This window comes from Maridesulfovibrio sp. (assembly GCF_963676065.1).
Classification (GTDB): Bacteria; Desulfobacterota; Desulfovibrionia; order Desulfovibrionales; family Desulfovibrionaceae; genus Maridesulfovibrio.
Window position 1 is genome coordinate 3,406,740 of sequence record NZ_OY780933.1, and the last position, 115,343, is coordinate 3,522,082.

Annotated in this window: 86 protein-coding genes, 1 tRNA gene and 1 pseudogene (2 of these 88 cut by a window edge); 47 read left to right on the plus strand and 41 right to left on the minus strand. The window is 42.9% G+C overall.

The genetic code is table 11. The annotated features are described in order from the left end of the window. The 4 genes from ACKU35_RS15290 to gltA all read left to right on the plus strand — a co-directional run. Nucleotides 1-1,823, plus strand: partial view of a sigma-54-dependent Fis family transcriptional regulator gene (locus ACKU35_RS15290; RefSeq protein WP_319760498.1) — the 3' portion only. 199 nt of this gene lie to the left of the window's left edge; only the last 1,823 of its 2,022 coding nucleotides appear in the window; the start codon falls outside the window, past its left edge; its stop codon occupies nt 1,821-1,823. 417 nt (nt 1,824-2,240) lie between these two features. Continuing rightward, entirely contained in the window at nt 2,241-3,716 is a 1,476-nt protein-coding gene (locus tag ACKU35_RS15295) for an aldehyde dehydrogenase family protein (protein WP_319760500.1), read from the plus strand. A 195-nt stretch (nt 3,717-3,911) separates the two neighbouring features. Continuing rightward, nucleotides 3,912-4,748: a sulfide/dihydroorotate dehydrogenase-like FAD/NAD-binding protein gene (locus tag ACKU35_RS15300; protein WP_319760502.1), complete on the plus strand. Its 837-nt coding sequence runs from the start codon at nt 3,912-3,914 to the stop codon at nt 4,746-4,748. After that, complete coding sequence (gltA, locus tag ACKU35_RS15305) at nt 4,741-6,153, plus strand: NADPH-dependent glutamate synthase (protein ID WP_319760504.1); 1,413 nt, start codon at nt 4,741-4,743, stop codon at nt 6,151-6,153. The genes ACKU35_RS15300 and gltA overlap by 8 nt, the downstream gene beginning before the upstream one ends. 150 nt (nt 6,154-6,303) lie before the next feature. Here gltA and ACKU35_RS15310 read toward each other — a convergent pair whose 3' ends face one another. The 4 genes and pseudogenes from ACKU35_RS15310 to ACKU35_RS15325 all read right to left on the minus strand — a co-directional run bounded on the left by ACKU35_RS15310 (nt 6,304) and on the right by ACKU35_RS15325 (nt 11,056). Next, entirely contained in the window at nt 6,304-7,140 is an 837-nt protein-coding gene (locus ACKU35_RS15310) for a cytidylate kinase-like family protein (protein ID WP_319760506.1), read from the minus strand. A 393-nt stretch (nt 7,141-7,533) separates the two neighbouring features. After that, complete coding sequence (locus tag ACKU35_RS15315; RefSeq protein ID WP_319760508.1) at nt 7,534-9,153, minus strand: NAD(P)/FAD-dependent oxidoreductase; 1,620 nt, start codon at nt 9,151-9,153, stop codon at nt 7,534-7,536. Between the two features lie 430 nt (nt 9,154-9,583). Then, nucleotides 9,584-9,763, minus strand: a pseudogene (locus ACKU35_RS15320) (DUF6573 family protein); the annotation flags it as partial. Between the two features lie 261 nt (nt 9,764-10,024). Continuing rightward, nucleotides 10,025-11,056 (minus strand): two-component system response regulator, encoded by a 1,032-nt coding sequence (locus ACKU35_RS15325; RefSeq protein ID WP_319760511.1) that lies wholly within the window; start codon nt 11,054-11,056, stop codon nt 10,025-10,027. A 164-nt stretch (nt 11,057-11,220) separates the two neighbouring features. On the opposite strand from ACKU35_RS15325, the gene ACKU35_RS15330 reads away from it, so the two are divergent. Then, nucleotides 11,221-14,529 carry a response regulator gene (locus ACKU35_RS15330; RefSeq protein WP_319760513.1) on the plus strand — a complete coding sequence of 1,103 codons (3,309 nt, stop codon included), beginning with the start codon at nt 11,221-11,223 and terminating at the stop codon, nt 14,527-14,529. A gap of 4 nt (nt 14,530-14,533) precedes the next feature. Beyond that, nucleotides 14,534-15,688: an ATP-binding protein gene (locus tag ACKU35_RS15335; protein WP_319760515.1), complete on the plus strand. Its 1,155-nt coding sequence runs from the start codon at nt 14,534-14,536 to the stop codon at nt 15,686-15,688. 255 nt (nt 15,689-15,943) lie between these two features. Here ACKU35_RS15335 and ACKU35_RS15340 read toward each other — a convergent pair whose 3' ends face one another. The 4 genes from ACKU35_RS15340 to ACKU35_RS15355 all read right to left on the minus strand — a co-directional run bounded on the left by ACKU35_RS15340 (nt 15,944) and on the right by ACKU35_RS15355 (nt 21,948). Further along, nucleotides 15,944-18,115: a malate synthase G gene (locus ACKU35_RS15340; RefSeq protein WP_319765416.1), complete on the minus strand. Its 2,172-nt coding sequence runs from the start codon at nt 18,113-18,115 to the stop codon at nt 15,944-15,946. Nucleotides 18,116-18,367: 252 nt separating this feature from the next. Then, nucleotides 18,368-19,417, minus strand: coding sequence for a hypothetical protein (locus tag ACKU35_RS15345; RefSeq protein ID WP_319760517.1), 1,050 nt, complete (start codon nt 19,415-19,417; stop codon nt 18,368-18,370). A gap of 130 nt (nt 19,418-19,547) precedes the next feature. After that, nucleotides 19,548-20,657, minus strand: a complete 1,110-nt coding sequence (locus ACKU35_RS15350) for an aminotransferase class I/II-fold pyridoxal phosphate-dependent enzyme (RefSeq protein ID WP_319760519.1) — start codon at nt 20,655-20,657, stop codon at nt 19,548-19,550. Beyond that, nucleotides 20,641-21,948, minus strand: a complete 1,308-nt coding sequence (locus ACKU35_RS15355; RefSeq protein WP_319760521.1) for a hypothetical protein — start codon at nt 21,946-21,948, stop codon at nt 20,641-20,643. Before ACKU35_RS15355 ends, ACKU35_RS15350 begins: the two co-directional genes overlap by 17 nt. Nucleotides 21,949-22,123: 175 nt before the next feature. Between ACKU35_RS15355 and ACKU35_RS15360 the strand changes: the two genes are divergently transcribed. Further along, nucleotides 22,124-23,305 (plus strand): MFS transporter, encoded by a 1,182-nt coding sequence (locus tag ACKU35_RS15360; protein ID WP_319760523.1) that lies wholly within the window; start codon nt 22,124-22,126, stop codon nt 23,303-23,305. 4 nt (nt 23,306-23,309) lie between these two features. On the opposite strand, the gene ACKU35_RS15365 is transcribed toward ACKU35_RS15360, so the two are convergent. From ACKU35_RS15365 to ACKU35_RS15375, 3 genes are read right to left on the minus strand one after another with little or no spacing between them, the layout of a single operon-like run. Next, entirely contained in the window at nt 23,310-24,149 is an 840-nt protein-coding gene (locus ACKU35_RS15365) for a xanthine dehydrogenase family protein subunit M (RefSeq protein WP_319760524.1), read from the minus strand. After that, a complete protein-coding gene (locus ACKU35_RS15370; protein ID WP_319760526.1) occupies nt 24,146-24,625 on the minus strand; it encodes a (2Fe-2S)-binding protein in 480 nt (159 codons plus the stop codon). The genes ACKU35_RS15365 and ACKU35_RS15370 overlap by 4 nt, the downstream gene beginning before the upstream one ends. Next, nucleotides 24,622-26,907, minus strand: coding sequence for a xanthine dehydrogenase family protein molybdopterin-binding subunit (locus ACKU35_RS15375; protein WP_319760528.1), 2,286 nt, complete (start codon nt 26,905-26,907; stop codon nt 24,622-24,624). Before ACKU35_RS15375 ends, ACKU35_RS15370 begins: the two co-directional genes overlap by 4 nt. Before the next feature lie 220 nt (nt 26,908-27,127). On the opposite strand from ACKU35_RS15375, the gene ACKU35_RS15380 reads away from it, so the two are divergent. Beyond that, nucleotides 27,128-27,718, plus strand: a complete 591-nt coding sequence (locus tag ACKU35_RS15380; RefSeq protein WP_319760531.1) for a hypothetical protein — start codon at nt 27,128-27,130, stop codon at nt 27,716-27,718. Between the two features lie 84 nt (nt 27,719-27,802). Here ACKU35_RS15380 and ACKU35_RS15385 read toward each other — a convergent pair whose 3' ends face one another. The 3 genes from ACKU35_RS15385 to ACKU35_RS15395 all read right to left on the minus strand — a co-directional run bounded on the left by ACKU35_RS15385 (nt 27,803) and on the right by ACKU35_RS15395 (nt 30,615). Beyond that, on the minus strand, nt 27,803-28,822 hold the full coding sequence (locus ACKU35_RS15385; protein ID WP_319760533.1) for a hypothetical protein: 1,020 nt from the start codon (nt 28,820-28,822) through the stop codon (nt 27,803-27,805). A gap of 1 nt (nt 28,823) precedes the next feature. After that, complete coding sequence (locus ACKU35_RS15390) at nt 28,824-29,060, minus strand: acyl carrier protein (RefSeq protein ID WP_319760535.1); 237 nt, start codon at nt 29,058-29,060, stop codon at nt 28,824-28,826. Between the two features lie 64 nt (nt 29,061-29,124). Continuing rightward, nucleotides 29,125-30,615: an AMP-binding protein gene (locus ACKU35_RS15395; protein ID WP_319760537.1), complete on the minus strand. Its 1,491-nt coding sequence runs from the start codon at nt 30,613-30,615 to the stop codon at nt 29,125-29,127. A 533-nt stretch (nt 30,616-31,148) separates the two neighbouring features. Here ACKU35_RS15395 and ACKU35_RS15400 point away from each other — a divergent pair. The 3 genes from ACKU35_RS15400 to ACKU35_RS15410 all read left to right on the plus strand — a co-directional run bounded on the left by ACKU35_RS15400 (nt 31,149) and on the right by ACKU35_RS15410 (nt 32,582). Continuing rightward, nucleotides 31,149-31,616: an RHS repeat-associated core domain-containing protein gene (locus tag ACKU35_RS15400; RefSeq protein WP_319760539.1), complete on the plus strand. Its 468-nt coding sequence runs from the start codon at nt 31,149-31,151 to the stop codon at nt 31,614-31,616. Between the two features lie 93 nt (nt 31,617-31,709). Continuing rightward, nucleotides 31,710-32,009, plus strand: a complete 300-nt coding sequence (locus ACKU35_RS15405; protein WP_319760541.1) for a hypothetical protein — start codon at nt 31,710-31,712, stop codon at nt 32,007-32,009. Nucleotides 32,010-32,057: 48 nt separating this feature from the next. Further along, the gene (locus ACKU35_RS15410; RefSeq protein ID WP_319760543.1) at nt 32,058-32,582 is read left to right on the plus strand and encodes a hypothetical protein; all 525 of its coding nucleotides are present in this window, start codon (nt 32,058-32,060) and stop codon (nt 32,580-32,582) included. Here ACKU35_RS15410 and ACKU35_RS15415 read toward each other — a convergent pair. Then, nucleotides 32,573-32,902 (minus strand): DUF6573 family protein, encoded by a 330-nt coding sequence (locus tag ACKU35_RS15415; protein ID WP_319760545.1) that lies wholly within the window; start codon nt 32,900-32,902, stop codon nt 32,573-32,575. The two genes, ACKU35_RS15410 and ACKU35_RS15415, sit on opposite strands and share 10 nt — an antisense overlap. 140 nt (nt 32,903-33,042) lie before the next feature. Here ACKU35_RS15415 and ACKU35_RS15420 point away from each other — a divergent pair, with 140 nt between their 5' ends. After that, entirely contained in the window at nt 33,043-33,975 is a 933-nt protein-coding gene (locus ACKU35_RS15420; RefSeq protein WP_319760547.1) for a hypothetical protein, read from the plus strand. On the opposite strand, the gene ACKU35_RS15425 is transcribed toward ACKU35_RS15420, so the two are convergent. The 5 genes from ACKU35_RS15425 to ACKU35_RS15445 all read right to left on the minus strand — a co-directional run bounded on the left by ACKU35_RS15425 (nt 33,943) and on the right by ACKU35_RS15445 (nt 40,703). Next, complete coding sequence (locus tag ACKU35_RS15425) at nt 33,943-34,095, minus strand: hypothetical protein (protein ID WP_319765442.1); 153 nt, start codon at nt 34,093-34,095, stop codon at nt 33,943-33,945. The two genes, ACKU35_RS15420 and ACKU35_RS15425, sit on opposite strands and share 33 nt — an antisense overlap. A gap of 195 nt (nt 34,096-34,290) precedes the next feature. Beyond that, nucleotides 34,291-36,741: a pentapeptide repeat-containing protein gene (locus tag ACKU35_RS15430; protein WP_319760549.1), complete on the minus strand. Its 2,451-nt coding sequence runs from the start codon at nt 36,739-36,741 to the stop codon at nt 34,291-34,293. Nucleotides 36,742-37,193: 452 nt separating this feature from the next. Then, nucleotides 37,194-39,350 carry a PhnD/SsuA/transferrin family substrate-binding protein gene (locus tag ACKU35_RS15435; RefSeq protein WP_319760551.1) on the minus strand — a complete coding sequence of 719 codons (2,157 nt, stop codon included), beginning with the start codon at nt 39,348-39,350 and terminating at the stop codon, nt 37,194-37,196. A gap of 118 nt (nt 39,351-39,468) precedes the next feature. After that, nucleotides 39,469-39,831: a response regulator gene (locus ACKU35_RS15440; protein WP_319760553.1), complete on the minus strand. Its 363-nt coding sequence runs from the start codon at nt 39,829-39,831 to the stop codon at nt 39,469-39,471. 110 nt (nt 39,832-39,941) lie between these two features. Then, complete coding sequence (locus ACKU35_RS15445; RefSeq protein ID WP_319760555.1) at nt 39,942-40,703, minus strand: transporter substrate-binding domain-containing protein; 762 nt, start codon at nt 40,701-40,703, stop codon at nt 39,942-39,944. A 181-nt stretch (nt 40,704-40,884) separates the two neighbouring features. On the opposite strand from ACKU35_RS15445, the gene ACKU35_RS15450 reads away from it, so the two are divergent. The 3 genes from ACKU35_RS15450 to ACKU35_RS15460 all read left to right on the plus strand — a co-directional run bounded on the left by ACKU35_RS15450 (nt 40,885) and on the right by ACKU35_RS15460 (nt 42,750). Continuing rightward, the gene (locus ACKU35_RS15450) at nt 40,885-41,433 is read left to right on the plus strand and encodes a hypothetical protein (protein WP_319760558.1); all 549 of its coding nucleotides are present in this window, start codon (nt 40,885-40,887) and stop codon (nt 41,431-41,433) included. Between the two features lie 101 nt (nt 41,434-41,534). Beyond that, nucleotides 41,535-41,927, plus strand: coding sequence for a hemerythrin family protein (locus ACKU35_RS15455; protein WP_319760560.1), 393 nt, complete (start codon nt 41,535-41,537; stop codon nt 41,925-41,927). Nucleotides 41,928-42,012: 85 nt separating this feature from the next. Then, nucleotides 42,013-42,750 (plus strand): transporter substrate-binding domain-containing protein, encoded by a 738-nt coding sequence (locus tag ACKU35_RS15460; RefSeq protein ID WP_319760562.1) that lies wholly within the window; start codon nt 42,013-42,015, stop codon nt 42,748-42,750. A 137-nt stretch (nt 42,751-42,887) separates the two neighbouring features. Here the strand turns inward: ACKU35_RS15460 and ACKU35_RS15465 are convergent, their stop codons facing one another. From ACKU35_RS15465 to ACKU35_RS15510, 10 genes are all read right to left on the minus strand, one after another. Next, the gene (locus ACKU35_RS15465; RefSeq protein ID WP_319760564.1) at nt 42,888-44,039 is read right to left on the minus strand and encodes a tyrosine-type recombinase/integrase; all 1,152 of its coding nucleotides are present in this window, start codon (nt 44,037-44,039) and stop codon (nt 42,888-42,890) included. Between the two features lie 84 nt (nt 44,040-44,123). Beyond that, entirely contained in the window at nt 44,124-44,687 is a 564-nt protein-coding gene (locus tag ACKU35_RS15470) for a tyrosine-type recombinase/integrase (RefSeq protein ID WP_319760566.1), read from the minus strand. A 1,006-nt stretch (nt 44,688-45,693) separates the two neighbouring features. After that, nucleotides 45,694-47,823 (minus strand): hypothetical protein, encoded by a 2,130-nt coding sequence (locus ACKU35_RS15475; protein WP_319760568.1) that lies wholly within the window; start codon nt 47,821-47,823, stop codon nt 45,694-45,696. Nucleotides 47,824-48,983: 1,160 nt separating this feature from the next. Beyond that, nucleotides 48,984-49,439 (minus strand): hypothetical protein, encoded by a 456-nt coding sequence (locus ACKU35_RS15480; protein WP_319760570.1) that lies wholly within the window; start codon nt 49,437-49,439, stop codon nt 48,984-48,986. Nucleotides 49,440-49,799: 360 nt separating this feature from the next. After that, nucleotides 49,800-50,708, minus strand: a complete 909-nt coding sequence (locus tag ACKU35_RS15485) for a hypothetical protein (RefSeq protein ID WP_319760572.1) — start codon at nt 50,706-50,708, stop codon at nt 49,800-49,802. Between the two features lie 67 nt (nt 50,709-50,775). Continuing rightward, entirely contained in the window at nt 50,776-52,110 is a 1,335-nt protein-coding gene (locus ACKU35_RS15490; RefSeq protein WP_319760574.1) for a hypothetical protein, read from the minus strand. A 178-nt stretch (nt 52,111-52,288) separates the two neighbouring features. Beyond that, on the minus strand, nt 52,289-53,998 hold the full coding sequence (locus tag ACKU35_RS15495; RefSeq protein WP_319760576.1) for a sigma 54-interacting transcriptional regulator: 1,710 nt from the start codon (nt 53,996-53,998) through the stop codon (nt 52,289-52,291). A gap of 586 nt (nt 53,999-54,584) precedes the next feature. Beyond that, entirely contained in the window at nt 54,585-54,758 is a 174-nt protein-coding gene (locus tag ACKU35_RS15500) for a hypothetical protein (RefSeq protein WP_319760578.1), read from the minus strand. Nucleotides 54,759-55,086: 328 nt separating this feature from the next. Then, nucleotides 55,087-55,374 (minus strand): flagellin, encoded by a 288-nt coding sequence (locus ACKU35_RS15505; protein ID WP_319765418.1) that lies wholly within the window; start codon nt 55,372-55,374, stop codon nt 55,087-55,089. A gap of 460 nt (nt 55,375-55,834) precedes the next feature. After that, nucleotides 55,835-56,548, minus strand: a complete 714-nt coding sequence (locus ACKU35_RS15510) for a hypothetical protein (RefSeq protein ID WP_319760580.1) — start codon at nt 56,546-56,548, stop codon at nt 55,835-55,837. A 218-nt stretch (nt 56,549-56,766) separates the two neighbouring features. On the opposite strand from ACKU35_RS15510, the gene ACKU35_RS15515 reads away from it, so the two are divergent. The 4 genes from ACKU35_RS15515 to ACKU35_RS15530 all read left to right on the plus strand — a co-directional run bounded on the left by ACKU35_RS15515 (nt 56,767) and on the right by ACKU35_RS15530 (nt 60,899). Next, on the plus strand, nt 56,767-57,522 hold the full coding sequence (locus tag ACKU35_RS15515) for an endonuclease (protein WP_319760582.1): 756 nt from the start codon (nt 56,767-56,769) through the stop codon (nt 57,520-57,522). Between the two features lie 133 nt (nt 57,523-57,655). Then, entirely contained in the window at nt 57,656-58,930 is a 1,275-nt protein-coding gene (locus ACKU35_RS15520; protein WP_319760584.1) for a diguanylate cyclase, read from the plus strand. A 392-nt stretch (nt 58,931-59,322) separates the two neighbouring features. Further along, nucleotides 59,323-59,673, plus strand: a complete 351-nt coding sequence (locus ACKU35_RS15525) for a DsrE family protein (protein WP_319760586.1) — start codon at nt 59,323-59,325, stop codon at nt 59,671-59,673. Between the two features lie 584 nt (nt 59,674-60,257). Beyond that, on the plus strand, nt 60,258-60,899 hold the full coding sequence (locus ACKU35_RS15530) for a peroxiredoxin (protein WP_319760587.1): 642 nt from the start codon (nt 60,258-60,260) through the stop codon (nt 60,897-60,899). A gap of 249 nt (nt 60,900-61,148) precedes the next feature. Here ACKU35_RS15530 and ACKU35_RS15535 read toward each other — a convergent pair whose 3' ends face one another. After that, the gene (locus ACKU35_RS15535; protein WP_319760589.1) at nt 61,149-61,547 is read right to left on the minus strand and encodes a DUF6573 family protein; all 399 of its coding nucleotides are present in this window, start codon (nt 61,545-61,547) and stop codon (nt 61,149-61,151) included. 277 nt (nt 61,548-61,824) lie between these two features. Here ACKU35_RS15535 and ACKU35_RS15540 point away from each other — a divergent pair, with 277 nt between their 5' ends. The 3 genes from ACKU35_RS15540 to ACKU35_RS15550 all read left to right on the plus strand — a co-directional run bounded on the left by ACKU35_RS15540 (nt 61,825) and on the right by ACKU35_RS15550 (nt 67,992). Beyond that, entirely contained in the window at nt 61,825-65,916 is a 4,092-nt protein-coding gene (locus ACKU35_RS15540; RefSeq protein ID WP_319760591.1) for an Eco57I restriction-modification methylase domain-containing protein, read from the plus strand. Between the two features lie 79 nt (nt 65,917-65,995). Beyond that, nucleotides 65,996-66,298 (plus strand): hypothetical protein, encoded by a 303-nt coding sequence (locus ACKU35_RS15545; protein WP_319760593.1) that lies wholly within the window; start codon nt 65,996-65,998, stop codon nt 66,296-66,298. Between the two features lie 428 nt (nt 66,299-66,726). Continuing rightward, nucleotides 66,727-67,992 carry a tyrosine-type recombinase/integrase gene (locus tag ACKU35_RS15550; RefSeq protein WP_319760595.1) on the plus strand — a complete coding sequence of 422 codons (1,266 nt, stop codon included), beginning with the start codon at nt 66,727-66,729 and terminating at the stop codon, nt 67,990-67,992. Between the two features lie 66 nt (nt 67,993-68,058). Here ACKU35_RS15550 and ACKU35_RS15555 read toward each other — a convergent pair whose 3' ends face one another. Together ACKU35_RS15555 and ACKU35_RS15560 are read right to left on the minus strand one after the other, a co-directional pair. Further along, entirely contained in the window at nt 68,059-68,814 is a 756-nt protein-coding gene (locus ACKU35_RS15555; protein WP_319760597.1) for a Fic family protein, read from the minus strand. A gap of 9 nt (nt 68,815-68,823) precedes the next feature. Next, entirely contained in the window at nt 68,824-71,436 is a 2,613-nt protein-coding gene (locus ACKU35_RS15560) for a DUF927 domain-containing protein (protein WP_319760599.1), read from the minus strand. A 455-nt stretch (nt 71,437-71,891) separates the two neighbouring features. On the opposite strand from ACKU35_RS15560, the gene ACKU35_RS15565 reads away from it, so the two are divergent. The 8 genes from ACKU35_RS15565 to ACKU35_RS15600 all read left to right on the plus strand — a co-directional run bounded on the left by ACKU35_RS15565 (nt 71,892) and on the right by ACKU35_RS15600 (nt 87,670). Further along, a complete protein-coding gene (locus tag ACKU35_RS15565; protein ID WP_319760601.1) occupies nt 71,892-72,176 on the plus strand; it encodes a hypothetical protein in 285 nt (94 codons plus the stop codon). Between the two features lie 96 nt (nt 72,177-72,272). Beyond that, the gene (locus tag ACKU35_RS15570) at nt 72,273-74,753 is read left to right on the plus strand and encodes a hypothetical protein (protein WP_319760603.1); all 2,481 of its coding nucleotides are present in this window, start codon (nt 72,273-72,275) and stop codon (nt 74,751-74,753) included. 733 nt (nt 74,754-75,486) lie between these two features. Further along, nucleotides 75,487-77,625, plus strand: a complete 2,139-nt coding sequence (locus ACKU35_RS15575) for an N-6 DNA methylase (RefSeq protein ID WP_319760605.1) — start codon at nt 75,487-75,489, stop codon at nt 77,623-77,625. Beyond that, nucleotides 77,622-78,836, plus strand: a complete 1,215-nt coding sequence (locus ACKU35_RS15580; protein ID WP_319760607.1) for a restriction endonuclease subunit S — start codon at nt 77,622-77,624, stop codon at nt 78,834-78,836. The genes ACKU35_RS15575 and ACKU35_RS15580 overlap by 4 nt, the downstream gene beginning before the upstream one ends. Further along, nucleotides 78,833-79,660, plus strand: coding sequence for a hypothetical protein (locus tag ACKU35_RS15585; RefSeq protein ID WP_319760609.1), 828 nt, complete (start codon nt 78,833-78,835; stop codon nt 79,658-79,660). Before ACKU35_RS15580 ends, ACKU35_RS15585 begins: the two co-directional genes overlap by 4 nt. A gap of 109 nt (nt 79,661-79,769) precedes the next feature. Next, the gene (locus tag ACKU35_RS15590; RefSeq protein ID WP_319760611.1) at nt 79,770-81,854 is read left to right on the plus strand and encodes a DUF262 domain-containing protein; all 2,085 of its coding nucleotides are present in this window, start codon (nt 79,770-79,772) and stop codon (nt 81,852-81,854) included. An 85-nt stretch (nt 81,855-81,939) separates the two neighbouring features. Further along, nucleotides 81,940-84,360, plus strand: a complete 2,421-nt coding sequence (locus tag ACKU35_RS15595) for an AAA family ATPase (RefSeq protein ID WP_319760613.1) — start codon at nt 81,940-81,942, stop codon at nt 84,358-84,360. A gap of 52 nt (nt 84,361-84,412) precedes the next feature. After that, on the plus strand, nt 84,413-87,670 hold the full coding sequence (locus ACKU35_RS15600) for a type I restriction endonuclease subunit R (protein ID WP_319760615.1): 3,258 nt from the start codon (nt 84,413-84,415) through the stop codon (nt 87,668-87,670). A gap of 126 nt (nt 87,671-87,796) precedes the next feature. Here ACKU35_RS15600 and ACKU35_RS15605 read toward each other — a convergent pair whose 3' ends face one another. Beyond that, nucleotides 87,797-88,801, minus strand: coding sequence for a hypothetical protein (locus tag ACKU35_RS15605; RefSeq protein ID WP_319760617.1), 1,005 nt, complete (start codon nt 88,799-88,801; stop codon nt 87,797-87,799). A gap of 174 nt (nt 88,802-88,975) precedes the next feature. Here ACKU35_RS15605 and ACKU35_RS15610 point away from each other — a divergent pair, with 174 nt between their 5' ends. The 10 genes from ACKU35_RS15610 (at nt 88,976) to ACKU35_RS15655 (ending at nt 96,969) form a co-directional block, all read left to right on the plus strand. Next, nucleotides 88,976-89,308 carry a helix-turn-helix transcriptional regulator gene (locus tag ACKU35_RS15610; RefSeq protein WP_319760619.1) on the plus strand — a complete coding sequence of 111 codons (333 nt, stop codon included), beginning with the start codon at nt 88,976-88,978 and terminating at the stop codon, nt 89,306-89,308. Between the two features lie 122 nt (nt 89,309-89,430). After that, nucleotides 89,431-90,111 (plus strand): ERF family protein, encoded by a 681-nt coding sequence (locus ACKU35_RS15615; RefSeq protein ID WP_319760621.1) that lies wholly within the window; start codon nt 89,431-89,433, stop codon nt 90,109-90,111. Nucleotides 90,112-90,188: 77 nt separating this feature from the next. Continuing rightward, entirely contained in the window at nt 90,189-90,575 is a 387-nt protein-coding gene (locus ACKU35_RS15620; protein ID WP_319760623.1) for a hypothetical protein, read from the plus strand. Between the two features lies 1 nt (nt 90,576). Then, complete coding sequence (locus ACKU35_RS15625; protein WP_319760625.1) at nt 90,577-91,572, plus strand: AAA family ATPase; 996 nt, start codon at nt 90,577-90,579, stop codon at nt 91,570-91,572. A gap of 77 nt (nt 91,573-91,649) precedes the next feature. Beyond that, a complete protein-coding gene (locus ACKU35_RS15630; RefSeq protein ID WP_319760626.1) occupies nt 91,650-92,621 on the plus strand; it encodes a DUF3150 domain-containing protein in 972 nt (323 codons plus the stop codon). An 11-nt stretch (nt 92,622-92,632) separates the two neighbouring features. Then, nucleotides 92,633-94,162 (plus strand): cobaltochelatase CobT-related protein, encoded by a 1,530-nt coding sequence (locus ACKU35_RS15635; RefSeq protein WP_319760627.1) that lies wholly within the window; start codon nt 92,633-92,635, stop codon nt 94,160-94,162. Between the two features lie 16 nt (nt 94,163-94,178). Further along, nucleotides 94,179-94,514 (plus strand): hypothetical protein, encoded by a 336-nt coding sequence (locus tag ACKU35_RS15640; RefSeq protein WP_319760630.1) that lies wholly within the window; start codon nt 94,179-94,181, stop codon nt 94,512-94,514. A 14-nt stretch (nt 94,515-94,528) separates the two neighbouring features. Beyond that, nucleotides 94,529-94,723 carry a hypothetical protein gene (locus ACKU35_RS15645; protein ID WP_319760632.1) on the plus strand — a complete coding sequence of 65 codons (195 nt, stop codon included), beginning with the start codon at nt 94,529-94,531 and terminating at the stop codon, nt 94,721-94,723. A 197-nt stretch (nt 94,724-94,920) separates the two neighbouring features. Beyond that, nucleotides 94,921-95,841 (plus strand): tyrosine-type recombinase/integrase, encoded by a 921-nt coding sequence (locus tag ACKU35_RS15650; RefSeq protein ID WP_319760634.1) that lies wholly within the window; start codon nt 94,921-94,923, stop codon nt 95,839-95,841. Between the two features lie 36 nt (nt 95,842-95,877). Next, nucleotides 95,878-96,969: a glycosyltransferase gene (locus ACKU35_RS15655; protein ID WP_319760636.1), complete on the plus strand. Its 1,092-nt coding sequence runs from the start codon at nt 95,878-95,880 to the stop codon at nt 96,967-96,969. Here the strand turns inward: ACKU35_RS15655 and ACKU35_RS15660 are convergent, their stop codons facing one another. Further along, entirely contained in the window at nt 96,970-100,308 is a 3,339-nt protein-coding gene (locus ACKU35_RS15660; protein ID WP_319760638.1) for a restriction endonuclease, read from the minus strand. Nucleotides 100,309-100,624: 316 nt separating this feature from the next. Here ACKU35_RS15660 and ACKU35_RS15665 point away from each other — a divergent pair, with 316 nt between their 5' ends. The 4 genes from ACKU35_RS15665 (at nt 100,625) to ACKU35_RS15680 (ending at nt 106,260) form a co-directional block, all read left to right on the plus strand. After that, a complete protein-coding gene (locus ACKU35_RS15665) occupies nt 100,625-101,215 on the plus strand; it encodes a hypothetical protein (protein ID WP_319760640.1) in 591 nt (196 codons plus the stop codon). Next, nucleotides 101,142-102,872 (plus strand): hypothetical protein, encoded by a 1,731-nt coding sequence (locus ACKU35_RS15670; RefSeq protein ID WP_319760642.1) that lies wholly within the window; start codon nt 101,142-101,144, stop codon nt 102,870-102,872. Before ACKU35_RS15665 ends, ACKU35_RS15670 begins: the two co-directional genes overlap by 74 nt. Nucleotides 102,873-102,970: 98 nt before the next feature. Continuing rightward, nucleotides 102,971-103,831, plus strand: coding sequence for a hypothetical protein (locus tag ACKU35_RS15675; RefSeq protein ID WP_319760644.1), 861 nt, complete (start codon nt 102,971-102,973; stop codon nt 103,829-103,831). Between the two features lie 20 nt (nt 103,832-103,851). Beyond that, entirely contained in the window at nt 103,852-106,260 is a 2,409-nt protein-coding gene (locus tag ACKU35_RS15680; protein ID WP_319760645.1) for a hypothetical protein, read from the plus strand. A gap of 47 nt (nt 106,261-106,307) precedes the next feature. On the opposite strand, the gene ACKU35_RS15685 is transcribed toward ACKU35_RS15680, so the two are convergent. Beyond that, entirely contained in the window at nt 106,308-106,559 is a 252-nt protein-coding gene (locus ACKU35_RS15685; protein WP_319760647.1) for a hypothetical protein, read from the minus strand. Between the two features lie 181 nt (nt 106,560-106,740). Here ACKU35_RS15685 and ACKU35_RS15690 point away from each other — a divergent pair, with 181 nt between their 5' ends. Further along, nucleotides 106,741-110,523, plus strand: a complete 3,783-nt coding sequence (locus ACKU35_RS15690; protein WP_319760648.1) for a hypothetical protein — start codon at nt 106,741-106,743, stop codon at nt 110,521-110,523. Between the two features lie 43 nt (nt 110,524-110,566). On the opposite strand, the gene ACKU35_RS15695 is transcribed toward ACKU35_RS15690, so the two are convergent. The 5 genes from ACKU35_RS15695 to ACKU35_RS15715 all read right to left on the minus strand — a co-directional run bounded on the left by ACKU35_RS15695 (nt 110,567) and on the right by ACKU35_RS15715 (nt 113,327). Next, nucleotides 110,567-110,845 (minus strand): hypothetical protein, encoded by a 279-nt coding sequence (locus ACKU35_RS15695; RefSeq protein ID WP_319760651.1) that lies wholly within the window; start codon nt 110,843-110,845, stop codon nt 110,567-110,569. Between the two features lie 88 nt (nt 110,846-110,933). Beyond that, nucleotides 110,934-111,419 carry a hypothetical protein gene (locus ACKU35_RS15700; protein ID WP_319760653.1) on the minus strand — a complete coding sequence of 162 codons (486 nt, stop codon included), beginning with the start codon at nt 111,417-111,419 and terminating at the stop codon, nt 110,934-110,936. A 37-nt stretch (nt 111,420-111,456) separates the two neighbouring features. Further along, a protein-coding gene (locus ACKU35_RS15705; RefSeq protein ID WP_319760655.1) for an IS3 family transposase occupies nt 111,457-112,568 on the minus strand; the annotation gives its coding sequence in 2 pieces (ribosomal slippage) (nt 111,457-112,316 and nt 112,316-112,568; 1,113 coding nt in all). A 71-nt stretch (nt 112,569-112,639) separates the two neighbouring features. Next, nucleotides 112,640-112,972 carry a hypothetical protein gene (locus ACKU35_RS15710; protein ID WP_319760657.1) on the minus strand — a complete coding sequence of 111 codons (333 nt, stop codon included), beginning with the start codon at nt 112,970-112,972 and terminating at the stop codon, nt 112,640-112,642. 278 nt (nt 112,973-113,250) lie between these two features. Then, nucleotides 113,251-113,327: transfer RNA gene (locus ACKU35_RS15715), tRNA-Arg, on the minus strand. A 266-nt stretch (nt 113,328-113,593) separates the two neighbouring features. Here ACKU35_RS15715 and ACKU35_RS15720 point away from each other — a divergent pair. Continuing rightward, entirely contained in the window at nt 113,594-114,202 is a 609-nt protein-coding gene (locus ACKU35_RS15720; RefSeq protein ID WP_319760659.1) for a TetR/AcrR family transcriptional regulator, read from the plus strand. A 69-nt stretch (nt 114,203-114,271) separates the two neighbouring features. Beyond that, nucleotides 114,272-115,343, plus strand: partial view of a squalene--hopene cyclase gene (gene shc, locus ACKU35_RS15725; protein WP_319760661.1) — the 5' portion only. 1,046 nt of this gene lie beyond the right edge of the window; only the first 1,072 of its 2,118 coding nucleotides appear in the window; the start codon lies at nt 114,272-114,274; its stop codon lies beyond the right edge, outside the window.

Sequence of the window (115,343 nt, forward strand, 5' to 3'; positions counted from 1 at the left end):
TAAAAAAGCGCCACTCCGAACTGCTCGATATAGCAAGACCTTTCATGGACAAGCTCTATGAATTCACCGCAGGATCAAGACTTATAGTTTTTTTATCAGATGAGACAGGTGTAATACTTGAGAACATAGGCGACTATGAAGTGAGAGACAGTGCATCGAAAGTCAATCTCGTAACAGGAACCAACTGGCAGGAAGAAGAAGTCGGTACAAACGGGATAGGCACTGCACTAAAATTGAAAGTTCCTATACAAATATCCGGCAAAGAGCATTATTGCGCCAACCTTCACCACTGGACATGTTCCGCAGCTCCCATAATTAGCGATGATGGCACAATCATTGGTGTGCTGCAGGTTTCCGGTCCCTCGGACGAAGTCCACCTGCACACCCTCGGTATGGTTGTTGCCGCAGTGGAAGCCATACGCGACCAAATCAGGATTAAACGAAAAAACAGAGAACTGAACAGGCTTAACCACAGCCTGAACAAAATTTTCCACACTATGTCGGACGGAGCGCTGATAACAAACAAGGAAGGAATAGTCTGCCAGATAAACAAAGCCGGTAAAAAAATTCTGGGTGATGACATAGAAGGTCTCTCAATTAAGAAAATATTAAACAGCAACCCCGGTATGTGGCAGGACCTGAACAGAGGAACGGGATATTCAGATGCTGAAGTCATGCTCGAGACCCAAAAAGGATTATTCCACTGTCTGGCAACAGGCACACCACTTAAAGATGAAACAGGCAAAACAGACGGCGCGGTTATATTTTTAAATCAGATAAACAATGTAAAAAAGCTTGTTAACCGTTTCACCGGCGCTCAGGCCTCCTTCAATTTTTCCGATATAATAGGATCAAGCCATGAGATGCAAAAAGCAATAAAAACGGCCAAGGGAGCTGCACCGAGTTCCAGCAACATATTGATTTCCGGAGAAAGCGGTACCGGGAAAGAGCTTTTCGCCCAATCCATCCATAACCACAGCCCTCGCCGCAATGGCCCTTTCATAGCAATGAACTGTGCGGCTTTTCCACGGGAACTGATAGCCAGCGAACTATTCGGCTACACGGACGGCGCTTTCACCGGGGCCAGAAAGGGAGGAAGGCCCGGAAAATTCGAAATGGCCGACGGCGGAACCCTGTTCCTTGATGAAATCGGCGACATGCCTCTGGACCAGCAGGCCATGCTCCTGCGTGTGCTTCAGGAGAAAAAAATCAACAGGATAGGCGGAGACCACGTTATTCCCGTTAGTGCCAGAATTGTCTGCGCCACGAACAGGAATCTTATGGAGGAGGTCCAGAATGGGAATTTCCGGGCGGACCTCTACTATAGACTGAATGTTATTCAGGTCCGTATTCCTCCCTTGCGGGACCGCAGCAACGACCTGCGGGAGCTTTTCAATCATCTATTGGACAAGATCTGCAAAAGGCAGGACCGTTGCATCGGATTTGTATCTGAAAAATTAATGCAGCATCTGCAACGGCATGACTGGCCCGGCAATGTCCGAGAGCTGGAAAATGTTGTTGAAAAAATGCTCAGCTCCGATCTGGAGGCAATAAATCTGGGTATAGAACACCTGCCCGAAAGAATTGCCGCTAAACAAAAAGGCCCTGCAGTCTGCTCCTCTCCATTTTACCCCAATCCCGACCGCGACAACAAAAAAAAGGAAATGTCGGACCTTATCATTGAAAAGGAACTGATCATCCTGCTTCTTACTACACACCGAGGCAATGTGAGCAAGGTTGCCAGAGAAATGAATCTTTCACGCAACACGGTATACCGTAAAATGAACTTCTATAACATAACTAAAGAACAGCTTTTCAGTTAAACCAGCTTCCGGCCTTTACATTGGCTGCCATTTTAAAGCCCCTAGCTGCCTAGAGCCCTCCTTAGCACACCTTCACGGTAAAGGTTAAGGACGGTTTTCTCCTGCCCGATAATCTACCGCACTTAAAAAACCTTAAGAATGACTATTCGAGTTCCCGCAAATTAATGCCGAACAACAGAAATGGGACACAACTGTCATGTGCGCCATAAAATGTAACACCTGTCATAAAGTGTAACTTTAAATTAAACACAATGGACAGGCACTAAAATCGGTACAATTGTTTTAATTAAGTGTTTAAGCCAAAATTTTCTATTTTAAACTTTGCGGCATCATTATTGCTGTCTCTTGTGACATAATTGAGCCGGCCGGTTCGACTGCAGTACCAATTAATTACTTAACCATTTCGGAGGAACGTTAATGCAGAAGCCAATTGATAAGAATTACAAACTGTATGTAGACGGCAAATGGGTGGATAGTAAGGACGGTAAAACATTCAAAGCGTATTGTCCTGCCAACGGGGAAGAGTTGGCAACATGCGCCAATGCAAGCAAAGAAGATGTCGATATGGCCGTGGCTGCTGCTCAGGAGGCTTTCAAAACATGGAAAGATGTCTCGCCACAGGACAGAGCCGCAGTTCTTCTCAAGATTGCCGATCTCATAGATGAAGAAACCGAAAAGCTGGCCATGGTGGAAACACTGGATAACGGCAAGCCCATCCGGGAAACAAGAAACATTGATGTTCCCCTTGCTGCAGATCATTTCAGATATTTCGCAAGCGCCATCCGGACCGAAGAAGGTTCTGCGGTAATGATCGACAAGGATACTATGAGCATTATCCTCAACGAACCTATCGGCGTTGTCGGACAGATCATCCCCTGGAACTTTCCCTTCCTCATGGCAGCATGGAAAATAGCCCCGGCTCTTGCCGCAGGAAATACCGTAGTAATCAAGCCCTCCTCTGAAACATCCCTTAGTATGCTTGAATTTGCGAAAATACTCGACAGAGTCCTGCCTCCGGGAGTCGTAAACGTAATCACCGGCGGAGGCTCCACCACCGGTAACTACATTCTGGAGCACGAAGGCTTCAGCAAACTTGCTTTCACAGGATCCACCGACATCGGCTACATGATCGCAGACGCAGCTGCAAAGAAGCTTATCCCGGCAACCCTTGAGCTTGGTGGTAAGTCGGCCAACATTTATTTCCCTGACTGCCCCTGGGAGAAGGCTGTGGAAGGAGCCTTGCTGGGCATTCTATTCAATCAGGGACAGGTCTGTTGCGCCGGGTCCAGAATCTTCGTGCATGAAGATATTTATGACCGCTTCCTATCAGCCATAACTGAAAAATTCGAAAACGTTAAAGTCGGTCTCCCCTGGGAAGAAGACACCATGATGGGCAGTATTATCAGTGAAAATCAGCTCAAACAGGTCATGGAATGTGTGGAAACAGGCAAAAAGGAAGGCGCCAAGCTGGTTACCGGCGGCACTAAAATCACTGATGGAGAACTGGGCAAAGGCAGCTTCCTGCGCCCGACAATTTTCGCCGATGTGAATAACTCCATGGAAATTGCCCAGCAGGAAATATTCGGCCCGGTTGTCTGCGTCATCAAATTCAAAGATGAAGACGAAGTAATTGCCATGGCCAACGACAGCGAATTCGGTCTCGGAGGGGCGGTCTGGAGCAAGGATATCAACTGCGCCATGAGGGTGGCACGCAATGTCGAAACCGGACGCATGTGGATTAACACCTATAACCAGCTTCCGGCACACAGCCCATTCGGTGGATACAAAAAATCCGGCATAGGCCGTGAAACTCATAAAATGATGCTGGCCCACTATAGCCAGACTAAAAACATATTCCTGAGCATGGATGAAGGAGCCTACGGCTTGTACTAACACTTCAGCATAACATGCTGAAAAAAAACTTAACTGCTGTTTTATTATGCTCGGAGTGAAAGTCCGCGGTGAAAACCTGAGTGCCAAGACCATCCCGCACAGGACGGTATACCGCGGGCCTTCACAAAACCCATCAGGCCTCCAGATGCGACTGGAGGCCTGTTCTTTGGACTCTCACCAATCAGGCGGTATATGATGAATAACACCATTATTAAAAAAAGAGCGCTGATTCCTGGGCAGACAAGTATGCTGATTATCGACGCTCCCCAGATAGCCCGAAAAGCCAAGCCGGGAAATTTCATAATTCTACGCGTATCCCAAAACGGGGAACGCATTCCCTTGACCATAGCGGATACGGATCCTCAGGCCGGAACCATAACCATCGTCTACCTTGTAGTCGGTAAAAGCTCGGCTCTGCTTGAAACCCTTAACGAAGGAGATTCGATCCTCGATCTTTGCGGACCACTTGGCAAAGCAACCCATATAGAAAAATGCGGTACCGTTGTCTGCGTAGGCGGAGGAACAGGAATTGCCGCAATGCATCACATTGCAAAAGGACACCACATGGCCGGCAACCATGTTGTCGCTATCGTGGGGGCAAGGAGCAAAGATATGCTTCTATTTTGCGATGAACTTAACGGTTTCTGCCCCGAATTGATCATCGCTACAGATGACGGAAGCAGCGGACGCAAGGGATTTGTCACGGATGTTCTGCGGGAACGTCTGGAAAAAGACCAAAACGTCGCTGAAGTCGTAGCCGTCGGACCTGTTCCCATGATGGAGGCTGTAGCAGGTGTAACAAAGCCATTCGGAGTTCGTACGGTTGTAAGCCTGAACTCAATTATGGTCGACGGAGTCGGTATGTGCGGCGCATGCCGTTGCAACATAGGAGGCGAAACCCGATTCGCCTGTGTGGATGGGCCGGAATTTGACGGGCACAAGGTGGATTTCAACGAACTGAGGATGCGCCTTACCCAGTACAAAAATCAGGAAAAGCAATCAATGGATTTGTTCAGGAGGGAACATGGCTAGAAAAAAATTCAACCCTATCCGCACTCCGATGTCCGAACAACCGGCAGATGTGCGTAAGAACAACTTCATGGAAGTAGCCTGCGGATACACTCGGGATCAGGCGATAATCGAAGCATCCCGATGCCTGCAATGCAAGGAACCTCCCTGCCGCAAAGGCTGTCCCGTTGAAATTGATATCAAAGGGTTTATCGGCCATCTTGCAGCCGGAGATGTTCCCTCGGCATATAAGGTAATCAAGCAGACCAACGCTCTTCCTGCTGTCTGTGGACGAGTCTGTCCGCAGGAAACCCAGTGTGAAGGTTCGTGCATACTGGGCAAAAAACATGACCCTGTAGCAATAGGTCGACTGGAAAGGTTCGTTGCCGATACTTTTGACAGTGACTCAGCATGTGAAATCATAACCGGAGACACTGCCTGCAGCATGCCCAACGAGCATCTCAAAGTTGCCTGCATCGGCTCTGGACCTTCCAGCCTTACGGTAGCCGGCTACATGGCTGCAAGAGGTGTCCCTGTCACCGTTTATGAAGCTCTTCATGAAGTAGGAGGCGTTCTTATCTACGGAATTCCGGAATTCAGACTGCCCAAGTCTATAGTGGCACGAGAAGTCGGAGCATTGTGGAGCAAGGGAGTCAAATTTCGTCCGAATTGGGTTGGCGGAAAAACAATCACCATTCAGGACCTCATGGAGGAAGGATTCAATGCGATATTTATAGGCGTAGGCGCAGGACTTCCTAAATTTCTCAATATTCCAGGAGAAAATCTTGTAGGGGTATATTCATCGAACGAATACCTCACTCGTGTCAATCTGGGCCGGGCATACAGTTTCCCGGACCACGACACACCCGCTCCCAGACCTCGCAATGTAGCTGTTGTCGGTGGCGGAAACGTCGCCATGGACGCAGCACGCACAGCCCTGAGGCTGGGGGCTGAAAACGTGTACATAACCTACCGCCGTACCAAGGGGGAAATGCCGGCACGTCAGGAAGAACTGCACCATGCAATTGAGGAAGGTGTTAAGCTGAACCTGCTGACCTCGCCTATCTCCATAAATGGAGATGAAAATTCGCAGGTGAAATCCATGACTCTGCAGGTGATGGAACTCGGTGAACCAGACGACTCCGGTAGGCGCAGGCCCGTACCGGCAAAAGGGATAACCAAGGAACTTGAGGTGGATATGGTTATCATGGCCGTTGGAACCGGAGCTAATCCGGTGCTGCTTGAAGCTACTCCCGGACTTGACTTGAACAAATGGGGCTATATTGAAGCTGATTCGGAAACCGGCGAGACATCTATTCCAAATGTTTTTGCTGGCGGCGACATTGTATCCGGTTCAGCGACAGTAATATCCGCCATGGGTGCAGGTCGCAGGGCAGCAAAAACAATTGCCGAACGTCTGGGAGTGTAAAACAGCCGCCACTGTAATCACTCCATATTAATATTCTTTATTCCAGCCAGACTCTTTGCAGTCTGGCTTTTTCATGACAGTACACACCCATTAATATCATTCACGCCTAGAAAAATCCCGTAAACATAATGTCCGATTCAAGAGAAGCGGTTAATTAATGTTATGGAACGGATTAACCATGTTGTGCTGCCTTGCATCGGCCCCGAGAAGAGTTACAGATTTCACCCCGTCAATTTTCATTGCGATGGCTTTGGTATTATCAAGTTGTTTATTGCTGAAAGTGCTTATCGGCTGTGGAAAATGTATAGTTACGTGACCGTCAACACATGACACCAAAGCATGAGAAGAAATTTGTATGATCCCAATCTGAACAGATGAAGCTATGGCTATGTTATCGATATTCTTTTTATCTTCAGCAGTAATTTTAAAAGCATCCTTTTGAGCTGTATTACAAATTATATTCACAGCATCATCAACCGACAGAGATCCGATATGGAGAACCATATCGTAAAGCCTGCTGTCCCATGTATCGATACCGTAAACCTGAAGCCCCCATCTTCTGCGCTCTTCATCATCTTTCTTTAATATATATCTGGCCTGATCTTTAGATATGTTTTCTCTCTGACTTTCTTCGCAGACTCTATCTTCCATATTCGCAGTAATCCTGACTTTAAAGATATGTGGAATATTGGATAAAAAGTATTGTCCCGCCAAGCCGTGGTAAACAAGATTATCCTTCTGGGCATGCTGCAGAAGAGAACTGCGAATATGTGCCAGATACTTTTCCTTTCCATGTGTAAACCGCTCAAGAATTGAAGGAGAATCATGAAGGGCCCTGACCAACTTTACTTCCGGTATGTCAAACTCCTTCGATGATTCCAAAAGAAGATCTCGTGAAACACATCTGTAGTGCATAATTTCAGCTACTTTTTCAGCTATCTCTTTTCCGCGGCTGTAAGATCCTCTTGAAATAGTAATTATGGACATAATATTCTCCTGAAGTTGATCCTCGAAATTAAATATGAATTTGCAACGACTGGTAACATCAAAAAGGAATAATTATTTTTACCACGATTATATCCTAACAGCCATATCTTGTTAAGAGATATGTTACTGATACAACCAACCCCTAATCCCAAAAACCCCACTGATTCACTACACGTCGATTAAATTTCCGTCTTCGATTGCCTGCTTACTGGTATATGAAAAGATTACGCCCCACAGTGAATCGTCAAGTCCGTGCATCAGCAAATCTCCTTCAATTTCATATTGTTAAATAATCATGAAAATTGAAGAAGATACTGATTGGTTTGATTTGGTTACTGGGGGCTGCACAAAAGATCGTTACAGACGAAATTGAGCAAATATTGGAGGCAACTACTAACTTAACTCCTCAACGACATTCTTAAAAGCCTGCTTACCGCCAACAAGAACACCGCCATAACCTCCACCTGGATTTCCCCAGGCACTTGCTAGAAACAAACCCGACACCGGGGTTTTATTGGATATACGGGTCATGAAGGAATTATTCAGGCTTTGATTAAAACCGTAGATTGATCCGGAAGCATTTAGCGTGTACCTACGATTAGTCAAGGGAGTAGCACTTTCCTGCATCACAATCATTTTGGATAAACCGGGAATGGCAAGTTCTTCAGCACGTGATATTAATTGTTCCGTAAGTTCATTTTTCAACTTGAGATAATTTGGACGGTTACTCTGTTCATATTCCTTCTCCCAAGGTTTCCATAGATCATACCCGCATAACTTTACAAGGCAGACACTTGAACACCCCTTTGGCGAAAATCCCGGAATAAGATTATCATAAGCCATTATAGAAAGGCCTTCATTTTCAAAATTACACCGCATTGATTCCCGGTAAGAGGCATCAAGATCATAGCTGCTGTAATATGAAGCTTCAGGTAATTTAAAATCTAAAGAAATATTTCGGTCAAGTCCAAGCCAGACGATAAAACTTGAGGGACTATCAGAATAAGTCTCGATCTTCTCACGTTCTTTTACGGGAAGAGTGCCTTTCGGTAAAAGATCATTATAAAGCTGAGGAACATTCGCATTACAAACAACAGTCCTTGATTTAAAAACACTGCCATCAGAAGTTTTTACGCCAACAGCTTTATTCTTTTCAATCAAAACTTCCTTAACACGTGAACCGTAAATGATCTCCCCGCCAGCATTAGTGATCGATTCAGCAAGAGCATCGGACAAAGCTTGAGAGGTTCCTTTTATATAACTCCCACCGTGCTCGAGATAATTCCCAGTAGGTAAAAGGTAGTAAAAAGCTGACAACCGGGACGGTGGAAGACCGTAATAGCCACAGCTCTGTGCCAGTACCGCCTTAAGTTTTTGGTTACTAATGCGTGCATCAATAATCTGGGCCACAGTTTTATCATGAATTTCCCATAAAAATGGAAACATTTCAGGAAATCTCTTTCTCTGTGAGCGAGACACACCGTGGTTCAACTGGTCACAATCAGCCATAACACCATTCCAAAGTTTGAAATACTCGGCTAGGCCTTTTGCTTCATCAGGAAACAGATTCAATAGTTGTTTATGAAAACCGTTTAATCCACATTTAGCAGGAACTTCCAATTTAAAATCTGAGAAATTCGAACACCAAGCATGTGGCTGATCCACAAATGTAAGCTTATTCCAGACGTCAAGATCTTTTAAAATCTTTTTGGTGGCCCCTGCCTTCAAAACAGAAGAATGAAGAGAGACTTCGCAGGTAAATTTACCACTGTCAGTATATCTGGAAAACGACGTCGCATATCCACCGGGAATATTATACTGCTCAAGCAACAATATTTTGAAACCGTGTCTCGCTAAATATGCAGCACAGGTAAGCCCGCCTAACCCGGCTCCAACTACCACAGCGTCATACATACCATCTCTGGTAACCTGAGCTGCTTTGGCAAAATTCCAACCGACAAGAGTATTCATAGCGGCCAGTGCTGAAATCTGTAAAAAAAACCTTCGATTCATCTGGTATTCCTGAATGTATTACAACAATTACAATGGCTAACTCAACGAAATGAATAAATAATTCTAAACAAGCAATATTAATTAATCAATCAAAATTGTTATAATTAGAAAAAGTAAAAAATTTAACATATTATAATAAGAAATAAACGAAAAACTGAACACATAGTCAATAGACCCGGTTGGCGCCAAAGGTTGGCAGCACACCAAAAAAAACCGCAAATAAACGCAAAAAAGGGAAACTGTATTAACAGCCTCCCTTTATAATAATCAATAACCCTTAGTACTACTTAGCAGCCTTAACCTCACACCGCTTGGCATGCAGAATAGGCTCGGTATATCCGCTAGGCTGTTTGCAGCCTTTAAAAATAAGGTCGCAAGCAGCTTGAAAAGCAATGCTCTGCCCTTCGCCTTCAAGCCCTTTCGGTGGTGTGATGTATCTTTCGTACAGATTCAGTGACACAGCTACTGGAACCTTGAATCCGTTCTGTTTCGCCTGTTCGGTCACATCGATTAAATTTCCGTCTTCGATTGCCTGCTTTCTGGTATATGAAAAGATTACGCCCCACAGTGACCGGGGTTGAAATTGTGGAGCTGGCGATGCCGTAGCCATAGAATACACCAGAGTGAAACAGACGCAGGGTTCTGCGCATAGAAAACGCTGACGTTCCAAAGAAAACCATCTCTGAACTTACTGGTAGCTGGTACTGAAAATCGGAAGGTTGGTATACCAACTTTCTGGAACATAGCAGATCAACTCGAAACTCTTACAATTTACTGTCAACAGTTAGGTGGTGCTTTTCTTGATTCTTTTGACAGTCGTTGAAGCCCGTTTGGCTTTAAGGATTTCTTTTGTGGCAGCTTCGTTCTGAACCTAGTCATCTTCAGAGTATTGCTCTTTGATTATAAGGATCGTATCTAAACTATCTTTGAAGGCATCCACCAGTCGTGGATCAAAATGACTCCCTCGTTCCTTCCAAATATAATCACAAGCTTCATCAACCGACCAGGCTTCTTTATACGTGCGTTTCGAAGTCAAGGCATCAAAAACATCTGCAACAGCCGAAATCCTTCCTTCTATCGGAATAGCCTCCCCCTGCAGTCCGGCAGGATAGCCAGAACCATCCCATTTTTCATGATGATTCAGAGCTACCCGTTTTGCTACATTCATCAAATCGTAATCGTGATCGCCGAGAATTGCTCCGCCGATTGTTGTATGAGTTTTCATAATCTCCCATTCTGCTTTATCAAGCTTGCCTGGCTTAGTAAGAATGGAATCGGGTATGCCGATCTTACCGATATCGTGCATGGGAGCGGCATTGAGCAAAATATTTCCTTCAGATTCCTTCATACCTATATTTTTAGCAATAATCTGGCAGAATATGCTCATACGCATAATATGCGATCCGGTTTCGTTATCCTTGTATTGTGCGGCAATACCGAGGCGGCGAACAATATCCTGACGCGTCGCATAAATTACTTTAGTTCGATCCTGAACCAGTTCTTCCAGGTGCTGGCTTTGATTATACAGCGCAAGCTGAGTCTTCACCCTTGCTAGAACTATAGCTGGATTAATCGGTTTTGTTATATAATCAACGGCACCAAGTTCAAATCCATATGTTTCATCCTGCTCTTCTCCCATAGCTGTTACAAAGATCACAGGAATTTTCACGCTGCGCAAATCCGCCTTTATTTTTTTACACACCTCATATCCGTCCATTTCGGGCATCATGACATCAAGCAACACAATATCCGGAGGTTCGCTGGAAAAGATGATGTCCAAGGCCTTAATTCCGTTTAGGGCTGCCTTCACTCTGTAGCGGTCTTTAAGCACTTCATACAGAAGATCCAGGTTTTGAGGAACGTCATCCACAATTAACACTGTTTGTTTTTCGTGAGAATTCATCTCGGTCTCCCTGCAGAAAGTCTTTGCGCTATGGCTGAGCATGCAAGCCTTAATATAGAGTATTGCTTATTGAAGTTCTCCATATCGTTTTTTTACACCAAATCATAGCCCTATATTAATTAGTTTGCTATACTTATATAAACTTTACTCTACACGAGAATTAAATGAAAAAGTCACATTCTGTCTTTCCGATTGATTTGCGCAGTTTCCTGACCGTTACTATCTTATTTACCAGCCTTTCTTTCTGGGCGATATTTTATTTGCATAGTCAGGAAGTAGCTTCCGTTGCACAAACCCGAAGCATCGAAGAAAGGATGCACAACGAAATAAGCTCAAAGACTGCTGGCTTTAACTTAAAAGATGTATTTATTGAACTCAGAATTTTTTCCAACCACTTTGAGGCCAAACAATTTTTGTTAAACAGAAACCAGAAAAACCGGCAACGGGTTGAAGTGGAAGCCCTCAACTTATGCAAAGCAAGTAAACACTTCGATCAGGCCAGATTGCTAAGTAATGATGGAATGGAGCTTGTCCGCGTCAATTACAATAACGGTAATCCCGTTATAGTTTCCCAGGATAAACTACAGGACAAAAGCAGCCGCTACTATTTCAAGGAATCGTTAAAATTATCCTCAGGAGAAATATATACATCACCTTTGGATCTTAATATTGAAAACGGCAAAATAGAACAACCTATAAAACCGATGATTCGTATCAGTACTCCAGTCTATAGCGATTCAGGAGAACGCATCGGCATTGCTATTTTGAATTATCTTGCCCAAAATTTACTGAATCAGATCAAACAGGCTAACCAGTGCTGTTCTAAGACGATACTGCTGAATAAAGAAGGATATTGGTTGATTTCTCCGGATAAAGAGCTGGAATGGACCTTCATGTATGATGATAAAAAATCTATTTCATTTGCTTCGAGGTATCCAGAAGCCTGGGCAAATATTTCTTCATCTCCACAAGGTCAGTTTTGCTCTCCGGAAGGGGCGTACACTTTCTCCACTGTACAGACTTCCAGTGATCCCTCTGAAGCTGCCGTTCTCGATGCTCTTTCATGGAAGCTTGTCCATCTCTACCCTACTTCCTTGATTGAAACGAAAAATTACTCAATTTTAGATAAATACGTTGTAATCTTTACAGTATTATTTTTAGTCATTCTTTTCGCAGCGATAACTCGCGCTCGCTTTGTCCGTAGCAGAGAGTTGGCACGCATAAGCTTAAAGCAGGCAAAACAGGAAGCGGAAGATGCCAATAGAGCCAAAAGCGATTTTCTTGCAAAAATGAGTCATGAGATACGGACTCCTATGAATGCCGTTATCGGCCTGACACATCTAGCTCTTAAGACGACTCTTTCCCCAAAGCAGAGCGACTACCTGACCAAAATATCAATGGCTGCGAACTCACTGCTGGGAATCATTAATGACATTCTTGATTTTTCCAAAATTGAAGCCAACCAGATGGAAGTAGACTCTATCGAATTCAATATTGATGACGTTCTGAATAATTTAACCAGCATGTTGAGCATAAAAGCAGAGGAAAAAGGGATCGAACTTCTGCTGCAGGTAATAAGCAACGTGCCCAGTCGACTTATTGGCGATCCATTACGTCTTGGGCAGGTCCTGCTTAATCTGATTGGAAATGCAATCAAATTTACGGAAAAAGGCGAAGTATTCGTTACCGTAGAGCTTGTTGAACAATCAAATGATAGAGCTGTAATCAGGTTTTCCATTGAGGATTCCGGTATAGGAATTTCGGAGGAACAGCTTGGCAGGCTATTTCAACCGTTCGGTCAGGCAGACGGCTCAATCACCCGTAAATTCGGAGGCTCCGGATTGGGGCTGGTCATAAGTAAAAAGATGATCGAATTGATGGGCGGGACCCTGCAATATGAAAGCGTTATCGATGAAGGAAGTACCTTCAGCTTTACAATTCCATTTGCGTTTCAGGCCGTTCATAAGGATAGTTTTTTCAATTATCCTAAAGACATTCGTGAAATGCGGGTGTTGATTGTAGATTCCAGCAAAGCATCGGGATGCGTAGTTGCAAAGGTCATGAAATCGTTTTCATTTGATGTAACCATTGCAGAAAGCGGAAAACAGGCACTGAAGCTGCTTCATGATAATGACACCAACTCTCCATTCCGGATGGTTATTACGGCCTGGAAGATACACGACATTAATGGAATTGAATTAACCCGCAGGATAAAAACAAGTAAGGATCTGCAAAATAAGCCAAAAGTAATAATGTTAACAGTTTATAGTTATGCAGATGTGCGTTTTCAAGCTGAACAAGCAGAATTAGATGGCTTTATGCTTAAACCCTTCAACCGTTCCATTCTTTTTGACACCATTATGGAAATTTTCAACGAAGATCGGCACACGGCCAAAATACAACATGAGTCTTCTACGTCTAATAATCTTCCCGAAAACATTATCGGAGCAAAAGTGCTTCTTGCAGAAGATAACCTCATCAACCAGCAAGTTGCGCAGGAAATATTGGAGGATGCCGGAATTGATGTCGATATCGTAAACAATGGGAAGGAAGCGATAGAAAATCTTGAGAACAACGTTTACGACGCAGTACTCATGGACATTCAAATGCCGGAGATGGACGGTTTTCAAGCAGTCAAGATAATTCGCAACAGACTAAAAATCAAAGATATTCCGATCATTGCTATGACCGCTCACGCATTAGTAGGGGACAAGGAAAAAAGTCTGCTTATGGGGATGGACGACCATATAACAAAACCTATTGATCCGGATTTTCTCATAGAAACACTCTCCAAATGGCTTCCGAACAAGACAAACCATTCAGGCAGGTTTTCCGAGAAGCCACAGTTGACTGATGTCCAGGCCACAGACATTCCAAGTCTTCCCGGAATCGATACTGAAAAAGGAGTGCGCAGAGTTAGGGGGAATACAAAATTATACTTAAAGCTACTTGGCGACTTTGCAAAAAACAGCTCAGACAAACAAACGGAGCTGTTGGAATCGATCAGAAACAAGACATACGTGGACACTCGCGCTATGGCTCATGGCATGAAAGGTGTGGCCGGTAACCTTGGAATCGATAATCTGCACGGAATCCTTCAGAAAATGGAAGCCTTATCTGAACAGGAAACGGACATTGAAGAACCGATCATCCAAAAATTTAAATACGAAATTCAGCGTGTCACAGAGGGGATACTGGAGTTTTTACCCCAACAGGATGAAGACACGACAATTGCTGTTTCGATCAATGTTAAAGCCATCGACAGCCTGCGTCTGGAATTGGAGCAGATTGCTGACCTCCTGGAGCAGCATGACGTAGAAGCCAAAGCTCTCTTCGCCACATTGAAGCCGTCTCTGGCAAAGGCTGCACCTGTCGAGACAGCCGAATTAGCCGGTCTTCTGGATAGGTTCGATTTCGCGAAAGCACATCAAAAAATCAAAGAACTTTTTCAGCAATGTCAAGGGAAGGAGTAGCGATATGGAAAAAGCGCGCGTGCTGATAGTTGATGATATGCCTGCAAATATTGAAATGCTAAGTGAACTGCTTTCCCACGAATACCGTGTAAGCGTTGCGTTAAATGGATTTGATGCTATTGAGCTGGCTAAATCCTCCCCCATGCCGGACCTCATCCTGCTGGACATAATGATGCCCGGTATTGATGGATATCAGGTATGTAAAATTCTGAAAGAGAATGAAGATTCACGCCATATTCCTGTTATTTTTGTGACTTCAAGAGCCGAAGTACAAAGTGAGGAAAAAGGATTTGAATTCGGAGCGGTCGATTACGTGGTTAAACCATTTAACCCGGCTGTTGTTCTCGCGAGGGTGAAGACACATATCGCATTATATAATCAGACAAGACTATTGCAGAATCTGATCAAAGAGCGGACAGCCGAACTTGAAAAAGCCAAAAATGAAGCTGTAATGGCAAACAAGGCAAAAAGTAATTTTCTGGCTAATATGAGCCATGAATTGCGTACCCCTCTGAACGGAATCATGGGAATGACACAGATCCTGACTAATTCCGACCTATCAAAAGAGAACAGAGAATTTCTTGAATATGCCCACCAATCGTCGACACATATGCTTGATATGGTAAATGACCTGCTCGAAATATCTAATGTAGAAGCCGGAAAAATTAAACTTTCTCCGCGTGATTTCAACGTGCGCAGCAGTCTTGAAGGCGTTGTTGCTCACTATAGCAAGCGGGCAACTGAGAAGGGCCTAAAGTTGACCTTCAATATAGAAGATGACTTTCCATTAAATCTCAATGCCGATATAACAAGAATTAGGCAGGTCCTGATAAACCTGCTGAATAATGCTATTCAGTTCACCGAACAAGGTTCCATTGAGATCTCGGTCTCGGCAGTCGCCGACAGGCATGATACAGTTAAAATGTATTTTACAATAGCAGATACAGGAATAGGCATTGCCGAAGATCAATATGAAAAGATTTTTGAACCTTTTACCATTGGCGAAGACTACATGACCAAAAAATATGGAGGAGCCGGTCTTGGACTCTCAATATCCAAACAGATCGTTACGCTCATGGAGGGTAATCTCTGGTTGGAATCAAGTGTCGGTAATAATACGGTCTTCAGTTTCTTTGTTCCATGCAGAAAAGCAAAATAGGCTGAATAATGCGATCTCACACTTAACTATAGCACAACCATGCTTTGATAATTTACGCTCTGAAATTGATCAAACTTCATCAAAATAAATTACGCATCAGTTCCAATATCTTCAACTATACAAACAATCACAATTTAACTCATTTACCCCGGTTGGCACCAAAGGTTGGCAGCACCCCAAAAAAACCGCAAATAAACGCAAAAAAGGGAAACTGTATTAACAGCCTCCCTTTATAATAATCAATAACCCTTAGTACTACTTAGCAACCTTAACCTCACACCGTTTAGCATGCAGAATAGGCTCGGTATATCCGCTAGGCTGTTTGCAGCCTTTAAAAATAAGGTCGCAGGCAGCTTGAAAAGCAATGCTCTTTTCATAGTCAGGAGCCATATTATGATAGTGCGGATCGCCATCATTCTGGCGGTCAACCACGGCAGCCATCTGCTGCAAAGCCTGCATGACCTGAGCTTCGGTACAGAGCCCATGATGCAGCCAGTTAGCCAGATACTGGCTGGAAATACGCAGTGTTGCCCTGTCTTCCATGAGTCCCACATCATTGATATCAGGAACCTTTGAGCAACCGATGCCCTGCTCTACCCAGCGGACCACATAGCCCAGAATGCCCTGACAATTGTTTTCTATCTCACGCTGAATGACTTCGGGAGTTAATGTTCCTTCCAAAAGAGGAATCGTCAGCAGATCGTCAAGAGTTGCTCTGGATGCCCCTGAAAGCTTGGCATGCTGCTTAAAAACATCCACGGTATGATAATGCATGGCATGCAACACCGCAGCAGTTGGCGATGGAACCCATGCGCAATTAGCTCCGGCAAGAGGATGGCCTTGCTTGGTTTCCACCATTTCACGCATGCGATCCGGCATAGCCCACATTCCTTTACCTATTTGCGCTTTACCGGAAAAACCGCAGGCAAGGCCCACATCAACGTTCCAGTCTTCATACTTGCTCATCCAGCGTGCATTTTTCATGTCCGCCTTACAAACCATGGGGCCGGCTTCCATACTGGTATGGATTTCATCCCCTGTGCGATCAAGGAATCCGGTATTGATAAAAATAATCCGATCTTTTGCCGCACGGATGCATTCTTTAAGGTTAACTGTAGTACGCCGCTCTTCATCCATAACCCCGATCTTCATCGTTCCGGCAGTCATGCCCAGAGCTTTTTCAACTCTCGCAAAAAGCTCGCAGGTAAAGGCAACTTCTTCCGGTCCGTGCTGCTTGGGCTTAACTATGTAAACACTTCCGGTTTTACTGTTTTGAAAGCGGCCCAGCTTTTTTATGTCGTGCAAAGCAATAAGCCCGGTCATCATCGCATCAAGTATGCCTTCAGGAATTTCTGTTCCATCGGCAAGCAGCACTGCATCGGTTGTCATGAGCAGTCCTACATTACGAATCAGCAGCATAGACCTACCGGACAATGAAAAAGTCGTACCGTCAGATCCGGTGTATTCACGGTCCGCAGCCATACGGCGCACAACCTCTTTACCGCCTTTCTTAAAAGTTGTTTCAAGATCACCGCGGATAAGTCCCAACCAGTTACTGTAGGCCAGAGCTTTATCTTCGCCATCTACAGCTGCAACGGAATCCTCGCAATCCTGAATAGTGGTGACTGCAGCTTCCATCACAACATCTTTTACTCCGGCAGGATGATCACGCCCGATAATATTTTCTGGATCAATATGGATTTCAATATGAAGACCATTGTTACGGAAAAGAAGTAAAGAGCCATTCTGCGCGTACCCTACAAACTGAGCAGAATCAGCAAGCAAGGATTCTGATCCATCTTTCAGCACCGCACTGAACTCAACATTTTCTTTCGACGAGATTTTGTATTCCACAACATCAGCATGCTTTCCAGCGGCAAGCGGGACTGCGCTATCCAAAAATCCAGAAGCGTATTCCATGACCTTACGGCCGCGAACGGAGTTGTAACTCTTACCCTTTTCTGCGCCGCCATCTTCAGGAATTACGTCTGTTCCATAAAGAGCATCATAAAGACTGCCCCAGCGGGAATTGACCGCATTCAGCGCGTAGCGGGCATTGGTAATAGGCACTACGAGCTGCGGTCCGGCGATGGTTGCCAGTTCAGGGTCCACCCCTTCTGTTTCAATGGCAAAAGGCTCACCTTCAGAAAGAATATATCCTATATCATAAAGAAATTTTTTATACTCGGCAGCATCGTGAGCTTGCCCCTTACGGGATAAATGCCACTTATCAATACGCGCCTGAAGCTCTTCACGCTTTTCGAGCAGTTCCCTGTTTCGAGGCATCAGATCAGTCAGAATAGATTGCAGCTCTTCCCAAAAAACAGTGCATGAAGAAATTCCTGTCCCCGGTATAATCTTATTTTCGACCAGCTCATACAAAGGTTTGGCAACCTTGAGTCCGCCAACTGTAATGTGTTCCACAATCCTTCCCTCACTGTTCTCTAATTATTCGCGCATCAAAACATTTTCCATTGGTCAGACCAATTAAACATCCGAGTATTTCTCTGTCAATGCGTATAGATAGAGACTGAATACAGTATATAAATTATCATGCTGGTTTAGAAAGTCAGGATAGCGGCTTAACCTTGTGTCCACAATCTTGTAGCAGGATCACTCAGATAATCCCCATACGGGCAGACTGGAACGGGCTGTTTCGCATATGTTTTAGCCACAGTCTCAGCCATGCAAATCATTCCAGTCGGCTTCAACCATGTTCAGCAACGCCTTGCTTTCCTTCACCAACAGGCTGGGCTTACTAAAATCCGGGGTTCCGGCCAGCTTTTGCAGCAACAAAGCGTCCCTTTCATACCACAAAGGCAGCAGGCCTCCGAAGAAAAAGCCCTCCGCACGAGCAGCTTCAACTGCTACAGAAATACTGTAACACCATAACGGCAGATAGATATGATACTTATGCATACCTTGATGTTCTCGAAGCACTCCTGCAAGACATTCTGCGAAATCGCTGCCGATGGATTCAACTTCAACCTTTACCAGCCCGGCTTCATCAAGAAGCTTTACTGACAGATTTGTTTCACCTGCGGAAGCAAGTTCCTCTGCTCCGAACGTGTCCGGAAGAAATGAACGGTTCAGCCCCATCCATTCATAAATATCACGCAGCTGTGAGTCATAGCGAAAAGGGAGAACAACTTCATCCGAGCTATTTCGCAGCACTATCATACCATCCAAAAGTGAAATATAGCCGTAGGATTCCTCCTCTCCCGATCTGGGCGGCATTGACTCGACTTCAAAGGCACACGGTAAGGCTTTAAACTTCTTGCAAAGTTTTTGCGAAGTTAAGTGATCGCACACACTCTGTCCGAAAAAACCGTCAAACTCCAAATCTTCTGGAGGACGATGATGAAATCTGCTCACCATCCGCAGACCGAGGGACGTACCTCTATAATCCGGATGAACAATCCATGACCCGCCTTCCATAATTTTAGGATTGGGGGCCGCTTGAAACAAAGCATACAGCCCCACCACGTCTCCCTTAGGAGTACGACCGACAATCTGAATCAAATCATCACCTTTGTTGATGCGGACCAGTTCATCAGGATCATAGACATGATCCACTGGAAAATTTTCACCATAAACAGCGTAATAGAGCCGCGCTATACCTACAGCATCCTCATGTTTGAAATAATCAACCTCAAACTTCTGATCAGGTTCTACTATGTATGAATCTTCCCTCAAACGGGCCAAATTCTGCTCTCTGCTATTATTCACCGTTATTCTCCATACGCACATCATCTTCAAAACTGCGGCAGTATATTCCCCAGAAAAGGACTCCAAACCGGGGCACAAAAAAACTGTGAAATAAATCGTTCTCATTTCACAGCCGGTTACATTTATAAAATTATCTGAACACACTTTTCAGGATAGAAATGAACTCCTCCAGCACCTGCACTTCTACCAGACTGACGCGAATCCAGTTCGGAAAACGGAACCCGGTCATGGTACGAACCAAAAATCCACGACGCAGAAGTTTACGTTGCAGCAGGGTATCGGAAATCGGCGTTTGAATCATGGTGTAGTTTCCTTCGCCGATAATATGATTAAAGCCTAATTCCGCACATGCCGCGCCGATGATTTCACGCCCCCGACGCACCATCTCCAGCGTCTGCCCGATGAATGGAGACTGATCCAGCAGTGCCGCTCGAGCGGCCACCTGGGCCGTAGTGTTGACGGAATAAGCTACATGAGCACGGCTTATTATGTCGGTGACTTCCTCGCCCGCACAAAGATAGCCCACGCGCAATGCGGCAAGAGCATACATCTTCGAAAAAGTTCGAAAAACCACAACATTGGGGTATTCATCCAGCAGCTTAATGCCGTCCGGGTAATCAGGACGTTCCACATATTCGAAATAAGCCTCGTCCACCACCACGATGCACCGCCCGTCCACCGCATCCAGAAAACGACACATGGTTGCCTCGTCCCAGTAGCTTCCCGTAGGATTATTAGGATTGCAGACAAAAACAATCTTGGTCCGGCCATCCATGGCGGCCAGCATGGCTTCAGGATCAAAGCGATAGTCACTATCCAACGGAACCAAACGCGCTTCAATACCGGAAAACTCGGCAACCCATTCATAGACCGCAAAAGTTTTATCCGCTGTGATTATATTGTCACCCGGCTCACAGAAAGCTTTAACCACGCTGGAAATCAATTCACAGGAACCGTTACCCACTAGAAACCGGGACGGGGCCGGACCAAGAACCTGAGAAAGAGTCTCCCGCAGAACCTTACTGTCACCGTGCGGATAAACGGGCATGAACCCGGTATCCATGCCGGACAAGAGTTCACGGACAGCGGGCGATGGGCCTAAAAAATTTTCATTGTTATTAAACCGGTGCAAATGGTCGAGGCCGAAAAGCTGCATCAGTTCAGCGTCCGGAGGACTCGGTCGGTACGGGTCGAAGAGTCGGATGTGAGCCGGGATGAGAAGATCAAGATTCAGCGGCATAACGAAAAATCAATGTATCTGACTGCCCTCCATGGGGCAGAAGAAGTTCGGGACGGAATCCGCTACGGAGCAGATATTCGCCCATGGCGGCGTGCCAGCCTTTGGCAAGGTCGATTTCAAAAAAAATGTTTCGGTATCCTGCGGATACAAGTGAAGCCACATGTTCGGATATATTTTCACCTATGTCCGCACCGTTCAGTTCCGGGTAAAGAAAGACTTCACTCAGCACAGGGGTAAAGCGCGCGCCTATAACAGAACTCGTATGAACGGTCTCACCAAGGTTGCTCACCGGACGCAGATCACGCAGCAATTCCAGCGACTCGTAACAACTGCGCAGAAAATCGGCAAATCCTTCATGAGTCCAAGCTGTTGCACCGTAATCCTCCTGAAGCATTCTACCCCAGACAGAATGTATAACCGGGGCAGTTTCTCCCTCAAGCATATACGGAAGTTCTGCCAGCAGCTCAAAACCATAGTCGGCCAGCGGTTGCGTCGCCAGACTGCTGAATATATTTTTAGTTTTGGTCCGTCCCACGGCCTGCAGCATGGAATTGATCAATCCCCCGGCAACAGAGCCGTCAAAGGAAAAATCGTAGGGGCCGAAAAAAGTGACGCTCTGCTCAGAGCGCTTCTGCCAGAAAATGATTCCGCACAGACGTCCTGTCTCGTCGCGGGCTTCCATGGCATTGAGTTCTCCGGCCCGGACGAGGTCCGCAGCTTTGCCCGGACAGGCACACCACACCGGCACCACGTGAGGAGAATGTAGTGCGGAGATGGAACTGCAGGCTTCAAGCAACGCCCCCGAATCTTCAGTCACGGAAAACGTTATCTGCCCCTGCACCAGGAAGCTTTCTACCGGGAACAGATCAGGCTCAGGATATGTCTTGTCCACCCGCAGGGCAATCTCCATGCGTCTGCCCTCCAGCCCGACACGAAAACCGTCCGACATACGCGCGGCCAGCAACAAAGGCAGAGAGGTCCAATCCCGGTCATCCCCACACGAATCCGGGGAGAAAGCCAGATTCATAGCCGAAAGGTCGACACCTTTCGAATCGAAAAAGACCCCGATCTCCACTCCGGTGCATATAGGCCTGAAGATTGCTTCTATTGCGTCAGTTTCAGCAGAGGCAAGATAGAGCAGCAGTTCTTCGGCACAGTGAACCAGACGCAAAGTTCTGGCGCTGTCCAGCCCGAAGACTCGGCCGCTATGCTCGGCAGCAGCCTGCATAAGTCCGGCCCAGGCTGCATCGGCAGGAAGATGAATACGAATGCACTGTGCGTCGGTGCTCACAAAAATCCTCGCTAATAAATTTGATTAAATGGCGCAGTCCTGTCAGAAAAACTTTACAAAAGGTCCATCAAAACGATAATCGCAAGCAAAGATAAGTACTCTTGCATCCGCGAAACATCTAATACTATTATTTAGATCTGCAACTATGCTTCTTTTTTCCCGAAATGACAATTCCTTGTTGACCCCTGAGTTCTGCCTGCTCATGACGGTTACATTTCTGGCCTTCTGTAACATTTCCCTGTTCTACGGGTTGAACGCATATCTTGAAACACAAGGTATTCCCTCATTCTGGCGTGGAGTTCTGCTGGGTCTGGAACCATTCACTGCCCTTGCAGTCAGACCGTTAATCAGTCCCTTTCTGACCGTACGCAACAGCATCTCCGTAGTCGCAGTCTCCCTGATAATCCTTATGGGCGCGTTGTGTTCCTATTCCGTAGCCGACACCATCTGGGCCTTGTCCTTGGTTCGGATCGCCCACGGATTGGGATTAGTACTGCTGATTTCGGCAATGGTAATACTGCTGGTGGCATCCATTCCCCCCGCGCGGGCAGGTCAGGCATTCGGCGTATTTGCCATAGCAGGACTGCTGCCTTACGCAGTACTGCCACCGCTGGTGGAAAAACTTCTGCCCCTGGCCGGCAGTGAACCGCATGTCTACGCACTGTTCTCTCCGGCACTGCTTATAGCCATGCCCGTGCTCCCTTACCTGCGTAAACGCATTCTCAGTTCGGAAAACAACAGAGGAACCTCACATAGCCGCCCTTCATTCTCCGAAATCAAAACGAATCTCCGCGCACCGGGAGTAGGACGCCTTCTGGCCGCCAATGGCCTGCTTTTCACCGCCACAACAGTAGTCTTCTTTTTCATGAAAGACCGGCTGACATTACTCGATACGCTTAATGCGGGACTTTTCTTCAGCGTTTCCACTGCCGCAACCATCGGAGTACGGGTATTCTGCGGTAAACTAATGGACGGTATGAACCGCTTCACCATGCTGTTTGCCGTTATGCTGGCACTGGCGACAGTCATCGCTCTTTTCAGTTTCGCAGGAGAGGCCTCAGCACTTCTGTCTCTGGCCGGGGCCTATGGAATTTGCATGGGATTCGCCATTCCGCAGTTGAACGCGGCCATGTTCGAAATCTCCCCGCCGCAATTACGGGGATTCAATACCAACATGATGTTATTCACCATGGATGCAGGGTATGTATTCGGACCGTTACTGGCCGGTGGGCTACTGGCAGCAGGAACATCAACGGCCCATCTGTTCGCATGGTTTGCGGTTTGCCCGCTGCTGGGAGGGATTCTGGCCGGCAGTATGCACCGCCGAAACTCACACAGATATAATCTCCCCGGATAAAAAACTAATCCGTCCCCTGCCCTGCCAACCTGAGCACCAGATTGGCAGCCACCTGCCGTCGATATTCTACGGAGGCGCGTATATCACTGATGGGCCGGACCGCATGCCTTACGCTTTCCCCTACTCTAATGAAAGTCTCCATGGTCGGCTCACGCCCCATGAGCAGGGCTTCGGCCTCGGGGCAACGGACGACTGTAGGTCCTACACTACCCCACGCCAAACGGGCCTCAGCGATGACTCCTTCCTCAATACGAAGCAGTGCAGCCAGACTGACAACAGAAATGGCCAGAGCCTTACGCCGACCTACCTTTTCGAAATGCTGAATACAATTTTTCAGGGGCACGGGCACAGTCACGGCACCAAGCAACTCTCCCGGAACAAGAGCCGTCCGACCGGGAGCGGTGATAAAATCGGCGATAGACATATGACGTTTTCCAGTAGAAGAATAAATCTCCACTTCCGCACCCAGCACATAGAGAGGCGGAAGGGAATCCGCTGCCGGAGACGCAGTACAGATGTTGCCGCCGAGTGTAGCCATGTTGCGCACAAGCGGGGATGCAAAAAACTTCAGAGCACTATGCAGCAGAGGCAGTTGTTCCCGGACGGCCTCGTTTTTCAATAAGGCTGTCATGGTCGTTGCAGCCCCGATACGGATTCGGTCTTCCAGAATCCCGACGCCCATAATGTCCGCAACCTTCTCCAGACAGACAATGCAGCCCGGAGCTGGTGAACCGGCGCGCCGCTTCACCAGCAGGTCTGTCCCCCCGGCCATGACCTTTGCATCCGGGTTGGCCTGTAAAGAGTCCAAAGCTTCCTCTACTGTGACCGGGAATAGAATATTCATCGCTGCACCTCACACTCTTTTTGCAGCCGTTTTGCAGCGTCTTCCACGGCGTCGATGATCTTATGATAGCCGGTACAGCGGCAGAGATTGCCGGAAAGGGCTTCGCGAATCTCCTCACGGCTGGGATCGGGATGACGCTCAAGAAATTCGGCGGAGGTAACAGCCATGCCCGGTGTACAATAACCGCACTGTACCCCGCCAAGCTCCACCAAAGATCTCTGGACCGGATGCACCCCGTCCTTATCCAATCCCTGCGCTGTGGTCACAGTGTGTCCTTCCAACTGGGCGGCCAGCATCAGGCAGGAAAGTCTGGTCACGCCATCGACCAGCACGGCACAGGCACCGCATTCCCCGGTACCGCAACCCTCCTTGGGGCCGGTCACTCCGCAGTGTTCCCGCAGGACATCCACAGCACGCAATCCGCCGTCCACTTCAAGGGTCCGGGATTCGCCGTCCAACACAAAAGATATGATCATAATTTTCCGCCTCCGAGCGCGGCCAGAATTCTTTCCGGAGTAAAAGAAGCTTCAGTCATGGGCATCCCCGAGTGCAGCAGCGCAGAGGCTACAGCCGGAAGAGGACCGTTCATGCCCACTTCGCCTATACCCTTCATGCCGAAAGGACCGGACTGCTCTTCCGTATTCACCGCATGGGACTCGATATCGGGAAGATCTCCGGCTCCGGGGATGACGTAGGTACTCAGGTCCGTGGTCAACAAGCGTCCTTCATCTGAGACACAATCCTCCCAGAGAGCGAAACCCAACCCTTGAGCTACCGCGCCCTGCACCTGCTGTTCAAAATTCTGCGGGTTAAGCACCTGTCCTCCATCGGTGAAGGCCACGTAGTCGGATACGGACACAAGACCGGTAAGTTCATCCACCTGAATACGCACCAGATGGGCTGCATAGGGAAAAATCAAATGGGGGAAGCCGAGCCTGAAATTTTCACCGCCCTCAGGCATATCCTGCGTTACGGGCATCATCGCCTCCCCGATACAGAACCTGTCCTCGCGGTGAAGCATACCTGCCAGCGCGACCAAGGGAAATTTCCGCCCGGAAGCTGCATGGAAAACCGCACCGGACACAAGCTCAAGGTCCGCGACGTCATCGACCATCATAACCATAGCCGCCCGATGCAGGAGTTTGTCCCGCATGGCTTTGCAAGCCTCGATCAATGCTTTGCCGTAGGTATATGTCGTTCGTCCGGCGGACGATGATCCTGAAGGATGGGTACGATCAGTATCGGGCTGAACCAACTCCATCAGGGACTCATCCTGATTCAAAATTTCACAGGCCATCTGCACAAAGGTAGGACTGTTGCCCTGACCCATATCGCTAACGCCGTTGTATACCCTGAAGCGTCCCTCTTCGGTCATCCGAATTTTTGCCACAGCCGCATCAGCAAGCCCCCGACCATAGCCCATTCCATTATATATCGCGGCAATGCCCACACCCCGCCGGGTAAAAGAAGGAGCATTACGCACCCATTCATTCCGCGACAGCCAAAGAGGATGGTTTTGCAGTCCGGCCAGACATTCCACCATGCAGGTGGAACGGGCCATAGTCACACCTACTCCATTTTTATCCCCCTGACGGATGGCATTTTTGAGCCGCAATTCCAAGGGGTCCATACCGAGCCTTACAGCCAGACGATCCATCATGCCCTCAAAGGCAAAACAGACCTGAGCCACTCCAAAACCGCGAAACGCTCCGGCTACAGGATTATTGGTGTAGATACATCGGCCGTTGGCCTCCAGATGCTCCACCCGATAAGGACCGCTGGCATGCTCCAGACCGAGAGCCATAATTTCCACCCCGAGGTGGGCATAGGCTCCAGTGTCGTAGTCCAGATCACAAATCAGGGCCCTCAGGGTTCCGTCCGCCCCGGCTCCGAGCCGGAAATGCATCCGTGCCGCATGCCGTTTGTATCCGGCAAGCATACTCTCCTCACGGCTCCACCACATTTTTACCGGACGTCCGCCAGCATGCATGGCGGCCAGAGCCAAAAGACATTGGACGGTGGCTCCGTCCTTACCCCCGAACCCTCCACCGAGAAACGGGGCGGTGATGTGCAACCTGTTCGGCGGCAGTCCCAAAGCCCGTCCTATCTCGAATCGGTCACGAAAGGGAGCCTGAGTGGAGACGGTCATATGCAGAATGCCGTCCTCATCCATACGCGCCGTGCCGTTTTCGGTTTCCAGAAAACAATGTGCCTGCTGGGGAGTAAAAAAAGTTTCTTCGATGACTACATCACACAGGCTCAGGGCAGCCTGAGCATCACCCTTGCGCAAGGTGGCCTGCTTAAGAACGTTGCCTGTTTCAAGGTCATGAATCTGGAGTGCATCAGGCGCCAGAGCCTTATCCAATGTGTCCACAACAGGAAGGGGTTCAATATCAAGAACGATGGCCCGCAGTGCCTCGGCCAGAATCTCCTTCGTCTCGGCTACCACCAGAGCCACGGCATCACCTGCGTGGCGCACCTTGTCCATGCATAACACAGGCATATCCCAATAGATGAAACCCTGCCGATTTTCACCGGGCACGTCCTCAGCGGTAAGAACCGCCACAACACCGGGTATCTTTCGGGCTGCCGAAGTATCCAAACTGCGAATTAGACCATGAGGTACTCCGGCACGCAATGCTCCTGCCCAAACCATATTTTCAGGGTATTCATCCGAAGCAAATATCTCCCTGCCGAGAGCCTTAGCGGGAGCATCAAAACGAGGTGAGCGAGAGCCCAATTTATGCGCTGAGGACATGAAACCTCCTAGTTAATTACCAGAAACGATGATATAGCCGTTAAGGTTTGTCAATTAAAGGAAAGCGAAGAAATCGACCATATCATAATAGAAACATTCACACGTATATGCTTGGACAAAAAGTACTTTTCCCAACAAATGAATCCCCTACGGGATCACCGTATTGTGAACTCTAAATCTTTCTATCTGTCTTCAGGACAGCATTAATAGGTATTTTTACATGACCAACAATATTATGGCGCTGGCTGAGAACAATCAACAGCGCGCCAAACGTGTTCTTGACGAAACGAAAATCTTGGAAATCTGGGCTGCTGCTGGGCTGCAAGCCGAATTGGTAGGCTCCGTACGTATGGGGCTTTTAATGCGCAATCCCGATATCGACATGCATGTATACTGCAATCCTTTCTCCCTTACTGCCGGATTTGAAGCGATCTCACGCCTGGCCCTTAATCCGCGTATTCGCCGCATTGAATATACCAATCTTTTGGACGCTGAAGACCAGTGCATTGAATGGCATGCATGGTACGAAAACCCTGACGGGGAAACATGGCAGATCGATATGATACAAATTCATATGGACTCTCCTTACGCCGGATACTTTGAGCGTGTTGCGGATGCCATCCGAGACAAACTGACCCCCGAAACCAAACAAATCATTCTGGAGATAAAATACGCTGTTCCCGACGGACAGAAAGTCATGGGGATCGAAATCTATCAGGCAGTACTCCGTGACGGAATCCGTAACTATGAGGAATTCATGGAGTGGAAAGAAAAAAATCCGCAACAGGAAATCATCACATGGATGCCATAATTACGCAGGATTAATTCCTTCAATCGGGGTCTTCAGCACTTCCCGGACTGTCCGGCATATAGAAGGCCCTGCTTATACTCATCCCTATTTCGGATAGAATCCGCGCAGACGGTTAAGGATTCCCTTGGCCCGATCCGAGTAAAGCTGCAACCGCTCCCACTCCGGTTCAACTGTCAACTTCTGGAGAAGCAGACCGTCATCATCAAACCAGCGGGGTATAAAGCCTACCGGGAAACAGCCGAGTCCAAGCAGGATTTCCGCAGCGGCCCCGCATTCCGGGACCCCCAAATTCAAAAACCACTGAATATTAACGCATCCCTTACGGCTACGGCTCGCGTCTTCTTCCATGGCCCGGACATAATCCATGAAATCCATACCGGGGCGTACAACACTAACCCGCAAAACCCCGGCAAACTCAAAATATTCCACAGTCGCATCCGTGGCAGGTGCCACCAGATCGGCATCGGCCGAAACCGTGACTCGTTTCGGTTCATACCCATCCATGAAGAAGGCTAAAGCATCCTCCAATCCTGCTGGCTCATGCACTATGCGCTGGACAGTTCCGCTTTCCCTGCTTTGATAGAGGCATGAAACACGGCCCTCGCCTTTGTCCGGCAGCAAATCCAGCTCAATGCCGGTCTCCATGAAACCATACAGAGAACTCAGATGCTGGGTGGCAATGGTATCACATACAGCTTCACCGTAGAGAGCAGGCACCTCTTTGGCCGGCCCCTCAATAAGTTCCTTGAACAGAAAAAAGAGCATAAAGGAACTGCGGTAATGAGGGTGGATCATGCCCATCCCGCACTCCAGTAATCCTTTGAACGGAGCTGAAGAATGATACAGGGCCATATGCCCTGCTATCGATCCATCTTCCAGAACGGCCACCATGGAACAGACATTGCCGCGCTCCTGCTCTGCACGGATGGCATCGGGAATGTAATAGGCATCAATGGGATAGGCATCACCGTAAATAGTCAGGAACAGTCGGGCCAAACCTTCTGCATGCTCCGGTCGAAAAGGCACAACCTCGAATGGCAAATCCGGCAGAACCGGGTCTGGGATTGCACGCAAGGTCTCGATAGCCTGATCTCTGCTGGACATGTCACTTCCCTTTCGCGTTGATGAAGTTCACAATGTCATTAACAGTCCGCAGGGCAATAGTATCGGCAATGGTCAGTTCTATGGAGAACTCCCGCTGCAGAGCCACGGCCAGAGTGGTCAGTGCAAGCGAATCCACACCCTGAGTCAGCAGAGGCTTATCAGGATCTATCTTGTTCAAGGTTTCAGGGGGAACGACGGAGGCAAACAATTCTATGACATTGGCGACAGTTACAGACATGAAAAACTCCCTTTATCTATTATGAATATACGAACTAAACCGGACGCGATATAAAATATCCAGCCTACCGCAAGACGAAACGCTGAATCTTTCCAAGCGGAGTCATGGGCATATCCTTACGAAATAGAATTTCATTGGGGACCATGAACTCTGGCAGATGTTCAGCAGCATATTGCCTCAGTTCATCCATCAAGCTCCGATCCGCTTCGGTATTAGGACTGGTCACCACATGAGCGCGCACCATGGTAAACGCTCCCGCAGATCCTCCGGTAACAGCACATTGAGCCACAGCAGGATGTCCAAGCAATACATTTTCCACCCTGATAGGCGAAACCCACTGGCCACCGGCTTTGAACATGTCATCCTTGCGGCCCAGCACGCTAACCACCCCATTTTCCATCCGGGCCAGATCGCCAGTAAGCATCCACCCGTCTGCAGAGAACAGGGCAGCAGTTTTACCCGGCATATTCAGGTAGCCTTTAGTCATGGTCGGTCCTTTCAGAGCCAGTTCACCTTCGATTCCGTCCTGGACGGGCATATGGCCGTCATCAAGGACCGCAACCTCAAACGGAGGAATAGGCCTCCCGATTGTGCCGGGGGTAAAATCAGGTGATTTGGTGCGAATATTTACGGTCATGGATTCGCTGGAGCCGTAGCCCTGCCGAATATCAATGCCCATCTGTTCCTTCCACGCGTTCTGAATAGCTTCCGGCAGTCCCTCCCCAGAAGACATGCACAGGCGGAGACCGGCAAAGAGCGTCGTGTCTGTAACGCTCATGAGCAGCATGGCGTAAAATGTAGGTGAGGAAGTGAAAACAGTAACCCCATGGTCTGCAAAGGCATTAAGGATGGACAACGTATCCGGTTTACCACCGAAAAGAACGGTTGCGCCGCCGCTCCAGAGCGGAACGCACAGAGAAGAATAAAGTCCGTATGCATGGAACAGCTTTGCTGTACTAAGGACGACGTTGCCTGATTCCAACTCAAGATCATCATAAGCGGATTCAGCAACAATACGAAAATCGGAATGGGTATGAGGGATACCCTTAGGGTGCCCTGTACTCCCCGAGGAATAGAGAATCACAGCCTCTCCCCCGCCGAAGGCAGGATGAGGTATGAAATCATCCGACTCATTTTCCAGAAATCGGGCAAGGCCGTCATCGTCCAACGCAATATTCCGACATTCGACGGAAGATGCCGCGTCCAGAGCGGGATGACCTTCGTTGGCAACTACCAGCTTCGCTCCACAATCTTCCAGAAAGGCCTCATAATCAGATAACATTACGCGATTATTAACAAATGATGCGCTCACTCCTGCCAAAAGTCCCCCGAGAAAAACTGTCATGGAGGTCATACTGTCCGGCATGGCAATAAGGATACGCTCCCCATGCAGGCCCCCCTGATTTCGTATCGCTGAAGCCATTCGCCTGACCATCGCACCCAGTTCGGCATATGTTGCTGTGCGCTCACCGCAGATCAGTGCAGTCCTATCCGCCCAACGAGTACCACGATGCAACAAATCCGCCGCAAAATTATATTCGGATTGTTTACTCATCGAATTATCCTCCATGTTGCTGATCATTCAGCAGGTCAACACCTGCAGCTGATACTCGGAACTGATCCGAATAACGTAGGAAGATATAAGCCTAAATGGACTAATCTCTCAACCTATAACTGATACACCGCCCCCCGCCGCCCACCATTTTCCGAGATGCACAGGGAAACGGATCTACATCCGGCCCCTTTTACATATCTCTGTTCTCGTCCATAATTTTCCTTTTACCTAACTTGAGCGATCCACCAGCCTAAATTGCATTATCTCTAGCGTATCAATCTGTTTTTGTTTATAATTTTATCCAGCAATTGACCAAAATAATTTCACCAATTTGGTGGAGGGCTACAAGACGGCTACCTTGCTGAAAAAACGATCCCAGCGGCACTACCCGCTATGCTTATCTGGAATCCGGTCAGCTTTGTGAAATACTGCTGCCCGATGGCAAAACCATTGAATACCGTTTCGATGAAGACGGTTTCCGCTCAGAGAAATATATCAACGGCAAGCTGGTCCAGCGTTATCATTGGAAAGATTTGGTTACCCTTTCAGCTATGGAAGACGGCAGCGGAACCACTGTGTCCAAGTACAACAAAGCAGGAAAAGCGGTCGGCATGATCCACCGTAAACAGACCTACCTGCTCGGCACCGATCAATTGGGTAGCGTCTTTGCAGTTGCGGATTTGTCGGGAAACAGCATACAGGAAGTCCTATACGATTCTTTCGGTAGAAAGATAATGAACAGCAACCCTGAATTCAACATCCCGCTTGGATTTGCTGGCGGTCTTTATGATGAAGATACAGGCTTGATCCATTTCGGCTTCAGGGAATACGATCCGGTCATTGGTCGTTTCATTTCACCTGATCCGCTGGGATATGCCGGTGGCGATGTGGATGTATATGCTTATTGTCAGGATGAACCGGTGAATGGAACTGATCCGCTGAGGTTGTTTCGATTCGGTAAGAGACGACTTGGAGCACTGAAATTTCTCGACACCAAATAAGCCCAAAAAGTCAAAGAAGTCATCCAAAAAACACCCCCTGGTAAACTGGGATCAGCTCTGGCCGAAGCAGTTGGTGATGATGTAGAAGAAGCCATGGATGAAGAGAATGTCGAACCTAAGCATGAGCATGGCTTCTATGAAGATGGCAGCGGTGACAACGTTGGATTCTTCAAAAAAGGCAAAAAGCGTAAAGAAAATAAAGATGAATACGAACTCGAAGAAAAACAATATGACGACAAACGCATGGATAGGGCTGAAAAAAGCGTAAAAGAGGGAGAATACTCACTTTTGGGCAATCCTATCACAGGGAAGAAAAAGAACAATTGTCAGGACTATGCAGACAAACTTCGCAAACGATATGAAGAATTGGAACGCGGAGATCGAATGAGATAAAATGAATGGTTCAGGAGGGGCATCGCCCCTCCGAATCCAGAGTTAATAATGAGAAAATTCATATTTCTAGGCATAATAATCTGCCTACTGGCAATCTACAATAGCAACATCTTTCAATCCTTTATTTTTCCAGAGAAATTCTATGCGCCCATCATCGAAAAAAAATTTGATGTGACCAAGAATGGGACTACAATTGTTCTTCCGGTGAAGCACAAGTACATTGAACCCCATTGTTTATATATATCTGTCCCAGATCCTGATGCTTTTACCCAATTAATAATTCGAAACAACACACTTGATTTCAATTTCAGTAAAGAAACAGGAACCTTAAAATACAAATTTATTTCTGATGGCGTTACTCTAGATGAAGGAATTACCATTCAGCCACAAAGAAAATATTTGCTAGAATCAACTACTAGCTCATCCATTTCTATTCTTCAATTTAACCTTCCATACAAAAACAGTAGTGACAACCTTGAACTACATCTTCAAGTAATAGAACCGATGACCTTTTTGTCTAAGTATTCTGGAGAAATAACATGCAATATTCGACCAGAAACCGACTACAAGTAAAAAACTATGCAAGACATCTTCGACATCACAGAAAAAGAAATCCAAGAATTATCCGACTCCGACCTTCGCACACTCATTGGCCTTCTGTGCGAGGCTGAGCTTGAGCGTAACGACCGACCAGTAACGCTCTGCCCTTCGCCTTCAAGTCCTTTCGGTGGAGTGATGTATCGTTCATACAGGTTTAAAGAAACAGCCACTGGAACCTTGAATCCGGTTTCTTTCGCCTGCCCGGTCACATCGATCAGGTTTCCGTCTTCGATTGCCTGCTTACGGGTATAGGAATAAATCATCCGAAACAGTGGATCGCAGTTAATTACCATCAAGAATCTCCTTCAATTTCATATTGTTAAATAATCATGAAAATTGAAGGTTATCCTGATTGGTTTGATTTGGTCACTGGGGTCTTGTGATTTTTTGGGGTGATTCTGTGGATCAGATGCGAAGATAATTTTATTTACTATTGGGTACAGAAATAGATTTACAAAAAAAACAACAATATGCTACGGAGAAGATAAGAAAAAAATTTAACTGGACGAATATCAACATGGTTAAAAAGATTATTTTAGCACTAATCACATGCATAGTTTTGCCGACTCATCTATATGCAGATGATGTTCTAAAATCCTTTATTCCTGAATCGCAATATGACCCAAGATCACTATATGACATTGAACTGTACTATAAAGTAATGGAAGCAACTAAAGACGAATTTGGACCATTTAAAATCGACCTCATTCAACGAGAAGCATCTCAGAACCGAGACTTACGTGAAGTAGCATCTGGTAAAGCGGTAAACGTTGACATTGTAGCTGCACGTACAGAATGGGAAAAAGAAACAATCCCTATAAGAATACCCATTTTAAAAGGACTGTTAGGAATCAGGCTATTTTTGATAAAACAAAACAAGCTGGACTTATTCTCTAATACCGACAGCCTAGCTGAGTTAAAAAAACTACGACTTGGTTCTGGAAAAACATGGAGTATTACCCAAGCACTGCAAAGACAGGGATTTAATATTGTATCTGGGAATAACTATGATGGATTATTCAAAATGCTGGTCATAAATCGATTCGATTACTTCCCAAGAGGACTTAATGAAATATATAAAGAGTTGGAATTAAGAAAAACTGAATATCCTGAGATAACGATTGAACCAACTATTGCGTTAAAAATTCCTTTACCTACATTCTTCTTTGTTTCACCCCAAAATCCACGTTTAGCAAAACGCATTGAATGTGGCTTAAAAAAAATCATGCAGAATGGTGTATTTGATGAACTATTCCAGAAACATTTTGGAAACCTGTACCAAAGAGCACAACTCAATAAGAGAAAAATTTTTATGCTGGATAACCCTTGCTTATCACAACAGACTCTTAAAGCTTTGAAACAATAACACCTTGAATCCGGTTTCCTGCGCCTGCCCGGTCACATCGATCAGGTTTCCGTCTTCGATTGCCTGCTTACGGGTATAGGAATAAATCATCCGAAACAGTGGATCGCAGTTAATTACCACCAAGAATCTCCTTCAATTTCATATTGTTAAATAATCATGAAAATTGAAGGTTATCCTGATTGGTTTGATATGGTCACTGGGGGGATTTGATTTTTTTGGTGATTCTGTGGATCAGTGTTGGGGTGTGGAGTTGTAGTGGATTCTTCGGTTGACCGAAGACGGTGACGTGTTCTAAAGGCTAATTCATATTTTAGATTACGGGATTACTTTTTCAACAAACCAGACGGGTTTATCAAAAAGCTGTGGATGAGTCTTTTTGATAACTTGTTCTAACTGTATTGGCAGAGTTGTCTGATATAGAGTTGCAGCACCGGTAAAATCAGTGTTTTTTATTATTGCATTACTAAAATCAGAACCAATTAATGTCGCATTAGTAAAATCTGAACTTATAATTTTTGAGTTATCGAATGAACAGTTACTCAAATGAGCATTACTAAAATTCACCTTATTTAGATATGCATTTTCAAAAACCGCATGTTCAAGATTAGAATTCATCATTTTTACAAAAACTAAACTTGCTCCACTAAGATCAATATCTTCTAAATTAGCTTCTGAAAATATAGCAAAATTTAAATTTTCATTTTTCAACACGGAATTCATTAAATTAGCTTTGCGAAAACATACACCGACTAAACTACTATTCTTAAACATACTTTTGTCCAAATTGGCATTCTCTAAATTAGCCCCTTGCATATTTGAGTTATAAATAGTCACGCCTTCTAAATTTGAATTAACAAAATATGACCTTAAATCAGTAGCATTAAATACCACTTCTCGAAAATCTGCGTCCTCAAAATTAACATTATAAAAACTGGAATTACAAAAACTTGAACCAGACAAACTTGAATTAGTAAAAGTAGAATTATTTGCGTTAACAAATAAAAATGTAGCAGCATTCATATCTGCGTAATCAAAATATGAGCTTCGGAGTGTAGCTTTTTTGAATTTTGATTTAGTACAATTAGATTTAAAGAAAATAGCATGATCTAAATTTACACTTTCAAAACAAGAGTTCGATATATCAGAGCTACTGAAGTTAGTATATTTAAACTCTCCACCGCTAATAAAATTGTCAGTAAAAACAGACGACCAGATATAACAATTACTAAAATTAGAATCAGCAACTCTACTCGCATCAAAAACTACATCGTAAAATAAATTTTCACCAAAAATAGCATCTTGAACCTTAATACCACTTAAATTAACTGAGTTATAATGAGATTTATAGACTTTTGTTCCATTAAATAATGATCCTTCAAGATTTGAATTAACAAAAGTAGAATTAAAAACCGATGTTTTTTTAAAACCAGCATTAGTCAAAGAACAGTTCTGTACTCCCACATTCAACCAATTCGCTCCACTTAAATTAACATTAGCAATATCAGAATCCTGAAAAACGAATCTATTTAACTGCTGACCATTAAACGAACAATCCGTAACACTAGAGCTATGAATTGTTGAATTAAAGAACCTACTGTAATCTAGGCTTACCCTATTCATATCACATCCATAAAAACTGGTGTTATTAGCAACTAATCTATTTAGAGAAGCACCATTTAAATCAGAGTTAAAAATAGCAGAAAAACCCCAAGTAGAATTACTTAGACTAGCATTATGAAATCGACACTGAAGAAGAAGGGTCTTGTTGAAATAAGATTCATCCATTTTAGCACAGTCGAACGTTGCATTAACAGCTTGAGAATTATTAAAATCAACTCCGACCATACTAGCGCCATCAAAAATTGTATTATGCAACGAAGCTCTTCTCAAGCTAGTTCTTTTTAAGGGCCTTAAATTGAAATTTGACGGGTCAAATTCAATGGCAACATTCCTTCTCCAATCTTGCGCAGCTTTGTGTATTTCTTCTATCTCTGAATATAAGTCATTTTTTGCCTTACACCACATAAGAGAAGCATTATTAAAAGTAGCCCCATTTAAATTTGCAGATGTCAAATCGGCACCATCAAGAGTAGATTTGTTAAAATTCGCTCCATTTAACTTAGCTTTTACTAAACTTGCTTCTCGTAAATTTGTTGAGTTTACACTTGCATCTGTAAGATTAGCTTCATTCAAATTAGATAATGATAAAACACTATTATTTAAATTGCTTTTAATAAGGCTAGTGCCATTCAAATTTGCGCCATATAAATTAAGACTGTGTAAATCTATTTGGCTTAACCGCGCATCATGTAATTCTTTTTTGTATGCTTCAATTGATTGCTTAACGACCTCACGAACAGCATCGGGCTCTTCATTCATGCTGAAAGAAGCAATTGTTTTCCAAAAAAAAAGCAAATCTGGCTGAAGAGGTACTCGCTTCTGTTGTAAATAAAAAATACCAGAACAAGCCTCGTTTTTATTATCTGTTGCCATCCTTGATTGAAATGCCAATAGCTGAGTCTCCAGAGAATCAATTGCTTGCCCATAACGAGTTGTCGCTATACCAAACAGCACAATGTAAATACTCACAAGCCATGGCATGAAACTACTTGGCTTGGTGTAGTTTATATCGTCCTCTTCTCCTTTAGTTCGTGGGAATAATTTTTCACAAACAAGACGAGCCCCAGAATAATTATAAAACTTGGGATATTTCCTACAAAGAAGAACAAAGAGGACAGTGTAAACAATGATAATCGCGACTTGCACTTAACTACCTCATCAGAAAAACAAAACACTCTGACTTACACAAACTTTATATTTAGCTCATAACGACACCATTAGCTACACTTACTATCTTTGGTCAATACACATGTTTGACAAAACACACAGTTAATTATAACAACAATCAAAACGCCACTCACCCAACCCCGGTTGGCACCACAGGTTGGCAGCACTCCAAAAAAACGCAAATAAACACAGAAAAGGGTTAACCCAAACAATGAGCTAACCATTTAATATTGTACTACTTTTGTACTAGATGGTGACCCCGGCAGGAATCGAACCTGCGGCACCAGGATTAGGAATCCTTTCTGTTGGTCGTAACTCACTGAATTAATTGAACTTATTTTTAATATAATTATAAGTAAGCACTCACATTTGTTGACACAGGTTGGCATATGGTTGACATGAATGTACTTTTTTGAATTATTAAATCATTGCTATTTAGCAATATTAATTAAAGCTGCTACAAGTTGCTCCTGCTCAAAAGGTTTAGTAAGGTATTCCGTTACACCTACATGTAAAGCTTTATCTCTAAATTTTAATGTTGCATGTGCGGAGAGTCCTATAATCGGAATTTTTGAAATTTTTGAAAATTCATGGGCTGTTCGTATTATACTGGTAGCTTCAAGCCCATCCATTATAGGCATTTGCATGTCCATTAAAATTAAATCAAAACTATCTTTCTGCAATATATTTAAACATTCTTTTCCATTGTTAGCACAAGTTACTGTATGCCCCATTTTCTCTAAAGTACGTTTTGCCATAATCTGATTAACTTTTTCATCTTCTACAAGTAAAATTTTTAACGAAGTTAAGCTGGCTGGGCTAATGGGATCTGATATATCCGTGTTTAATTTTGTGTCACACTCTTTCACTAAGACACTAAAATACAATGTCGTTCCTACGCCTTCCTGACTTTCAATGCGTATACTTCCACCCATCAGCTCAACTAAGTGCTTAACAATTGACAAGCCCAGTCCAGTTCCTTGGTGTTTTTTAGACAAAGAGTTGTCCGCTTGAGTAAAAGAATCAAACATTTGGTCAACCTTGTTTGTTGGAATACCGACTCCTGTATCTTTTACTTCGAAAAATAACATGATGTGACCTGTTTCATCGTAAGGTCTAGAGTGAACTTTAATATCGATAGTTCCTTTTTCTGTAAATTTAATAGCGTTACTGATCAAATTTACAAGAATTTGACTGATTCTCCCTCCATCGCCTAAATATGCTGCTATCATATTTTGGTCTAAAGAAACATTCAAAATAATTTGCTTTTCACTCAATTGCTTTTGAAAAATATTTACGCATTGGTCAATTGTTTCGGATACGTTAAATGGTGCAGCCTCTATATCAAGTTTTCCTGCTTCAATTTTAGAGAAATCTAAAATGTCATTAATTACTTGCAATAGATGTTTTGAAGAATGTAAAGCAGTCCTGACATAATTGGTTTGCTCTAGATTGAGTGACGTGTCGAGTAGAAGCTGTAGCATTCCCATAACCCCATGAAGTGGGTTTCTAACTTCATGACTCATATTTGCTAGAAACATACTTTTTGCTTCATTTGCTGACACAGCTTTTGCTTTCGCTATTTTTAGCAAACGCAATAAAATAATCATGGAGATGAAAAGAATACTTATTAAAGTAATTTCAATCCAATATTTTTTGATAACAGCAGATAATGAAATTTTCCCATAGTTCGTGTACGGACCATAGTTTAAATCTTTTAGACAGTTATGGACTGTTTGATAGTTTAGTGGAATTGTCCACCCAAAACATGATGCGGCTTTTGCTGCTACTGATTCTGGTGACATTTCAATTAGCTTTATAGCAACTTTCTCGGCTAATTCTTGTTTAGTTTTTTTAAGTTTGGCAATTGGCCATTCTGGGTAGCTAGGAGTAGATTGACGAAAAAATCTTCCTGATGTTCCTTGTATATTCTTATTAAGAATTGAAAAACTATTTATATTTATAATACCTTTTTTATCCATTTCTTCCAGTATTTCAGTTCTCACTGTGCCAGCATCAGCTTTTCCTTCGACTACAGCATGTACAACTTCATCATGTGTTCCCCCGAACTTGAGAGATGAAAAATGTTGGCTAGGATTTATTCCTGCAACCTTTAATTCACGCCATGCTGTTAGCCATCCGCCAAACGAATTTTCTTTTACAGCGATAAAGTGTTTTCCTTTAAGATCTTTAAACTGCTTAATGTTATTCTTCTTAAGAGAAAAAACAACTCCTCCGAATTCTGTGTGCGGCTTCCCTAGTCGATTACTTTTTAATGTTGCAATTCTGTTTACGCCAAAATTTATTTCTAAATCTACATAAATTGCTGGATTTACTAAAATAAAGTCAACCATATTATTAGCTACATATTTTTTTACCTGACCAAATTCAATTGGAACAATAGTAAATTTTATATGCGGTATGGAATCCGTTAAATATTTTGCAGTAGGTGACCAACGATCAACACATATATCTTTACCTCTATTAGCTAAAACACCAATTTTGACATCTGAATTGGCTGCTTCAGATATTTTCGAGAACCAAAGTAATGCAAAAAACGCAATGATTAGTATTGTAATTCTATACATAAATTATTTTTGCTTTTTTGAGAATTGCCAACATGATAGATTTTAATATCAAAGAGGGTGTTCTGTAAACTGCGAATCAAGAGGATTAGCTGACCAGTCCGGTTGACCAAAAACTTGCTCACCTGTAAGAGTTTAAGACTCTCTTTACATCTATTATTTCTATAGGTTTAATCATAATATCATTAAAACCAGAATCTATAATTCTTTTTTGCTCAGTTAGATCATGCGCTGTGCAAGCTATGATCGGTATTTGAATATTATCTACACCTGCCTCCCCACCACGAATACGTTTAGCAGCTTCTTTACCATTCATGATCGGCATATTTACATCCATGAAAACAAGATCGATTGCGTTTAAACTTAATATTTCAATTGCAAGATAACCATTGCCTGTAACAATGACTTCACATTCCATTTTTTCTAACAACATCTTGAGGAGCAATTGGCTTGTCGGATCATCTTCTACAACTAAAACTTTCATACTAATCCTTATAAATAAAACACTAGCTGACCAATCAAAACGACAAACACATGCTATTACTCATAAAATATGCTGCATTTGATTGCTATGTAAAAATATAAATCTCAATTTTAGTGGCACAGATCTACAATTGCCGAATTAACCCTATCGATAATTTCCTGCGACACCGACCTTGAATACATAATATACCGTTTGTTTCCACTCGGTATATCATTCATTGGCAGCAAGGAAAATGAATTCAAATTAACTTCTGCTTCTTTAGTGAGTTCGCCTACTTCTTCGGGGGGTAACAATATAAAATCGAAGCGCCCCGCCACCAACATCCGAATCAATTGAACTTGCTTTCCTGTAACAGAAACAACTTGATGTTGATATTTTTTAATCAGCCCATCAACAAAATCTCCTTCGGATTGTCCATCTATTACTCCTATCTTAAATTGCTTACTATCCATAATATCTTCGAGTGATGAAAAGATCATTATTTCATCTGCGACAGCATTTAATGCAAAAACTCCTACCGGCTTATTCGTATAAATGGGTAATGAGAATTTAGCATACTTCTCTCTTTCTTTCGTTTTAAACCAACCAATAGAAGCAACTTCTTTATTACTTTTTATAGCACGTAAAATGCGTTTAGCTGGAAAACAGGTATAATTAACAACGACACCTGCTTGTTTCATAATTTCATTAACACGACTCACTAACAAACCTGTAGCCTCTCCTCCTTCTTTCAAATAATACGGAGGATAATCTATATACCATATATTTAACCGTTCTCTCGCCCAAACACTAGGACTACCGAGAACAATTACAGCTAGCACAGTAAAAAAAGATATAGCTTGCTTGGTATTTAAATTAAACTTACTGTACACATTTTCTCCCATTCACATTAACGATCTATCACCCTAGTGAGTCAAAAAAACTTTCATCTTCTATATTCAACAAGTTCAATTCTTTTTCAAGTTTTTTCATTCATACAACCCATAATTACTTAAAATTTGTAACAATCGAAATCTTCGGTCAACCGAACTTCACCGTCACAGGAGAAATCAAATGAAAATCATAAAATCAATAATTCTAATAGCATTGATCTTGAGTTGCATCCTTCTGGCTAACACAGCAGGGGCAACAACCATCGATGAAGTAATATCTTTTACCACCAAAGAACAGTTTCTGGAGCTGACATTGACCACCGCAGCTGAATCTCAAACCATACCAGTAATTCTCAATGACAACGAAATCGAAGTCAGCACAGGAAAAGGATTCCAGCATATCACCTACTCCCCTGCATCAAGAACCATCTCAATTACCACTGACTGGCCTGATTCATCAGATTACGTGGAAACCTTTCTGGTGAAACTGAAGGACGGGCGCAGGCTGAAACTGTCCACTGTTTATGAATTCGAGGATAACCAAATCCTCAATATAGAAGTCGGTGCTACCAGTCGTAGAAACCGGATTCAGTCATACCTGATGGATCAAACTGCCGGATCGATAGACTCCGAAAATGGAAGGATGATGTTGAAATCCCATATACGCTGGATCGCCAATGAAGTAGCTTTCAGGAATCCAGTGACCGGGGTTGAAGTTGTGGTGCACTAGGCCATGACACACCAACAAATTAAAATACTTGAAACATAGAAAGATAAAATGGCATACTGAGCATGCGGATGTTTTGAATCACCTTGGCGAGGAGATCTAAAATGCCTTTTGCTGCATGGAAGAATAAATACAGTGTTGGAAACGAACGAATTGACACACAGCATAAATCTCTTTTCCAGACGATTAACGAACTGGCTGATGCTAGCTCTGAAAATAAAGAAAACGCATTATATAAGTGTCTTGGCAAAATGGAAAAATACGCTCAAGAACATTTCCGAGACGAAGAAGATTTCATGAAAGAAAATGGTTACCCTGACCTTGAAAAACATATTGATGAACATAAGCAGTTCGTCAACAAAGTTAAGGACTACCAAGAGGCTGTATTTAGTAACTATATTCCATTTCAGGATATGCTTGAATTTTTAAATAATTGGCTGGTCGAGCACATAATTACAAGTGACCAAAAAATAATGAAGTATATCAAAAGCAAATAATTTTTGAAAACCAGCCATCACAGTAAAAAATATAGTATACATTCTAAACTTGACAAACAGGCTAAATCAATCGATTTAAGGATTTATGAAATACTTTGCAGCTATAGTAATTTTTATGCTGTGCTTTGTCAGCAGTCATGTATGTGCAGGCGAAAAGATATACCGCATATCCACTTCATATAAAACACTCTTCTCTACTCCAGATCAAGCAGGTATGCTAGATCGTATTGTTAATGAAGCCTTTAGACGGATCGGGCTCAAATCCAAAGTTGTGTTTACTCCTAATGAACGCTCATTGATTTCAGTCAATGAAGGAATGTTTGATGCTGAAATAAATAGAGTAGCAGGTATGGAAAAGAAATTTCCTCATTTAATCCAAGTACCTGAACCTAATATGACGATGCATTTTGTAGCCTTTGCAACCAAAGACATACCAATAAGTGACTGGGAAAGCCTTCGTCCGTACAAAATAGGACTTGAAAAAGGTTGGAAAATATTAGAGCAAAATACCCATAATTTTCCTCATGTAAAACGGCTCATGAGTGCAAATCAGCTCTTTTTGATGCTTGATAAAGAACGGCTCGATGTTGCTCTTTTTTCCAAAATGCTTGGATATGAATGGATAAAAAAATTAGATTGTAATCGTATCAAGCACCTTGAACCACCTTTAGCAAGTAAAGATATGTTTCTTTATCTCCACAAAGACAATAAAGAATTGGCTAAACCTCTAGCAAAAGCTTTGCGCGAGATGAAACGCGACGGAACATATGATCGAATAGTACAAGAAACGACAGGCTTCTTACTTGATAAAAACCGAAAATAAAAAAAGGCTAAGAAAAAATTACAAAGAACTGAAGAAGAGAAGTCAGCTGTTAGCACACCTTTCTGAAATCTGTCAGATCAAGTCGGAACTCTTACACCTTATGGTCAACACAGCAGGAGCGTTCTGTAACAGTCACACTAATCCCCATCAAAGAATGCATACCCCTTCTTTGTAACTTTAGACCTTTTCTTCTTTTTCTTTTTAGGATTAGCAGCTTCTCTATCTCGCTTTTTCTTTTCAGCAAGCTTTCTTGACCGCTCTCGTGATCCATCAACATCAAGTTGCGGTAGCAAGTTTGCTGCCCTGGCCTTCTCTTTCTCCATCGGCTGATAGTAGGTGTTCGCTGTCAGGGAAATATCACTATGTCCAAGATTGGCACTGACAGCAGCAAGGTCACCTCCTTGGGTCATCATCAATGTGGCATACATGTGCCTGAGATCGTATAACCTGAACGACTTGGTGATCCCTGCTTTCTCCTTCGCAGTCTTAAGGGCAGTATCTACACGCAACACAGGTTTACCATTATATTCAATTACATACTCAGTCTTGGCTTTACGCTTTGCTTTCTTAAGTATGGGAATCAAGATGTCAGGTATCGGAACATATCTGTTCTGCTTAGTCTTAGTAGCGAAAACAAAAACTCTGCGGTTCTCAAAATCTACGTCATCCCACTTCAGCTTGAACAACTCAGATTTTCCGGGCCTGAGCCCCAGATAAAACGTCATCTCAATGATCAGCTGCAAATGCGGCGGACTGTGCCTGATTATCTGTGTAAGCTCCTCCAAGCTTATTTCGAATTGTCTGGGAGCTTCTTTACTCATCTTCCATTTCTGGAGCGGATTTACCGTGATATAGTCGTGGGCGATCCCCCAATTAAACACAGCGCGAAGATATGCGAAGTACCTGTTCTTGGTGCTTTGGTTAAGCTTTGGATAATGCTCCAACATATTCAGCAGGTCTGCATAAGTCAGCCTGTCAACTCGCTTGTTAGGCAACTTTGGAATAATCTTACTCTCCATAGTCCGCCTTATGTTGTAGGCTTGGGCAGCACTCTGACCCCTCAGGCCATAATCCTTCAGATAAAGATCGAGTAGTTCCTGTAACTTCACATCCGACTCCGACAGCATCACCACTTGCTGCTTCTTCTTTTTGGCAAGCTTGACCTGAAGATCAAATTCCTCAGCCTTCGACTTGCCAGCTTTACCGACACCGAAATGCTTATTCCGTTGTTTTCCAGATTGATCCCGGTATCGAACGAAATAACTGTTACCACGTTTGTGGACACTCATGTGTACTCCCCTTTTATATCAGCGAATTAAAAAAGAAAAGGAGTACCCGTATACCAAGTATACAGACACTCCATAGAAGCAGCATTAAATGTTATTGAGAAGGATGGATTCGACTTCCTCGTCCTGTACCCCGATATACCTTCGAGTTACGCTCGGACTGGAATGGTTAAGACGCTTGCTCAGCAATTCCCATGACACCCCGAAATGCACCCGTTGCTGGTAGCAGAACGTTTTTCTCAGGCTGTGAGCACCGTAGTTTCCCTTCAGGTTTATCGCACTGGTCCACTCCTTCAAAAGCCCTGTCACCCTGTAGGTTGTTATGGGATAGTTCTTGCCTTTACGACTCTGGAACAGGAACTGGCCTTCATCAGCTTCGCATTCGTAATACTCCAGATACTTCTGGAAGGTATCAGCGATTTCCTTATTGATGATCGCAACATTCTGTTTCCCGGTTTTCTTCTCTGTGACCACGATCCGGTCACCGACCCTCTTGTCCAGTAGGTCTACTACTCGCAGAGTCAGAATATCCTGCGCCCTCAGACCTGAGTTAATACCCATAATGAACAGCAACAGGTTTCTGGGATGATCCTGAAGCAGCCGCTTAATGTTTTTTACATCCTTCATCGAAGTAATAGGTTCAACTTTCATTTTTCCTCCTGAATGTACGAAATTATTGGTATTATGGTAAAACCAACCATTCAAAACGGCACGGCTGAAACTGAAATTTCAGATTCGCCTGTAACCCGTTCAAGTTCGTAGATTTTTTGGGATTGAACACTGGAATGTACGATTCTCCTAGAAAACGTACATTGGTTCGGTGGAGGAAAATATCTATATTGGTTCAGAGTAGATGTCGGGGGGTGTTGGCTGGCAATTCCGCCGTTCAAAAGAGCTATAAACGTAAAAAAGAAAAGACTACCCACGAAGAGCAGTCTTTTCCAGATAATGCCCAATTAAACTTTTCTTCGTATGAATACGATTAAAGCAGCTTTAAGCATTTCACGGGTCAATGGTGATCTAACTATCCGCAAAAGTATTTGAATGACTTTCACTTTTAGCATCTTCCATAGCACCTCCAATGTTAAAGATGTAGCTACACTGATTAACAGTGGTATTATATATCTTTATATCTTGAACAATATGAAAAAACTATAGTGTATTCATCTTATGATGACTAAACGCTACATATTGTGCATCTACTGAGAAAGATACAGTTCATAAGAATCAGATGGATTCATTCATGAGAAGATTTGAGAGATATTTAGAGATATTTTAGAGGTATTAAATAAGTATCTCTCAACGATAACTAATTAATTTTATTTGAAAAAGTAGCATTTTGAGAGATGTTGGAGATATTTTCAACAAATTTATAATATTATAATATTAATTTATATATTCTATTTTTTATCTTCTTCTTTCCTGCAACAGAAGAGAGAAGTAAAAGTATAAGTTAAAATAAATTATATTATTAAAACTGCCCCTAAAATATCGCTAATATCTCTCACGAAAGAATTTCTGCAATATTTTTAAACATTTACATTGAGAGGTATTTATAAAAACACCTCTCAAATATCTCTCAGTATCTCCAAGACCAATGAAGACACAGAGTAGCCATGTCACTGTATGCGGCTGTATTAGTTAATATTAAATGAGATCAATCCAATTTCTTGAATGTGATCTCCGTACGACCTTTTACATTTTGTTTGAACGTCACCCCCCAGCCGAGGTGATCAAGATCCACAATCTGCTTTCGGAGCTCTCTGGTAAACGTATTGGGTGCCTTGGGCAGTTCTTTTAGATCAATGTCAATTGACGGTGCGTGTTTGATGAGTCTTTCATACCAATCTTTCGCGAACCTGCCTTCTTCCACAATTCCATGTTCGAGGAAGTTCTTATCAAGAAGACTTGCGACAACAGTTGGCAGTGGTTCATATACAACTTCTGAAACATTAGCATTAGCTTTCGAACGTTTAACTGCTTTGGCGAAATTATCTGCTCCAAAGCCAGCAGCTTCCGCCACAAGATTGGCAGTGTCGTAAAAGTCCACCATGCGATTAACCTTTAAGATAGGATCTGAATAACCACCTTGTTCACGAAGCTTTAGTGCCTTCTGGATAATATCCAGACAAGCACCTAATGTTTCTGCTCTGATCTCTTCGAAGCCTTTCATTATGTCTTTTTTGGACCGACGTTCATTAGAGCTAAGGCGATTCAACTCAACATATAATGCCCTATCTCTTAAGTCAGGCTGCGAAAACGGTATATCAATACCTGTAACGATCATTCGACCTTTAAGATCTATGGCAAAACCTTCATCATCAGTATACAATTGCCGATTAAACTCTGACCCACCAGTGATTGCTCTGCAAAGAAGATTTGACTTAGTGTCTGAAATCCTAGTTTCGTTATCATAGACAGTAATATCACCTGCATTCAATTGAATAGCAATATTTCTTGCATCGCCTTTGACGGATAAAGGCTTAAGTTTACTTGGATCGAAAACGCGTTTAAATATTTCTGCATAAGTAGTCTTACCTGAACCAGCAGGACCATATATACACAAAATTGGATGTTCAGATGCAGTATCAAACTTAGATATTATCCAAGATATGCATATTATAGCACTATACGAATCTTTCAAGCCTAACAGCTTAATAAATGGGATGAGACTTCCATTCCTTTTTGGCCTTGGGAGTTCTTCCATATGTTTAGTTTGATGAAACTTTTCAGTACCTTTAAGACGAACATGCCATCCACTGCTATCCAGATAAACAATCTCACCTTTAGCATTACACAAGTCCAGAACAAGCCTTTTACCATTGAAATTCATTCTAGTATAAACTTCACATACTCTCTCATTTTCATAAGCAATTCCTTCTGCCATTGAAACAGCTGTTTCAATATCAAATTTACTTGGAAACATCTTATAGTTTGAAGCTCGATTAGCTTTTACTAGTATAATTTTTTTAAACTTTTTTGACCTAACAGGTAGATCTTTCTTTACACCTTTAACTTCAATAGTAGCAAATGTATTTTCATTTTTATCTAAAAACAATTCACAATCTTCAATAACATCATGCAGATAATCTATTGCACTTTTATATTCATTTGAAGATTTAGGCGACTGAGATTGCTGGGACTTCTTGCCGGATGACTTTGGAATGGGTTTAGGTTGTATAATCGGTGTTACCTGATCAGGTAACACCTGAAGTGTTTTACTTTGATTTACTGGATCAACCTTTTGCTCCGCTTCAGAATTAGCATCCTCCGGTTCAAAATTGAGAGCTTTCAGAATATTTAAATCTTTCGATCCAGATTGGACCTGTGGAGCTTCAGTTGAATTTGCCAAATCAACCTTTTGCACCGCTTCAGAATTAGTATCCTCCGGTTCAAAATTGAGAGCTTTCAGAATATTTAAATCTTTCGATCCAGATTGGAACTGCTGTGAAATCGGTAGGTCACTTATCTCAGCAGAAGCAGCAACTTCTTCTTTCTTCATAAGATTTAAATCATCGTTGCTGCTGAGTTGCACCTGTGGAGCTTCAATTGAATTTATCGGAGCAACCAGCGGTACAACTTTATTTGTTCGCTCTGCATTCTCATCGTTCGGAATTTCCAATGTATCCAAATCTTCCGGTTCAGAAAAAGATTCTGTGGATACAGGAGTTCCATCCATCACAGCAAACACCTCAGCCTCTTCTTGTTTTCCGAATTCAAGATCATCATCTTCTAAATCATAATCTTGATGTTCGAACTCTGGATTATGTCTGTAGTAATCAGCCATAAATCCTCCTTTGGTAGCCGCATACAGTGAATATTGGCTATACCCCTCTTATATCTTTATTTTTTTTACTCTTAGATCAGAGAACGATATAGAACGGTCATCAGGATGAGGCAGCACGGATCAGGATCGTCCAGAAGAATTTTCAGGATGAGGCAGCACGGGTCAGGATCGTCCAGCAGTGTTTTCAGGATGAGGCAGCACGGGTCAGAATCGTCCAGCAGTGCTTCAGAACGAGCTACTGCTGTGCAATTTTAAGATGTTACAAATTGTTAAAGATATAATTTATATTGTAGTAATCAGCAGGCTGTGGAAGGTAACGGCAAGACCGATGAATCACCTGTCGGTTCTGCCGTTACCAATTACTTCCTAAAATAACACAAGGGTGGCGAACATATATGCCGTTATTTCACTACTAAAATCTTTGGGAAAATAATCATCATCAAGAATGTCTCCCAATATATCAGTACGTTGCAACTAGTCTCTTCCAACTTGTTATAGAAAGACAAATTATCAGGGGAAGTAGATTTTTTTGTTATCTGCTAGATTGAATTGATAGCTTCGTTACCAATTGAGTTATTTATCTTAAATGATACTCAGACTATTTGAAACAGCTAAGCGCCTACTGATTTCTACTAGAATTTCAACAGCTTCATTTATTATTCACATTGGCATTGTATGTACTCTCTTCATAGAAGCAATTTTATGAAGACTGCGGAAAATATTTTGCTATGATTCATTCATACTCTTTATTATACATGCTGAAAACGTAACTGACTCAACCACATAAAATACAAGAAAAATTTAAACAGTGACAAATTTCATGTTAATAATCAGCACAATAAAAAATGCTATGAATTGTCACCGCTCCGGGTTGGTCATGGCTGAAAAAATATTGCGATAAGGATGAATTTGAGACGCATGGCGAACTACCCCATAGGGTTATTGCTCTGGAGGTTCATCAACGATATGCCAGCGTCCATCTTTGGCCCAGTCTGAATTGTTCATGCTGACAGTTTTGAAATAACCGTCATGCAATTTTTTTGATGGGGTCCATCAAATTTGGCTGGTAGACACTCTCGCACCCTAAGCTTCAGGGTACAATTTCTCATTGCAAAAAGAGAAGGAGTCGCAGCATGAACTTTCACTGCGACTCCAATTTTTTAAGCTTCACCAAATTCTTCAAATGCTTCGTTTTCATTTTCAGTACCCGGATCAGCTTCAACATCATCTGCCGGGACCTCGGCACCGTCACCGGAATCAGGGTCAGTTATAGCAGTCAAGATGATGCTGTCACCATCGGCTTCAACGGTAAATTCAGTTCCTACTGGGAAATCTCCAAGACTTTCAAGCTTCTTCAGACTGAGCTTCAGGCCATACTTGCCAGCCTTGAGGATATTGCTGGACCTTTCGTACAGTCCATCAACTTCGTAAAAAGTCCGATCTTCATTTATCAAACGCAATACGTGCTGCCGCAAAGACTGTTTGCTTACAATCCCGATCTCCTTCTGAATCTGTTCTGCTGTTTTACCAGCCTTGATCAGCTCACGAAGTTTTTTGGGATTATACTTGGATTCAAATACCTTCTTCGCCTTGGGTTCATTCTGCTTTTTAGCCATACTAAACTCCTTGTTTTTTAGGTAATATCTATACGATTCACCCCAAAGACACGGATTTTTTTGGCTTATTGTAGAACGGAAAAAGCATCAGTAACAGCAGCCAAAAGATAAACCATAAACGCAGGAGCCTGCGCTTTCAGTTTCAATTTCAGCCCAAAACTTCAAAAAAATAGACAGGCTAGTGCCTGCCCACAAAACTCTAAAGATTAGTTTCAAATATAAGAAACCAAAAGATAAACCATAAGCGCAGGTGCCTGCGCTTTCAGTTTCAATTTCAGCTCGATATTTCAAAAAAAAAGGGACAGACTAATGCCTATCCCTGAACATGTTTATCTATGCTATTTTTGAACACTTGAAGAACTATTCAAGCAGCCATCGCTTTTCACGATGAATCTCAGTAATACGTTCTTCTTGCTCATGAAAGTATAAAATATTGACGAGCTTACGATTCAGATCTTTATCCATTCCAAGCAGATCTTGATAAGTAAGACCAAGCTTTTCATAAATATAAGCTTCAAAATCATCCCTGTACTCATAATCAAAATACGGAATACCCTTTGATGAAGGATTCTTTCCCTGAAACTTCTGAAAGTACAAAGTGTCAGCTTTTCTAATCCCATTCTTCTTAGAATTCCAGAACATTACCTGACCACGAAAACTATAATCTGACCATGACACCGAGTCGCATGAAAACGCAGGAACGTGCTCGATAACATCAAGCTTTGTAACCCCAAGGATATGGACTTTCACGCCAGCAGCCCAGAGCTTATCAACAACAGGACCTATAACTTCAAGCTTATCCCGCTGCTGACCTTTACATTGACCAATAGCTACGATTTTGTACCCATGATCAATAAAATAGTCGATTTCACTACCCTTAAGATCGTGAATAACAGGCACAGCATTGATGCCTGCTGCCTTTAAATCAGCAAGACGTCCGAGGTTATGCTCAAACCCGGCAGGATCAAATCTATCATCCATATTGATGACAAAATCGTACTTGTCTTTGGCGACAGATAGATAGATTTTATATTTGCGGAAAAGTCTGTCACTCTCTTCTACAAAAGCATTTCCCTTAAACTTTGACTGAAGACTAAATGCCCCAGAGTCCAAAACCAGACTTTTAATTTTGCTGCGATGTTCGTCAGCAAATACAGTCGGGTTATCTAGATAAAAATAAGTCTGGAGCACATTCAACGTCGCATCCGGTATTCTTCTATGAAATGCCTGCAAAACATTTAACGGTAAAGAGGATAAATATATTATCATGATTATTTCCTTGTACAGACTCCCCCGGTCGCAACCGGAGGAGTCAATTCTTCTTTACTACGTAAACTTATGCTGCCGCAGTTTTGTTGGACTCAGCATCCTCTTCAGTAACAAAAATATCAGTAGATGCAGTATCCGTATCGGCCTTGGTATCGGCAGAGACATCAGAGTCAGCGGATTTCCCGGCAGAGACTCGATCTATTAGAGCATCAATATCGGACTTCAGCTGACCCAGATCGCCAACTTCGACTCCAACAAAACTAGCCTGTGAATCATCAAGAAGAGTCTTGATGGACTGACTCAGGTAAATTGTCAGTTCAGGAACACTTGCAACCATCACTGGTGCGCTCTTTTCACTCGGCTTGGCACCCTGCTTATCGTTCTGGACAGACTCAGGGTAGAAACGGTTTTCAGCTTTATCCCATTTACCATTTTCTTCTTTTACAAGCTGGATGAACTGCTTGAGACCATTCTCTCCTTGATCACCATAAACGGCGACAAGTAAAGAACGCTTGGCACCAGTGAATTTGCCACTTATATCCAGAAGATTTTCAATATCTTTGGCAGTGAGTTTTTCGAGAACGACCCCTCGCTTCTCAAGCTTCAGAACTTCAACAATTGCGTCCATGGCAAGTTTACGTTCTTCGTAGGACTCCTCGGCGAGGAACCCCATTCGCTGCATAAGAGTTGCAATTGGATTTGCTCCAAGCTCCTTAGCAGCGTCATCATCAAGGGAAAGATAGTATGAACCGATTTCCGCAAGACGTTCCGCGCCAAGAAAAAGAAACTTATCTGAACCGGGAAGAGCAGCAAGAGACATGTACTTTTCACGAGTACGTTTTTTCAGAAACGGAAGCTTCTTATCGGCCCAAACCATCCAGTCCCTTTTATTCATTCCATACCGGAGAGATTGAAGTCTCAGCAGAATAAAACCGATGAACATGGCTTGCATCGCGACTTGAGAATTGGCACTCTTTTCTATAGTGGCATAGACGCCAAGCTGACGTTCTGTCTCCTTGATAAGAAAATCTGTATCGTCCAAACTGCCAATCTTCTCAGTGAAGACTTTACGCATCGTATCAATATTAAGATGCATATTGCGTGCTTCTTCAACGGTGGTCGGAACAATAATTTCCTCACCGTCCTCACCCTTCATGCCCATGCCTCCACTGGCACCGACAAATCCAGCATAAGCAACTTCTTCACAATATTTCTTGAGATCGAAGTCCTCAGCATGAACATTCGCAGGAGGGGTAAGACCAGAGGCACTAGCACCCCCTACATGCTGCTGTCCAAAACCAGATTCAGAAGTTCCACCAGCTCCCCCGGTGCCGCCGGTGCCGGCAGTAGCACTAAAGTCATATGCATTTGATGAAGTGGTCGGTTCTTGTGTTTTTGTCATTTTTAACCTCCTAAAAGGTATGGTTCGTCCCGAAGGACAATTAAACTTCCGGCTCAAACAAGCGAATCCCGATGATCCGCTCGTCGCGCCGTTAGCCACCACACTTCACGAGGAGTGCCAAACTCAAAAACAAGCATTACACATTGAAATATAAAGATCTTTTATAAAAATAGAGCAGTCACGACTTAAGAACCGAAAGTCTTTTCATAGGATAAAAATTCGGATTATTAAATTCTTCGCTCAAACCAAGCTTTTTAAAATCTTCGGTAATGGTTGCCTGTGATTTGTTGGCTATTACAGAAAGCCTTTTTTTATAGCCATGAGTTGTTCCTATTTTATGGCAAACGGTCTCGTAGTACAGACGCTTAAGATCATCCAGCCGAACAGACTCAATGGCAATTTCCTCCGACACTGAATCCGGCTTACCACCAAAATAATCGGCAAGCTTCTTATTTGAAGGATTACGCTTGTATAAAACATTAAAACTTTCAACGTCATCGGATGTAATACCACTTATTCCAGTGTAATAACTTAACGATTCTTGAAATGCCTCTTGGAAGTATCGAGGCCATTCAGAAAATGAATCCATAGATGACTCGTGAACTCCAAAACAAATATATATATGCCTCGAGAGGTCCTGATCAAGTTTAGCAACACTCTTATGATACATCTTCTTTTTATAGGTAAATGGCTTATCTTCAAAACTAGGGAGTATCTTATCCTCCTCCCTCAAATCACGCCAATCTTTACTTGAAAGCGAAGGACTTCCAAGGTCGAGAATATCGGCATCTGCGTTAATATCCTGAAGAAACAACTTGCAAAAAAGACAAAGCCCTCCGAATGCCAATTGATATTGCGAATTTCCAACAATGGTAAAATATCCATCAAGCTCTTCTATCTCAATTGGGTATGAATGCTTGTTTCCAAGCCAACTTTTGAAAACATCATTCTTACAATCAAACCCAAGATCGCACGACTCTAACGCCCTTTCAATTTTTTCAACCTTAATACCTTGGTGCACCATTTTAGACCGCAAGAATTCTGGTTTATTGAATCTGTAATCACTGACATCATGTTGCTTAAAATCCAGAGGATGTAGAGTTAAAACAAATGTACTATCATCACCATCAACCTCATTAATTACATCTCTAAATGTCTTCATTTCTTCATAAAAAGCAATCTCTTCACGAATAGCACTACAAACTCTTTCTATTTCACGAACATTTCCGGGCCAATTATAACAAAGAGCCGCCAGAACACTCCCCTTAGGAAGCATCTCTAAAAGTTCAGGATCAAACAATTCCATATAATACAGAATATCCATCCTTCTCTCGTGAATAGGTGGTACGTAGAAAGATTCAAACCTAAACCAAAAGTCATCTCGAAATGACCCTCTATCGACATTCGTAGTTGCAACTATTTGCGCACGCAGTTCGCGTTCTTTTCTTTCGCCAACTCTTGAGAAACGCTTAAATTCAATCGCAGTCAGAAGCTTAGCCTGTAAATGTTTAGGAAGTTCGCCAAGTTCTTCGAGAACAATAATTCCATCAACAACCTCTTCAAACCAACCGTTCATATCAGCAGTGGCCCCAGTAAACGCTCCTTTCACATAACCGAACAGTTCAGACTCCAAAAGATCAGAAGGAAATGCAGCGCAATTAACAAAATGAACCTTACGATTAGGAAAAGATTTAAGGTACATATGTATAAAAGACTCTACAAACATACTTTTACCAGAGCCTGTTGGTGCCCTGATAAGCAAAGGTTTAGGGTCCACCTTTGCCTTCTCTATAAGGTTCCTGCATCGAATACCAAACCGTGAAGCTGTCTGATGCAATCCTGGGGGAAGTATCCACTTCCTAGGCTTCCAAGCAACTTTTTGTGCCATACTAAACTCACTTTTGTTTTTTAAATTTTATCCCACAGTAAAGAGAGATATTCAAGAACATTTCTTATCATAGAATATTCGCAGAATCCTGCGTTTTCGGATCATCAGCAGTTCATCTGGACCGCACTGGCATATCCCCCCTATCTCTGCGAGGGAACATCTCAACCAACAAACAGCGTGAGAGGACTTTAATTCTTCATGCAGAAATTGATACCACAAACGCAGACTCCTGCGCTTATGGTTTACATTTTGATCAGTAACGCAACAAAACGGATACTGTAGAGCACCAAACGAATACGTTCACGAAGCAGCTTCTAATACGATGAAATTTCATCAAAAATCGTACATTCAAATTCTCCAAGGTTTTGATTTCCATGGACAACCAAACCATCAGAAAAAATTTAAAATGCGCAGGAGGGGACCATTTTGTGCGAATAATTTTGATGGATGCTGGAGCCGGAGCTGGAGCCGGGGCTGGGGGAAGAAAAAAACAGGACAGTGACCCTGATTCAATGGAGCTGCCGTTATCAGAAATAAAAAAATGGATTCTCCCAAAACATCTAAGCTTCGGGAGAACACCATACCATTAGCTAAAGCCAAAGAATTTAGCCACTACATAACCGACCAGAATGATAGCACCAATTTTGAACAGATACAGAATATTGGAGCCAACCGAAAGCTTCTCTCCACAATTATAACAATTCTTCTGTTTCAACAGGTTTTCAGCACCACATTTGTGACATGTCTTGGTATCAGCCATAACTACCTCCTTTTATTTGATTATATATATCTATTATTTGGCATTCGAAAACGACACGCCTATAAGACAAACCATCTCCGAAAAAACAAACTAAAAGCGTTTTTCATGATCAAATACTAGGATATAGTTTACAACTGCCAACCTAGATATAGTCTATAAATTGTTTTTAAAGTCAATTACTCAACTATATTTTATACTAAAACCCAGTAAACAGCCGAGGTCCCGAACAGATCATGAAGATCAATCCAGACCATTTAGATTTTTACAAGTAAGGGAAAGGAAAAGGAAAAGAAAAAATCTACAAAGTGTTCTTTAAAATAGGTCTACTTTAGCCACCTATCAACTGCATAGCCATCTTCGGTAAACTATTGGCTTGGGCCAGCATAGCTGTTGCGGATTGAGTTAAAATTTGTCTTCTCACGAACTCAGTCATTTCAGTTGCTACATCAACATCAGATATTCTGGATTCGGATGCTTGAAGATTCTCTGCCTGAATGGATAGGTTCGTAATGGTGTTCTCCAGCCGATTCTGTGTAGCCCCCAGATTGCTTCTATCAGAAACAAGCTTGTACACCAAGGACCAGACTCTGTATCTACAAAATCTAAGAAAGCATATTTAATTGAGTGTGAAAAAGTTTTGAACAATTTAAAAGCTAACCTCAAAGATTTTATGCAATAGATGAAACACAGAACAGATTTACTGGAACTTTAACCTGTTTCGTTCCAGTTTCAGCTTCTATCACGGTGAAATTTACCCAAAAACGTACATTCCAAGTTTCCAGAGTTTTAATTTTCATGGAGAACCAAACCATCAGAAAAATTTTAAAATGCGCAGGAAGGGGCTGTTTTGTGCGAAGGATTTTGATGGATGCTGGAGGCGAAGCTGACGGTGGGGCCGGGCCGAGAATTTGGATTTCGTAAACTGGACAGTGACCCTGATTCATGGACGCTGCCGTTATCATGAATAATAAACAATCCAGAATAGGCACCATTTATTTAAACCAGTACACAGCCGAGGACCCAACCGAAATAAAAGATAGGGCAGGACAATCCCCCCTTATATAAGGAAAAACATTTCAACGGTTGTTCAAAATCCCAAGCTTTTTTCTTCGATTAGATACCGCTGAAGATGAACAGCCTATTCGTTTGGCAAGATCAGTGTCAGTTTCAACTCCAAGCAAATAGTCATATTTGTCCCATTCAATTCGTTTGTGTTTTTTATAGTATGGAGGGACATTCAGCTTACTTCTCCTCTTGGCTACAGTTGGAGCCTGACAACCTATTATTTTCGCTACTTCAAAATCGGTATCTGAACCAAGCAGGTGATCCCATTCGGACCAGTTTATCCTTCGGGGTTTGCCACCCAGCTTAATTCCTTCATCAGTCTTGATCCATGCAGGGATACCGAGTTTCTTTCTGCGTTTCTGTACAGCAGCTTCAAGGCAGCCAATCCGTGCTGCAAGTACACCATCTTTTTCTCTACCGAGTAAACTGTCCCATCGGTCCCAGTCGATGTAGTGGGAAGATTCAATACCCAGCTCTCGCCGTTTGACTCTAAGAGCAATCACAGAACAACCAATTTGATCAGCTAAATCTGGATCAGATATTTTACCCTTTAACGGAATCCATTTTTCCCAATCAATATTGAGCTTAGAGCCATAAGAAGGAATTACAAAGCCAACTCTCTTCCGGGCTACAGTTGCAGGAGAACTACCAATCTCTTCAGCAATATCCTTATCAGATTTGGTTCCCAGAAGATGTTTAACTTTATCCCAATCAATCTTTGTCATACGGTTTCTCATAATCTTTAAGCTGTAGAACTTCAACAAATGCCTTGAAATCCATTAAGTAATCAACTTATTGATCTAATGGTATTTATTACAAACGGAAAATCCCCAATGAACCAATTTTCATTAGGGATTCTCTGTGGAGAGTATGAAACGTTCTGTAAGGAATTATCTCCACGTTAATCTCAATTTCAGGTCCATTCAAGGACAAATCAAAATTTATGAATTTTATGAAGAAATTATCCATTATTCCGGTACTTCTGCTCCTGCTTCTGATCCCTTCTATTTGTATGGCAGGTTCCTCAAACACCCAGCGTGGCAATACTTCTAACGACTCTTTCAATAAAGCTAAGAGAACTCTTGAACGGCAAGTTTACTTTGACCACCGAGAAACCATTTACTGTGGTGCTGAATTCACAGCAGATAAACAGGTTATCCCGCCACAGGGTTTCAGTACATCCAAGTATTCTAAAAGAGCCAACAGGATCGAATGGGAACATGTGGTTCCAGCAGAGAACTTCGGGCGCACTTTTACTGAATGGCGTGACGGTGATTCCAGATGTGTTGATAAACGGGGTAAATCCTTCAAGGGTCGTAAATGTGCTGAGAAGGTCAACTCTGAATATCGGTACATGCAGAGTGACATGTACAACCTGTATCCCGCTATCGGTGCAGTCAATGCCATGAGGCAGAACTACAATTTCACCATGCTGCCGGATGCTGAATCTGATTTCGGTTCATGTTCGATGAAAATTGAAAACAGAAAAGCTGAACCGCCCGTTGAAGCCCGTGGTAGGATTGCTCGTACCTATAAATATATGGAGTGGGCCTACCCCAGATACAAAATGAGCAAGGCCCAGAGAAAATTGATGGACGCATGGGACAAGATGTACCCGACATCGCAGTGGGAGTGTGTTCGTGCTGAACGGATTGAGAAGATTCAGGGCAACAATAACCCGTTTGTGATGTGTCAGTAAGGTAGTATGGCTATGAAAACATACTCATCCCAGATTCTAGCCAACTATTTGAGCTGACAACAAAAAAAGAGATGAAGGCCAACACGATGTATGCTATATTGAACTAGTAAACATCCAACTACGCGAGAAGAGAATGGACCAACAACGGATTAAATCTACACTGGGCATAGATTCAACCAAGCGCTTTGTAAAAAAATATTTGGGATTCATAGCGTTATTGTTCAGTTTAATTATTACCACCATCTTTTACACGTTTAACTTGATGACAGTTGCTACAATTAAACAACAGTTGGAAGATGAAGGGCGTGCTTTTTTCACCGAGATAGTTAACACCCGACAATGGATTGCGAAGCACGGTGGCGTGTATGTCCCTTTGGAGTCGACAAAGGATGTCAATGAATATCTGAATAATATAGACGGCGTAGATGCTGTTATTGAATGCGGTGGACGTAAGTATACTTTAAAAAATCCCGCACTCGTCACTCGTGAATTGTCGCATACCAACTTGCACGGGGATCAACTTAAATACAAGATTACTAGCCTGAAATTAATGAATCCAAGCAACAAGCCTGATGACTTTGAAGTCGAGGCGTTAAACAAATTCCAGAAAGGGGTGACAAGCGTTTCTACAATCGCCGAAATGGATGGCAAAACTTACTATCGATACATGGCACCGTTAAAAACAGTCCGGGGCTGTTTAAAATGTCATGTCAAGCAAGGGTACAAGGTCGGCGATATTCGAGGAGGAATTGTCGTATCGATTCTTGCCGACAAGGTAGAAAAGAAAGTCTACCAAGCTCGTATTTTCATGATATTGGGGGGCATTGGAGTTGTTGCCCTAATGTTGCTCTCAATTCTCTATATCTCTCGTTGTTTCGTCAACGAACTATCAGTAGCTGAAAACAAGTTGGCAGAGATGGCCCTAACCGATGCCCTAACAGGACTTTACAATAGGCTAACTGCGATGCGTATGCTTAAAAAGGAAATATCGAGATCTCGGCGTGATGGAAGTGCCCTCAGTGTAGCGATTCTTGACATCGACTATTTCAAAAAAGTCAATGACACCTATGGCCATAGCGTAGGTGACGAAGTGTTAATTGCTTTAGCCCATACACTCCAAGAGCAAATACGGGAATATGACCTTGCGTGTCGTTATGGTGGAGAGGAATTTTTGCTCATCATGCCGGACACGACTGTTGACGACGCGATGACCGTGGTCTCAAGATTGCTTGCAAAAGTTCGTAGCATGCCTGTACGAACTAAAAAGGGTGATATAGCTTTTACCTTCAGTGCTGGGGTTGCGAATCTATGGGGCACAGAAGAAGTGGATAAATTCATTGATCGTGCAGATTCGTGTTTATATAAAGCCAAGGCTCAAGGACGAAATCAAGTTGTTGCAGCGAAATAGTAAAAATTGAGATTATTTGATAAAACATGGGTTTATGACACGATTAAAAAACAGACAAAACTCTTCAACAACTCTGCCGTTATCATGAACTCCACAGAATCCAGATAAGCCAACCATATTTTTTAAAACAGTTCACAGCCGAGGTCCCAGCCATAAAAGAAGACCAACCCAGACCATTTTTCATTTTCGACCCTATAGGAAATAAATGGGATTTACTTTTTATCGGTCTATTTGAATGGCAACTAAAATAAATTCATATTTATCTAGTCTTACGGTCAGATATTACTTCTTAACCGAACCTGTTCCTGTATGAAATATATTATGTTATGACCATGCTAACTGGTAATACTTTTTGCTGGTCAGAATAACCAATACATATCACAGGAGATATCATGGCTAATTTTCTATTTGTGCTGAGTAAAAATGACAATGAATCTGCAACCAGATGTTTTCAATTCGCTAAAATCGCTCATGGTAAAGGACATCATGTGGATATGTTCTTCATTGACGGTGGAGTGGAATGGGCAGTCACAGGCAGGGATTTAACCCAGAAAACAACTACTGGCGATTGTCCTCAAGATTATCTTCCATACCTGATAGAAAATGAAGTTAAGACGGGTATTTGTACTCCATGCGCTAACAACCGCAATTTAGATGAAGCAACCTTTCATTCCAATATGCAACTGGACGGAGGACCACACCTGATCGACATGGCAGCAGAAGCAAAAGTATTCAATTTTTAATTTCTGGAAGTACCCTTGGATTACGGTTCAAGGGTATTCCTATTCCGGAACTGGAATAAAACGAATAGAAGAACGACCAGTAAAATCCTACTACACATGAAGTAACTGTTTTTACTGAAATGTCTGGGCCCTCGGCATTTTACTTCTTATAAAGAAGGTCTGCTCCTGCGTCTGCCCAGTATGCTGGCCATCTTCTTTTGGTCTACTGGAAACATCACCAGTGTTTTTTATGCGCAGAACTCTGCGTATGTTTTTCACCAGTGACAAATCAGAAAAACACAACTGACAGAAGCGAAATCCAGAAAGTTGGTAGACCCACCTTTCAGTTTCAGGTGATGCCCCTGAAGAACTCAAAAACAATTTTGTATTCGTGCTGTCATATTTTAATCACAATCGATAACATTACCAGAGGCCCTAACCGGTCCTCACTTATAGCTATTTTCAGAACCTCAAACGTTAATATCATTAGTTAACACAAAATCCATATAATCGTTGACTCCATTCTTCAGATATTGATAAAAATTAGTAGTATTTTGATTTTTATAGAACGAACTTCAACTCATTTTAAACTGAAGGAGTCTATTATGGAATCAGGAATTCCCCTTTTAGGTGATAATTTTCCAGAAATGGAAGTCGTAACAACCCACGGAACGCTTAATTTACCTAGTGATATGACAGGAAAGTGGTTTGTGCTTTTTTCTCACCCTGCAGACTATACCCCGGTCTGCACTACTGAATTTGTAGCTTTTCAAAAACGCTATGCTGAATTCAAAGCTATGAATTGTGAATTAATTGGATTGTCAATTGATCAGGTATTCTCCCACATAAAATGGGCTGAATGGATTAAAGAGAACTTGGACGTAGAAATTGAATTCCCCATTATTGCTGATGATATGGGCAAGGTTGCCGCCAAACTTGGTATGGTCCATCCTGGAAAAGGAACTAATACTGTAAGAGCCGTTTTCATTGCCGATGATAAAGGTAAACTCAGGATTATGTTTTACTATCCACAAGAACTAGGTAGAAACATGGATGAGATTCTGAGAGCGGTTAAAGGAATGCAGACCTCTGATGCCAATGGAGTCGCAATTCCTGCAGGTTGGCCCAATAATGAACTTATAGGTGAGTCAGTTATTGTTCCACCTGCAAACAATGTAAAAACAGCCAAAGAACGCACTGGAGCAACTGATTGTTATGATTGGTGGTTCTGCCATAAGAAAATTTAAATATTTGAACTAACTCTTGTATGAAAAAAGGGTCGATTTATAGTAATCGACCCTTTGAATTTTTAGATGTAAAAATTAGCCCGAAATGATAACCCCATACCCATATTCACAGGCCCGGTATTGTCTGCATCAGCCTTCTATCCAGTAAATCTAATACTGCCACTGCTTCAATTCTCAGCCTGTATGATTTTGAATCCCCAAAATTCCACAGAATCCTAATATTTCTATTCCAGTCAAGTTTGGTTAATTCTAATCATCATCCGGCAGCATCAAGGTAATACAAGGTTTCATGTCATCATCTGGACCGCACTGGCAGATGACTTCTACTTCTTCAAGGGGCCTCGGCTGTGACTTGGTTAAAAACAACACCTGAAAGCTGATCCTGCTCTGGTCTAATTTATCCTGCATCGCCAACAAGCACATGGTGAATAGGTCATGCAGCCGTCCTTCTACGCTCTGCCCTTCGCCTTCAAGTCCGGTGGGTGGAGTGATGTATCGTTCATACAAGTTCAACGAAACAGCTACTGGAACCTTGAATCCGGTCTGCTTGGCCTGTTCGGTTACATCAATTAGATTTCCGTCTTCAATTGCCTGCTTTCTGGTATATGAAAAGATTACGTTGAACAGTGGATCGCAGTTAATTACCATCAGTAAATCTCCCTCAATTTCATATTGTTAAATAATCATGAAAATTGAAGGTTATCCTGGTTGGTTTGATTTGGTCACTGGGGGGATTTGATTATCTTTCGATTTTTTTGATGATTCTGGGGATCAGATGGTGATGCTGAGGATTGGTTTGATTTTTACTCCAGAAAAAAATGGTTAATTTGATTGAAAGGTTGAAAAATATATACATTAGCCGTATTTGTGATTGAGTTTCATGATTGTCTAATATTATTTTTATATTGAAATAAAGGAGTTAGTTTTGAGTCTAGAACTTTTTAGTCAAGGTGGTCTTTTTACTTCCGATTATTTGACCGACTCCATACAAAATGATTCTGAATGGAATAATTTGCCAGATTCAGAATTAGAAGAATTACGCACAAGAATTACTGCCCAATTTGATTCTTTCCATATAGAACAGGCTCGAAACGAAGCAGATACAGAAACTGAACTCATCTGGCCCATACTAGAAATTCTAGGCTGGACATCATATTTGACCCAACAAAACCTTTCAGTAAGAGGAAGACAAGATGTTCCAGACGTATTGTTATTTGAAAATGAAGAAAAAAAGGCTGAAGCGACAGCTCACAGTGAAGGCTGGAGAAGATTCGAGCTTGGAACTGTAGTTGTTGAATCAAAACGCTGGAAACGTCCTTTAGATCGAGGATCAAGTCGTGCCACCGAGCAAACCGCTCCTTCTACACAAATGCTTCGCTATTTGAGAAGAATTGATGATTTAACAAATGGAAGTCTTAGATGGGGATTCCTGACAAACGGAGCTAAATGGAGATTATATTTTTCTGGAGCTGCATCAGTTTCAGAACATTTTTTTGAGCTTGATTTAGCAACAATCCTTAACCTTTCTGGCTATAATGAAAATACAATCGAATTAGACGAAGAAAACAGAAAACACTGGTTCAAGGTTTTTGTTTTAATCTTCAGCAACAAAGCTTTTGTTGCTAGTGGGGCTGACCCAAGAACATATCATGAAAAAATTCTTGAAGAAGGTAAATTCTACGAAAAAAGAGTTGCAGAGAATTTATCGAACAAAGTTTTTGGAGAAGTCTTCCCAGACCTAGCAAAAGCTATTGCTCATGCATCTCCGGATGCTTCTTTGCAAGAAGTACGAAAAGGATCATTGATCTTACTGTATCGCCTTCTTTTCATTTTTTATGCAGAAGACCGGGACTTACTACCTGTTAAAGATCGTAGGTATGATGACTATGGATTACGTGAAAAAGTTCGTCTGGATATTGGAGCCAGAAAAGATGCGAACGACACCTTTTCAGATTCAGCAGCAAGATACTGGTCTGCGATAACCGATCTTTTCATCGCTATTGACCAAGGTGATGCTTCTATCGGATTGCCTCCTTATAACGGTGGTCTTTTCAATCAAGAAAAAACTCCAGTAGTTAATGGGATTCGAATTTCAGATGAAATTATGGCTCGTGTTATTGATGCATTATCATTCGAGCAGACCGATGAAGGTCGCAAATATATCAACTATCGAAATTTATCTGTTCAGCAATTAGGCTCGATATATGAACGTCTTTTAGAATTTGATCTTACTTATCAAGAGGGTGGAATTAACATCCAACCGAGTACATTCGCGAGAAAAGGATCAGGCAGTTATTATACTCCTGATGATTTGGTTCAACTCATTCTATCAGAAACATTGGAGCCGCTGGTTGAAAGAAGCAGAAAAGGTTTTACAGATAAAATAGTAGAGCTTGAAGACAAACCACTTTCGGAAGATCGAAAGATGATGCAGCTCAAAAACCAAGACCCTGCAACATCAATATTAAAACTGAAAATTTGTGACCCAGCAATGGGATCAGGTCATTTTCTGGTAAGCTTGGTAGATTATCTTGCTGATCAGGTAATTGAAGCAATGGCAGAGGCAGAACATACTGTTCCTATAGAATGGGGAGATTATATTTCTCCGCTGGTTGAAAGCATTGAATCCATTCGTAGAACGATTCTTGCCAATGCCGATGAACGAGGTTGGACGATTGACGATCAGCAGCTGGACGATAGGCATATTATACGTAGGATGATTCTGAAGCGTTGTATCTACGGTGTTGATAAAAACTCAATGGCGGTAGAACTTGCCAAAGTAGCCCTATGGTTGCACACATTCACAGTAGGTGCTCCTTTATCCTTTTTAGATCACCATTTAAGATGCGGAAACAGCCTCTTCGGTTCATGGGTTAAATCTGGAATCGAAAAAGCTATGGCGTACGAAAGCCCACTTCTACTTCAAGGGCCAATAGAAGAAGCTTTGGAAAGTGCTTCAAAAATGCAATTAATAGAAGGTTTGACGGATGTGGAAGTGGCAGAAGCCCATCGCTCCGCTGATATATTCAAACAGATTGAAAGAGAAACCGGTAAACTAAATGCGTTGTTATCCTTCATTCATGCACTTGAATGGCAAGATATTAAAAACAGAGATGACAAAGCAGCGGTGAAAGTATTCTTTAGTGACCAATTCGGTAACCCTTTGGCAATAGCAATGGGCAGCGAGAGCCCGAGAACACAAAGTGAAGCTGGAGAACGGTTTTCAGCAATACTGAAAAGCTGTAGAGAGTTGATAGACGAAGAAGATTTCTTTAACTGGCAAGTTGCTTTTCCGGGAGTATGGGAAAATTGGGAGTCAGATGAGCTTGAAGGTGGGTTTGATGCTATCATTGGAAACCCACCATGGGATAAAATGAAATTACAACAGGTAGAGTGGTTTGCGGATCGAAAACCTGAAATAGCAATGGTCCCTAAAGCAGCTGATCGCAAAAGACTGATAAAAGAACTCATAGACAACAATGACCCTCTAGCCACTGAATATATCAAGGCTTCAGAACATGCTTTAAGTGCTATCAAGATGGCTCGTAAATGTGGAGATTACCCTTTGCTCGCTAAAGGGGATATCAATTTATATTCGCTCTTTGTCGAACGAGCTATGGGCATAGTAAAGAAGGACGGTTTTATTGGGCTTCTTGTTCCTTCTGGACTTGCTTCAGATAAGACAGCATCAGATTTTTTTAAAGGTGTTGCAACCGAAGGACGGTTAAAGACACTATACGACTTCGAGAATCGTAGGACTAGGTATAATCTAAAACCTTTTTTTGAAGACGTTGATAGTAGATTTAAATTTTGTGCATTTGTAGCAAGTCCAGAAGAAACTCCTAATCCTGCGCGGTGTGCTTTCTTTCTTCAGGCTACCGAGGAGATAAACGACCCTGAAGTATGCTTTACCTTGAGCGCAGAAGACTTTGCACGAGTAAATCCAAACACAGGAACAGCACCTATTTTTCGATCAAGGCGTGACGCTGATCTGACAAAAAAAATATATGCAAATTCTCAAGTGCTAGTTGATCGTTCAGAAGGAACAGAGAAGAAAGCATGGCCTGTTAAGTATATGACGATGTTCCACATGACTAATGATTCCGGTCTATTTAGGACAATAGTAGAGCTTGAAGAAAAAGAAGGGGCTTACCCTCTGGGCGGAAATAGATTCGGTAGTGCAGAAGGAGATTGGGTTCCCCTATATGAAGGGAAAATGGTTCAAGCATATGACCACCGCGCTGCAAATATTGTAATTAACCCAGAGAACCAACATCGCCCAGCCCAACCAAACCCAGCTACAGATGAGCAACACTCTGATACTGGATGGTTGCCAGACCCGCAATATTGGGTTCAAGAAAATGAATGTGGATGGACAGAAAGCCAAGGATGGGTACTTGGATTTAAAGAGATAACAGCCTCAACGAATGTTCGAACAATGATTTCGGCCATTTTCCCTGAAGTTGGTTTTGGCAATAAAGTACCACTTCTTTGTACACTCCAAAAAGAGTGTGAGGAGTGGCTATTATGTGCAAATTTCAATTCAATTCCATTTGATTATGTAGCGAGACAAAAAGTACAAGGGCAAACTTTAAATTTGTTTATTGTTGAACAATTGCCAGTTATTAAACGATCTAAATACGCTAGTGTTAAATTTGGCCCTAAAACAGCTTCTGAGATAATTAAAGAAGCAGTCCTAGAACTAACCTACACAGCCAAAGACATGGCCCCATTTGCTATCGATATGGGACATGTTGATAAAGAAGGGAATGTACAACCTCCGTTCATCTGGGACAAAGAAAAACGACTTGTTTTGAAAGCAAAGCTTGATGCTGTTTTTTTCCATCTTTATGGAATCACAGATCGAGAAGACATTCGCTATATTTATTCCACATTCCCCATTATTCAGCGTGAGGAAGAGAAACTTTATGGCGGAGTATACAGATCAAGGAAACTGTGCCTTGCATATATGAATGCTTTGGCTGCTGGTAATCCTGATGCTGAAATTGCTATTTAAAAAGTTCAAATTCCATATTCTGGAAGAAATACCGGATAGGCATAAGTTGTAATAGAACTGCAAACTAGGAGTTGACCATATGGGTATAGAACTTTTCGCCAATCGCCCCGTAGAACCTGATACCAATGTATTACATTCACAATTCGAAAATATTGGCGGACTAGATGTTTTGCTCGAACTTTGGAGTTGGGATGGCATTATAGGACAATCTGCAATTCTCATTGAAGAGCAGGTCGCAGGACGTGAGAAGCCCGAGATCATAGAACTTATATCATCAGAAATTTCTCTAGGAAGTAACTATACAACATCTAAGGAATCTGGTTTCATATTCATTAATTACGGGTTTAAAGACAGTGATGATATTCTTCTTGGTGATGATTGAGAAGAATAAGCGAACCTAAGAATCATGCCAAAAACATGAGACAACCGGGATAGCTGCAGCATATTATAATAACAATCACAACACCACCCACCTACCCCGGTTGGCACCAAAGGTTGGCAGCACACCAAAAAACCCGCAAATAAACGCAGAAAAGGGTTAACTCTGAAAATGAGTTAACCCTATAATATTATACTAGCTTTGTACTAGATGGTGACCCCGGCAGGAATCGAACCTGCGGCACCAGGATTAGGAACTCTAGAACACCACCTTCACACGTCCGCACAGAAGCGCACTAACCACCTTTTATTCATTGACTTTATTCATCTTAGCACTCATCATTAGCTAACACAAGATCACACGTTTTCACTGCCAATCATCACAAAAGTGGTGGGAAAGTGGTGGGAAATTTCCTCTAAGGGGTATGTGCAATGGCTAAAACACAATGGGAAGCCTCAACCAAATTTAAAGGGGTTCGCTGGTACAAACATGGCACCCGTAAGCATGGCATAAAATTCGATCGCTGCTTTGCAATTCGGTACGCCCAAGGCGGAAAGCGATACGAAAGCGTGCTGGGCTGGGAGACAGAAGGATGGTCAGAAGAGACAGCCTACTTGAAAAGAGCTGAATACCTTCACAACCTCAAAACAGGTGAAGGCCCCTACTCCAGAAAAGATGAACTCGCTGCCGAAAAAGAAACCAATGAAGCAACCCAAAGGGCCGATCAGGAAAAAGCAGCTCTGGAGCGTCTTGAGGCCATAACCTTCGGTACTGTCTTCGATGCATACATGGAATGGGCAAAGACCAACAAGAAGCACTGGGGCAACGACGAATACCGTTATCGTGTCCACCTTGAAAAGCATCTCCACGACAAACGATTCAAGGACATATCCACTTTCCAGCTTGAAGAGATCAAAGCGAAGCTGCTCAAGAAGCTCGCCCCTGCCACAGTGAAGCACTGCATTGTCGTTATCAGGCAGGTCTATAACCGTGCTCAGGAAGGAAGTCTGGGTATCGATGGTAAACCATTCGAATGGGAAGGACTGAATCCAGTCTCCGGTGTTAAACTGAAAAACCTGGGTACACATAACGAAAAGATCCGCACCATCGACACACTTGATTCCAAGGAAGGCAAACCTGGGCGCGATGAGAAGCTGCTTATGGATATGCTTAAGGAGAAATCATTCATTACATATGGACTAGCTATGACTAGCCTCTACGCCGGTTTAAGGTTCGCTGAAGCTGCAAACCTGAGGTGGATGCACATTGACCTCATCAGCGGCCATATCAACTGTCTTGACGGAAAAGGCGGCTTAGATCGCAAGATTTTGATTCCGATCCACCCAAAACTGAAAGTTGAACTTGAAGAGCAGAAAAAACGCCAAAACTCCCCCTCACCTGACATGCTAGTCTGGCCCAACAGGAACGGCAGCACGGTCAACAAGATCAGCGCGACCTTCCCACGAGCAGTGAAAGAACTAGGCTTCAATAAAGGGATCGACGACAGACGCATGAAGCTGGACTTCCACAGTCTGCGCCACAGCTTCGCAACCAGACTGGCTGACGCAGGCACTCCCCTAACCGTGCTCCGAGACTTGCTGGGCCACCGCGACCTGACCATGGTCTCCAGATACGCAAAATCCAGCCAAAGCATCGCCGACGAAGCCATTGCCCGTATCGGCGTCACCGACACCTAAAAATAAAATGCCGCATTGTCCGAAGACAGTGCGGCATCTGAAGTATCATCAGAAGCAAGGCTCAAGCTAACGGCTGCAACCCTCTTCATCAAAACCCAATGCAAACCAGTACGGCTTAAAGCTGTCCAGCACGAGTCTCTCGGTCATTTCCAAGAACGGACCATAGTCGAGCTTCACACAAGCATCTTCCAAGGCTTCGTAATAGGACAACCGCTCAGAATTCTGAAATACAACCGGCGGAAACCCACCTTTCATCAACTCAAGGTTCATCAGCAGCCGGGAAGTACGGCCATTACCATCAGCAAAAGGATGGATCTTCACGAAATCAACATGGACACGGGCAGCACGCTCAACAACGTGCAGTTCAGCTCCGTCCCCGCTGTACCACGCCATGAATCGGTCCATTTCATCCGTCAGATTCAGAAAGTCCGGCGGGACATGCTCGGCACCAGAGATAGTCACGTTCACTGTGCGAAACACCCCGGCATTCCGATCATCAATACCCTTCAGTATAAGACTATGGATTTCCTTGATGGTACGAACATCCAACGGATCACCCTGCTCCACCAAAGCATAAACAAGGTTGATAGCTTGGGCATGGTTGGTCGCCTCAAGATGCTCGGCAATGGATTTACCGCCAACGGTCACGCCTTCAAGCACGACCTTGGTTTCCTGAAGGGTAAGCGTGTTTCCCTCAATGGCGTTGGAGTTGTAGGTCCAGCGCAGGGCCAGATCTTCACGCAGGTTCTTGACCACTTCGGGCGGAAGCGGCCTGTGTGCGTCGAGGCGGGATTTGAGAGTATCGATCATTATTGTATTCATGTTTAGAACCTATTTTACACCCAACATCTCAAGATCTAAAACATATCCACGAACAGACTTCCTCTGCCCTGGGAGCCATTTAGCAGTAGTAAGCCCCCCCTTCTTGTCAGGAACGAGAATTCCTTCACCTTTAAGTAGTTCAGCAAATTCTTTTTTAGGAATAGTCCTGCAGAAAAGCAACTCAAATTTAGGAGTAAGTATCAAGCAAAGTTCTCTTCTCTTGTCACAGAATCTATACCCATCGAGTTCACGCAGAGGTGCAGGGGTATCAATACTTTCTATTTGCAACTTCCCAGGTACCGAAAACATCCCTACCATTTCCGACAAAGCTTTTTTCTCTACTCTAGTCCTTTTCTGAAACCAATCTCCGTAATATTTTGAGAACATACTTTTAAAATCAAAAGCATCACATGCAATGTTTACCATCCCCTTAACAGCCAGCAACTCACCTATGCTCACAATAACTGAAAATAGATTAGCAATATTTTTATGTTCATCTTCTTCTGGGATGGGCCGAATAGATTCAAAATAAGACTCAGGCCCCATGTTTGTTTTAGGTGAAACTAAACATCTTTTTTGTAACACTAGTTCAGACTCAACTTCTTTAATAAACAAGCTACTTATTACTCCATAAGTACCAAAGCAAACATCTTCTGTAATTTCAGGGAAACATTCATCTAGTTCAATATTAATGATACGCTGTTTGTATTTATCTAGATCATCAGTTGCCTTTAGCTGCCTTTCTCCAGTTGAAATAGAGACATGTCTAAAAGATTGGTAATCATGAGAGGCCTCTCCTGCAGCAAAGATCCTCTTCAAAAGGAGCATATACTTCCTAGCGTATTTAGCATCAATCTCACCGAAACACAGCAAGCTATCATTATGTAACCGTAAAATATCTTCAAGATGGTCCTGAGTATTTTGAAAATTTCTAACAAATGCCTGAGTCCCCCATAGACTACTTGCTAGGTGCGAAATAGTTCTCCTCTGAGAGTGCGTACCTCCCCAAAAATGAAAAGCACAGCTAGGCAAATCATAAAGTCTCAAATAAATACCAGCCAATGCAGTCCCATACACAAAAAGTACAGCACTTATATATTGTCCTGTAAGCAGCCCAGCTTGATCGACTCCATCTTTGTAGGCATAAGGATTTGTAACTCTTTTAGATGGAATAAACCCATATTGAAAATTAAAATTCGGATCTTGATCTATACCAGCATAAGTACGATGAATCTCTTTTGGAAAAACATACAAAGAATCATACCAGCCAGCACGATCCACAAGAAGATTCGTAGGCAAGGTACTCCCCAAACGATTCTTTTCCTCTAGAATGTAAGATTTAAACAAATTCTCGCAATCGTTATGGGGAGATATCTTTAGCCCCCGCAGCCTCAACGATTTACAAAAATCAGCCTTCCCTATGTCCTCACAAAGTACATTTACCCGGTGCTCAGCTGAAGACGAATCTTTGAACCAAATTTGATAAGCCCACTGCTGCCGGACAGGATCATACATTTTCTTTTCAACATAAGCTTCAGCTGACAAACGCTTACGCCCACCTCCCATACTTTCTGGTAAACACGCATAGACACCATCAGAAGAGACTTGAAATGAAATCGTTTCATACTCAAATCCAGAACAGGAATAAGGGAGTGCTAATGGGGTAGTAACACCACAATTCTCCGGGCACTTTGTCCCAAATATTTGCTGAAGTTCACTACATTTGCAGACAGAGATGGAACGGGTGTCAAGTCCTTTAAAAGCTTCATCTGAAGCCCTCATATTCCCATTCTCCACCCCCAAAAGTACGCATAGCCATCTAAATGAATGTATTCCAAACGTATCAACAACAGAAGCAAGAAAATTCATTTCATGCTCATCTCTCCAAGAAGTAGTCCCAACAATATCCGTCAAAATTCGACACTTACGCAAATACTTGAAATTGGGACGAGCTTGATTCTTAATCCCAGCCTTAGCCGAGGCTCTGGAAAAAAAATGCGATAAAAAAGATAATTGTTTTTTAATTACCGGCCCAAAAGATTGTCCACATCCACAACAATTATAAAAATTTTCGCTATCGTAGCCTAGAGCTAACTTCCTAATAAATTCATGATCACTCTCAATTACACCAAAACAAAACTCATTGTTGGTACAGGTATTAAAATCTGCTACAGAAATTCGGTTACAGTATTCGACATGTGTTTCCCTTAAAATATACACTGGCTTATTTTTAATGATATAATCAGCTAACACTCTGTAAACAGCATCCCCTCCAGAAATCCAAGGAAAAGACACAAAAGAACTCATCAAAACACCAATATACACATATCCTTTATTGTCACTTGATACACATACATCATCATTCATCAAAATATATTCATCAATGAGATAGCGTATAAAGCTAAGGATCTCAGAAGCATTTCTATTTAAGACATTGGGAATACTAAAGACTAAATTACCATTCATTAAAGCACTTGAATTCCCTGCAGCATATACAAAAAAATCCCTTATATAGACATATTCCGGTTCAAACTTTGTGTCTACTGGATGAAAATCCTCCTCGAGTGCCATACCAATTTGTGCCACACACCGTATAAAACCTTTACAATCGCCATCTGCCACGACAGAACCCCGCAGTTATTACTTCTGTGCAAAAATATCAACGCCCACTATTTTAGAGCCACATTATCTCTTCATACTAAATACATAATATTTATTCATACAGAATACAATATCAACTCATACAAAATACTAATTAATAAATACAAAATACAATTTAGAGCAAAACCTATTTAATCGAGTAAATACAGGACAATACACAAGACTTAAGCATTAATTAAACATGATAAATTTTAATAAATAATAATATTGCATGTACCCCTGACTTGGTCAGACATTTCAGAACCAGCAACTCCCCTTCATTAATATATAGAATCGCAATCCGTACAAATCATCTAGATTTTACCTCAGAAGCAATAGCCCCCCAGCCAAGCCTACGCTAGCAGCCCGAATGTACACAAAAATTATTCTTTATCAGCTCTCGGTATCCTATGAACTTGTAACCATAGGAGATGTTGATGGAAAATCTTAAAAATCAACTAGTTGAATACCTACCGCCTGTCTTTGCTGCAACCTCTCTGGACTCACTCACCGGCAATGCCATGAAATGGAGAACTGTTCAGAACATCAGGGCGAGGGTCAGAACGGGAAAGGGGGCTTCTGGAGAAAGTATCCCAAATGAATGTTTCCTGCGTGACGGTAAGCGTAAAGTGCTGATTGTACGTGACCCGTTTCTAGACTGGTGGTTGGCAAGATTGAGCTATGACGAATCGTTTGAGCCAGAAGGAACTGGCGATGAATGATCATCACCAACCAAAGCCGACATCAATATATTTATTAACACCTTAACTGGGCTGAGATTACTAAAGATCTCAGCCCTTCTTCTTTAGGAGGAACAAATGAAACAAGAACAGGTTTACTACTGGGCTCATGCCAATGGAGACAAGCCAGGCCCATGGCAAACAATAGAGGGCACCCCCAAAAGCGCTATCGAGAAAGCGACGCTGTTAGGTGCTGCATTCTTTTCGACGTTTGGATTTGAGTACGAACCGGCGAAAGACAAAGAAGAGCCATACCGATATGGCGATCTTGTCTTCGACTTTGATAACGAAGACGATCCAGAAATTGCAAGAGAGCATGCAATTGAGTTGGTCCGTCACTTAATGCGGTATGACGTCGATCCTGAAGACCTGCGTTATTTTCTGTCCGGAAAAAAAGGGTTTCATGTCGCTATCCCGCACTACATCATAGGATCCAGCAAAGGAGACCCCATGTTACCAAAAATATACAGTAAAATCGTGGACTACATGATTGTTCGGCTTTGGATGGATGGACCATGTACCATTGATACTAGCATGTATGCGATGGGAAAAGGAAAGCTCCTTCGCATGAAAAATGTCAAACGTGACAACGGGGCCTACAAAGTTCCCATCACATGGTCAGAATTGCAGGGTACAAATTACCAAGAGCTAATCCTTAAAGCTTCTGCCCCTAGAGAAATACTTTTAAAACCGTATGATTGGACCACCTCCGACAAACTCTTTGTACTGTATACGAGCTTCAAACGACGCGAACACGAGCCTAGCAGTAGTAAGCTAGTTGATGCAGCAAAGTTTGTTAAAAGGTGTGGATTTGTCCGTCACTGCCTTGAAAATGCAGCACATCTTGAAGAGCCCAAATGGCATGCTCTACTATCAATCGTCAAAGGCTTGGGCAATGATGGCATCTGGCTGGCTCATGATTTAAGCTGCACTTATCGCGACTACAAGCATCAAAATATACTTCATAAGATGGAGAGGGTTGAACCAAACTATAGCTGCGAAAAGATTAAAGCTAATCTCTATAACTGCGGATGTAATTGTGGGGTATCATCTCCTTCAAAATTATGGACTAAAGCGTCATCCCAAGAATCACAAGATGCCATCAAGCATACTGATTCTACCAAGTTATTGGAAATAACCGACCAGTTAGATTTATATCCTTCAAGTGAAGGTATACCATATGCCGACATTGTAATCGACAATTGTCGGAAGACATTCCAGATAGAGACCAAAGAATTCAAGAACTTAATTGGATTCCTTTTTTATCGATCTGCAGGAAAACCACTCAAAAACACTCTTGCCGCTGACCTGATACAGGACCTTACCGCCAGAGCTATTCATGGGCCACATGAGCCGCGCAAGATATATACACGAATAGCTCATGTTGATGACGCAGTGTACATTGATCTGTGCGACGATTCGTGGAGAGCTATTGAGATCACAGCTAACGGTTGGAGTATCATCAACACCCCACCAGTTCGATTTCGCCGCCTTAAAAGCATGCAGCCTTTAAACGAACCAATTCGTGGTGGACAAGTAAGTGAACTGATAAACCTGCTCAACATAGATGAAGAAGAAGCAATTCTGGTCATAGCATGGTTACTTGGGACCTTATGCCCTGGGCCATTTCCTATTCTCACCCTCGAAGGAGAACAAGGGACAGCAAAGAGTTCGACCACACGAATGTTACGGCAACTAATAGACCCTTCAATCGCCCCCACACGAGCAACACCTAGAAACCTACAGGACCTAATCATTGCGGCTAGCAGTTCCCACATACTCGCCCTCGACAATATGTCAGGCGTTCCTTTGTGGCTATCAGACGCTCTCTGCAGGATTGCTACCGGGGATAGCTTTGCAGCACGCAAGTTATTTACCAATGATGAAGAGTCTATCATTTCAGTAATAAAACCCATCATTCTAAACGGGATTGATCAAATAGCTGAACGGCATGATCTGGCAGACAGGAGCCTTCGTGTCTCACTTCCGGTCATCCCCGCTCACAAACGTAAACCAGAAGCCCTATTAGATGCTGCCTTTAAAGAAGCTGCCCCGAAAATCCTTGGAGGACTTTGTGAGGGTGTTGCTTGTGCACTAAAAAATAGGCACAAGGTTAAAACCAACAACCTTCCCCGAATGGCTGACTTCGCACTCTGGTGCTATGCGGCTGAAGAAGTGATGCCATGGGAGGAAGGTGAGTTTCTGGAAAAGTATACCTTAAACCAGAATGAATCCATTCAAAGTGCTCTGGAATCGGATGATATAGCTAACTCTATCAAGCTGTTAATGAAAAGAACAAGCTTCTGGCAAGGTAGCCCTACGGAATTACTGAATGAACTCACAGGTATTATAGATGAGAAGATTTCTCAGCTTAAATACTGGCCTAAAACACCTGCAATGTTAGGTAGGCGACTTACGCGCACTCAAGCATTCCTTAGAAAGTCAGGTATTGATATAACCAGAGAAAAAGGTGGAAACCGGATTATCACGATCCGCACAACTTCTGAGCATAAAGATACCCCGACAGAGAAACTAAGCATCGATACCCTCTTTGAATAATAAATGGGAGATCCGGGTTCCCCCGGATCTCCTAAATACACCTACTTTTGCGGTTAATGCGGTTATGGCGGTTATCTGCAAAACTTTAATGTCTGCATAACTTATTTTTTACTTATTTTTCATATATGGCAATAATCATATTTTTTAATATTACTGCCCTATCCGCCCTAACCGCCAAAAAAGCTCTATATAGCAATGTGCTTCTAAGCATCGAGCACAAACAGATAGCTCCCTCCTCAACAGCCATCGATATTCTCCGTTTCGCGACATCTTGATCTACCACTGACAGCAAGCAATGACTCATATCTCGAAATAGAATAACCGTTGAAGGGTACTGCCTTCGACAGCTTTATATTTGAATTTTTAGACCATCATGAAGCGATTCCACACGCACCTAAAATACACTTGATAAAGTATTTACCCATAACAGTCTAAGCAAAAGTAAGAACCTAGTGATAAGACTGGACTTTAGGTCTCCAGCTGAATTCATGTACCCCTATCACACCAACATCAGAAACAAAATATTCAAATCGACAAACGATAACCATGTAAGCACTTACCACTTCCTGACCAATTACGCCGGTATTCTTGACGGATAGCGGACATGGGGCGTAAGAGTCTTATCAACTAACAACGTTCATCAAACTAGACTCCCCTATAATAGAAATAGCCTTGTTGATATATCTATTAAACTACGCAGATAACCTTGACTCTTCGGAGAATACTAATCGCCATGGCGCAACTCGAACATATAGAAGTCATCGAAAAAAGACTGTGGACCGCAGCGGACACCATGCGGGCCAACTCAAACTACGCTAGTAATGAATACTTTCTGCCCGTCATGGGTCTCATATTTCTCAGGCACGCATACAGCCGATTCCTGGCAGTAAAAGACGACATTGAAGCGAACCTCCCCAAGCGTGGAGGTAAGACCAGACCTCTGACCAAGGAAGACTTCTCACAAAAGAGTTCAATTTTCCTGCAACCTAAGGCTCAGTTCGACTCACTGGTTTCCCTTAGTGATGCTGACGATCGAGCCAAAGCGATCATTGAAGCTATGGAATCCATCGAAGCTGACTATGAAAGCCTGCGTGGTGTACTGCCTAAGAGTGAATATCAGGAACTTGATAACGACGTTCTGGGACAGCTGCTGCGGACCCTGAACCCGGATGAACTCAAAAAGGTCAAAGGCGATGTCTTTGGTCGTATCTACGAATATTTCCTGACCCAGTTCGCAGACCAGAAAGCTCATGATGGTGGTGAATTTTTTACACCGATCTCCATCGTCTCCCTGATCGCCAATATTCTGGAGCCGACACACGGTACGATCCTCGACCCTGCCTGCGGTTCCGGCGGTATGTTTGTACAGAGTGCCCGGGTGGTTGAACGTCTGCATCAAAATCCCAGTGAAAAACTCACCTTCATGGGACTGGAGAAGAACGCGACCACCATCCGTCTGGCAAAAATGAACCTTGCTGTGCATGGGCTGGAAGGCGATATTCAGAGAGCTATCACTTATTACCAAGATCCGCATGAACTGCTCGGCAAAGCTGAATACGTCATGGCGAACCCGCCCTTCAACGTGGATGAAATTGACGGAGACAAGGTCAAGAAAGACCCACGCCTCCCCTTTGGTCTGCCTGGAGTAAGTAAGGGGAGTAAAGACAACCCCGACAAGAAGGGGAAGATATCAAACGGTAACTACGTTTGGATCAGCTATTTCTACAGCTACTTAAGCGAGACAGGCAAAGCCGGATTCGTAATGTCTTCTCAGGCATCAAGTGCCGGTAAGGATGAGGCCAAGGTGCGCCAGAAGCTTATTGAGACCGGGGATGTCGACGCCATGGTAGCTATCCGCTCAAACTTCTTCTACACCCGCACCGTACCTTGTGAATTATGGTTCCTGAATCGCAATAAGCCCGAAGAGCACAAAGACAAGGTGCTCATGATTGATGCCCGCAACATCTATCGCAAAGTCACACGCAAGATTTACGACTTCAGTCCGGAACAGGAACAGAATATTTTAGCCATTGTCTGGCTGTATCGCGGACAGGTGGACAAGTACCTTGATCTGGTAGCCGGTTATTGCCAGCGCATGCTCGCCGAGGGAGAAGGCTGCTTCAGCGGACATGGAGAAAACGGTGAAACCATAAAGCCCTTACCTGAATTCACAGCTTCGCTGGATGGACTGTTAGCCACAATGAAACCTTTCGTGGAATCACTCGCTGCGGACTCCCCTCATACCGAACCGCTCAAGGAATATGAAACCGCCTTGGCCGCATTTCATAAGGATGTGGACGGATTCAAATCATCCATCGCTAAACAAATGGATGCATGGAAGGGTCAGGGCCTCAGCAACGGAAAACTGAAAAAAGCCGTTGAACGTCTTGCCCCACTAGCTGAAACCAGCCGCGACTTGGTCAAACAGACCGACCTGCTCTACAAGCTGGCCTGCAAGCTCATTGAGACCTGCGAAACTGAATGCGCGGCTAAAGCCTGTGACACTTGGGTCAACAGAGACATCACCCGTACCCGCAAGGCTGCGGATCAAGCCCGTAAGCTGGCCGTGGAAGAACTCAAGCAGGTTCGTTATTTCCAGCGTCAAGCTCGTTGGCTGACAGAGCGTTTTCCTGAAGCGCAGCTTTGCGATGTTGATGGATTGGTCAAGCTTGTAGATCGTGCCACGCTTAAAGCCCATGACTGGAGCCTTACTCCCGGTCGCTATGTCGGTGTAGCCCCTGAAGAAGTGAACGAAGATTTTGATTTTGAAGAAGCTCTTCGGGATATCCATGTGGAGTTGGAAGACTTGAATAATGAAGCAGTGCAGCTTGCAGCTACTATTAAGAAAAATTTTGAGGAGCTGGGAGTATGAGTTGGCCTCGCACAAAACTCGAATTACTAGCAGCTAACAAAAAGTATGCTTTCGTTGGGGGACCATTCGGTTCTAAGCTCACCTCACGGGACTATGTCGCTACTGGCACACCTGTTATTCGTGGGTCAAACCTCAACAATGGGCGCAACCTTGATCTTACCGATTTCGTATATGTTTCGGACTTTAAGGTACAAGAAGATCTTTCTAGCAATTTAGCCTATCCAGGAGATCTCGTATTTACGCAAAGAGGGACTCTCGGACAGGTTGCACTTATCCCTATAGAAGGTGAATTTGAGCGATATGTAGTATCACAGAGCCAAATGAAGATGACCGTAAATGAGCATAAGGCTGATCCACTCTTCTTATACTACTATTTTTCAAGCCATGAAGCTGTAAACAGAATCCTGAGTTATACTTCTTCATCAGGAGTTCCGCATATAAATCTTACTGTGTTGCGTAATTTTGAAGTACCAACCCCTCCACTCAAAATTCAAAATAGAATAGCATCAGTTCTATCCGCATACGACGAACTCATCGAAAACAACCGCCGCCGCATCCAGCTGCTCGAAGAATCGGCACGCCTGCTCTACAAGGAATGGTTCGTGCGGCTTCGCTTTCCGGGACACGAGCATGTTAAGGTTGCGGATGGTGTGCCGGAGGGGTGGGAGAAGAAACCGCTTTCGTATATCGCAAATATCACTATGGGCCAAAGCCCTAAGTCAGAATTTTATAATACTGATGGATTAGGTATACCCTTCCACCAAGGCGTAAAGGACTTTGGACATCGTTTTCCATCCAACAATACATACTGCACGGCTATGAAACGAATCGCTGAGGCAGGAGATATTCTTTTTAGCGTAAGAGCCCCTGTAGGCAGAATAAACGTCGCGACTGAAAAGATAGTAATAGGACGTGGCCTTTCTGCAATTAGAAGTATCCGTAACCAGCAGAGCTTTCTCCTTTACAATCTTAAAAATCACTTCTTCAAAGAAGACATGATAGGTGCAGGAGCGATATATGCGGCAATAACAAAAAAGGATTTGTACAACGTTGAGCTGCTTCAACCAAGCGATAGTATTATTGAAATGTTTTTGGATCATGTGAATCCGATCGATAGACAAATTGATGTGATCACTAATCAGACTGCGGCACTGGCCCAAGCCCGCGACATCCTAATCCCCAAACTAATGAATGGCGAGGTGGGTGTATGAGCAGTCTTAAGGTGATCGAGAAGAGAGTCTTTGAGGATCTCTTTGGTATTGCAGGTGGAATTGTACTCGACTTCTCAAACAGGTCCTTTGCCGATTTCTTCCGTGATACTGCCAAAATCGATATCTATACAGATAAATACGCATTCAACGGAGACTCCAAGGCCAAGCGTTTACGGGCATTTTGGGAGACCGAACCAGATCTGGTCGTCGGTAATATTCTAAACGATCTGCTGGAAATATGGCAGTACAATACCTCAAAGGATGAACAGACGGCAGCGGCTCAACAGTATAAACGTGCGGTGGACATTGTCGCCCGGTTATCCGGTAAACAAACAGAGAAAGAGCCAACTGAGCAGGAATTCCTTCACCGACAATATCAAGATATTTCAGTCAAGAATCTTTCCTTAGACCCAAGCTTGGTGCCAGTGCTTGAAAGCCGCCTAACGGAGGCGCAGCACTGCTTAGAAAGCGCACCACTCGCAACCATTTTTCTGTGCGGCAGTATTTTGGAAGGCATTCTACTGGGGGTTGCCCTGCAAAAGCCGAAAGAATTCAATCAAGCGACCAACGCCCCCAAGGACAAAGACAAGAAGGTCAAACAATTCCACAAATGGTCATTGGCACAGTTTATTGATGTCGCGTTCGGGCTAAAGCTTTTAAAGCTGGACGTTAAAAAGTTCAGCCACGAGCTGCGTGATTTCCGTAACTACATCCACCCATACGAACAACTCGCGTCAAGATTTGAGCCGGATAAGCATACGGCTGAAATCTGCCTGCAAGTCCTGAAGGCTGCCATAGCAGATTTATCAGGAGGGCGGAATTAATAGTGAAACCCATGTATATCGTAAGAGACACGAAAGTGAATAACTCCAGCAAAGCTGCTCTCAAATTCTAAAGAACCTATTGCTCATCTGAAAAAGGAGAATGAATCGAATGATAGCCCAACAAGAACATCTGTTAACTTTTCTAAAAAATGCTCCACAACTTATCATCCCCATATATCAGAGGATGTACTCCTGGACAGAGCAAGAATGCAGCCAACTCTGGAACGACATCATTCGTGTCGGATCAAATGAAGAGATCGGAACCCATTTTGTCGGTTCTGTGGTTTACATTCAAAACTCAGTTGCTAGAAACGCTCCCCTGCTGGTCATTGATGGACAGCAACGGTTGACCACCATCACTCTGCTGCTTGAAGCTCTTGCCCGCAATATTGCTGAGGCAGAGCCTAGCGATGGATTCTCCGAAGAACAGATTAGAAGCTATTACCTTACCAATCCATTTGAGAAAGAAGAGAATAAGTACAAGTTAATCCTGACCCAAACAGATAAGGACACTCTAATATCCTTACTTAGAAGCAGCCCACTTCCTGCTGAAAATTCATTACGAGTCATGGGGAACTTCGAGTTCTTTAATAAACGAATCAAAACACTCAATGGGGACATTGAACATCTTTGTAAGGGACTTGAAAAACTACAGCTTGTTGAAGTGGCTTTGGATAAGGCCCATGATAACCCGCAGCTAATCTTTGAAAGCATGAACTCCACAGGCCGGGAATTGAGTCAGGCGGATCTAATCCGTAACTTTATCCTTATGGGGCTTGAGCCTGAAATTCAGACCAATCTCTATAATGATTACTGGCGACCGATGGAGGTCAATTTCGGACAGGAAGCATACGGAGCCCAATTCGATAGCTTCATGCGTCATTACCTTACCTACAAGACCGGCTCCATCCCCAATGTCAGCGCAGTATACGAAGCATTCAAGGCTTACTTCAGAACCCCTGATATTCAACGGGCCGGTGTAGAAGAGGTAGTGAAGGACCTCAACACATTCGCAGACTACTACTGCAGAATGGCCTTAGGCAGGGAACAGGATAAGAAGCTAGCCGAAGCTTTTCATGATCTTCGGGAGCTCAAAATTGAAGTCGCATATCCTCTTCTGCTGGAATTTTACGCCGATCATGTAGCGGAAGCTCTGACACTGGATGAATTTGAATCGGCAGTCCGGATGATCGAATCATACGTATTCAGAAGGTCAGCCTGCGCTATCCCCACAAACTCCATGAACAAGACATTCGCGAATTTTAATAAAGGTCTTAAGAAGGATCGCTACCTCGAAAGCATCGCGGCCAACTTTCTCTTACTGCCCTCATATCGCAGATTTCCGGCTGATGAAGAGTTCAACCGAGAAATCAAAGTACGCGATCTCTACAACTTTAGGAATAAAAGCTACTGGCTGCGGCGCATGGAGAACGATGGCCGTAGAGAACGTGTGTCAGTCAACGATTACACTATCGAACACATCATGCCCCAGAACAAGAATGTGCCCCAGCATTGGCGTGATGAATTGGGAGCTGACTGGAAGAGAGTTCATGACACATGGCTGCATACTCTGGGGAACCTCACTCTCACAGGGTACAACTCCGAATACAGCGACAACAGCTTCACGGACAAAAAAGGCATGGAAGGTGGCTTTGCTGTGAGTCCCCTCAAACTCAATGAAGGGCTTGGCAGCACGACAGAATGGAATGAAGAGTCAATCAAGAAACGCGCCGACAAGCTCGCTTTAAAGGCCATCGACATATGGAATTTCCCATCTCTTGATGAGGATATACTTGATGCATACCGTCCTACCACTCAAGAGGGAAAGACTTACAGCATTGACGACCATGAATACCTTTCCGGTGGGGATTCCAGAATTCTGTTTGATAAGCTGAGGACAGAAGTTCTGGCTCTTAACCCCTGTGTTAGCGAAGATTTCTTGAAACTATACGTAGCCTACAAAGCTGAGACAAACTTCGTTGATGTGGTCCCACAAAAAAGCAGACTGCGTCTGTCATTGAATATGAAGTTCCACGAAATCCAAGATCCACGAGGTCTTTGTAGAGACATCACCAACGTAGGCCGCTGGGGTAACGGAGATGTAGAGGTCGGCCTGGAATCACTGGATGATCTTCAATATGTAGTTGGTTTGATTCGACAAGCTCTTGAAAAGCAGCTAGGAAATGGTGATTAAGAGACAAATAATGAGACTTTAATACATTATCAACACAATTCGTCCTAGGCTGCCCAGCCACAGCTACTTCGAATAGGGTAAGCGTATGATCAAAAAGATTAAATCAATCAAAAAGTTCGGTGTATTCCAAAATTTCGACTGGAATACGGAAGTTTGTGATGAATCTGGTAGCCCACGCGACTTACAGCACATCAACATTATCTATGGCAGAAACTATTCAGGAAAGACTACTCTTTCACGAATTCTGCGTGCTATGGAGACAGGCGATATCTCTGACAAAGTCGAGGCCCCAGAGTTTAGTGTAGCTTTAGCCGATGGATCTATAGTGACTCAAGAAACCTTGCGCGGTCACAATAAAGCTATTCGAGTCTTTAACGATGATTTCGTCCGTGATAATCTACGCTTTATCACCAACCCGGATGACAATATCGAACCATTTGCTATTCTTGGTGACGATAACAATAAAATCGAGCAGGAAATAAAAACACTTGAAGCAGAGCTTGGCTCAAAAGAAGAGGGAAATGAGTCGGGGCTATACGCCCAGCGAGCAGCGGCAAACACCGCCCAGATCAATGCAGACCGTATATATCGAAAAGCGGTTACGAATCTCGACAAACAGTTAAAAGACAAAGCGACGAGCCAAAAGATAGGAATCAAATATAATCCAGAACGCTTTGGTGACCAGAACTATAACATCAAGAAACTCAAGGCAGAAATCGAAAAAGTTCTAAGCCCAGAATATAATCAGCCAAATCCTGAAGAACTGACGCAAAGCGAAAAACTAATCCTAGAACAAACTCTGCCACCTATTGAAACATTTCATGCTCCAGCACTTAATTTTGAAGTCTTAGTTAAGGACACAGAACTCCTTGTAACCAAAAAGATCAGTGACTCAGATAAAATTGAAGAGCTGGTAAAGGATGCTGTTTTAAATCGCTGGGTTAATGATGGTCGTACTCATCATAAAGGCAAACGTAAGGAGTGTGCATTCTGCGGCAACCCCATCTCCGAGAAACGCTGGCAGGAATTGGACAAACATTTTGATGAAGAATCAGAACGTCTTGAAAAAGACATTAATGCGCTGATTATCAGAATCGAATCGGAGAAGAAAACAATAAACGCTGCTCTGCATATCGACAAATCCCATTTCTATTCCAAATTCCATAGCTTACTTGACGAGGTAGACAGCACTCTCAAAGAAAGCATTACCCAGTACAACCAATCATTAAATGGGCTAATCGCTCAACTCAAAGCTAGAAAAGAAGATATTCTGAACCCAATAGAATTTAAAGCACATGCTGCTCCCTCCGCAGAGATAGAGACTGCATGGGGTGAGTACAAATTAACCTGTACTGCTTCTAACAGCTTCACAACCTCTTTAAACACTGAACAAAAACATGCCAAGGTAGCTCTACGATTGAAAGAAGTCTCGGATTACCTGATTACAATTGGCTATAGTGAACAGCAGTCTTCGATAAAGGAGCTCAAAGAGAAACTCGAAAAAGCCAACGAGAACAAAAAACAAGTCGAAGGACTTATCATCAGCAGAGAGGAATTGGTATCCTCCAAAAAACGTGAACTTAACGATGAGGAGAAAGGCGCAAAGAAGGTCAATGAATACCTTAACAACTTCTTTGGGCATCGATTTCTCACGCTTGAAGCTAAACAGGATACTATTTCTGGAGCTGAATCTAAACGAATTCGTTTTGAGGTAATCCGTAATGGTAAAAAGGCCTACCATTTAAGTGAAGGCGAATGCAGCCTGTTAGCATTTTGCTACTTCCTTGCAAAACTTGATGACATCGACACCCGAGATTCAAAACCGATCATCTGGATTGACGACCCTATTTCATCGCTTGATGGGAACCATATCTTCTTCATATACAGCCTTCTGAATGCAGAGATAGTTTCCGAAGATAAATTCGAACAATTATTTATATCTACACATAATCTTGACTTCTTAAAATATTTAAAACGGTTAAATGGAAAGTTTCTCAACCATAATGGGAAAATGCAGGACTACCAAAAAGCTTACTTTATTATATCTCGACAAGACAAGACATCTATTATTGGCCCTATGCCAAAATACCTTAAGGAATATGTCACCGAATTTAATTATCTTTTCAAGCAGATACACAGATGTGCAGCAATCCAAGCCGTTGACGACTCCAACTACGTCACCTTTTGCAACTTCGCAAACAATGCCAGAAAGTTCTTCGAGATTTATCTATACTACAAGTATCCAGATCAAGGGATGAACGAGCACACCTTATGTTTATTCTTCGGAGAATCAAAAGTCCCCGCTGTTTTGACTGACAGAATTAACAATGAGTATTCCCATCTGTGCGCGGTATTTGAAAGAGGAGCAACGCCAGTTGAAGTCCCAGAGATGCAGACGTCTGCACAACAAATTATTGAACGGCTTAAAGAAGATAGTGAGCAGTATTCAGCCCTGTTAAAAAGTGTTGGGATAGAAGAAATCATAGAAGAAGCAGCGGAAGCCTAGTCCTGAAGAAAATTACAGACATGACAGACTCTTATCAAGGATGGAAGTTGTAGTGACATCTAACAAATACACCGAAGACACCCTAGTCCAGCAAACCACAGCCGAGTACATGGAAACCCAACTCGGCTGGGAATCCGTGTACGCATATAATACCGAAACATACGGCCCAGACGGAACTCTGGGGCGAGGATCGGATAAGGAAGTTGTACTTACTCGATACCTGCGGGACGCCTTGGTAAAACTCAATCCAGGTCTACCGGATACAGCCTATGACGATGCCGTCCGTAAAATAACTACCGCTGTATCCAGCCAGACCATGCTGGCGACAAACCAAGAAAAGTACAAACTTATCGTGGACGGTGTACAGGTCAGATTCCGTAACGCTAAAGACGAGAGAGTTACGGAACGCCTCAAAGTGCTGGACTTTAACGATCCCGAAAACAATCGCTTCCACTGTGTGAGAGAGCTATGGATAAAAGGTGACCTTTACCGAAGGCGTGCGGACATAATCGGATTTGTAAACGGTCTTCCCCTGCTGTTCATGGAATTGAAGAATGTCCACAGGGATATACGGGCAGCTTACGAGCAGAATTTCAAAGATTATAAGGATACTGTCCCTCACTTATTCCACCATAACGCTATCGTAGTCCTCGCAAATGGAATGGATGCCAAGCTAGGTTCGGTCTCAAGCAAATTTGAGCACTTCAATGACTGGAAACGGTTGGACGAGGAAGATCCGGGCGTCGTGGACATGGAGACCTTACTGAAAGGAGTCTGTAACAAGGCTAACTTCATCGACCTCATGGAAAACTTCATCCTCTTTGACGAATCAGCGGGGGAACCACGTAAGATCCTTGCCCGCAACCATCAATTCCTTGGAGTAAACCGCGCTATAAGAGCAGTCGAAGACCGTAGCAACCGTATGGGTAAGCTTGGGGTCTTCTGGCATACTCAAGGGGCAGGAAAGAGCTACTCTATCGTCTTCTTCACCCGTAAAGTACATCGTAAACTGGGCGGCAACTTCAGTTTCGTCATCCTTACGGACAGAGAAGATCTGGATACCCAGCTATACAAAACATTTGCCGGATGCGGTGTTGTGGATAATGATCGTGATCCCTGCCGCGCTTCAAGTGCTCAGCATCTCAGTTCCCTGCTGACACAGCATAAAGCTTACGTCTTCTCGTTGATCCAAAAATTCAATCAAGAGGTTACATCAGCAGAAGGCTACACTGACCGAGATGATGTAATTGTAATTACTGACGAAGCACACCGCACTCAATATGGAACACTGGCCCTGAATTTACGCAATGCACTACCTAATGCCAGCTACATAGGTTTCACCGGCACTCCGCTCTTCTCTGACGACCAAATAACCCGTCGAGTCTTCGGTGAGTATATTTCGACATATGACTTTCAACGAGCAGTCGAAGATAAGGCTACTGTCCCCCTCTACTACGATGCCAGAGGGGAAAAATTAGGAATTGCCGTAAAGGACCTCAACGAACGCATAGCCGAGAAACTGGATGAACTGGAAATCGACGACATCGACGTAGAGCAGAGACTCCAAGGTGAGCTGAAACGAGACTACCACATCATTACCGCAGGCGACCGGTTAGATCAAATTGCCCAAGATTTTGTACTACATTATTCAAAAGCATGGGAGACCGGTAAGGTCATGCTGGTCTGCATTGATAAGATCACCTGCGTTAGGATGCATGGTCTTGTTTTAGATCATTGGAAGCAACGCATCGTAGACCTGGAAAAAGATCTTAAATCCGCAACTGATGATCAGGATGAAATTTATAGGCGCAGACAGATCCAGTGGATGAAAGACACTGTGACGGCTGTGATTGTAAGCGAAGAACAAGGTGAAGTTGAGAAGTTCCGTAAATGGGATCTCGATATCAAACCGCATCGACGCCTCATTAAAGAAGGCATTGATCTTCCCGAATCCATGCGCAGCAAGCCTCAATTCAGAAACATGCAGCGGATGGGACTTGAAGATGCTTTCAAAGAAACTGAGCATCCATTCCGAATCGCTATAGTCTGTGCCATGTGGCTTACTGGGTTCGATGTTCCAAGTCTTTCTACTCTTTACCTCGATAAACCACTCAAAGCACATACCTTGATGCAGGCCATTGCTCGTGCCAATAGAGTCAGCGATGGGAAGAACAATGGCTTAATTGTAGACTACTGCGGCATACTGAAGAATTTACGTAAGGCACTAGCAACATTTGCTGGAACTGTTGATACTGGGCATGGCGGCGAAGGAGGAACTGGAGGAGAGGTTGATCCTACTAGGCCCGAAGAGGAACTTCTGGCCGAATTATCAGAAGCGATAGCCTTTGTCCGGGGCTTCCTGTCCAAGAATAATGCATCGCTAGACGATATTATTAACAAGACAGGCTTTGAGCGTAATGCTGCTATTCTTGCAGCCAAAGAGGCGGCTAACTTCAACGACCAGACCCGTAAAAGGTTTGAAGTTATGTGCCGGGAAGTCTTCAAGAAATTCAAGGCATGCATAAATGTCAAAGGAATCAACGACCACCGGGCAGACTATGATGCCATAAACGTGATTTACAAAAGCCTCCAGAAGGATAAAGAGAAGGCGGACATCTCAGACATTATCCGCCGTCTTCATGAAGTAGTGGATGAAGCGATTGAAGTAGACCACAGCCAAACCGGCCATGACAGTAAGCCATATGACATCAGTGCCATAGACTTCGACAAACTCAGGAAAGAATTCGAAACCAGCCCGAGACAACGTACAACGGTCCAAAGCCTAAAGGACGCCATTGAGCAGAAGGTAAACCGCCTCCTGATGCAGAACCCTTTACGGACAGATTTCCAACAGCACTATGAAGGCATCGTTGCCGAGTATAATAGAGAAAAGGATCGAGCTACGATCGAGAAAACCTTCGAGGCTTTGGTCAAATTTGTAGAGGTCTTAAATACTGAAGAGACCAGAGCTCTCCGTGAAGGCCTCACAGAAGAAACCCTTGCGATATTTGATCTCCTGAAAAAAGAAGATCTCCATAAAAAGGATATAAAACGGATAAAGGCTGTTGCGGTAGAACTGCTGGATAAGCTGAAATCCGAAAAGCTGAAGATAGATAACTGGAGAGCCAAAGAAGCCACACGGGATGCTGTCCGGACTGCCATTAAAGACTTCCTATGGGATGAAAGCATCGGCCTGCCCGTAGACTCATACGAAGAAAATGAAGTCCTCCAAAAGACAAATGAGGTATATACTCATGTGTTTAGAGCGTATCCTACTGTACCTTCTCCTTATTTTGGTGCTGTAAGTTAACGCATAAAAGCCCCTCTCCGGCAGCAAGCCTGGAAAGGGGCTGGAGCAGCATGAAGACACATTTAAATCACTGCGCCCAATAAGCACGCTTAGGGTTAATCCATCAAGTGAGCCGTACTACCCCAATCATAACCGTTTGGTTACGCGTACTCTAAATTTACCATTACCTTGGAAACTGACTTCACCTATCTCACGGTACTCCCCGTCTAGAGAGGCTCCAGCCCCACAAAATCCGCAGCCATCTATACCACTAACACTTATGATTCCTTGATTTTGGTATTTAATCGAATCCCAATCCATGGATATATCAACAGGACAATTATTATTATCAAACTTAAAAGACTGCCTGTTGTCCGAAGAGAGCTTAGATGGTTCACCCTTCTCAAAAAAATAGCAAGTAGATCCATTATCCTCGTTGATGCTTACCCCACTCAAGACTCTACCACCAGAGAAGTTACTAGCAAGTACGGCCTTACTATCTGGATTATAGAAGACCAGAAAACGTCTATGTCTATAGTCAGCGGGACACTCTGTAGATATGACTCCCAGCTTTTGAAGAGCAGGTTCTATTTCTTTCCGAGTCTCCTCCAATTTAACAGAAGAATACTTATCATAAGCAAACTTAATCCCATAATTTAATGATGCTAGTGAGGCATTCGCATACAGCCTCTTCATAGTGGATACAATAGAAAGAGAGTTGCCCTTCTCAGTCATTTTTTTATAGAAACGTTCATCTAAAAGATCTTTAATTTTAGTATCCGGTTTAAGCCGTGCTCCTATGTATACTACTTCAAATGTATCATCATTATTTATCTGAAATTGTATTGTTAACTCACTAGTAGGATCAAAACCATATCTACTAGCAAACTCTTCATCTTTGGTCCATTTTGCACTATTATGAACTAATGTTATATCAGCAGTAAAATTAACAATTTTACGCTTTAACTCTGTTTCAAACTCAGACCATTTGCGATTCTCCAGCCCCTGACAATTATCAAGGACGTCACCGATAGTGACACCTCGATCAAAATTCATATATCCATTCTTAACAACCGAAATATCGCTACCATCACAAGCACATAAACAGAGCAACGCAATCATTGCCACTATCCGCACAACGTTGAGGACCATTCGACTACTCCTTTAATATTTATCCATATTTATAATCACATCTAAACCATCACTTTGCGTATTCTTCAACACCTCTTAGCACCGATCAGTGCCTTTTCTCAAGTCAAAATACAACCATTCATGGGTTTGAAATAAGAGCAGAACTCCTCATGATTTGAATATGAGGAGATCAAGGTGAACAATTACGCTGAAATTATTGGACAAAACATACGAGAGTTACGAAAAAGCTTAAATCTAAGCCAGCAGCAAATGGCTGAGAAGGCAGAGATAAGCTATAAATATCTTGGGGAAATTGAGCGCGGCGTGGTCAATCTGTCAGTTGAAATTCTTATGAAGATTTCCGATGCGCTACAGATCACACCTGACAAACTACTCCAGCCCAAAAAGAAGCTGAACAGTACAGCCCTTGAAGCACAGGCCCTTCTAGGTGAATTATCTCCCAAACAGCTTGTAATCGCTTTAGATATGATTAAAGTACTCATAAAGCACTCCAATACCGACAATTAAAGCTGTCAAACGCTTTTCAAATAATCTCAGACATATATTACTCCTATAGAAAAGGATCTTTTTAATCTTTCAGTCCCTGCCCGGTCATCCGAGCGGGGACTTTTCTATTTCAGGAGGAGTCTATGAATGGAACCAACCTTTGTTCACCGGAAATCACAGATCTGGCCGGGGCGATGCTCAGGGTGCAGCAGGCTTTAAAGCCTGCCGCGAAGGATGGACAAAACAATTTTACAAACAGCAGATACGCTAGCCTGCAATCTGTTATGGAAACATGTCGTGAAGCTTTGCTGGCAAACGGGATCTGGCTGACTCAGTTGCCGGTACAGGTAGACAATGGGAGTCTTGGACTGGTCAGCAAAATCGTCCATGCGGAATCAGGGCAGTGGCAGTCCTCATTACTGGTCATGCCGTTACCCAAAGGTGACCCACAGGGCTATGGATCAGCCATGACTTATGCTCGCAGGTATGGTCTTGCAGCCTTGATTGGAATCGTTACCGAGCATGATGACGATGGAGAGGGATCGTGCCGCCCGCAAAACCAAAATAGCGGATACAATCCGGGTAGACATCTGGGAACACAGTCCTCGTCTACCCCGCAAAAGAAATCTCAGCCCTCTGAACCGGTCAACCCGAACCTGCCGCGTCTTGAGGGAGTGCAGTACCGTAAGGAGAATGCACGGGATGGCAAACCTTGTATTCTGGCAACCGGTAACACTCTTCAGCAGAAAGATTCACTACGTAAGGCCGGGTTTCGCTGGGATGGTAACCGCAAATTGTGGTGGAAATACGAACAGGCCGCATAGCCGGTAACAAAATTTAACGCAGCACATGAAGCGCGTCTCTTCGGAGGCGCGCTTTTTTGTTGTCCAAAGGAGCATCTATGGAACCCCTCAGTGACATTACAATTTTTCTGTCCACTTCCGGGCTCTCAAAATTCAACAACAAACTGGCTGAAGCTCAAAGGACGTTGACCAAACCGGAGCTGGTAGCCGTGCAGGAAATGCTTGAAGAAAACGTGAGCAATCAGACAGGACAAGGATATGGAGGCCACCTCTTTTACTGGACTCGTACAGCATGGGACGATCACCATCCTTTGGTCTCTCTGCTGGAATCGGTCCTAGAAGAACTCGATACCGTTGACTACAGCTTCCTGCGCATCGGTGAGGACGAAAGTGATTTCGAAACTCGCGGCGACTATTACAATAACCCTTTTGATAATCCAGACGGTCTGATCCAACAGGTCGTGTCAGGTAATTGCGGAGGATAACATGACCAATACAATCGAAGAAATTGAAAGACTCCGTCCAGCTGAGCTGGATGCTGGGTTGATCTTCAGCGGAAAGACTTCCGGACGCATGGTACAGGGATTTGGAGAGGCCTCATCATTCACCCCGAGTCTGGATGTCGAATACCTTTTTCATGAATCCAGCCGGGATGTGGTGGTCTGGTTCATGGACAGTTCCGACCCGATCTATCTGTTTGGACCGAGCGGCAGTGGTAAGACAAGTCTCATCAAGCAGCTTGCGGCCAAACTTAATTACCCGGTGTTCGAAATCACCGGCCATAGTCGTTTGGAGTTTCCGGAGATGGTCGGTCACCTGACTGTAGAAGAGGGCAGTATGGAATTTCAGTATGGACCTCTTGCTCTGGCAATGAAATACGGCGGTCTTCTGCTCTTGAATGAAATCGACATTATTGATCCGGCGACTGCGGCAGGACTGAACGGGATTCTGGACGGCGAACCGCTGTGCATTCCGGAAAACTCTGGAGAAATTATTCATCCGCATCCCATGTTCAGGTTTGCAGCTACAGCTAACTCTAATGGTGCAGCAGACGAAACCGGGCTTTATCAAGGAGTCGTTCGTCAGAATTTGGCTTTCATGGACCGTTTCTGGCTCTGTGAAATCGGCTACCCTACACCGGAAGCCGAGACTGAGCTACTCACCCGCAAGGCAAGGAACCTCCCAGAAAACATCCGTAAAAAGATGGTCGAGTATGCCAATTCCGTCCGTAAGCTGTTCATGGGCGAGGCATCAGGAAACCTTACCGACACCATTGAGGTTACCTTTTCTACTCGTACTTTGATCCGCTGGGCGGATCTTACTGTTCGTTTTCAGCCTTTAGCGCGGCAGGGAATCCAGCCGGTAACATACGCTTTGGATCGGGCTCTTGGGTATCGGGCCAGCCGGGAGACACGTACTGTACTGCATGAACTGGCCCAGCGTACTTTCCCTGTGGAAGACGGATCAGAATCAACACCATAAAGAATACACGCAAATTTCATGAGCGGGGCGGCTTCGGCTGCCCCGCTTCTATTTTGTGTAACTGAATGGAGGAAATCATGGAAAACAAGACTCGAATCACGGTCCTCAATCATATTTTGGCCTTGAATCTGGATGTAAGTATCTGGTCGGCCAGAAAGAAACTTACCCCTTCCGACTTCGGAGCAACCCAGCTTCCGCCGGAAGAGTTGGCTTCACTAGGGAGTAAGCGAATTTGCAATCCTGAAGATCTGCGTATTTTCGGTACTCTCAAATCTCGTGCTGTGAATATGCTTGATCGGCATGGCGTGCGTTTCCTCGGTGGCTGGGCCATTCCTGAAAAGGTCGCGGATGAAATCGAGAAGGAGCTAACGGCCATTGAAAAGGAGTTCTTCGCAGCCAAGGAAGACTTCCTCAGTCGCTATGATGAAGCTGTGCAGGACTGGATCAAGCAACATCCCGGTTGGGAAAAGCTCATCGGAAGCTCGACAGTCAGTGCTGAGTATGTGCGCTCACGGATCGGTTTCAAGTGGCAGTTCTTCAAGCTGACTGCTCCTGAAAAGAACTCCGTAAAGAAAGGACTCAAAGAAGAGGTTAACAAACTTGGCTCCACTCTCTTCGATGAAATCTCCAAGGCCGCAACAGATACATGGAATCGCTGCTATGCCGGAAAGGTCAAGGTAACACATAAGGCTCTCTCGCCGCTGCGGTCTATCCAGAACAAGCTTGATGGGCTTTCCTTTGTTGATCCCAGAGTCCTACCCATCACCGATCTCCTTCAGACGGCCTTCGACAAGGTCCCGTCCCGAGGATTCATCCGCGACGAGAATCTGCTCATGTTGCAGGGAGTCGTGTCTGTGCTTCGTGAACCGGCGTTGCTTGTGGAGAATGCGCAGAAGATTCTTGATGGGAGAACAGCCAAGGACCTTCTTGAAGGTCTAACCTCAATTCCAAAGTCATCTGTTACCAAGGCTACTTCTGAAAACCTCAAACAGAACCGCACCCCGCAAGCTGCATCACAGCAGCAGATCGACAGTCACGGGCTGTGGTGATCGGGGGAGTCATGAATAAAAAGTTACTCATGAAATCTTTGCCGTTGGTGGCGAGTGTGCTGGGACGCAAGTACGGAGTGCAGGTTCGCATAGGTGGAGACAAGGCTTTTACTGATGGAAAAGTAATTCAGCTACCTGCCATGCCACTGGATTGCGATGAAACTTTAACCCGCATGGCTAGGTCGTATCTTGACCATGAAGCCGCCCACATCCGCGAGACCAACTTCGAGTGGCTGAAGCTGGCTAAGCTCACTCCGTTTGAAATGCACATCTGGAATTCACTGGAAGACTGGAGGGTAGAGAACAAACTGGCCGAGCTCTTCCCCGGCTGTCGTCAAAACTTCCATTGGTTGATCCGCCACCTCTTTATTAATGATGGGAGCAATGCTCAGGCGGCTAAAATCGATCCGGCGACTTCCGTCTTAAATTGGTTGTTGCTGACTGTTCGCTCCTGGGATGTGGAAGAACTGGGTACCGAATGTACTCAAATAGCCTCAATTATCGATGCGCAATACCCTGACCTTACGGCCCGTTTAAACGGAATCCTACAAAAGGTCAGGTCCAAGTGCGACTCCACTCAAGATTGCATTCTCTACACAAGAGAAATCGTTGATCTGCTGAAGGCTTATCTCAAACAACTTGAGTCCAATGGACAATCAACACCGGCTAAGAAGCTTAAAAAGTTGCTGGATTCAAATTCCGGTAACCTTCCCAAAGACTTCGGAGAAGTTCTGGAAGAACAACTGGCAAGTCATGCTCCGGATGATGCAGAAGAAGGGCTTCGGGTTGCCAAGGATGGCTACAAAAAACTCACCGTGCTGGACGAAACTGAACTTGAACTGACCCGTAGGGCTTCCACTGCCCTCAAGTCACGTCTCCATGGAATTATTCAAGCCAAAACTATCAAACATGATCGCATCGGCAGGCGCGGACTGTTAAGTACTGCTCACCTATACCGTATCGCAGTAGGTAATCCCCGAATGTTCCGCAGCAGGCTGGAAAGTAGGAGCATCAGCACGGCTGTTCATATCCTTATTGATTGTTCTGGTTCAATGCGCAGGCGTATCGGACTGGCTTCGCAGATCAGTCATACCGTGGTTAGTGCTCTCAATTCCATCAACGGCGTAAACGTGGGAGTCAGTGCCTTTCCCGCAATCAGAACTCAAGGAGGAGAAAACTATGATGATCCTACTGTGGCTCCTATTCTAAATCATGGTCAGAAATTACACACCCGTTTCGGTGTAGCTGCTTCCGGCTCAACCCCACTGGGCGAAGTACTCTGGTGGACATTTCAGCAAATGATGCCGTTGCCGGAGAATCGCAAAATCATCCTCTGCATAACGGACGGTGTCCCGGACAATCCGGCCAACGCCCACCAAGCGATTAAAGACGGAAGCGCATACGGCTTCGAAATCTACGGTCTCGGAATAAAGTCCGAGGCCGTTTTTAATTTGTTCCCCGGAAAAAGCAGAGTCATTACCGAATTACCGGACTTGGCTCCGGCCATGTTTGACCTGCTTCAGGAATCTTTAACCAAATAAAAAAGGAGAAACCGCAATGTCTGAAGATAATCCCTTATGCCCCAATTGCTGTACCGCAACCTTCGTCGTACTTGTCAACAATACGCAGAAAATCGGAACCGCAGTTGGTGGAGTAGCCGGAGGCGCAGCAGGATACGCCGGTGCAACTTCCGGAGCTGCAACAGGTGCGGCTATCGGGTCCGTGGTTCCAGTCATAGGTACCGGGATCGGTGCCCTCGCAGGCGGACTGGCAGGAGCCATGGCCGGATTCTTGGCCGGTTCCAAAATCGGAAATGAAATTGGCGAACATGTGGATCGTCATATGATCGGCCTGTACCGCTGCAACCGTTGCGGTACTCAGTTTGAATCTTAAACGCGGAGGTTAATATGAAAGATTTACTTACTTTTGTCGGCGGAGTCGCTGTCGGTATTCTGGCTGCTGCTGGAATTTATGCTGCAGTGGACGATGAATCTGATATGACTTGTAGAAATGCGCATACTGACTCTGAAGAGATGGAAGACCAGGATGAGGAATCTGTAAATGACGGAGCTGATGAATTGTTGGAACCTGATGGGAGTTAAACTTAATGGTAATGCCACCGGGGGAACCCGGCGGCATTATCTTTCACGCCTAATTTGGCGGTGCGAAAGAGATGGTATCTAAAAACCTTCAGAGTAAATTTTAATTTGCACTACCTTCTTGAATTATTGCATATATACCAATTGCACACTCCTTTTATTTGTCTCATGAAAGCAAAAAATCAAAGGAGAAGCTATATATGAAACTCAATCACGCTATTAAATCATTCCTACAGCACTGTTCATTAGAAAGATCTTTATCCCCGTTAACTTTAAATGCATATCAAAAAGACCTTGCTCAGTTTCAAGATATCACAAAATCAAAACATTATAATGTAAACGATTTAAATAAAGAACTAATTAGATCATACCTATCAATAATAAATGATGGATATAAACCAAAAACTCTAAAGAGAAAGCTTGCTACTTTGAAATCATTCTTTAATTTTTTAGAAAGAGAAGACGTAATACCTGTAACGCCATTTAGAAAGCTTCATATCAAGATTGATCGGTCAAAACAGTTACCCAAAACAATCAAAGAGTCATCGCTATCTAAAATTTTAAAATATGCATATCTAGAGCAACAAAAATTTTGTCCTACGAGCAAGTCATACAGAGAAGCAACTAGAGATATTTGTGTGTTAGAACTATTATTTGCAACTGGGATAAGAGTTTCAGAACTATGCAATATTTCTACTACAGAAATTGATCTCAAAAATAATAAATTAAAAATAAATGGCAAAGGCAATAAACAACGAATGATCCCACTGTGCGAAAAAAAATCACTTAAAATTCTAAAAGAATATACCCGCCTTTACGCATACGAATTACATAATTCAACATCATTCTTCCTAAACAGATATTTACGCCCACTCTCTGACCAGTCTGTACGACGAATTATCAAAAAATACAGTGCAATTGCCGGAGTTACCGAAAACATTACCCCTCACATGTTCCGTCACACCATAGCAACCATGCTTCTCGAAAACGGCGTAGACATAAGAAATATCCAAATATTATTAGGCCATAGCTCATTATCTGTCACAGAAATCTATACTCATGTAAGTCTTTCGTCGCAGCGGGAAATTTTGGTGAAGAAACATCCTAGGAAAAAAATTTAGTAAGGGAGGAAGTATCAATAACTGGAAATTATCTTTATGGTGAAACCTATGATTTCTGTCATTGTTCCTTTTTATTCCAACTATTCCCTTCTTGAATATTGCTGTCGAAGCCTGATTAAAAATTTCAATAAACACACATATGAACTAATTGTTGTCAACGACAATCCGAGGACAAAACCGAATCTTGATTTTGCTCCTAAAGCAACCTTGATCCAATGCGAAAAGAACGGTGGCTACGCAGCAGCGTGCAATATAGGAAGCAAACAAGCAATAGGTGACTTCTTGCTTTTCGTAGACTCCGATATTGTAATTGAAAATGATGTAATGGATGTATTACTCAAGGAATACTCTTCAAACAAAAACATTGCCGCTGTGGGTAGTAAAATTGTTAAACTCGCAACCGAAGAAATTGAATATTATGGACTTGCATTCAATGAAGTTGATGTAATTAAGCCATGGCAGGGTAACAGTGCTGAATTTCCTTTAACAATGATGAACCGTGAATTTCAAACTGTACCTTCAGGCCTGTTTCTTATTGAAAAAGCAGTCTATGATGCTGTTGGCGGTTTTGATGAAAAAATGTTGAATTGTTATTGTGATTTAGATTTATGTTTGAAAGTTCGCAAAGCAGGACGGACTGTATCCCTTGCTCATGAATCAATTGGCTACCATCGCGGTTCAAGCTCTGGCCATGTTCGCCATGAATGGCATGCTGATGGCAAAGCACTATTCTTTAAAAAATGGGGTAATTTAATTAAAAACGATGCTGGATATTTTTATAAGGTTGCAGCAGATTTCTATAAGGAAAATATGGAATTGCCTTCAAAATGTCTGGCTATCAACCTCTCTCGTTCAATTTTTGGCAATGATTGCCTGTATACATTTGCTGAAAATTTAGGAATCGACCTCATCGCTGTCGAAAATTACAGAGATCGTAATCATGCCAGTCAATATATCCAACTAGAAGATATTCTTACTTGGTCCACTATGAATTACGGAGTTTCAATCTTGTATTTTGTCGATAAATTCAAGTCTCTTGAAAAAAATAGATACTGGTTTTCCAAAAGATCACTTTCAGGCGATATCATTGTAGATATCCATGGAAACGTGTTTAATCCTACTCAGTGACTATGATAACAATAAGGAATACGGACCATGTGATGCAATGCCAACCATTGGAAATCTTGCATTTTTGATTTCTGCCTTATCCATTGAGTTCATCATCCGGGCCATCTGCAATAATTCAGGTGCAGGAAAACGCTCGAGAATAATTTTCTGCTTTAAGGTGTCGTTTCCCAACACAGAACCAATGAGCGCATTGCTGATCCAGGGAAGCTCTTTAGTCAAAAGTACACCACCCTTATCGAATTTGGAGTATAATTCCATCGCCAGATCGAGACTTTCCATACCGGCCTGATTTTTCTCATCTATAAGGTATGCTGTCCCCAGCATGGCTAGAACTCTCCAGCGAAAACGATCATTTGCAAATATTTCGCATAAATTTTTCGCTCGTATTAAGGTCTCTTCAGCGTTGGGATTTTTTAATCTGATGAGGCATGCGGCTTTCAAGACGCTTATTTTGATTTCGAAATAGACATAGTTCATCGTCTTGGCAACGGAAAGAGCGTTCTCTATGTTAACCAGAGCATCGTCATATGCCCCGGTCAGGAAATCACAAAAAGCCGATTGCTGACGTATTTCAATTTGGCGAAAATCCTTTTCATTTTCAATATTTTCAACAATATCAATGCCATGATTAAACATTTTGATTGCTGCATCAATGTCTTTCGTCAAATTTAGGTGCATATGCCCATAATCAGAATAGGCAACACTTAAACATTCGTAATTGTTCAATTTGTATGCTTCCTGAAGAGCTTCCTCTGCATATCTTTGCCCCTGTTCAAGATTGCCTAAAAATGTATGAGCGACACAATATCGGTTTAGTAAAAGAAATTTATATGTTGGAATGGTTATGCCCCTACTTTCAATTTGTTCAAGTAGTTTCAGTGCCATGGGCGCACCACCGGTATTCATATGGATGTTTACGAATTGATGCATAAGAGAATGATATGTCTCTTTGTCAATTTTCTTGCTATTCACATGCATAAAATTGACCAATTCTTCTAACTTTTCAATTGCATATGCGTAATTGGCGTATCGTGAAGCAGAGCGTAAATAATGAGTGTATATGTTTACAAATTCTTGAGGATTTTTGTTCCCATAGTTTTGCTGCTCAAAAATTTTTGTAAGTAAACGACCTACCTTATAAATATTCTGGTGGTCGTTCAGACCCTTGTAATAATAGATTGCATCCGTGCCATTTTCCAAAATTTTATCAAATAAAGAAGCATGATAAGAGCAAAAGAATTTGACCAGTTTACGGTTGGGGATCATTTGTGAATATGGAGTTTCGAAAAAATCCAACATTTGGCGAGCAATGTTAACATCAGGGGAAAACTTACCATTCTTATCCATGCTAAGCAGGAGATTGTCGTGGTAAGCAACATAGTTTTCCGTGTGTGCCCCATACCTTAGAAATGACTTTTTTATTAGCTTGTTGAAGTAATAGCGATCAATATTTAAATAATCCAATGCTGAAAGTGGTACTTCACCCTGAAACAACAGCAATATTTTGAAGATTTGTTCATATGCGGCCCATTCATTTTCTGATGAAGATTCATGGAGTAAGTTAAACCTTCTTTTTAGAATACGACCAATACCTTGTGGTAAGTCTGCTAAAAATTCTCTGAACTTATCAATATCTTTTATTGCCCAAAAAACACCATCGCTTCCCTCAAGTAATTTTTTGGTGTCGCGTAGGTATGCAATGGTCATTTCCAGATCATACGGACGCTTACCTGCTTTTTTAATAAGAGTTTCTAAAAGTTGATCTTTATCATGAAGTCCACAGATTTTATTTAAAATGAATATCTTGGCATCTTCCGTGGTTAATTCAGATAGCAAACTTAAATGGTGAAACGAAATCTCAGGTGGAAATAAGGACTCAATATTTTGTAAAAATGCATCAATATGTACTTTTGATTCAGACTTAACAATCTCAGTGTTTGTAGAGAATAAAATAGCTACGTGCGCTTCATGTTGAGAGAAGTGTTCCACGATGTTAGTAAATAATGAAATGAATTCTACATTGACATCCTGAAAGTTGTCTATGGCAATCAAAACACTTTTATTATTGTTTTCCAACAGATACTTAACCGTCTCCGACAACGAATAAAGTGTTGTTTCATTTAATTTTGATGATTCAAAAAATGAAATCAGATTATCATAATGTTCTTTTGCCAGCCCCCTCTGCTCGAAATATTGTCCCAATTTATTAAACGAAAAAGTTAAATCTCCTTTACCAAAAGGGATTTTGCACAGACTGCTGATAATTTTTTTTATTAAATTTGACGAATCACTTCTGCAATCAGCTGTGACCACCTTTAACCCTATTTGACGTGCTCCGCTGACAATTTCCTTTAATAAACGGGTCTTTCCTGTTCCACCCTTTCCCCTGATATCAAAAAATGCAGATATGTTACTTTCTTTCGTGTCTGCTAATATTTTTTTTGCATTATTTATTATTTTTTTCCGATCTTCACCTACCAAGGGACTCATATGAATATGGGATAAATCCACAGCTCCCAACTCAACTGAACCACTAATTAAATTTTCATTATTTCCAAGTGAATATTTTAAAATCAAAGGAGGAAGTTGTACAAGTTTACGGAAATTGCGAACTCTGAATGCAAAATCGAAAACGGAAACACTATTTGGGCCGAGAACAACAGGTCCATCCAAAATCTCACTGGAAATATCTAAATCATATCCATCTGCAAATGATGTGGAAACAATATTCATATCTACAGCATGATGATTTCTTATAACAACTGAAATTCGAAAAGAACCGTCTTTACGTAGGCGATATGGTTTTAGAAGTGTATTTTTAAATTTTCCGTCATACTCATCTAATCGAACATTTGCAGAATATTTTTGAATACGTTTTGTTTGTGAAACTTCTAATGATGGTATATTGCAAAGCCTTAAAACTTTAGGATATTTTGTTAGTTCATTTATTAAGCTATCTCCTGAGTATATTTCAATACCAATATTAAGGCGCTTTAAAAATCTAACCATGGCCACTTCAGAATTCTCATGTATCTCTGATGCAGAAAAAACAATAAATTTATGGATATTGTTATTGTAAACAAGGACCAAATGTTTTCCTAATGTGTTCAGATCAATTTTGTTCTTATATTTTTTGCACTCAGCCCATATTCTAGTCTCATGCCCCATTACTGTGTACTGGACTTCGATATCACGTCCGCCATCATGAGTTTGCGCAGTTTTTTTTATTTCTTCTGCAACTGGATTCTTGTTAATTTCTAAAGAACTATATTTAGTTTTTAAAAATTCGTAGCATATACTCTCAAAATCTTCCGGAGATATTTTAGTCCAATCTAACATTAAGGTATTCCCGAATTAGAACACGTGATAATTTCCAGTTATTTGTTGCTTATACGTAAAACATTAATCACTACATCAATTCTCTACTTCAAATAAGTCTGATACCAGCAGACTGAAAGCAAAGCAACAACCTAATAAATATTCCCACCACACATACCTGCCATCCTATTAACTAATCACTTAACACAGGCCTACTGCTAAAACCTAGAATCATACCTAGACTTTTAACCTCGTTCTAGGCAATATACCTCCGCTTATAAATTTCCACAAAGAAAGTCATCAACCCCAAATAGACCATAGCGAATAGAGGTTAACAATGTCAGACCAGAACAACACAGAGCCAAGAGAAATCATTATCAACCTCAATAATTCGCGAGAAGCCGCTAGCCTGACAAAGGATGAGATCATTCAGCAGGAAGCACTTGATCAGTTTCAAAGATTAATCACACAGATTAAAGATCGAATTGAAGATTTTAAAATAAACCTTAAGTCTAATGACCCAATAAGAACGATCCGCACCCATGACGTGATCACTGTTGATGGCCGCAGAGGCTCTGGAAAGACGACTTTCATTCTTAGCGCATTCAAAGCTCTCGACAAAAAAATTAGGGATAATATTTGCTTCCTCGACATCATCGACCCCACGCTAATTGAAACGAGGGAACATGTCTTCGTCACCATCGTATCTCTTATTAAACGTAAAGTAGATAACTCATACAAAAACACCTGCACTAAAATCAGTGAAGATAAATACAAAGCATGGCGTAAAAACCTTGAGGAACTAGCAAATGGTTTGCGCTTACTTGATGGCATTGGGCAGGATCACCTAAAAAGTGACAGTTGGATGGATGAACATTTCGCTTTTGGAACATGGAATTCAGAACGCTCAAAGCGGACGAGATCTTGAGCAATCCTTTCATAGATATATAGCCGCAAGCCTCGATTTCATAGAACAGAAAGCCTTCCTTATTGCTTTTGACGATATCGACACTGACTTTTCCAAAGGTTGGCCGGTACTGGAAATGATCAGGAAATATCTCACTACTCCACAGCTGATAACAGTTCTTTCAGGAGACCTACAGTTATATTCGACTTTGGTAGAAAAACAACAATGGGAAAACCTTGGTCTAGGATTTGACACAGACAAAGAGAAACAAAAGCCCTTCCTGTCAATGATAGAAAAGCTTGTGGATCAATATTTGTTAAAAATATTAAGGACTCCAAATCGTATTGAGCTAAAGACTATTGGGTATTATGCAACCAATCCCAGTACACCTGTACATATCATAAGTCAGGACAACAAAGAAAGTCTTCCTATTCAAAATATATTAAAACAAATTTGCACTGACATTTTGTGCATACAGCGAAAATCAATCATAGACACGACAATCGGGCAACTAATGGAAATGCCTACACGAACTATAGTCAGCACTCTGTCCAGTATAGAAAAACACACAGATTCCACTTGGAAAATTGATGATCAGGTTAAAAGAGACAGAGCAATCCTAGCCCTAAGCGACATTTTCCTAAGCTGGTTACAAAAGATAGGCTACAATAGATATGATTTTGAACAAACGGACACACAACAAATAATATCAAATCCTATAGATAAAATATTTAAATCAAGTTTAGGACCTGATGCAGCAGATTTTAGCTTTGACTACACAGAACAAAATAAAAACAATGCGTTTTATGTTCTTGGCGCATTTATTTCAAATACAATGGCTAAACATCCAGCAGCTTATTTTGACTACATGCTAAAAATAGCATTAACATCAAATACAATGAGCGAGATAAATAACTACGACTTAAAAATAACACATGAAAACTTAAATAACACTTATGCAAAAACCAATTTTTACATTAATCACCTAGGCCTATTAAAGAAAGAAACTAATCTAAACATTGCTAAAAAATATATATCATTCGTATGGAATAAGAGCCTTAGCAAACAAGGCTCGCTGGCATTCGGCAATGGGACATTACAGTTATCCTCTCAAAACTCAGTCAGCTCGGATATAGAAAATATTAAAAACAACTTCTACACTGGCACACCACCTGCCCCACTTAGAAATTTCATAAACGCTAGGGATCCGAAACTTGTTCCCAGCTCACGAACGATCGGAATCTATTACAACACGCCCACATTTTTGTATCAGAACATAGATTCGTGGCATAAATACTTTGTCATGCTTCCAGTTTCTAATAATCGCCTTAGAAACGAGATAAACATCCACTTCTCGATATTTAACCTAATTGGGGCAATTGCGGATCTATCTGAATATGATGATATACACCACACATTAAATGTTTGCAGCCTTATAAGAGATTATCCTGTCTACTCTTTTTCTAACCCTGCCACAGACACTACATCTAGGGACCTTGTAGGTTCAGACAATGAAGAAGAATTAGATGAGTCAGTTCCGGCCTCTGAGAATTCTAGCATTCCTAATGAAATTTATTCATTGATACTCAATTGGAAAAAGTTAATACCGGTTCAAAATGGGACCCCATGCCATGCTTCAACTATAACCAAGGCATGGACACGCTTTTCTTTTCAATAAAAAGTCTTCCTGAGAGATACAAAACGTCTAAAGTGCAGGACAACTATTTCGCAGGGGAAATTCTCCACCGGTGGATTGTCATTTTTTTGAACTCCTTCTTGGTAGAAGAAGCTCTCACTAATCAAATTTCTAATATACGACAAAACAATCCTGTCACCTCTGACCAGAATTTTATTCATAATTTAAAAATTGTATACCAAAACCATAAATTTGAACGAGAAACAGCTTCAGAAAAAATAGAGATTAAATATAAAGCAAAACTGCCATTATTTGAATGGCTGATGTCATGTCCAATATGGATGTTCTATATAAACAGCAACTCCTCATTTTTTGCTTGGCACAACTACTTTGTTAGCGAGATTATATCAAATGAGATTGACGATATATTCGAGTATTTATTTCCAGACTACAAATATTCTACATCAAACCCAGCTACTCTGTTAGACTACTATAATTCTCTTGCAATTGTTGGTATGAGCAGCATAAAATTATCTACAAATGAAGAATTTACAAGAGAAATTATGCAAAAAACACTTTTGTCACTAAAATCTCAGTACGCTTTAGACAAAATAGAAAGTCTGGATAACAATATAAATTATACTAATCACAAAGAAGCAGGCTTAGATAGCTATCAGAATTTTATACGTTTCGAGATGCTTGATAAAGACTTAGACAACAATGAAAAAGCTGCAATTTACATATGGTTTGCAAGAAATGAAATAAAATATGATTGGACATCAATATATGACAATGAAAAGCAAGCAATAAAAGAAAATGCACTACTCTCTATAGTCAAAAGCATTGCCAACTCAGCTAATTACAATTTGAAGAATCATATGTTTGGAGATTATCAAACAACTAGGATAGTCACTCCTAATTCAATTTCATCGTATAGCTGCAGTAACTACTTTATACCTGCTTTAATAAAATTTGTAATACAACCAGAAATCGAAGGCTAAATTCAAACCAAACCACACTCATGCCCTCAACACAAACACACCTGCACACAGCCCTACTCTCATCACGAGAAATTCTGGAGGAGTTCCTGACTGAGGCTCCTCCAGATGCACAAAAAATTCTGAGCAAATCCTTTATTACTGCACGCCGCCGCACAGAATACAGACCGGACTACGTATACAAAAAAACACAGAGTAGGATTTATGGGGAGAAGCCTTCACATAGCCATATCCTACTAAGAGCCATAAACGATCTTTCCGAAACCTACCTCCGTTCCAACGGCAAGGGGTATGTTGTTCAAACTGAAATATTCAATGAATGGCAACACCTAATAACCAAAGTATCTCCACTGCTACTGACTTCAGCGGCAATCATTTCCGATTGCAACAATAGATGCTTCGGCAAGCCTGAAGAAATTGTGCTGGACAAAATTTCCCACTCATCACTGCCGACAATGGACTGCAGGATTCTTGACGATATGCTTGCCAAAAGAGGACTCGCAGAACTCCACATGCATCTCAACGGCACAACTGAAGCAGACAAGGTCTGGCTGGATGCTTTAGAAAGGCCCGATAACTTTGTTTCTTCTCTTAAAGAAGCATTTGGCGTAAAAATAGAAGAACAACTTCAGCAGACCTCACATTTTCTGCATTCAGCATTCGATGTGTACAAACTGCTCATCACAGCAGCCGTGCTGCGCCAATATCTTGCTAAAGCTGTCTTTGATAATGAACGAGAATCTTACATGGATTTACGGACAGTTTTCTCGCAGGATACTTTTATTGGGGATAAACAAAAGCAGTACTCATTCAAAACCCACCCGACCATTTATCATTTTCCCGCAGACCGCAAATATAAGCCACTGGCGCATGAAGGCAAGCTGCTTGTTCTGACCTTGAAAGAATTAGAATCCGGCGACGAATACATCGCACGTATTTTTCATTGCTATCTCCTGATTCAATCTTGCTTCAATAGCCTCCTTATCCAACAGCAAAATCAGTGTGGATTTGATCAATTTCAAAGAATTGCAGACAACAAACTTAGAGATCCGTCAGAAAAAGATTATGAATATAGATTCCATCAGATTGCCCATCACATGCCGGGAGATCAATGCCACATAGAAGGACGCTTCGCTCCCAAGGGCACACATCTAAAAAACAAAATCCTTCTCGACCAAATCGTTGCAGGATGGAAAAACCATAAAGACAAAGACCCAAACTCAAATCCGCAAAAACGGGAACTTTCACTTACCGCGCATTTCATTAAAAAAGAGGACAAGCACAACCACCCACTCTATCGGCATCACAAAATCCGGCAAGAACTGCTGATGAACAGCATGCGCCTGCATATGGTTCAAAAAGCTAACTCAAATTTCAAAACACTTATCACCTCAGCAGATGCTGCAGCGAACGAACTCCATGCAGGGCCGGAAGTATTCGCCCCTGCTTTCAGACTGCTTCGGGCCAAAGGGTGCAAAAACTTTACCTACCACGTTGGTGAGGATTTCCATCATTTAGCGTCAGGACTTCGCGCCATATGGGAAGCGGTTACGTTTTTAGAGCTATCAAGCGGTGATCGAATAGGTCACGGAACAGCTTTAGGTATTTCTCCGAGCCTGTGGCATGAAAGAATCGGGGGAGAAGTGATAGTCACAAGGCAAGAGTGGCTGGATACATTACTATTTGTCTATGACCAACTGCGCACGGACAAAGAATACGGAGCGGTTGCGTCGCAATTTGCTGATTATGCTCGAGAACATGCAAATCTAATATATCATCCAGAGAGAAGACCCAGCCTAATCGACTTGATTGCTGGTTGGAAAATGAGACATCTTGATCCCCTTATAATTTTCAAAAGTTCATTCGGCACGAGCCTCCCCATAACACCTTGGCGGCAACGTGAAGAGCAACTTGCGGTTCAACATTCTCCGTTTTGGGATAGAGACAAATCTTTCGATTTTGAAGCGGTCGAACGTTTGAAGGAAACAGAACCATTCAAAGCCTTAAGGGACTACCACGAAGACAAAAATATCAGAGAAAACGGCGAGCAACCAATTTCAGTGAGTTCAGACCAGATCCCATTGGACATAATTAGCGTGCTTCAAAACAAGGTAATCAAATTACTCAACGACAGACAAGTTGCCATGGAAGTCATGCCTACGAGCAATCTTAGGATTTCTCTTTATGAAGACTATGGCGAGCATCACATCTTCCGTCTTCTGGGCTGCGAAGACAGCAACATATCAGAACGCCCCACAATGTGTATTGCCAGTGACGATCCTGGAATTTTTGCAACCTGCCTTCGCAACGAATATGCCCACGTATACAGAGAATTGCGACAAAAAGGATACTCCGAACGCAAAGCACTCGCCGAGATTGAACACCTTATTGATAATGCGTGGGCTTTTAGGTTTAAGGCTGAAGAACACTAACTAACTTGTTAACTGTTAAGTTAAGACTATTTCCGCTTAAGGTCCCGTTACAGATTACTAAAAAACATATCATTCATGACCACTGTACATTCATCTTCCTGCACTTTTCCATCGTCAACAAACTCACCTTCCAAATATGCCAATATGACATCAACCATGCTTGTGCCAGACCCAGCAGTACCAACTTCTTTGTTATTTATTAAAATCTTAAAAGATTTACTCCCAAATTCTTCAAAGGATAAACACCCTACTTCATCGTAGTCACCAGAAAATAGTCCACAATCTTGTAGCAGGATCAATCTATTTCCTTCGATTAGAAGAGACGCCCAAAAAAAGGCTTGATAAGCTGTTTAAGATTAGCCACGGTAAAGCCATAAGTACGCGCAAAATTTAAAACATGAACTATTCAATTATTTAGAATAAAATCCATACATATTATTTATCCCCATTGGAACATTAACCAACTACAAGCAGCCACCCATGCAAGACATCTTCGACATCACAGAAAAAGAAATCCAAGAACTATCCGATTCAGACCTTCGTACTCTGATTGGCCTTCTATGCGAGGCAGAACTTGAGCGTAACAACCTCCCAGTCACCGCTGCAAAGTGGGGTGGAAACCAACGCGCCGCTGATGGTGGAATTGATGTCTATATAGACTTGGAGAATCCATCAAGAGCAATAGGAGAAATCCTACGCTGGAAAACAGGTATTCAAGTCAAACAAGACAGCATGCCTAAGAGCAAAATTAAGACTGAAATGTGTCCTAAAGGAGAACCACGCTCGATCCTTTCCGAACTGGCTCGCCAAAAGGGAGCTTACCTTATTGCATGCGGGAAAGAGTCAACTTCAAAAACTATGCGCGATGACAGGGAAAATTATATGCGCGAACTTTGCGAAACCATCCCTGAAGCTAACGATCTTAAATTAGTTTTTTTCGATAGTAGCAGTATTGCGACATGGACCCGCAAGCATCCCAGCCTAGTTTTATGGGTCAAAGGCAAGCTAGGAAAAAATTCAAACGGATGGCAGCCGTATGATAACTGGTCTGAATGCCCTAACGGAGTAGACGGAGAATTCATTATAGATGATTCTTCTAAAATTTATGATGACCGCAGCAAAAACACAGACGGATTATCGGCAGAGCACGGGCTAAACAGGATCAGAACACTTCTGCATGAAGAACGAAGCTGTATACGACTCGCAGGGCTATCAGGTGTCGGTAAAACCAGATTTGCTCAAGCTCTTTATGACGAACGCATTGGACAAACTCCCCTTCCAAAATCAATCGCCTGTTATACGGATATTGCTCATAGTCCATCCCCCACTCCGCGAGACATGGCTTTACAATTAATAGCCCTGAACAAAAGAGCCATCCTAATCGTGGATAACTGTCCACCCGACTTGCACGACGAACTCAGCAAGGTTTGCACCCGGCCAAACAGCAAAGTAAGCCTGCTAACCATCGAATATGATATTCAAGGCGACAAACCAGAACGAACAGAAGTGTTTCGTATGGAACCATCTTCCAACGATCTCATTGAAAAACTTATTTCAAGCAGATTCAAGGACATCAATAATATTGAAGCCAGACGAATAGCAGAATTTTCTGAAGGCAATGCTCGTATAGCGATTGCTCTCGCTGAAACATTCGAAAAGGGCGATGCAATCCTTACTCTTGAAAACAATGAACTTTTCAAACGTCTCTTCCATCAACGCAATGCTGAAGAGGATAGTTTCATGCGTGCAGCTGAAGTCCTCTCACTTGTTTACTCGTTCAATGGCGATGACGAAAGTCTAGGTTCCTCAGACAGTGAGCTTGATAAACTAGCCAAATTGGTAGGCATATCTACTATTGATTTGTATCACCACGTCAACACTCTGCTTAAAAGAGGCTTGGCTCAGAAACGCTCAAAATGGCGAGCCGTGCTTCCGCATGCAATAGCCAACAGACTTGCTAAACAAGCACTTGAGAATATTCCTGCACAATTGATTAAAAATGCTTTCGACAAAGATGGATCAGGCAGATTGCTTAAGTCATACACTAGGCGGCTGGGTTATCTTCATGATTCTGAGGCTGCTCAGGAGATAGTTAAGGGGTGGCTGCAGCCGGATGGTTGGCTTGGAGATGTTTCCAAATTGAATAAACTTGGAGTTACCCTGCTCACAAATATAGCTCCTGTCGCTCAGGAAGAGACACTTGAAGCAATTGAACGTGCATCAAACGGACCGGATGGAAAGACTTTCACTTCAAGAGATAGTGCGTACCATGATGACATTCCAAAATTATTGCACAAACTTGCCTACGCCCCCAATCTTTTTGAAAGATGTTGCCGAATTCTCTTGAAGTTTGCCATTAAAGACACGCCTCATGCATACGATTCATCAGTAAACTTAACCTCTTCCCTTTTTCAGCTTCGCCTTTCAGGCACAGAAGCAACCATTGAGCAACGACTAGGTGTTTTATCTGACTGCGTCACTGCAAGCCCTTCATATGTAAAAATGAGTATTCGAATATTTGAACGACTTCTTGAAGCTGAACACTTCAGTTTACAACTCCCCGTTAACTTTGGTGCTCTCCCTCGAAGATACGGATACACTCCTAATGGCTATAGTGATGTTCTCAACTGGTATGTAAAAATTATGGATTTTGTACAAAAGATTGCCTTGAATAGGCCATTACTAAAAAATGAGTATTTAGAAATAATTGCAGATAAATTTCCAGGAATCTGGCTAAAAACCCCAGCTCAAAATTTACTCTATAACTTTGCTGACAAAATTAGACAAAAGCAACTCTGGCCAGATGGATGGATCGCTGTACGGAAAACACTAGCCAACCCCTCATGTGATAATGAAAACACCTCCAGACTTTTAGAACTTGAAAAAAGACTAGCTCCCAAAGGCCTATATGAAAAAGCAATTGTTTGCTTATTTAATAAAAATTGGAAATTGCAACATTTAGCCGAAGCCAAAGCGGGAGTTACCCTTGGGTGGAACTGTGCAGATAGCTATATATTTGAGCTTGGAAAAAAAATATCTCAAGATAAAGAGATCCTTCAACGATTAGGCCCCGAACTTGTATCCAATAAGGCTGAAATATCTAGTTTCGGCAATGGCCTAGTCGCTGGATGCAAAAATCCAACACAAATTTGGAATGAGCTTAAGTCATATTTTGAACTCGTAGAAAAAGAAAAGCGCAACATATCAATTTTACTTGGATTCCTTAATGGTACGCAAAAAAGAGACTTTAATTTATACAATAAAATTTTAGACGAAACTATATATGATAAAATTCTTGGAGAATATTTTCTAGAAATTCAATGTCAAAATACGATCGACACAGCAGCAGCAAAACGCATTTTGCAAGCTCTTCCAAATTATAAAGCGAAAAATAAATATGAAAGCCATCCATGCATACACATCAAACCATGTGCTAAAATCGATCCCAAATTGCTGAATGACATTCTTTCTACGCTATGTGAGACCCAGCAAGGTAGAAAGGCAGCCCTGCGTATTATTTCTATGAAAATCAGCAAAGACAAGGAAGACAGCAAACTTACCTTACTCGCTCAGGACCTTTGTTTCAACCTGCTCACTGACCGATTATCACAAGATGAGCTTTTATCTTTTCGAAATATTATTGCATGCTGTTTTGGAGCAGATAAATATGCAGAAAAGGCTCATGATTTTTGCCAACTTGGACTAAAATCATACACAACAAATAACGTTAATATCATCAAGAACCTAACGCCCACAATTAACTCATTGATTGAGGTACACCCACAAGTTGTACTGAACACTTTTTTACTCAACACTGATGGCAGACCACTTAGTAGGGCAAAGGCACTCCATAACTACGACACAGCCTTTTTAGTCGCGCCGCATGCAATCAAATGGTGTGAAGAAGACCCGAAAATCCGTTTCCCCAAACTTTCAACCGTTACGCCTTTGTTTTTTACAGACATTAGTGGAAGAGCGATAAGCCTGAACCCAGTAGCCGAACAACTACTTGAACATGCTCACAAGCACCCAAAAATATTGAAAGAACTAACCCCATTACACTACCCAGAAGAAATGGAGTATTACCCATACTCATATGTTTTGAGCTCATACGCTACTTTCTTCATAAGCTACCTCAATTACAAAGCCCCATGCGTACAGGAATGGGCAAGCGAACAACTAACAGAATTAAGAAAACGCATTGCACGTCAAAAAATTGCTGAAGAGAACGAAGCTAAGGCGAGGCACGAATCCTTTGAATAATCTCCGGGAAACTAAGATAGAGACGGACGCCAGCCTCATACAGCTACCAGATACGGCTATCAACCATCGCAACAAGAGCCTTTAATTTTTCATCACCGCATGAAAATCTATTACAATCGAAGACATAGTAAAGCCCTCCGCTGTTCGGGACATCCTCATGACCAAGGTGAGGAGCTACATCTTCATACGGTTTCAGTCTAGCAATTATGGCACGGCCATGTCTCTCAGCTATTGTCGTGGTTCCTGCTAAAACAGCTACCCCGTGCTCAACGACAGAATCAACAGCATCATAAATATTATCACTCTCTCTAAAAATTTTCATAGCCAAATTTAACTCCATCAAAGTCAGAACTTATCTCAAATATCTCGGTGGAACCGAGAGTTCGAACATATGGGCATATAGATCAACATTATTCTTTAGACGTTCCCAAAATAATTTTCTCCAAATAATACATCAATCGATATCTAAACTTTCTCTTAAGCCCATGAGTACCATAAAGACAACAACTTGGGTCTCTCCGCTCAAAAAGAACAGGCATTGGATTATATTGTTTCACAATAGCCTCAGGATCTGAGACATCAATATCAGAAATATTATTCCATTCGTCAGAGGTAATTTTTATACTTGAAGTCGGAATACTTGCTATTCCGTCAAAGCTTCTATTTAGAATAACCCATTCTCCAGTTTCCATAGGTTGTTTCTCTCCAGTACAATCACCAACAAGATTACTACAATAAAAAACTTCCTCGATAGGAATAGTAAGCTCAAGTGAAATTCCTTTGTACTGCTTATAAGCTCCTTCGTCGCCGAATGAATTTAAAACATCCATATGAACATTAATTTTCTTTTGAGATTTTGCCTCTGCATTTTTCTTTAATTTGATCCAAGACTCCAAGTACCCAGACTTATCCCTTTTTGTAAACCTCCCCAAGTTAGTGCCATCCGTAAGTAGAGTTTTCTTGGGGTGAATGTGTTTGGACATACTCGACAGGAGTCATGTCTCCGAGCGATTCATGGGGGCGCTCTTCGTTGTATTGCCGAATCCAGTCTTCGGTTATGCCCTTGACCTCTGATAACGTTGAGAACAGGTAAAAATCCAAAACCTCGTTGCGAAACGTTTTGTTGAAACGTTCAATGTATGAGTTATGAGTCGGTTTGCCTGGCTGGATGAATTCCAGCGCAACACCATTTCTTTCGGCCCAGTCTGCCAATGTTACCGAAATAAGCTCTGGACCGTTATCCATCCTCATTTTCTCAGGAAAACCGCGCCATGCTGAGACTCTGTCCAGTACACGAGTAATCCTTCCAGCGGGTAGACTTGTGTCGACTTCAATTGCCAAGCATTCGCGGCTGAAATCATCAAGCACATTAAAAGTTCTAAACCTTTGTCCACTCATCAGCGAGTCATGCATAAAATCAATTGACCAACAGATGTTGGCTTTTGGCGGTACTGATAAAGTCTGAGGGTTCCGGGAAGGTAAACGTTTCTTCCCCTTTCGCCGGAAATTCATTTTTAGCATGCAGTAAACTCGATAAACCCTTTTATGGTTCCAGCGGTGTCCGCGTTTGCGCAGCAGGACGAACAATTTTCTGAAACCGTAACGAGGGTACCGATCAGCCAACTTAAGAAGCATTTCAATAATCAACGAATCATCTCGCGGATTAGGCTTGTAGCAATACACTGAGCGGCTCAAGCGCAGTGCGCTGCATGCTTGCCGAATACTGAGGCAAAATTCCTTACGGAGATAGTCAACAAGCTCACGCTTCTCAGCTGGCTTTAAAGCTTTTTTGCTATGACATCCTTCAGAGCTTCATTTTCAAGGCTCAAGTTGGCAAACATGTTTTTGAGCTTACGATTCTCTTCTTCGAGGTCTTTCAAACGACGAATATCGGAAGCTTCCATACCACCGTATTTCGACTTCCACTTGTAGTACGTGGCTTGACTGACCTTGTAATCCCGGCAAACGTCTGCGACTTTGCGACCGCCTTCGGCTTCTTTCAGGATCTTGATAATCTGGCTTTCACTGAATCTGGATTTCCGCATCGAAACAACCTCCTTCATGGCTGTCTTTATCAGAAATCTCTACTTTGCGCTGGGACTAATATACGGGAGGGCTACATTTTAATCTCTCTTCTTAGTCGTACTTCTTTTAACCCTGCATTCTTCAAATTACGTTGAACATGACTATACAATTCTCTAATTTCTGCACAGATATCATCTATACGATCGCTTGATAACTCTTTTAGTAGCTTTAAATTTCTAGCATTAAAAATATCCATTCTATGTTCACTATGCATACAATCAAAAAAGACTCTATCCTGGTACCTAGGGAAAATATTTAAATCTAACGCAATCGTAGTAAAATATACAAGCAATGCATATCCGAAGCCTTTATAGCGGCTAAAACCATCAAAACGATCTCCACCACCCCCCCACTTCCTATACAATTTAATAGAAGTTCATCCCTAATTTTATATGGAGTTACTTGAGAATCACCAAATCTAGGAAAATAGTCACACTGTCTAGTCACTTCAAACACACTCATACATAACACCCCTTAACTGCACTCACCATCATCATAAGAACTAGCCCAACCCAACATACCACACTCCCCACTCACATATCCTCACCCACAATCATCGAAAAAGTGGTGGGAAAGTGGTGGGATTTTGCAGAAAAAGAAAAAGCCTCACAAAGAAAAATCTTCGTAAGGCTTTGATTTCTATGGTGACCCCGGCAGGAATCGAACCTGCGGCACCAGGATTAGGAATCCTGTGCTCTATCCTACTGAGCTACGGGGCCACTTTATGTGGAAACGGATGGAAAATTTTAGCGTAATTCTCCGTCCAAGGCGAGAATTAATAAACAAACTGGTTTTCGATTGCAAGTAGTTTTTACCCTATCCTTGAATTTACCATGCAATTCAACCACAAATTATGCCTATTCCTTACTCAGCCTACTTATTTCCTTAAAATTATACCCACCATCCCAACTCATGGTTGACAGACGTATACATTCATGCAAGAACGCTTCTCAGCTTAACAGTGTTAAGTAACGGAGAAGCTACAATGAATACTACGTCTAACATACTGGATACACAACAGCATCCCCTACGTATGGTGATTCTGGATGCGGCCCGCAAACTTTTTGCCGAGCATGGCTACGCGCAGGTTTCCATGCGCAAGCTGGCCACCACAATTGGCTACTCCCCCACTACCATCTACCATCATTTTAAAGACAAAAAAGAGCTATTCCTATGCCTTACAGAAGAGACTTACCGTGATTTCCTGCAACGCATCAACGGGATCATCGCAGCAACGCCTCCGCCACGCGAAGCTCTTAAAAACATACTTTACACCCTTGTCGATATGGGACTGGAAAATCCGAACGCATACCGGGTCGGTTTTATGATGGAAAGCGATCTCTGGAAGGATCATGATTCCCATTTCCAGAACAATCCGCTGGGCAAGACCATGTACAACCGCATCAACAAATGTGTTCGGGCCTGCCTGCCAAAAAACGCAGGAGAAGAGGACATTCTGGTCACAGCAAACTCGGTGGTCGCCGCAACACACGGACTGACCTCTCTGCTGATTACCTATCCCACTTTTGAATGGGGCCCGCTGGACCGATTGAAAAGACAGGTTATCGACTCCGCGGTTGACGCAATCGGCTAATTACTTTAATCGAATTGATCTTTTTTCCCACGGGTCGGACAAAAAATCCGGTAATATAAGGAACTAACCATGAACAAGAAAAGCGCCATGAAATTGAATAAAAAAAACCAAAATCAGGTCGTATCGCTTCTGCAACCGAAAGACGCTCTAAATCGAGTGATGAAACGGTTCCGGTCCCTGCAATCACCTGATGGATACTGGGTTTTCGCGCTGGAAGCGGATGTTACAATCCCTTCGGAATACATCATGTTCAACAGATTTCTGGGCCGCAAAATGGACAAAGGGGTCGCGGAAAGGCTGGGCAACTATATACGTGCAAAACAGATGCCCGACGGCGGCTGGCCCCTTCACGATGAAGACGGTCCTATCAATATAAGTGCGTCCGTAAAAGCATACATGGCTCTGAAAATGCTCGGCGACGACAAGGATGCTGAACACATGGTCCGCGCCCGTAGGACAATCCTCGCGAAAGGTGGCGCGGAAACCTGCAACGTATTCACCCGTATCTGCCTTGCAACATTCGGCCAGATCCCGTGGCACTGCCCTCCGGCTATGCCCGTGGAAATAGTACTGCTGCCTAAATGGTTCTTCTTCCATCTGGATAAAGTCTCATACTGGTCCCGCTCAGTCATCTACCCGCTGCTGCTCATCTACGCCAAGCAGCCTGTCTGCCGCCTACGTCCAGAGGAAGCCGTGCCGGAACTTTTCTGCAAACCTGCGGAAGAGCATATCCATATAGATAAATGGCGCAACAAAAGCTGGCGCAAAAATTTCTTCATTTTCACGGACCGCTTCCTCAAACGGTTCATGCATCTGATTCCCAAGAAAATTAACGAAAAGGCCATCACATACGCTACAGAATGGACTCGTGAACACATGGCCGGAAGAGGCGGCATAGGCGCGATCTTCCCTGCAATGGCAAACGCTGTTATGGCGCTGCATCTGTTCGGTTACGATGAATCGGACCCAGACTACGCTCGAGGATTAAAAGCCGTTGACGATCTGATGGTCGATAAATTTCATGTGCCGGAAAAATCTCCTTGGGAACACACTGTTATTACCGGTGGAGCAGAACTTTCCGCAGCACCGGAGCTGGATATTTCCCCCAACCACGGCACAGCGGAAAACCTTGAACAAGCAA

Excerpts from the sequence above, each read along its gene's own strand:
- ACKU35_RS15295 (WP_319760500.1), top strand. The coding sequence starts at position 2,241 with ATGCAGAAGCCAATTGATAAGAATTACAAACTGTATGTAGACGGCAAA.
- ACKU35_RS15300 (WP_319760502.1), top strand. The coding sequence starts at position 3,912 with ATGAATAACACCATTATTAAAAAAAGAGCGCTGATTCCTGGGCAGACA.
- gltA (WP_319760504.1), top strand. The coding sequence starts at position 4,741 with ATGGCTAGAAAAAAATTCAACCCTATCCGCACTCCGATGTCCGAACAA.
- ACKU35_RS15310 (WP_319760506.1), bottom strand. The coding sequence starts at position 7,140 with ATGTCCATAATTACTATTTCAAGAGGATCTTACAGCCGCGGAAAAGAG.
- ACKU35_RS15315 (WP_319760508.1), bottom strand. The coding sequence starts at position 9,153 with ATGAATCGAAGGTTTTTTTTACAGATTTCAGCACTGGCCGCTATGAAT.
- ACKU35_RS15325 (WP_319760511.1), bottom strand. The coding sequence starts at position 11,056 with ATGAATTCTCACGAAAAACAAACAGTGTTAATTGTGGATGACGTTCCT.
- ACKU35_RS15330 (WP_319760513.1), top strand. The coding sequence starts at position 11,221 with ATGAAAAAGTCACATTCTGTCTTTCCGATTGATTTGCGCAGTTTCCTG.
- ACKU35_RS15335 (WP_319760515.1), top strand. The coding sequence starts at position 14,534 with ATGGAAAAAGCGCGCGTGCTGATAGTTGATGATATGCCTGCAAATATT.
- ACKU35_RS15350 (WP_319760519.1), bottom strand. The coding sequence starts at position 20,657 with ATGCCGCTGAATCTTGATCTTCTCATCCCGGCTCACATCCGACTCTTC.
- ACKU35_RS15365 (WP_319760524.1), bottom strand. The coding sequence starts at position 24,149 with ATGAATATTCTATTCCCGGTCACAGTAGAGGAAGCTTTGGACTCTTTA.
- ACKU35_RS15370 (WP_319760526.1), bottom strand. The coding sequence starts at position 24,625 with ATGATCATATCTTTTGTGTTGGACGGCGAATCCCGGACCCTTGAAGTG.
- ACKU35_RS15375 (WP_319760528.1), bottom strand. The coding sequence starts at position 26,907 with ATGTCCTCAGCGCATAAATTGGGCTCTCGCTCACCTCGTTTTGATGCT.
- ACKU35_RS15380 (WP_319760531.1), top strand. The coding sequence starts at position 27,128 with ATGACCAACAATATTATGGCGCTGGCTGAGAACAATCAACAGCGCGCC.
- ACKU35_RS15385 (WP_319760533.1), bottom strand. The coding sequence starts at position 28,822 with ATGTCCAGCAGAGATCAGGCTATCGAGACCTTGCGTGCAATCCCAGAC.
- ACKU35_RS15390 (WP_319760535.1), bottom strand. The coding sequence starts at position 29,060 with ATGTCTGTAACTGTCGCCAATGTCATAGAATTGTTTGCCTCCGTCGTT.
- ACKU35_RS15395 (WP_319760537.1), bottom strand. The coding sequence starts at position 30,615 with ATGAGTAAACAATCCGAATATAATTTTGCGGCGGATTTGTTGCATCGT.
- ACKU35_RS15405 (WP_319760541.1), top strand. The coding sequence starts at position 31,710 with ATGGATGAAGAGAATGTCGAACCTAAGCATGAGCATGGCTTCTATGAA.
- ACKU35_RS15410 (WP_319760543.1), top strand. The coding sequence starts at position 32,058 with ATGAGAAAATTCATATTTCTAGGCATAATAATCTGCCTACTGGCAATC.
- ACKU35_RS15415 (WP_319760545.1), bottom strand. The coding sequence starts at position 32,902 with ATGGTAATTAACTGCGATCCACTGTTTCGGATGATTTATTCCTATACC.
- ACKU35_RS15435 (WP_319760551.1), bottom strand. The coding sequence starts at position 39,350 with ATGTATAGAATTACAATACTAATCATTGCGTTTTTTGCATTACTTTGG.
- ACKU35_RS15440 (WP_319760553.1), bottom strand. The coding sequence starts at position 39,831 with ATGAAAGTTTTAGTTGTAGAAGATGATCCGACAAGCCAATTGCTCCTC.
- ACKU35_RS15450 (WP_319760558.1), top strand. The coding sequence starts at position 40,885 with ATGAAAATCATAAAATCAATAATTCTAATAGCATTGATCTTGAGTTGC.
- ACKU35_RS15455 (WP_319760560.1), top strand. The coding sequence starts at position 41,535 with ATGCCTTTTGCTGCATGGAAGAATAAATACAGTGTTGGAAACGAACGA.
- ACKU35_RS15460 (WP_319760562.1), top strand. The coding sequence starts at position 42,013 with ATGAAATACTTTGCAGCTATAGTAATTTTTATGCTGTGCTTTGTCAGC.
- ACKU35_RS15465 (WP_319760564.1), bottom strand. The coding sequence starts at position 44,039 with ATGAGTGTCCACAAACGTGGTAACAGTTATTTCGTTCGATACCGGGAT.
- ACKU35_RS15470 (WP_319760566.1), bottom strand. The coding sequence starts at position 44,687 with ATGAAAGTTGAACCTATTACTTCGATGAAGGATGTAAAAAACATTAAG.
- ACKU35_RS15475 (WP_319760568.1), bottom strand. The coding sequence starts at position 47,823 with ATGGCTGATTACTACAGACATAATCCAGAGTTCGAACATCAAGATTAT.
- ACKU35_RS15480 (WP_319760570.1), bottom strand. The coding sequence starts at position 49,439 with ATGGCTAAAAAGCAGAATGAACCCAAGGCGAAGAAGGTATTTGAATCC.
- ACKU35_RS15485 (WP_319760572.1), bottom strand. The coding sequence starts at position 50,708 with ATGATAATATATTTATCCTCTTTACCGTTAAATGTTTTGCAGGCATTT.
- ACKU35_RS15490 (WP_319760574.1), bottom strand. The coding sequence starts at position 52,110 with ATGACAAAAACACAAGAACCGACCACTTCATCAAATGCATATGACTTT.
- ACKU35_RS15495 (WP_319760576.1), bottom strand. The coding sequence starts at position 53,998 with ATGGCACAAAAAGTTGCTTGGAAGCCTAGGAAGTGGATACTTCCCCCA.
- ACKU35_RS15500 (WP_319760578.1), bottom strand. The coding sequence starts at position 54,758 with ATGGCTGATACCAAGACATGTCACAAATGTGGTGCTGAAAACCTGTTG.
- ACKU35_RS15510 (WP_319760580.1), bottom strand. The coding sequence starts at position 56,548 with ATGACAAAGATTGATTGGGATAAAGTTAAACATCTTCTGGGAACCAAA.
- ACKU35_RS15515 (WP_319760582.1), top strand. The coding sequence starts at position 56,767 with ATGAATTTTATGAAGAAATTATCCATTATTCCGGTACTTCTGCTCCTG.
- ACKU35_RS15520 (WP_319760584.1), top strand. The coding sequence starts at position 57,656 with ATGGACCAACAACGGATTAAATCTACACTGGGCATAGATTCAACCAAG.
- ACKU35_RS15525 (WP_319760586.1), top strand. The coding sequence starts at position 59,323 with ATGGCTAATTTTCTATTTGTGCTGAGTAAAAATGACAATGAATCTGCA.
- ACKU35_RS15530 (WP_319760587.1), top strand. The coding sequence starts at position 60,258 with ATGGAATCAGGAATTCCCCTTTTAGGTGATAATTTTCCAGAAATGGAA.
- ACKU35_RS15535 (WP_319760589.1), bottom strand. The coding sequence starts at position 61,547 with ATGGTAATTAACTGCGATCCACTGTTCAACGTAATCTTTTCATATACC.
- ACKU35_RS15545 (WP_319760593.1), top strand. The coding sequence starts at position 65,996 with ATGGGTATAGAACTTTTCGCCAATCGCCCCGTAGAACCTGATACCAAT.
- ACKU35_RS15550 (WP_319760595.1), top strand. The coding sequence starts at position 66,727 with ATGGCTAAAACACAATGGGAAGCCTCAACCAAATTTAAAGGGGTTCGC.
- ACKU35_RS15555 (WP_319760597.1), bottom strand. The coding sequence starts at position 68,814 with ATGAATACAATAATGATCGATACTCTCAAATCCCGCCTCGACGCACAC.
- ACKU35_RS15565 (WP_319760601.1), top strand. The coding sequence starts at position 71,892 with ATGGAAAATCTTAAAAATCAACTAGTTGAATACCTACCGCCTGTCTTT.
- ACKU35_RS15570 (WP_319760603.1), top strand. The coding sequence starts at position 72,273 with ATGAAACAAGAACAGGTTTACTACTGGGCTCATGCCAATGGAGACAAG.
- ACKU35_RS15575 (WP_319760605.1), top strand. The coding sequence starts at position 75,487 with ATGGCGCAACTCGAACATATAGAAGTCATCGAAAAAAGACTGTGGACC.
- ACKU35_RS15580 (WP_319760607.1), top strand. The coding sequence starts at position 77,622 with ATGAGTTGGCCTCGCACAAAACTCGAATTACTAGCAGCTAACAAAAAG.
- ACKU35_RS15585 (WP_319760609.1), top strand. The coding sequence starts at position 78,833 with ATGAGCAGTCTTAAGGTGATCGAGAAGAGAGTCTTTGAGGATCTCTTT.
- ACKU35_RS15590 (WP_319760611.1), top strand. The coding sequence starts at position 79,770 with ATGATAGCCCAACAAGAACATCTGTTAACTTTTCTAAAAAATGCTCCA.
- ACKU35_RS15595 (WP_319760613.1), top strand. The coding sequence starts at position 81,940 with ATGATCAAAAAGATTAAATCAATCAAAAAGTTCGGTGTATTCCAAAAT.
- ACKU35_RS15605 (WP_319760617.1), bottom strand. The coding sequence starts at position 88,801 with ATGGTCCTCAACGTTGTGCGGATAGTGGCAATGATTGCGTTGCTCTGT.
- ACKU35_RS15615 (WP_319760621.1), top strand. The coding sequence starts at position 89,431 with ATGAATGGAACCAACCTTTGTTCACCGGAAATCACAGATCTGGCCGGG.
- ACKU35_RS15620 (WP_319760623.1), top strand. The coding sequence starts at position 90,189 with ATGGAACCCCTCAGTGACATTACAATTTTTCTGTCCACTTCCGGGCTC.
- ACKU35_RS15625 (WP_319760625.1), top strand. The coding sequence starts at position 90,577 with ATGACCAATACAATCGAAGAAATTGAAAGACTCCGTCCAGCTGAGCTG.
- ACKU35_RS15630 (WP_319760626.1), top strand. The coding sequence starts at position 91,650 with ATGGAAAACAAGACTCGAATCACGGTCCTCAATCATATTTTGGCCTTG.
- ACKU35_RS15635 (WP_319760627.1), top strand. The coding sequence starts at position 92,633 with ATGAATAAAAAGTTACTCATGAAATCTTTGCCGTTGGTGGCGAGTGTG.
- ACKU35_RS15640 (WP_319760630.1), top strand. The coding sequence starts at position 94,179 with ATGTCTGAAGATAATCCCTTATGCCCCAATTGCTGTACCGCAACCTTC.
- ACKU35_RS15645 (WP_319760632.1), top strand. The coding sequence starts at position 94,529 with ATGAAAGATTTACTTACTTTTGTCGGCGGAGTCGCTGTCGGTATTCTG.
- ACKU35_RS15650 (WP_319760634.1), top strand. The coding sequence starts at position 94,921 with ATGAAACTCAATCACGCTATTAAATCATTCCTACAGCACTGTTCATTA.
- ACKU35_RS15655 (WP_319760636.1), top strand. The coding sequence starts at position 95,878 with ATGGTGAAACCTATGATTTCTGTCATTGTTCCTTTTTATTCCAACTAT.
- ACKU35_RS15660 (WP_319760638.1), bottom strand. The coding sequence starts at position 100,308 with ATGTTAGATTGGACTAAAATATCTCCGGAAGATTTTGAGAGTATATGC.
- ACKU35_RS15665 (WP_319760640.1), top strand. The coding sequence starts at position 100,625 with ATGTCAGACCAGAACAACACAGAGCCAAGAGAAATCATTATCAACCTC.
- ACKU35_RS15680 (WP_319760645.1), top strand. The coding sequence starts at position 103,852 with ATGCCCTCAACACAAACACACCTGCACACAGCCCTACTCTCATCACGA.
- ACKU35_RS15690 (WP_319760648.1), top strand. The coding sequence starts at position 106,741 with ATGCAAGACATCTTCGACATCACAGAAAAAGAAATCCAAGAACTATCC.
- ACKU35_RS15695 (WP_319760651.1), bottom strand. The coding sequence starts at position 110,845 with ATGAAAATTTTTAGAGAGAGTGATAATATTTATGATGCTGTTGATTCT.
- ACKU35_RS15720 (WP_319760659.1), top strand. The coding sequence starts at position 113,594 with ATGAATACTACGTCTAACATACTGGATACACAACAGCATCCCCTACGT.